Consider the following 96419-nt stretch of genomic DNA (forward strand, 5'->3'; position numbering starts at 1 on the left):
GCCGCCCTCGTGGAGGAGATGGCTTCGGCTGCCGACAGCCTCAAGCTGCAGGCGCAGGATCTGGTGGCCGTGGTCGATGTATTCCGCCTGCAAGGGGGACGCTCCCTGGCGGGGGCGGCCGAGCGAGGTGGCGCCGGACCCGCGCCGCTGCTGGCGTTGGAATGAACGCAGACACCGCTGGCCTGAACCCGGCCGAGGTGCCCCAGGGCACCCCGGCTTCCGCGCGCCATTTCGCCTGGCTGCTCGTCGCCCTGGCCCTGGTGTTGCCGCTGACCGGCTGGCTGGTCGTCAGCATCCAGGGGCCCCACGCCGAGCGCGAGGCCTACGCCAGCCTCTGGTCCATCGCCCGGCTCAAGACCGACCAGATCGAGAACTGGCTGGGCGAGCGGCACAAGAATGCCGAGCTGCTCGCGGCCGATGCCCTTTTTGCCCAGCATGTGCAGCGCATGCTCGAGAAGCCGGCGCACAGCCTGGCCGATCAGGCCGCCGTGCTGCAGCGCTTTGCCCTGTTGCGCACGGCTTTCGATTACGACCGCATCGAGCTCTTCGCCCCCGATGGGCGGCGGGTGGCCATGGTCGGCGGCGATTGGGAGGAGTCCGGCCAGGCCGTGCAGCTTCCCGCGCCCACGGCTCCGGGGGCGCGCACGGTGCGCATGCTCATGCAGCCCGGTGAGCACGGCGACGCGCTGCTGCAGTGGCAGTTGCCCGTGCAGGATCTCAGTGGCCCGCAGGGACGCCTGGTGGCCTGGGTGCGCATGGGCATCTCGTCCCGGCGTTTCCTGTTTCCTGTGATCCAGACCTGGCCCACCTCCAGCGCCAGCGGCGAGACCCTGCTCGTGCGGCGCGACGGCGACCAGGTGGTGTTCATGAACGAATTGCGCCACCGCAGCGGCACCGCCATGACGCTGCAATTGCCCATGGCGCGCCAGGACCTTCCGGCCGCCGTGGCGCTGCGCGCCAGTGGCGACGGCCAGGTGCGCGGCCACGACCACCGCGACATCGAGGTGCTGGCGGCCTACCGCCCCGTGGCTGGAACCGACTGGCGCGTGGTGGCGAAGATCGACCGGGCCGAGGTGCTGGCCCCCGTGCACGTGCTGGCCTGGTGGGTCGTGGGCGTGACCAGCCTGGCCATGCTGGCGCTGGCGGTGGTGCTGGCGCTGTTCTGGCGTCAGATCCGCCTGAACCAGCAGTGGCAGTCGTGGGCGCAGAAGGCGCGCTCGGACCGCATGATGGAGCAGTTCTTTGCCCTGCCTTTCATCGGCATTGCCACCGTGGACCTGCGGCGCCAGCAGTGGGAGCGCGTGAACCCGCATTTCTGCGCCATCGTGGGCCTGGAGCCCGAGCGCATGCTGCAGATGCGCTGGGGTGATCTGGTGGCGCCGGAAGACGACGCCCAGGACCGCAAGGGCTTTGCACGCGTGGCCCTGGGCCGCGACGAGGTCTACGCCGTGGACCGCAGGATACGCCGCGGGGACGGCACGCACGCCTGGGTCAATCTGCAATTGCGCCGCCTGCCGGCCCTGCAGGAAGGTGAGCCGGGGAAGTGCGTGGTCATGCTGGAGGACATCACCCCGCGTGTGCGTGCCGAGGCGCGCATCCAGCGCCAGGCGCGCCTGTATGCGGCGCTGAGTGCCTGCAACCAGGCCATCGTGCAAAGCTCGACCGAGGCGGCGCTGTTTGCGCGCATCTGCGAGACGGCGGTGCGCCTGGGCGGCATGCAGGCGGCCTGGATAGGACGGCAGGTACCGGGCTCGGAGGCGCTGGTGGCGGTGGCAGCCGCGGGCGCGGCGGCCCAGACGCTGCCGGGCCAGGGCACGGCGCGCACGGCCTGGCGCGAGGACCGTGCCGTCTGGATCGAGGACCTGCCGGGCGTGGCCCCCACGGTGGCCATTGCCCTGCATTGCGCGGGCAAGGTGGATGCGGTGTTCGTGCTCGTGGCCGAGCCCTCGCAGACCTTCGACGAGGACGCCCGGCGCCTGCTGCTGGAGATGGCCACCGACGTGGACTTCGCGCTGGGCTATTTTGCCCACGAGCGCCAGCGCAAGCACACCGAGAAGATGCTGCGCCAGTCGCAACAGCAGCTCGAACTCGTGCTCAAGGGCTCGACCGACGCCCCCTGGGACTGGGACCTGCGCGCGCAGCGGCTCGATTTCTCGCCCCAGGGGTGGCACATGCTGGGCTACGGGCCGGACGACATGCCCCAGGGCCCGGTGCGCGTGCGCGCGCATGTGCACCCGCAGGACTTGCCGCTGCTGCGCGCCCAGCGCGAGCACCTGAAGGATGCGGGCCTGTCGGTGGTGGTGCAGGACCTGCGCCTGCGCCACAAGAACGGCCACTATGTGCCGGTGCTGGCGCGTGGCTATGTCTCGCGCGACAAGATGGGCCGCCCCGTGCGCGTGACGGGCACGGCCATGGACCAGACGCTGCAGCGCCAGACCCACCAACTGGAGGAGCTGCGCGCCCAGGCCCTGGAGCTCATTGCCAGTGAGAGCGACCTCCAGCGCATCCTGGTGCAACTGGTGGAGCGGCTGGAGATCCTGCTGCCCACGGACCGGGCGCTCGTGTGGCTGCTGGACGAGCCCAGCGGCGCCCTGCTGCCGCGTGCGAGCGCCGCCCTCACGTCGCTGCTCGATGATGCCCGTGCCGTGCAGCCCGTGGAGGGCGACCGCGGCCGCTGGGGCCGGGTGGCCTTCACCGAGGCCGGCGAGGGCCTGCCCGCGGTGGAGAACACGCACCTGCGCACGCTGGTGCAGTCCATGGCGCGCGCGCGCAGCCTGCCGGGTTGCTACACCCTGCCCATCCGCGCCGACAACGGCGCGCTGCTGGGCGTGCTCGACGTGTACCAGCGCCGCCAGCACGCCATACCCGAGCACGACCGCGCGCTGCTGCGCCGCATCGGCCACTACATGGGCAGCGCCATCCAGCGCAAGACCTTCGAGGAGCAGGAACGCCTGGCGGCCGAGGTGTTCTCGCACAGCCACGACGGCATCATGGTGACCGATGCGCACCACAAGATCCTGCTGGTCAACCCCGCGTTCACCGCCATCACGGGCTACGAGCCCCAGGATGTGGTCGGGCGCAACCCGCGGCTGCTGTCCTCGGGGCGGCATGGCGGTGACTTCTACGGCGCCATGTGGCGGCGCCTTGGCGAGCATGGACTGTGGCAGGGCGAGATCTGGAACCAGCGCAAGAACGGCGAGGTCTACCCCGAGTGGCTCACCATCAGCCGCGTGACCGACGCCGAAGGCCAGGTCACGCACTACATCGCCATCTTCTCGGACGTGAGCCAGCGCAAGGCCGACGAGCAGCGCATCCGCTGGATGGCGCACTTCGACCTGCTCACCGGCCTGCCCAACCGTGCCCTGCTGGCCGACCGCTTCGTGCATGCCGTGGGCATGGCCGAGCGCGGCAAGGAGCCCATGGCGCTGATGTTCCTGGACCTGGACCACTTCAAGCACATCAATGACTCGCTGGGCCACGGGGCGGGCGACGAGCTGCTGGTGAACGTGGCGCGGCGCATGCGCGAGCTGGTGCGCGAGCAGGACACCGTCGCGCGCATGGGGGGCGATGAATTCGTGCTGCTGCTGCCGGGCACCGACAAGGACGGCGCGGCCCAACTGGCGCGCCGCCTGCTCGACACCGTGGCCGCGCCCATCCACATCCGCGAGCACGATCTCATGGTCACGCCCTCGGTGGGCATCGCCATGTACCCGGAGGACGGCTCCGCCCTGGAAACCCTGCTGCAGCATGCCGACGTGGCCATGTACCGCGCCAAGCAGGACGGACGCAACGCCTTCCACTTCTTCCTGCCGGACATGCAGGCCCACGCGGCGCGCGCGCTCGAAATGGAGGGCGCGCTGCGCCGCGCGCTGGAGGGCGGGCAACTGCAGCTGCACTACCAGCCGCAATGCCGCCTGCGCGATGGCCGCATCGTGGGCGTGGAGGCGCTCATCCGCTGGCAGCACCCCGAATGGGGCATGGTCTCGCCCGCCGAATTCATCCCGCTGGCGGAAAAGCGCGGGCAGATCCTGGCCATCGGTGAATGGGTGCTGCGCACGGCCGTGCAGCAACTGGCCCAGTGGCAGCGCGCCGGGCTGCCCGACGAGCTCACCATGGCAGTGAACCTCTCGGCCGTGCAGTTCCGCCACCCCGACCTGCCGGGCCTGGTGACCCAGGTGCTGCAGGAATACGGCGTGGAGCCCGGCTGCCTGGAACTGGAGCTGACCGAGGGCGTCGCCAGCGACGACCCCGAACGCGCCGTGGGCATCATGGCCGACCTGCATGCGCGCGGCGTGCGTATGTCCATCGACGACTTCGGCACGGGCTATTCGTCTCTGAGCTACCTCAAGCGCTTCCAGGTGTACAAGCTCAAGATCGACCGTTCCTTCGTGCGCGACATCATCGAGGACGCCGAGGACAAGGCCATCGTCAGCGCCATCATCCGCATGGCCGCCAGCCTGGGCCTGCAGACCATCGCCGAGGGCGTGGAGACCGAGGCGCAGCGCCAGGTCCTGCAGGAACAGGGCTGCGACGAGATCCAGGGCTACCTGTTCAGCCGCCCGCTGCCTGCGCCCGCGTGCGAGCAGCTCATGCGCGAGCGGCTGGGCGCCGCGGCCCCGCCGCCGGCCGGACGCCTCACGCCGCCTGCAGGTGCGGTCCAGGCTGCGCTGCCGCCATCCCGGTGAACGCGAAATCGACCTCGGGCACGCGGCCGCTCACAATGTCGGCCAGGGCCTTGCCCGAACCGCAGGAATGCGTCCAGCCCAGCGTGCCGTGGCCGGTGTTGAGGAACAGGTTGGGCAGGTGGGTGCGGCCGATCAGCGGCACGTTGCTGGGCGTGGCAGGGCGCAGGCCCGTCCAGAACTGCGCCTGTTCGGTGTGGCCGGCGCCCGGAAAGAGCTGCTCCACCCGGCGCACGATGGCCTGGCAGCGCGTGGCGTTGAGCTCGCGGCCGTAGCCATTGAGTTCGGCCGTGCCCGCAATGCGCAAGCGGTCGCCCTGCGCGCTGGTATAGCGCGAGAACACCAGCTTGAACTCATCGTCCGTGAGGCTGACCTCGTGCGCCAGGCGCGCGTCCTTGACCGGAATGGTCACGGAATAGCCCTTGGCCGGGTAGATGGGCAGCTTGAGGCCCAGCGGCCGCGCCAGCAGCGGGCTGAACGAGCCCAGGGCGAGCACATAGGCGTCGGCGCGCACGCGCTCGAAGCGTCCCTCGGCATTGGTCAGCTCCACATGGTCGATGGCGCCGCCCGCCGTGCGCAGCGCGGTGATGTGTTCGCCCAGGCGAAAGTGCACGCCCGCTTGCATGCAGAGCGTGGCCAGTTCGCGTGCAAACAGGTTGGCGTCGCCCGATTCGTCTTCCGCCGTGTAGGTCGCGCCGGCCAGCCGGGGACGGATGTGCGCCAGCGCCGGCTCGATGCGCACGGCCTCGTCGGCGTCGATGACGCGGCGCTCGCAGCCGAGCTGGCGCATTTGCTCGGCCGGGGCCAGGGCGGCGTCGAACTCCTTGGCGCTGGTGTAGAAATGCAGAATGCCCTGCGTGCGCTGCTCGTACTGGATGCCCGTGTCGCGGCGCAGTTGTTGCAGCGCAGCGCGGCTGAAGGTGCCCAGGTTGACGATCTGGCGGATGTTGTGGCGCGTGCGCGCGGGCGTGCAGTTGCGCAGAAAGGACAGGCACCACAGCCACTGGTGCAGATCGGCGCGCATGCGAAACAGCAGGGGCGCATCCTCCTGCCCCAGCCACTGGAGCACCTTGAGTGGCGCGCTGGGGTTGGCCCAGGGTTCGGCGTGGCTGACGGACACCTGCCCGCCGTTGGCAAAGCTGGTTTCTGCGCCGGGCGCGGCCTGGCGGTCGATGACGGTCACTTCGTGGCCGAGTTGCTGCAGGTAGTAGGCCGAGGAGACGCCGAGCAAGCCGGCGCCGAGAACGATCACGCGCATTTTGAGAGCCTTTCAAGGTTCTAGCGCCCGGCGGGCGCGCGCGACCAGCTATTGAAAAAATAGCAGACAGCCAGCGTGCATGGGCCGGGCTGCCGCTCCCCCTGTCCTTGTACCTGAGAGATTCACCGCGGGCTGCTCCAGCCTGCGGTTTGCTCCTTCGGTGCGCCACGGTGGTGGCGGCTCTCCAGACGGCGATGGTATGGGTGCAGTACGGTACCTGAGCGTGTATGGGAGATTGCGCCTTCGGTGGGGTGTTGACACCCGCTCTCCTGCGGCGCCCATTCTAGGGCGGCCCCGGCGGTTGCGGCGCTGCGCCGGGGCTTATGCGCGGCAATGCTTGCTTATGGGGCCGCGCCCGCCCGTGGCCGGGCTCAGCGCCGGTAGGGGTTGTTCGGGTCGCGGTCGTAGCGGTTGGGTACGCCGTCGCCATCGCGGTCGCGCCGGCGCTGCTCGCGCTCCCAGTGGCCGCGCTGCATCTGCCAGTGGCCGTTGTGCTCCTGCCAGGCGGGCGGGCGGTACACATGGCCCGGGCGCGCCTTGACCCAGTAGCCTTCCACCCAGACATAGCCGTGGCGGCGCCATTCCCAATGGCCGGGAACCCAGGCCATGCCGCGGCGCGGCGGTGGCGCCACCTGGTGGCGGGGCGGGGGTGGTGCCGTCTGGATGATGACCGTGGCCTCGGTGCGCGCCTGGGCGGCCGGGGCGGCGGCGCACAGCGCCAGCACGGTCAGGGCGGCGGCGGTGGTGGTGTAGCGGGACATGGTGTTCTCCTCACAAAATGGATTCCGTGCGGAACCCGGTGCCTGCATGGTGCAGGCCGCATGTCAATTCTGTGTAGTGCGTGTGCGAAGGGGTGTGAGCAGATGTGAGCTGTACTGGCACCGCCGACTGAAAATAAAGTAAAAATGGGCTTTGGCGCTTGATCGACAAGCGCAAGCAGCTACAGAAACCATAGTAATCTGAGCAAAGGTATTCCATGAGCAAAGCACTGCGCCTGTCCGAGAAGTGGTTTCGCCGCGGCCTGTGGCTGGTGGCGGTGGTGTTTGCCGGTTTTTTGATCGGCCTGGGCGGCACCATCGTGGGCGATCTGCCCAAGGTCGAGACGCCGCTGCAGATGGACGACTTCCTGGACAAGCCGGTGGCCCAGGCATTGCGTGAGCAGGTGCGCACGGCCCAGCAGGCGCAGCAGGATGCCCAGGCCGCGCTGGAGCAGGCCCAGTTGCAGCGCAGCAAGGCGCGCAGCGAAAGCCAGGCAGCGCGTGAGACCTTCAACAACTGGCTGGCCGCGCGCAGCGTGACGCAGCGCGCCGAGCACGACCCCGAGGTGCTGGCGCGCACCCAGGCGCTCGATGCCCTCAAGCAGGCCGAGCGCGGCACGCAGCAGGCCGTCGAGGCGCAGCAGCAGGCGCTGCTCGATGCGCGCCAGGCGGCTGCGGCGGCGCAGCAGCAGCTCAACAAGCTCGAATCGGCGGCCTCCGAAAAACTGCACGCCGAGCGCCGCAAGGTGGAACTGCGCGTATTCCTCTACCGCCTGGCGCTCACGCTGCCGCTGCTGGTGGCGGCCGGCTGGCTGTTCGTGAAGAAGCGCAAGGGCACCTACTGGCCCTTTGTCTGGGGCTTCATCTTCTTCGCGCTGTTCGCCTTCTTCGTCGAGCTCGTGCCCTACCTGCCGAGCTATGGCGGCTACGTGCGCTACATCGTGGGCATCGCCGTGACTGCGCTGGTGGGGCGCTACGCCATCCTGGCGCTGAACCGTTACCTGGAGCGCCAGAAGCAGGCCGAGGCCTTGCCCGACCAGGAGCGGCGCAAGGAGCTGGGCTACGACGTGGCCCTGGCGCGCCTGGCCAAGAACGTGTGTCCCGGCTGCGAGCGGCCCGTGGACCTGAAGAACGAGGCCATCGATTTCTGCCCGCATTGCGGCATCGGCCTGTTCGACCGCTGCGGCCACTGCCGCACGCGCAAGAGCGCGTTTGCCCGCTTCTGCCACGCCTGCGGGACATCCAGCCAGAAGGCAGGGTCTGCGCCTACATTGCCTGCCGACCCGGCGTGATAGAAAGGGCGCGGGCACTCGGTGGCTTGCGCGCCAGGGGGCTCGTCCGCATCCTGTTCAACATTACCTTGGGAGCAGTCATGGGTTTTTTCTCCAACATCTTTGCCAAGATCTTCCCGTCGGCCAAAGCCGCCGAAGTCGTCGTAGCGCCACCGCCCGCCGCTCCGGCTGCCGCGGCAGCGCCTCCTGCCCCTTCGGCGCCACCGCCCATTCCGCTGGGGGATGTGGCCCCCATCCTGGATGCCATGCCGGGTGCCAAGGGGTTGAATTGGCGCACCTCCATCGTGGACTTGCTCAAGTTGCTGGGCCTGGACAGCAGCCTGGCGGCCCGCAAGGAACTGGCCCGCGAGTTGCTCTACAACGGCAATGACGAGCCGGGCTCGGCCGCCTGGAACATCTGGCTGCACAAGCAGGTGATGCGCAGCATCGCCGCCAACGGCGGCACGCTGCCGCCCGAACTGCGCGACTGAACCGCGCTGCGCGCCGCGCTCGGCGCGCCTGTGAGTCCCTGTACCCAGACAAGGCCGCGGCGCGGACCGCTGGCTGAGGGCGTACCCGCAGCAGCAGGTCAATACGTGGAACTACATGCAGGCAATCCCGATGGAGTAACTGCACGAATGGCGCCGCCCGGGTGAGGCGTCATAGGCTCTCGCACCCCTACAGCCACAGGAGACAGCGATGAGTCAGCAGAGCGAATGGGCGTTGCGTGCAAGCCGTGCCCCGAACGACATCCCCGCATGGATCCGGCTGCGCCGGGCCCTGCTGCGCGCAGGAGGCATGGGCCTGGCCGCCACCGCGCTGGCGCTGCCCGTGTCCTGGGCCCGGGCGGCGGATATCGTCATCGGCCAGATCGCGCCGCTGTCGGGCGTGCTGGCCAGCACCGGCAAGCAAATGGTGCTCGGCGGCAGCCTCTACTTCCGCCATGTCAATGCCACGGGCGGGGTGCACGGGCAGAAGATCACGGTGCAGGTGGCCGACGACGGTTACCGCGTGGACGATACCGTGCGCCTGACGCGCGAGTTCCTGGCCAACCCCGAGTTGGTGGCGCTGTACGGTTTCGCCGGCACGTCCAATGTAGGCAAGCTGCTGAGCGATGGCGTGCTGGAGCAGGGCGGCGCGGCCCTGGTGGCGCCCTACACCGGGGGCGAGCCGCTGCGCAACCCGTTCAACCCCTGGATCTTCCATGTGCGCGCGGGCTACGCCGACGAGACCGAGCACATGGTGCAGCAGGTGACCACGCTGGGCATGACGCGCATCGCCGTCATGTACCAGGACGACGGCTTTGGCAAGGCCGGGCTCGAAGGCGTGCAGAAGGCGCTGGCCAAGCGCAAGCTGGAACTCTCGGCGGCCGCCACCTACGACCGCAACACCGACCAGGTGGATGGCGCCGTGGCCAAGATCATGCAGTCCGACGCCCAGGCCGTGATCATGATCGCGGTGAACAAGCCCGCCTCGGCCTTCATCCAGCGCTACCGCGAGGCCGGGGGTGGGGCGCAGCTCTACAACATCTCGGTGGTCGACCCGGCCGAGATCGTCAAGCTCGCGGGCCTGAAGAACGCGCATGGTCTGGGCATCAGCCAGGTCGTGCCCTACCCCTACTCGCCCAACCTGCCAGTGGTGCGCGAATACCAGGCACTGCTCAAGAAGTACGCGCCCGAAGAGCATGTGAACTACACCAGTTTCGAGCAGTTCCTGGGCGCCAAGGTGCTGGTGGAGGCGCTGCGCCGCGCCGGCCCGGCGCCCACGCGCACCAAGGTGCTCAAGGCGCTGGAGACCCTGGGGCCCTACGACCTGGGCGGCATCACCGTGAACTTCTCGCCCAGCAACCGCGTGGGTTCGCGCTATGTGGAGGTGACGGTGATCGGCCGCTCGGGGCGCCTGATGAAGTGAGCGCCGCCGCCGGGCTGGCGCTCAGGTGGCGGTGTTGCCCAGCAGCACGGCCATCAGTTCCCCGGTGGTGGTCGTGCCCAGCTTGCGCATCAGCCGCCCGCGGTGTGCCTCGACGGTGCGGTGGCTGATGTTCAGGATGCGCGCGATCTGCTTGCTGGTGGCGCCGGTGACGATGTGCTGCGCGATCTCGCGCTCGCGCACGGTGAGCGCCGCGCTGACCGGGCGGCGCTGCGAGATGTCCTCGAACATCCACACGGCATGGGCGAAGGGGTCGGAGCGGTCCAGCGCGCGGCCTACCACATGGCACCAGAACAGCGCGCCTCCGGCGCGGGCCATGATGCGCTCGTCGCTGTAAGTGCCCGTGGCTTTCATCACCGGCAGGCCCAGGTTGCCGATGTGTGTGAACTCTTCCACCGAAGGATACAGGCAGACCATGGACTGGCCCGTGAGCGCGCCCTGCGCAAAGCCGAACATCTGCGCGAAGGCTTCGTTGCAGAGCTCGATGGTGCGGTGACGCGATACGCACATGCCCACCGGGGCCAGGTTGAAGGCCAGCTCCAGCGCCTGCTGCCGTTCGGAGGGGTCGTGCATGGCGGCTGATTCTGCCCAGGGGCGCAGGGGCGGGCCATGGGGAAATCACCGGCTTGCGCGCCGCACGCCGCACGCCGCACGCCGCACGCCGCACGCCGGGCGTGCGCAGAGGTTCAGACGCCCCGCGCCCGGTCGGCCTTGAACTGCGCGCGGAACGCGGCGAAGCGCCCGGCCTCGAGCGCCTCGCGGATCTCGCGCATGAGGTTGAGGTAGTAGTGCAGGTTGTGGATGGTGGTGAGCATGGGGCCCAGCATCTCGCCGCAGCGGTCCAGGTGGTGCAGGTAGGCGCGCGAGAAGCCGCCGCGCCCGCCAGCGTCCCAGGCCACGCCGTCCTGGCCCGCGCAGGCGTGGCAGGTGCAGCTGGCGTCCAGCGGCTGGTGGTCCTGCTTGTGACGCGCGTTGCGGATCTTCAGGTCGCCGTAGCGCGTGAAGATGGTGCCGTTGCGCGCGTTGCGCGTGGGCATCACGCAGTCGAACATGTCCACGCCCTGGGCCACGCCTTCGACCAGGTCTTCCGGCGTGCCCACGCCCATGAGGTAGCGCGGCTTGTGCGCCGGCAGGCGGTGCGGCGTGTGCGCCATGATGCGCAGCATCTCGTCCTTGGGCTCGCCCACGCTCACGCCGCCGACGGCGTAGCCGGGGAAATCCATCTCCACCAGGGCGTCGAGCGATTCCTGGCGCAGGTGCTCGTACATGCCGCCCTGCACGATGCCGAACAGCGCGTTGGGGTTGCCCAGGCGCTCGAATTCGGCCTTGGAGCGCACCGCCCAGCGGCGGCTCATCTCCATGCTCTTGCGCGCCTCGGCCTCGGTGGTCAGGTGGCCGTTGGTTTCATACGGCGTGCACTCGTCGAGCTGCATCACGATGTCGGAATTGAGCGTGGTCTGGATCTGCATGCTCACCTCGGGCGACATGAAGAGCTTGTCGCCGTTGACCGGGCTGGCGAAGTGCACGCCCTCCTCGGTGATCTTGCGCATGGCACCGAGCGACCAGACCTGGAAGCCCCCCGAGTCGGTGAGTATGGGCTTGTGCCATTGCTCGAAGGCGTGCAGGCCGCCGAAGCTCTGCACCACGTCCAGCCCGGGGCGCATCCACAGGTGGAAGGTGTTGCCCAGGATGATTTGCGCGCCCATGTCGGTGAGGCTTTGCGGCATCACGCCCTTGACGGTGCCGTAGGTGCCCACGGGCATGAAGATGGGGGTCGCTACCTGCCCATGGTTGAGCGTGAGGGTGGCGCGGCGCGCGTGGCTGGAAGGGTCGGTGGCAAGAATCTGGAACTGCAGCATGGGCGCGATTGTCCCAGATGGCCTGCTGCGGCCCGCTACACTGGCCGCATGAACCCCGAGGAGGACTGAGCATGCCCCGTATCCTGATCGCCGTGGACGGCTCCGAGCTGTCGCTGGACGCCGTGCACCACGCCCTGCAACTTGTGCAAGAGGGCTTGCGCGCCGATTTCGTGCTGGCCCATGTGCAGGAGCCGGCCTCGCTGTACGAATTGGTGGTCTCGCGCGACCCGGACCGCATCGCCGCCGCCAGCGTGCAGGCGGGCGAGCACCTCATGGCACCGGCGCGCGCGCTGCTCGACGCGGCGGGCGTGGCCTACACCAGCGAGATCGCCGTGGGCGACCCCGCCCATATGCTGGCGGACCTGGCCGAGAGCACGGGCTGCACCCAGATCATCATCGGCGCACGGGGGCAGGGGGCGATCCGCAGCGCGCTGCTGGGTTCGGTGTCGCAGGAGCTGGTGCACACCAGCACGGTGCCGGTGACCATCGTCAAGCACGCCGAACGGCCGGAGGCGCCGGGCGAAGGCGAGGACGAGGGTGAACTGCCCGCCGAGTGAGGGCCGCGGCGCAGCAGGCGCCTAGGCGGCCCGGCGCAAGGGCTCGCGCGGGGACTGCAGCTTGCCGTGCGGCAGGCTGGCCAGGCGCTTGAACATGCCGCGGCAGTAGCCGCTGATCCACAGGCATTTGTTGAGCTCGTCCACGGGCAGGGGGCCGGAGACGACGACGATGTCGTTGGCGATGTCCAGCGCCCCGGCGGCGCGCAGGCGCCGGCGCATGTTGCGCGCCCAGGACTGGATGCGCGTGGGGCTGCCGTGCTGGTGCAGCTTGCCGGTGTGCAGGTCGAAGGCGATGGCCACGGTGTCCGTCTTGAGCTTGAAGCGGCGCTCGCCCGTGACGGCGCTGGGGGGGTCGCGCATGTCGTACAGGTAGTAGCTGCCTGCCTTGAGCTGGTATTGCAAGTCCATGGTCCGTTTCCCCCAGTCGTTCTGCCCGAGGCTGCATTGTCGGGGGCCTGTGTGCCCGCAATGTACCGGAAAACACCGCGAAAGCGCCGTTTATTCGCGGCCCGCAGGGGATTGTCGCGGCCGGGCGGCGCGCGCTCAAGAGGCCGCGCGGGCGAGTGCGTAACGCTTTGTGCGGCGCCTCTCAGAAGTCCACCAGGCTCAGGCCCACGGTCAGCACGGTGCGCCGGCGGTTGTAGTCCACCAGGCTGTCGCCGTAGCCGCTGAAGAGCTGCGTCTGCAGGCGCAGATTGCTCGTGCCGCCGCCCAGGCCGGAGGCCAGGGCCTGGGACCACTCCAGGCGCACCGAGCCGCGCGCCTGCCGGGCCAGGGAGTGGCGCAGCGTCACGCCCAGGCGGTGGTCGGGGTGCACGGTCCAGTAGGCGGCGAGTTCGCCGCGGCCCACGTAGTCGCTGATGCCGGGGTTGTCGTCGCTCGCCGCATTCTCGGGGATGCGCTTCCACAGGCGTGCCTGGACGCTCACCCGCGGACCCCACTCCAGGCCCGCCATGAGGTAGGCGCGGTTCCAACTGCGCGACAGCGGCAGGCTTTGCCCGTTGGACTGGTGCACCACGCCGATGCCGCCGTAGCGCCAGCGCCCGCCCCCGGGCAAGGGCAGGTCGGTGGGGTAGACGTACACCACCTCGGGCTCGTGGTCGGTGGTGCGGAAGGGGCGCGAGATCTGCGGGCTGAACAATTGCCAGTAGGACTGCTGGGTGTAGCCGAACCACAGCGAGTCCTTGCGCGTGGGGTGGCCCTGGGTGAGCAGGCCTTGCGCGATCTTGGTGCGCACCGAGAGCTGGATGCGCGCCTCGGTGCCGCGGTAGGCAACGGGGGCTGCCGCCGTGTGGCCGGGGGCGTCCGAGGCGGGCTGGCGGTTCACGCTGTCCGAGGCCACCACCGAGGCCGTGACGGGCCGGTAGCCGCGAAAGCGCAGCACGCCGCAACTGCTGCCGCTCTCGAGCTCCCAGAAGCGGGACAGCTCCGAGTACTGCGGATCGCGGCAGCCATCGACGCGTGCCACCTCGATGAGGCGGGTGGCGGGCAGCGTGGTGTCCACAGGGCTGGGCGGCGGCGGGCGGTCCGCTGCTGCCGCTGCGCTGCCGGAAGGGGGGGCCTGCGGCGCAGGCGCCTGCGTGGCCTGCTGCGCGGCCCAGGCGTCGAAGCAGGCCAGGCGCGCCGTGGCCTCGCCCAGGGCGGTGCAGCGCTGCCAGGCGCTGGCCGCGGCGCTGCCGGGGGCTGGCGCCTGTGCCTGGGCCAGCGGCGCCAGCAGTGCCAGGGTGCAGGCCAGGGGGGCGCGGCGCAGGGCGCGGGCGGCGGGCAGGGGGCGTGCAGTCATGCCAGGATTATTCATGAATAATGCCTTGCGCGCTTGCCAGGCAAGCGTGAGAAGCTATTAAAAATGTAGCAACACGCATCAGCCGGCCGTTGCCGAGCGCTCCTGCGCCTTGCGCGCGAACTCGGCGCGCAAGGCCTTGAGCTTCTCGCGCGGGTCTTCGCGCGCGGTGGTGGCGGACAGCGCCATCTCGGCAATGAAGCGGCTGGGCTGGGCGGCCACCATCTCGCGGCCCTTCTTGCGTTTCTTGGTCCAGCTCACGGCCAGCGTGCGCTGCGCGCGCGTGATGCCCACGTACATCAGGCGGCGCTCCTCCTGCAGGCGGGCCATGGTGTCGTCGCTGACCTTCTGCTGGCGGCCTTCGTCGTCGTCGAGCTTGAAGGGCAGCATGCCCTCGGTCACGCCGGCCAGGATGACGTGCGGCCACTCCAGGCCCTTGGAGGCGTGCAGGGTGGAGAGCGTCACCACGTCCTGGTCCTTCTCGCGCTCGGACAGCGTGGACAGCAGGGCGATGTTCTGCGCCACCTCCAGCAGGCTCTTGGTTTCCGTCTGCGTGGTGGTGCCGGCGGCGTCGGCAATCTGGCCGCCGGCGCGCTGCGCCATCCAGTCGCAGAACTCCAGCACATTGCTCCAGCGCGCGGCCGCCACCTTCTCGCTGTCCTCGCCGTCGTAGAGGTGCTTCTCGTAGCCGATCTCCTGCAGCCATTCGCTGAGGAAGGCGCGGGCGTTCTCTGCTCCAAGAGTCTGGCGCGCGCGGTACTCCAGGTCGTTCACATAGCGGCCGAACTCGTGCAGGCTGTCGAGCGCACGCCGCGGCAGGGCGGCCGGCAGCATGGGGGAGAACAGCGCGGCAAACAGGCTGGTGTGGTGCGCCGCCGCAAAAGCGCCCAACTGCGCCAGCGTCGTGTGGCCTATGCCGCGCTTGGGGCTGGAGATGGCGCGCAGAAACGCCGGGTCGTCGTCGCTGTTGATCCACAGCCGGAACCAGGCGCACAGGTCGCGGATTTCGGCGCGGTCGAAAAAACTCGTGCCGCCCGAGACCTTGTATGGGATGTTGGCGCGCCGCAGCGCCTTCTCGAACGGCTTGGCCTGGTGGTTGGCGCGGTAGAGGATGGCGAAGTCGCGCCACGCCGGCGGTGGGTTGCTGGCCGCGCGCAGGCCCTGCAGACGCGCCACGGCGCGCTCGGCTTCGTGCTCCTCGGTGTCGGCGTCGACCACGCGCACGGGTTCGCCCTCGCCCAGCTCGCTGAACAGCGTCTTGGGAAACAGCTTGGGGTTGGGCCCGATCACGTTGTTGGCCGCGCGCAGGATGGCGCTGGTGGAGCGGTAGTTCTGCTCCAGCTTGATGACCTGGAGCGTGGGGAAGTCCACCGGCAGTTTCTTCAGGTTGTCCAGCGTGGCGCCGCGCCAGCCGTAGATGGACTGGTCGTCGTCGCCCACGGCGGTGAAGCGCCCGCGTTCGCCCACCAGGAGCTTGAGCAGCTCGTACTGCGTGGCGTTGGTGTCCTGGTATTCGTCCACCAGCACATGGCCCAGCGCGGCCTGCCACTTGGCGCGCACCTCGGGGTGGTCACGCAGCAGCTTGAGCGGCAGGCCGATCAGGTCGTCGAAGTCCACGCTCTGGTAGGCCGCCAGGCGCTCCTCGTAGCGCTGCATGATGAGCGCGATGCTGCGCTCATGGTCGTCCTGGGCCTGGGCCAGGGCCTGCGCAGCGTTCAGGCCCATGTTCTTCCACAGGCTGATGGTCCACTGCCACTGGCGCGCGGTGGCGGCATCGGTGGTGCCGCCGGAGGCGTCCTTCAGGATGCTGGTCACGTCGTCCTGGTCGAGGATGCTGAACTGGGGCTTGAGGCCCAGCACCTTGCCGTCCTCGCGCACCATGCGCACGCCCAGCGCGTGGAAGGTGCACACCAGCACGTCCTTGGCGGCGCGGCCGATCAGGCCCTTGGCGCGCTCGCGCATCTCGGCCGCCGCCTTGTTGGTGAAGGTGATGGCCGCGATGCGCTTGGGCTCCAGCCCGCGCTCGATCAGGTGTGCGATCTTGTGCGTGATCACCCGCGTCTTGCCCGAGCCCGCGCCGGCCAGCACCAGGCAGGGGCCCTCGGTGTAATGGACGGCCTGAAGCTGGGCGAGGTTGAGACCTGCGGACATGGGGGAGGGGGAAAACGGGAGGGCGGGGGGGGGGGTCGGAGCGCGCAATGATACCGGCGCCCCTGGCGGGCGGCGCCTGCATGGCGGCAAAGCCCCCGCCGGGCGCCTTGCGCGCAGGCTGCCGCCGCCGGGCGGACGTCACAATCGGCACCGTGCTCTCCGTCCTGCTCGTCACCTTCCCCTTCTTCGCGCTCGTGCTCTGCGGCTACCTGGCCGCGTGGCGCGGCGTGCTGCCGCAACCGGCCATTCCGGGGCTCAACGCCTTCGTGCTGTATTTCGCCCTGCCGTGCATGCTCTACCGCTTTGGCGCCAGCACGCCCATCGCGCAACTGCTGGACCCGGCCGTGGCGGGGGTGTACCTGCTGTGCGCCCTGCTCATGGTGGGCGGCACGGTGGCGGCCACGCGCGGCGGGCGCATCGGCTGGAACGACGCCGCCTTTGGCGCGCTGGTGGCGGCGTTTCCCAACTCGGGTTTCATGGGCGTGCCCCTGCTCGTGGCGCTGCTGGGGGCGTCCAGCGCCGGGCCGGTCATCGTCACCATGGTGGTGGACATGGTGCTCACCACCTCGCTGTGCATCGCGCTCTCGCGCCTGGAAGGCGCGGGCGCGCACGGCGCGGCGGTGGCGCTGCGCCAGGCCCTGCGCGGGGTGCTGAGCAACCCGCTGCCCTGGGCCATAGGCCTGGGGGCGCTGGCCTCGGCCCTGGGCTGGGGCCTGCCCGGCCCGCTGGACAAGACCGTGGCCATGCTGGCCGACGCGGCCTCGCCCGTGGCCCTGTTCACCATCGGCGCGGTGCTGGCGCGCTCGCAGATGAACCAGCACGACCAGGTGCCCGCGCGCGCCTACGTGCCCGTGGCGCTGGCCAAGCTGGTCATCCACCCGCTGCTGGTGTGGGGCGCGGGGCAGGCGGCCATCGCCCTGGGCGTGCCGCTGTCGCCGTTTGCGCTCACGGTGCTGGTGCTGGTGGCGGCCCTGCCCAGCGCGAGCAATGTCTCGCTGCTGGCAGAAAAGTACGGCGCGCACACCGGGCGCGTGGCGCGCATCATCCTGGTGTCCACGGCGCTGGCCTTTCTGAGCTTCTCGGCAGCCGTGGCGCTGTGGACTTAAGCGCTATTGATTGGGTAGCTGCTGGCGCTTGTACACAGGGCCTTGGCGCCCTTTAGCGCTCAAATCGCCAGCGGATCCACGTCCACCAGCCAGCGGATCAGCCCCTTGTGCTGCCGGCGCTCGGCGTGCAGCAGGGGCTGCCAGGCGGCCAGCAGGCGCTGCAGGGCGGCGCGGCTGGGGCTCTCCAGCAGCATTTGCGCGCGTTCCACCTGGGCCACGCGCTGCACCGCCAGCGGCACGGGCGGGTAGAGCGTGACCTGCTCCACCCCGGGCAGGGCGGCGTCCTGCGCGGCCTGGCGGGCGGCCTGCAGGAAGGCCTGGGCGGCCTCCTGCGTGCGCGCGTCGGCGCGCACCAGGGCCTGGTAGGCAAAGGGGGGCAGGCCGGCCTCGTGGCGCTCGCGCAATTGCTGCGCGGCAAAGGCGGCGTAGTCGTGCGTGCGCAGGGCCTCGTACACGGCATGCTGGGGGTGCGCGGTCTGTACCCACATCTCGCACTGCGTACCCTGCGCGGCCAGGTAGGCCGCGTCGCGCCCGGCGCGGCCGGCGGCCTGCTCCAGCAGGGCGAACAGGCGTTCGGGGGCGCGGAAGTCGCTGGAGAACAGCGCGCCGTCGGGCTGCACGGCGGCCACCAGCGTGACGCGGCGAAAATCGTGCCCCTTGGCGATCATCTGCGTGCCCACGAGCACGTCCACGGTGCCCGCGTGCACCTGGGCGAGCTGGCTCTGCAGCGCGCCCTTGGCGCGCGTGGTGTCGGCGTCGATGCGCACCACGCACACGGGCGTGCCGTCGGGGCGCTGCACGCCGGCGAGCAGGGAGGCGAGCTGCTCTTCCAGTTGCTCCGTGCCCCGACCCAGGGTGGCGATGTCGGGGCTGCCGCAGGCCGGGCAGGCGCGCGGCACGCGCTGTGCGGCGCCGCAGTGGTGGCAGCGCAGGGTGCGGTCGGTCTTGTGGAACACCTGGTGCGCGCTGCAGTGCGGGCAGTCGCTTTTCCAGCCGCAGTCCTGGCAGTGCAGCACGGGCGCGTAGCCGCGCCGGTTGAGCAGCACCAGGCTTTGCTCGCCGCGCGCCACGCGCTCCTGCAACGCGGCCAGCAGGGGGGCCGAGAACACCGTGCCGCGCGGCTGGTGGCCCATGTCCACGCGGCGCACGCGCGCGAGCGGGGCCGCGCCGATGCGGCTGGGCATGCACAGGCGCTGGTAGCGCCCGCCCGCGGGGTCCTCGGGCGTGGGCGGGCGGCTGGCGTGCCAGCTCTCCAGCGAGGGCGTGGCCGAACCCAGCACCACCCGGGCGCCTTGCTCGCGGCCGCGCCAGAGCGCCAGGTCGCGCGCCGAGTAGCGCGCGCCCTCCTGCTGCTTGTAGCTCGGGTCGTGCTCCTCGTCGACGACGATGAGGGCCAGCTGCGGCAGGGAGGCGAATACTGCCATGCGCGTGCCCAGCACGATGCGCGCCTGCCCGCTGTGCGCGGCCAGCCAGCTTTTGAGGCGCTGCGGGTGCGTCATGCCGCTGTGCAGCGAGACCACGGCTGCCGCGCCGAAGCGCGCGGTGAAGCGCTCTTCGAGCTGGGGCGTGAGGTTGATCTCGGGCACCATCACCAGCGCCTGGGCCGCGCCGTTCTGCGCCAGCAGCTCCTGCACGCAGCGCAGGTACACCTCGGTCTTGCCGCTGCCCGTGCTGCCGAACAGCAGAAAGGGGCCGGGTTTGGCAAGAATTTCGGCCTTGGCGCTTTCCTGCTCTGCGCTAAGTGCTATCAAATCAGTAGTCTCAGGCGCCACCGGCGGGGCTGCCGGGCGGCGCAGGCGGCGCGCCAACTGCTCGGGGCCCAGGTCGCGCAGTTGCGGCGGCAGGGCCGCCAGCGCCACCTCGCCCAGGCTGCGCTGGTAGTAGCGCGCGGCAAAGGCCACGAGGCGGCGCCAGGAGGCATCGAGCGGTGCGATGCCGTCCAGCACGGCGGTGATGGGCTTGAGCGCCACCGCCGGGGCGGCGCCGGCGCCTTCCGGTGCCTCGTCCCAGACGATGCCCAGCACCTCGCGCCGCCCCAGGGGCACGCGCACCAGGGTCCCGGGCGCCAGGGGCTGTGCGCTGGCGTAGCTCAGCAACTCGTCCACCCCGCTGTGCGCGGGGGTGTGCACGGCCACGCGGACTATGCAGTCCGTGGTCGGCACGGGGCCGGGCAAGGCATCCAAGTCGTTGATTTCCAAGGGTGAACCGGTATGTGGATAACTTTGTTGACATCCCGCATGCCGGAGTCCGCGCTGCAGGGGGCTGATGGGGGTCAAGCCCAGGGGCTCTTGTTACACGTACTCGAAAAATCTTTATACATCAATAGTTTGCGCTGTAACAACGGGCCTTGGCGCGGATGGGGCCGGGACAGAGTCTGGCGGGCTCCGCTCCCGCAAAAGTGTGCATAACTGTGGAAGTTCATGCTTGTCAAGCCTTGACAGGCGGCTACAAAACGCTGCCGGCGCGACCCGCGTTCACTCATTTTCTTCACATTGGCATGCAAGTACCTGATGAACAAAGGGTTTTTTCCGGTATCCACGGATTCTGTGGATAACTATGTGGATGAGCGCGGGAGAGCAGCCCGCAAGCCGCACCATTGCGTGCTCGGCACGGATTGCACGCAAAACCGGCATTTTTGAAAATCCTTATCCATCAAGCACTTGCGTGCTGCGACCGCCCAGGGCCGCGGGCGCGGGCGTCTGCGGGAAGTCCCGGATGACGCATTCCCCGCTCCAGGGAATGTGTGCATAAGTCCAGTGCTCCCGCTGCCCGGGTGCTCAGCCCTGGCGCAGGGCGCGCGAGTGGCTGTGCACGGCATCGACCAGCGCGGCCACGTGCTCGGGTGGCGTGAACTGGCTGATGCCGTGGCCCAGGTTGAAGATGTGCGTGGGGCCGGTGGTGGACTTGTCGGTGTGCGGCGTGCCGAAGCTGTCGAGCACGGCGTGCACCTGGGTGACGATTTGCGCCGGCGGGGCGAACAGCACGTTGGGGTCGATGTTGCCCTGCAGCGCCTTGCCCGGGCCGCCGACCGGGCCGCCGACGATGGCGCGCGCCTTGCCGAGGTTGGCCGTCCAGTCCAGGCCCAGCACCTCGCAGTCCATGTCCTTCATGTCGTCGAGCCAGATGCCGCCGCCCTTGGTGAAGACGATGCGCGGCACGTCCTGCCCGTCGATGCCCGTGCGCTGGAGCTGCGCGAGCACGCGGCGGGTGTATGCCAGGCTGAAGTCCTGGAAAGCACCGTCGGCCAGCACGCCGCCCCACGAGTCGAACACCATCACGGCCTGGGCGCCCGCGGCTATCTGCGCGTTCAGGTAGGCGGCCACGGCGTCGGCGTTCACGGCCAGGATGCGGTGCATCAGGTCGGGGCGGCTGTACATCAGCGTCTTGACGAGGCGGTAGTCGTCGCTGCCCTTGCCCTCGACCATGTAGCAGGCCAGCGTCCAGGGGCTGCCCGAAAAACCAATCAGCGGCACACGGCCGTTCAAGGCCTTGCGGATGCTGGTGACGGCGTCGAACACATAGCGCAGCTTGTCCAGGTCGGGCACGGCGAGTTCGGCCACGTCGGCCTCGGTGCGCACCGACTTGGCGAAGCGCGGGCCCTCGCCCTCGGCGAACGACAGGCCCAGGCCCATGGCGTCGGGCACGGTGAGGATGTCGCTGAACAAAATGGCCGCATCGAGCGGGAAGCGCTCGAGCGGCTGCAGCGTGACCTCGGTGGCGAAGTCCACGTTCATGGCCAGGCCCATGAAGCTGCCGGCCTGGGCGCGCGTGGCCTTGTACTCCGGCAGGTAGCGGCCCGCCTGGCGCATGAGCCACAGAGGCGTGTAGTCGGTGGCCTGGCGCCGGCAGGCGCGCAGGAAGGTGTCGTTGGAAAGGGGGGCGAAACTCATGCCCCGATTGTCGCCGACTCGGGCGCGGGGCATGGCAGCGGCCCCGCGGCTCAGAACCGGTGCACCAGGCCCAGGCCGAAGGTGTTGGAGCCGGTCACGCCCTTGACCGCCTTGCCGGCGCTGTTGAGGCCGCCATAGCCCGCGTAGAGCATGGTGCGCTTGGACAGGTGGTAGTTGGCAAACAGCTCGTAGGCCGTGGCGCCGTCGCGCGCGGGGTTGGGGTTGTCTGTCACGCGGGCCACCTGCGCGCCCAGCACCACGGCGCCCAGGGGCACGGCCACGCCCAGGCCGAAGCCCTTGCCCGTGCTGCGCGATTCGTCCTGCGTGTACAGCGCGCTGACCTGGAAGGATGCGAAGTCGTAGCGTGCGCCCAGCGCGTAGCCGGTGCGGTTGCTGGCGCCTTCGGCCATCTTGCTCTGCACGACGGCGCCCAGCGTCAGCGGGCCGCTCTTGTAGCTGGCCGCGAGCTGGTACGAGTTCTTGCGCGTGTCGGGCGTGCCGACGGCCGGGGCGGCGCCCTTGTCTTCCTTCATGACCAGCGAGGCGCGCGCCTGGAAGCCGCTCAGGTTGGGCGAGGTGAACATGAACTGGCTGTTGGCGCGGTTGCCGCCCAGGGAGCCGTCGGCGTCCAGACCGAGGTTCTTCAGCGCCGAGGTGTTGTTGGCCGTGCCGTTGAGGTCGAACACGCCCATGGTGCGGTTCTGCGGCGTGGTCATGCGGCCCATGCTCACTTCGCCGAAGCGGCCGCCGAGGCCCACCCAGGCGGCGCGGTTCCAGCCGTTGGCCGCGGCACCGTTTTCGATGTCGATGCCTTGCTCGAAGTTGAAAGAGGCCTTGAGGCCGCCGCCCAGGTCCTCCTGGCCGCGCACGCCCAGCATGGAGGTTTCCTTGTAGCTGTTGATCATCTGCGTCTTGCCGCCAAAGGGCTGGCCCAGACCGGCGTCGGCGCGCCCGTACAGGGTGACGCTGGATTGGGCCGAGGCGATGCCCGCGGCCGAGCCGCACAGGGCCAGGGCGATCAGGGATTTCTTCATGGGTTCGATTTCCGGTGATGGTGTTGAAAAGGCAAGCGCATCGGCGCCTTCGCCGGGAAGGCGCCAGTGGCTTGGGGCCATTGCAACAGCCGGATGTGACAGCCTGACTACAAAACCCCGCGGGCGGCGGGGGGTGCGCCGCGCGCGGGGCGCGGCGGCCGGCTCAGGGGGCGAGCGCCGCCAAGGCCGTGCGCAGCTCCTGCACGCTGAGCACCTCGCTCAGCACCAGCGGCGCGCGCCCCGGCGCCAGCAGCACGTACACCGGCACGCCGCTGCGGCCCAGTTCGGCCAGGGCGGCGGTGATGGCGCTGTCGCGGCGCGTCCAGTCGGCGCGCAGCAGGGTCACGTTTTTGGCGGCAAAGTCGGCCAGCACCGCGCGGTCGGCCAGGGCGTTGCGCTTGTTGTACTGGCAGGTGATGCACCAGGCCGCCGTGAAATCGATGAACACCGGCTGCCCGGCGGCCGTGAGCTCCTGCACGCGCTGGGCCGACCAGGGCTGCCAGGCGGCGCTGCCCGCGCCGCCAGCGGCGGCGCGCGCGGGCAGCGGGGCCGCCTCGGCCGGCTGCAGCACGCTGGGGCCCATGGCGACCGCCAGCCAGGCGCTGAGTGCGATCAGTACGCCAGCGAGCACGGCGCGCGTGCGACCGCGCAGCGTCAGCGCCCACACCACGCTGCTGCCGGCCAGCAGCAGCGCCAGCAGGGCTCCCGCGCCGTCGATACCGCTTTGCTGGCCCAGCACCCACACCAGCCACACCACGGTGGCGAACATGGGAAAGGCCATGGCGCGGCGGAAGGTGTCCATCCAGGCGCCGGGGCGCGGCAGCCAGCGCACCACGGCGGGCAGCCAGGCGGCCAGCAGGTAGGGCAGGGCCATGCCCACGCCCAGGGCGCCGAACACGGCCAGCGCCTGCGCGGTGGGCAGGCCCACGGCAAAGCCCAGCGCCGCGCCCATGAAGGGCGCGGTGCACGGCGAGGCGATGGCCACCGCCAGCACCCCGGTGAGGAAGGCGTCCGCCGCCGGGTGGCGCGCCTGCAGCGTGGCCCAGCGCTGGGGCAGGAAATGGCCGAACTCGAACACGCCCGCCAGGTTCAGCCCGATGAGGGTGAACAAGGCCGCCAGCAGCGCCACGACGGCGGGCGACTGGAGCTGAAAGCCCCAGCCGAGCTGCTCGCCCGCGGCGCGCAGGGCCAGCAGCAGCCCGCCCAGCGCCAGGAAGGACAGCACCACCCCGGCCGTGTAGGCCAGGCCGCCCAGGCGCTGGGCGCGCAGGTGGTTGCCGTGGCGCGCAAAGCCCATGAGCTTGATGGCCAGCACCGGGAACACGCAGGGCATGAGGTTGAGCAGCAGGCCGCCCAGCAGGCCGCCCAGCAGCGCCGCCCAGAGCGAGCCGCCGCTGCCTGCAGCACCCGCCGCAGCGCCGGCCTGCGCCTGGTTGGCCTGCAGCGCGGCCGCCAGCGCGGGCGAGACGCCGGCCGGTGCGGCGCTGGCCGTCCAGTGGCCCTCCACGCTGGCCACGGTGTGCCAGCCCGCCGGGGTGCCCGGCGCCGGCTGCCCGGCCGCCGGGGCCAGCACCAGCGGCAGTTGGCTGGGGCTGGCGCCGCGCTCGGGCGAGAGGGGCAGGTCCGCCGTCCAGACGGCGCCGTCCCAGGCCTGCGTCCAGTCCTTGCCGGGCAGGGCGGCGGGGACCAGCACGGCCGGGGTTTCGGCAAACACCTGGAGCTGCTGGCCGCGCAGCCCCTCGGGCAGGCCGTGCACGCTCAGGTGCAGGCGCTCGCCCTGCACGCGCGCCGTGCTGGCGGCGCGCAGGCTGGCGGGCAGCGCGGCCTGCGCTGCGTCAAAAGCCGCGGCGTGCATGGCGGTGGAGCCTTGCACGGGCAGGTCCAGGGCCAGGCGGGCCTCCTGCGGGATGCACTCCACGCGGCAGGCCAGCCAACTGGCGTGCAGGGCCACGCGCACCGTGCCCAGGCCGGCGGGCGCTGGGGTCAGCTCCTGCGCCGCCTGCAGGGGCACGGCCAGCAGCACGTCGCCGTCGTAGCCATAGTTGGCCAGGCTGCCGACACGGATCAGGCGCGGCACGGGCCAGGCGACGGCGCCCGCCTCCAGGCCCGCGGGCAGCTCCCAGCGCAGCTCGGTGGGCAGGCCCGAGTCGCCGGGGTTCTTCCAGTAGGTGTGCCAGTCCGGGGCGTGGCGCAGGCGCAGGCCCAGCCACATGGGCCGGCCCGGGCCCAGGCCCTCGGGGATGTGGGCGAGCAGTTCGGCCTGCACCTGCGGCGTGCCCGCCGTGCTGCCGGGCGTGTCTGCCATTTTCAGGTTCAATTGGGCGTTTGCGCCCGTCCATGCTGCGCTGGCAGCTATGAAAAAAAGAGCGAGCAGAAAGCGGTGGAGGCGAATGCGGGACATGGTCGTCCTGTGGGAGCGTGGCGCGGGGCTTTGGTTCCGGCGGGGCGCCGCCCCCGGGGCCGGGCCGCCGCTGCACCAGGGCGTATTGTCGGCCAGCCGCGGGGCGGGCGCCGCCGCCCGCTCAGGCGACGAAGCCCAGCACCACGCGGCGCGTGCTGGCGCTCTTTTTCTCGACCTTGGTGACGGCCACGGCGCCGATCTCGGCGGTATGGGCCACATGCGTTCCGCCGCAGGGCTGCAGGTCGATGAGCGGGCCGCCCGCGGCGCCGATGCGGATGGTGCGGATGCGCCCCGTGCCGCGCGGCGGCTGCACGCTCATGCTCTTGACGAGCTGGGGGTTGGCGTCGAGTTCGGCGTCGCTGATCGACGCCACCGTCACCGGGTGCGCGGCCGCCACGAGCGCGGCCAGGCCGGCGGTGAGCTGCTCCTTGTCGATCGGTTCGGCCGTGGCGAAGTCCAGGCGCGCGTAGTCGGGCGTGATGGAGCAGCCGTTGACCAGGTGCGGCACCAGATGGCACAGCAGGTGGCTGGCGGTGTGCAGGCGCATCATGCGGTGGCGGCGTTCGCCGTCGATGCGCGCGGTGACGGCCTGGCCGGGGGCCAGCCGCGCCAGCAGCGCCTCCTGCCCCGGCGCGGGCACATGCACGATGCCGCCCGTGGGCTGGCCTGCGGCGTCCTTGGCCTTGCGCGTGTCGGCGATGGCGAGCAGGGCGCCGCCCTCCAGCACCAGCACGCCGCTGTCGCCGGCCTGGCCGCCGCCCAGGGGGTAGAACACGGTGCGGTCGAGTTCGATGCCGGCTTCGGAGAGGGCGGTGATGCGCGCGCCGCATTCGCGCAGAGAGGCGTCCTGGCGGAACAGTTCTTCGGTCATGGCGCCATGGTAGCGGCAGCGCCGTGCAAAAAACCGTGTGCCGTCCTACCATGCGCGGCATGAAACGACGCACCCTGCTGCAGGCGCCGCTGGCGCTGACTCCCCTGGCCGCCCGGGCCGACCTGCCCAAGGTGGACCGCCTGGCAGACGCCCTGCGCTGGCTCGACCGCGTGGCCGCCGCCCGGGGTGCGCGCGCCAGCGGCGCCTGGCCCCTGCCGGCCGTGCTGGAGCACCTGGCGCAAAGCATAGAGATGAGTCTGGACGGCTACCCCCAGCCGCGCAGCGCGCTGTTCCAGAACACCGTGGGCGCGGCGGCCTTCGCCGTCTTCCAGTGGCGCGGCCGCATGCACCATGGGCTGGACGAGCCCATCCCCGGCGCCCCCCCGCTGGCCCTGCCGGGCGATCTGGCTGCCTCGGTGGCGCGGCTGCGCACGGCCATTGCGCGCTTCGAGGGGCACGGCGGTGCGCTGGCGCCGCATTTTGCCTACGGCCGGCTGGACAAGGCGCAGTACGCCCGCGCGCACGCCATGCACATCGCCAACCACCAGGACGAGATCGTGCTCGCCTGAAGCGCCGGCGCCTGCACTACCATGGCGGCATGACCGCCGCCGCCTTCTCCCTGCCCTCGCGCTTCTGGCACGAGCTCACCACGCGCGACTTCGCGCACCTGCGGGACGGCCCCCTGGCCGCGCAGGCCGTGGCCGTGCTGCCCGTGGCGGCCGTCGAGCAGCACGGGCCGCATTTGCCGCTGAGCGTCGATGCCACGCTCCTGCAGGGCGTGATCGAGGCCGCGCTGCCGCTGCTGCCCGCCGATCTGCCCGCGCTGTTCCTGCCGCCGCAGGTGGTGGGCCTGAGCACCGAGCACCTGGCCTACCCCGGCACGCTGTCGCTGGCGCCCGCCACGGTGATCGCACTGTGGACCGAGATCGGCGCCTGCGTGGCGCGCGCCGGGGTGAAAAAGCTGCTGCTGCTCAACGGCCACGGCGGCCAGGTCAGCGTCATGGACATCGTGGCGCGCGAGCTGCGCCAGCACCACGGTCTGTTGACCTACAGCGCAAGCTGGTTCAGCCTGCCGCTGCCCGAGGCGGTGCAGGCGCAGTTCAGCGCCGAGGAGCACCGCTTCGGCATCCACGCCGGCGCCATCGAGACCTCGATGATGCTGCACCTGGCGCCGCAGACGGTGCGCATGGAGCAGGCGCGCGACTTCCGCTCCACCTCGCAGGATCGCGCCGGGCGCTACGCCCTGCTGGGCAACGGCAAGAGCGCCAAGATGGGCTGGGCCATGCAGGACTACCACCCGGCGGGCGCCGTGGGCAATGCGGCTGGGGCGACGGCGGAGAAGGGGCGGGCGGTGGTGGAGGCGGCGGGGGCGCAGTTGGCGCGGCTGCTGCAGGAGTTGGGTGCGCTGCCGGTGGGGACGGTGGTGGAGAAAGGGGAGTTCTCCTCCTAAGCGTTTGCTGGCGCCGTGCCTTGTTGGAGGGTGCAGGCCGGGTCTCGGCCCTCAAGCCAGCCAAAAACCATCAAAAACCATAGCTGGTTACGCAAGCCCAGCAAGCGCTGAAGCCAAAAATCATGCGTGCGTGATCAAGCCCGCATGCTCCGCCTCATTGAGGTGCGGCAAGGTATTGAAGGTCTGCAACATCATCCGCTTGGGGTTGACGCTGAACTCCGTCACCGCGCTGTTGCGGATGCGCATGTTCAGAGCGATGGTCACTTCGGGCGCCGTGCCCAGCACCTCGCCGACGGCGGTGGAGATGGGGCCGCCGCTGCTCACCAGCAGCACGTTCTGGCCCGCGTGGTCGTGGCGCACCTTGTCGAGCGTGCTGCGCACGCCGGCCGCGAACTCTTCCCAGCTCGGCATGCCCCGCGGGCTGATGACGCCGGCCATCCACTGCGCGATGGCGTCGCACAGCAGGCGGAAGTGGTGGCGGTACAGCTCGGGCGTGTCGGGCTTTTGCAGCGGCTCGGTGTGGATGGCGCGGATCAGCGCATGGCTGTCGTACTCGTTCAGGCCGGGCAGGGCGATGGGTTCGGGCAGGCCCGGCAGGCCCTCGGCGATGCCTTCGAGCGTTTGCCCGTGGCGGCGCAGCGTGCCCAGGAGCACGGCGTCGAAGCGCTGGCCGCGCTCGCGCCAGTACGTGCCCAGGCGCACCGCCTGCTGGCGGCCCAGGGGGCTGAGCTGGTCGTAGTCGTCCGCGCCAAACGAGGCCTGGCCGTGGCGCACAAGGTAGAGGGTTCCCATGGGCGCGATTGTGACCAAAGGTCGCCATCGCCACTTGTCACAGGGGCGACGGGTGCTATCAATTGTGTAGCTCAGTCGCGCCCGGCCAACACGTCGGCGAACGCCGCGGCGTCCACATTGCCGCCGGTCAGGGCCAGCCCCACGTTCTGGCCGCGCAGGGAGGCGCGCTCCTGCAGCGCGGCGGCCAGCGCCGCCGCCCCCGCGCCCTCGGCGAGGTTGTGCGTGTCGGTGAACAGGTGGCGCATGGCGGCGGCCACCTCCGCGTCGCTCACCTGCACCACATGGTCGAGGTGCGGGCGCAGGATGTCGAGCGCGGCCTGGTCGGCCACGCGGCAGGCCATGCCGTCGGCCAGGCGCGTGGTGACCGGGGCCTCGACCACGCGGCCCGCGGCGATGGAGTCGGCATAGGTGGTGGCATGGCGGCTGACCACGCCGACGATGCGCACGCCGTGGCCCAGCGCGCGCCGGGCGGCGATGGCCGAGCAGGCGCCCGAGCCCTGGCCGATGGGCACGTAGGCCACGTCGAGCTGCGGCACGGCGCGCAAAAACTCCCACCAGTAGGTGGCCACGCCGCGCAGCAGGTCGGGGTGGAAGCTGGGCACCATGTGCGCGCCGCGCTCCTGGGCCAGGCGCATGGCGTGCTCGCGCGCCTCCTGGAAGTCGTCGCCGTGCTCGATCAGCGTGACGCCCAGGGCGCGCATGGCGGCGTTTTTTTCCACCGAGTTGCCGCGCGGCACGACGATGGTGCAGGCGACGCCGTGGCGGCGTGCGGCCCAGCCCATGCTCTGGCCGTGGTTGCCGCGTGTGGCGCTGATGACCTCGCGCGGCAGCGGGCCGCGCCGCGCGAGCTGGTCGAAGTAGGTCAGGCCGCCGCGGATCTTGAACGCGCCCACGGGCGTGTGGTTCTCGTGCTTGAGCCAGCAGCCGGTGCCCAGGCGCTCGCTCAGCAGGCCCCAGCGGTACTGGGGCGTGGGCGCGAAGTCGCGGTACACCACCTCGGCGGCGGCTTCGATGTCGGCAAGGGAGGGAAGCAGGTCGGTCATGGGCAGGCTTTCGGCAGGGCCAACGGTCAGAGGCAGACTTCGCCGGCCATGCAGGTCACGCTGTGGCCGCCGATCCAGATCTGCGCGCCGTCCTGCTCCACGTACACACGCCCGGCGCGGCCCAGGGCCGTGCCCTGGCTGGCCACGTAGCGCGTGGGCGCCAAGCCCGCGCCGATGAGCCACTGCGCCAGCGCGGCGTTCAGGCTGCCGGTGACGGGGTCTTCGGCCAGGCCGTGGTTGCCGGGGAAGAAGGCGCGCACCTCGAAGGCAATGCCCGCGGCGTCGCTGGCGCCCACCACGCCCACGTCCAGACCGGCGAGCACGGCGGCGTCGGGCTGCAGCGCGAGCACCTGCTTTGCCGAGCGCAGCATGACGCCGCGCCAGTGCGGTCCGTTGTCGCACCAGGCGTGGTGCACGATGTCCGCGCGCGCCACGCCCAGGCCGCGCGCGATGCGCTGCACCTCGTCCTCGTCCAGCGGGCCGCTCAGGATCAGCGGGGGCGCGGCGAAGGCCAGCCGCTCGCCGTCCTGGCGCAGCGCGACCAGGCCGACGCCGCATTCCTGCACGATGCGCCCCGGCACCCGGGGCTGGCCGCCCGTGGCGAGCCAGGCGTGGCAACTGCCCAGCGTGGGGTGGCCGGCGAAGGGCAGCTCGCGTCCCGGGCAGAAGATGCGCACGCGGTAGTCGGCCCCGGCGGCGGCGCCCTCGGGCGTGGGCGGCAGCACGAAGGTGGCCTCGGAGAGGTTGGTCCAGTTCGTGAACTGCTGCATGGCCTCGGTGCAGAGGCCTGCGCCGTCAAGCACCACGGCCAGCGGGTTGCCCCGGTAGGGCGTGGCGGTGAACACATCGACTTGCTGGAAGGGGCGCTGGCGCATGGCGGGATCCTGGGGCGGAGAAAAAGTGGCAAGAAAAAGGGGACAGCCGGACGGGCGTGCGGCCCGGCGGCCTGGCGGGGCAGGCGGAGGCTCAGGGGCTGGCGCAGGCCGTCACAGCAGGGCCGTGCCCTCGATGCAGGTGAGGGCCTGCCCGCCCACCCAGACCTGGCCGTCCCCGTCCTGGCGGATGTGCACGCGCCCCGCGCGGCCCAGGCATTCGCCCTGGGCCACGAGGTAGGCGCTGGGCGCCAGCCCCTCGGCGATGAGCCACTGCGCCAGGCTGGCGTTGAGGCTGCCGGTGACCGGGTCTTCGGGGTTGCCCATAGGGTCGGCAAAGGCGCGCACCGTCACGCCCGGGGTCTGCGTATCGCTGGCCGTGGGCGCAACGTGCACCACGCCCACGTCCTGGCCCAGGTCCTTGAGGCGGGCATGGTCGGGTTGGAGGCCCAGCACGGTCTCGCTGCTGCCCAGCAGCAGGGCGAGCCAGCGCGGGCCGTTGTCGAGCACCTGCGCGGCCAGCACCTGCTGGGGCCGCAGACCCAGGGCGCCGGTCACCAGAGCCAGCAGCGCGGGGTTGGGCGGGCTGCGCTGCAGGGGCGGCGCGGCGAAGGCGAGGATGTCTCCCTGCAGGCGGATGCGCACCAGGCCGCCGGCGCATTCCTGCACCACGGTGCCCGGGGTGCGCGGCGCCTGGCCCGTGCGCAGCCAGGCATGGCAACTGCCCAGGGTCGGGTGGCCGGCAAAGGGCAGTTCGCCGCGCGGGCTGAAGATGCGCACCCGGTAGTCCGCGCCCGCGGCGCGGCCGGCCGCGGTGGGCGGCAGCAGAAAGGTGGTTTCCGACAGGTTGGCCCAGGTGGCAAAGCGCTGCATGTCGGCGTCCTGCAGGTCCTCGGCGTCGAGCACCACGCCCAAGGGGTTGCCGTCGCCCGTGCGGGTGCTGAAGACGTCAATCTGCTGAAAGCTCCGGGCGCGCATGGCGTACCTCCGATGATGCCTGCATGGTAATGCGCCGCACCCGCCGTCCGCCAGTGCGCCGGGCCCTCAGGCGGCGGCGCGGATGGTGGCCGCCAGGGCGGCGATGCCCGCGTCGATCTGTGCCGCGGTGGACGTCACGAACGACAGGCGCAGCGTGCGCTCGTCGCCCTGGCCGGCATAGAAGGCCGCGCCCGGCACGAAGGCCACGTTGCGCTCCACCGCCAGGGGCAGCAGCGTGGTGGCGTTCAGGCCTTCGGGCAGGCGCAGCCACAGGAACATGCCGCCCTGCGGGCTGTTCCAGTGCACGCCCAGGCCGGGCATCTCGCGCTCCAGCGCCCGCAGCATGGCGTCGCGCTGCTGCTTGTAGAGCGCGCGGATGGTGGGCACGTGGCGTTCGAGAAAACCGCCCTTGAGCACTTCGGCCACGAGCCGCTGGTTGAAGCCGGGCGTGTGCAGGTCGGCCGCCTGCTTGGCCTGCAGCAGCTTGGGGTACACGGCCTGGGGCGCCACCACGTAGCCCAGGCGCAGGCCCGGCGCGAGCACCTTGGAGAACGAACCCAGGTAAATGCAGCCCTCGGGGTTGCGTGCCGCCAGGGGCGCGGGCGGCGGCTGGTCGAACCACAGGTCGCCGTAGGGGTTGTCCTCGATCAGCGGCAGGCCCAGGCGTGCGGCCTGGTCCACCAGGGCGGCGCGGCGCGCCTCGCTCATGGTGCGGCCGGTGGGGTTCTGGAAGTTGGGCAGCACGTACAGGAAGCGGGCCTTGCCGGCGCCGCTGCCGACCTGGGCGGCAAGTTCGTCGATGCGCACGCCCTCGTCGTCGCTGGCCACGCTCTCGACCTGGGGTTCCATGGGTGTGAAGGCCTGCAGCGCGCCCAGGTAGGTGGGCGTCTCGACGAGCACGCGGCTGCCCGCGTCGATCAGCACCTTGGCCACCAGGTCCAGGCCCTGTTGCGAGCCCGTGGTGATGAGCACCTGCGCCGGGTCCACGTCCCAGGGCAGGTGTGCGGCCACGGCCTCGCGCAGCGGGGCGTAGCCTTCGCTGGCGGCATACTGCAGCGCGGCCGCGCCGTCATGGCCCAGCACCACTTCGCAGGCGCGTGCGAATTCTTCGACCGGGAAGGTCTTGGGCGAGGGCAGGCCGCCCGCCAGGCTGATGATGCCGGGCTTCTCGGTGACCTTGAGGATCTCGCGGATCACCGAGGGGTTCATCTTGGCCGCGCGTGCGGCCAGGGTCCAGTGTGTCATTGGTGTGGTTCTCCAGTGGATGCGCTGCGGGTGGGCGCAGGGTCAGGGGTTGGGCCATTGTGCAGCCCGGCGGCAGCCCAGGGGGTAGGGCGCCGGGGGGCTAGCTTAACCGCAGGGGCGGCGGGGCTTTGTCAGGGTTTGCCACGCACAGGCATGCGTCTTCCTGCCAAAACGGTTGCCATCACTGCCAGGCCAAAGCCCAGACTGGTGGCGTCTATGGTCTCGCCGAGTAGGGGCACGGCAAACAGCATGCTCAAAAAGGGCTGCACCAGTTGCACCTGGCTCACGCGCACCGTGCCGCCCAGGGCCAGGGCGCGGTACCAGGCGAAAAAGCCCAGCCACATCGAGAACACGGCCACGTAGGCAAATCCGCCCCAGGCCGCCAGGGGCACGGGGCCGGGCGGCCACCACCACCAGGTGGCGGGCAGGGTGAGCGGCAGCGAGAGCACCAGGGCCCAGCAGATCACCGCGTCGGCGCGCATGTGGTGCGAGAGCTTGCCGCCAAAGCCATAGCCCACGGCCGCGCAGGCCACGGCCGCCATGAGCAGCAGGTCCGCCGGGTGCAGGGCCAGCCCCTCCTGGCCCGAGCGCAGCAGCGCAAACGCCACCACCAGGGCGGAGCCCAGCAACGCACAGGTCCAGAACGCCGCGGAGGGGCGCTGGCGGTGCAGCAGGGCGCCCACCGCCGCCGTGGTCAGCGGCAGCAGGCCCAGGATGACCGCGGCATGCACGGCGCCCACGTAGCGCATGGCCACCGAGGTGAGCAGCGGAAAGCCGAACACCACGCCCAGCGCACTGACCGCCAGCGGCCCCCAGTCGGCGCGCGCGGGCAGCGGGGCGCGCTGCCACAGCAGCAGCAGGGCCGACAGGACGCCCGCCACCGCGGCGCGCCCCGTGCCGATGAACAGGCCGGACAGCAGCGGTGCCTCGGGCGTGCCCACGGCCAGGCGCGTCATGGGCAGCGTGAGGGCGAAAATGGCCACGCCCAGCAGGCCCAGGGCCAGGCCGCGCGTTTCGGCGCTGCGTGTCATGCGACCGCCATCCAGGCTGCGGTGAGGGCCAGCACCAGGGCCATGCCGCGGTTGAACCACAGCAGGCGCTGGCCCTGGGCGAGCCAGCGGCGCAGGATGGCGCCCGTGGCGGCGTAGGCCAGGTTGCTGCTGAAGGCGAACACCAGCATCACCGGCAGCACCACGGCCAGGCGCTGCAGCGCGTCGTCCCGCCCGGCAATCCAGCCGGCCACGATGGTCAGGGCCAGCAGCCAGGCCTTGATGTTGACGAACTGCAGCAGCGTGCCCTGCCAGAAGCCCACGTCCAGGCGCGCGGCGTCGGCTTCGGCCAGGCGCGCGGTCTGGCTGAGCTTGTAGGCCAGCCACAGCAGGTAGGCGATGCCCACGGCCTTGATCGCCCAGCGCAGCAGGGGCGCGGCCACCACCATGGCGCCTACGCCGCCGGCGCACAGCAGCAGGAGCGCCGACCAGCCCACGGGCACGGCGCAAACGAAGCGCATGGCGTGCGCCAGGCCGCGGTTGGCGGCCAGCGCGGTCGAGAGCGTGGTGTTCGGGCCGGGCGTGAAGCTCATGGCCGTGGCCAGCAGCAGCAGGGCGGTGAATTCGGCGGGGGGCATGGTGTCCAGCAGAAGAAGAATGCATGCACTGTAGGGGTAAATTCCGCTACAGTCCCAGTACAGTTTCCCCGACAAACCGCCGAACTGTGCTGGTGCATGGAACGGTACAGCCCGCCCATGCTCATCCGCACGCCGCACCGCACCCTGACTGACCAACTGGCCGAGCGCTTTGCCGAGCGCATCCGCTCGCGCCTGCTGCCTGCGGGCTCGCGCCTGCCCTCGGTGCGCGACTGCGCGCGCCAGCAGGGCGTGAGCCCGCACACCGTGGTGGCCGCCTACGACCAGTTGCTCGCGCAAGGCCTGGTGGAGGCGCGGCGCCAGCGCGGGTTTTACGTGCGCGATTTGGCACAAAATAGCCTTCCAGGCCAATACCAGCAAGCGCTAGCAGCTCCTAAAACAATAGTCAGCGAGGAGGGCGCTGCGGCGCCCCTGCCCTTGCCGCGCGGCGCGCACACCCATGCGACGGCGCTGATCCGCGGCATGTTCCACCAGGGCTCGGGCAAGCCCCAGCCCGGTGCCGGGGTGCTGCCCCAGCAGTGGCTGGAGGAGGCGCGCTTCATGCCCGCGGCGCTGCGCAAGATCACGGCGGGCCGCGCGCTGGCCTCGGGCGCGCTGAACTATGGCGAGCCCATGGGCGACGCCGGCCTGCGCCAGGTGCTCGCGCGCCGCCTGGCCGACCTGAACGTGCCGGCGCGGCCCGCGCAGATCATGACCACCGTGGGCGCCACGCAGGCGCTGGACATCGTGAGCCGCACGCTGCTCAAGGCGGGCGACCCGGTGATGGTCGAGGAGCCCGGCTGGTCGGTGGAGTTTGCGCGGCTCGACGCCCTGGGCATGCGCGTGCTGCCCGTGCCGCGCCGCGCCGACGGCCCCGACCTGGAGGTCATGGCGCGCTACTGCGCGGTGCATGCGCCGCGGCTGTACGTGAGCGTGAGCGTGCTGCACAACCCCACGGGCCATTGCCTCACGCCGGGCCATGCGCACCAGGTGCTTCAACTGGCCGGGCAGTACGGCTTTCACATCGTCGAGGACGACACCTACAGCCACATCGCGCCTGCGCATGCCACGCGCCTGAGCGCGCTCGACGGCCTGCGGCGCACCATCTACGTGGGCGGCTTTGCCAAGATCCTGGCGCCGAGCTGGCGCGTGGGCTACCTGGCCGCGCCCGCGGAGCTGTGCGAGCGGCTGCTCGATACCAAGCTGCTGTCCACGCTGACCACGCCCTCGGTGCTGGAGCAGGCCATGGCGCTGTGCATAGACCAGGGCCAGTTGCGCCGCCATGCCGAGCGCATGCGCCTGCGCCTGGCCCAGGCGCGCGCGCGCAGCGTGCAACTGGCGCTGGAGGCCGGCTGCCGCTTTGCGGCCGAGCCCGCGGGCCTGTTCGGCTGGGTGGATACCGGGGTGGACACCGATGTGCTGGCCCAGCGCATGCTCGATGAAGGCTACCTGCTCGCGCCGGGGGCGCTGTTCCATGCGGAGCGCAAACCCAGCACGCTCATGCGCATCAACTTCGCCACCACGCAGGAGGCGGCGTTCTGGCAGGTTTTCCAGTGTGTGCGGGCGGAGCTGCAGAGGCGTTGATGTGCCAAAAGGCATCAATGGTCGGTGCGCTGGCCGTTGCTGAAGATCGCTTTCACGCGACCATCATTCCAGTACAGGATGCCATTGAGTCGTTGATCATTGGCCCATTCGCCAACGTAGTAGTCATCGGTTTTGGGGTACCAATATGTGCCTTGGCCAGTTTTTTTGTTGTCAACGAATTCACCTTGGTATCGACTGCCATTAGGCCACCAGTAGGATCCTTTCGTTCTGTCGCCGTTGCGGTACTCGCCTTCATACCGATCGCCGTTGGCCCACCAAAATTTCCCCACACCTTCAGGGATGCCGCGTCGATATCCACCTTCGTACCGGTTCCCGTTGAACCACCACGATGTCCCCGTGCCTTCCCGCTTGCCGAACATCATCGGCCCGTCGTATTGATAGAGCACGCGGTCATTGGTGCCTAGATGTTGGAGGGTGCCGGTGCCCGTGGCGTAATCATCTTGGCACTCCCCCGTCCAGCGAATGTCCAGCGTGCCCTCGGTCATGGATTGATAGAGAAGACAACTGTCCTTGGCGCGCGCCCATATCAACTCCCTCTCTCGTGCATTGCGAATTTTTGCCAGCCGCTCAGCCTCGTCCGACTGGGCTTTTTGCGCTATGGCGCGGGTGCGCTCCTCTATCGCGCGTGCGCGTAGTTGGGGGGCGGCTTGGGCTACCGCCTGCGCCACATCCCTAAGTGCACCCTTAGAGTTCTTGCGCAGATAGGCGAGTGCAGCGTCTTCAGCCTGATCAGAGTCCGGCGCCATGGTCGCAAGCTGCGCATGTTCGGCGGGAGTGAAAACCGCCAGGGGCTCGTACTCGGCCAGGATGCGTGTATAAGCGCCTGGTTCGGATGTGCCAAAGTGGGTAAGTTCAGTCAGCGCCTCCCGCCTGAGCGCAGTACGCGCTGCCTGCAGGTGCTTGGGTTGGGTACTGCCCTGGATGACCATCTTGTAGATGTGCGCTGCCGCAAATGGGTTGCCATCCTTGTAGTGCGCCTGGGCCTGCAGCAGCAGTGGTGCTGCATCCTTGATGGCGAGCGGGGGTAGTACGGGTGGGGAGATCACGCGGTTGACACGCCGTTGCAGCACAGCTCGCTCGGCCTGGGCGCGCTGCTGGGCTTGTGCACGCTGTTGTTCTGCGCGTTGCTGTGCCTCGGCACGTTCCTGCTGGGCGCGGCGTGCGGCTTCCTCACGCTGGCGCTGGGCCTGCTCTCGCTGATAGCACGCGTCGTATTGCGTCGAGCAGCGCTGGGCGCAAGCTTGGGCCTGCTGCAGTTGGCGCTGGCCTTGCTGGTAGGCGGCGTTGTTGCTGCTCAGCGCGCCAGCCATGCCGACAATGAAGCCTGAAGTCAGATAGCTGTCGCAACTGGAGTTGCAGCTTTCCATGGCGTCGCTGCAGTTGGCCAGGGCAGGCTGTGCGGCCAGCAGCGCCGCGTACAGTGCCAGGGCGATGTCGCGAAGGAGCGTGGTGGTACGGTGCATCGCGCGCTCAATCCTGTTCGTAGATTTGAGGGGAGAGCGTGCTGTTTTCCAGCTTGCTGGCCGCATGCTCTTGCACGTTGACAAAGGAAGAAGCTAATCCAATGCTGACCCAGCGACGGTTGCGGCAGGTGTAGTAATACTTGCCGTAGGCCACATAAGAGCCGTCTGCATAGGCGTTCAGGCCCCCGCCGTCAGGGCGTACCAAAGGCTTTGTGAAATAGACACAGGGCTCGCCCGTATGGTCGTTTTGTGGGTTTTTGGGAATGAAGGGCGTGCCGGTAGCGGCCAACTTGCGAAAGAGCTGATTGCCGTCGGGGTCGTCCTCGGTGTTGTACAGGCTGGGGTCTATGCCGCTTCCGCCGCCAGCAGGCTGGGCGGTATTCCGTGACCCCGCTCCCGTCCCTGAGGGCGATGTGCCGATAGGTGGGGATGCCTTGGGTTGCGAGCCCGCTTTTGCGATGCACGCTTCAACGGCAGCTTTCACGCCCTTGGCGACTATTTTTGTTGCATCGCAGTCATATCTGTTGACATATTGAGAGCAATCGGCCGGTAGCTGTCTTAATGCTTCGTTCATCCTCGCAAGAAGTGCTTGTGCGGAACCTGCCGCCCGAATATCCCCAGCAAGGTCATAGGGACTACCCGCGATCATCACGTTGGCAGGACAGTCTTCGGCTGTGACCTGCGCCATAGCGGCTGGGGTCAGAGTGAGCATGAGGCAAGCGAAATATTCACCTTTCACAACGACTGTCTCCTTTTCGCACAGAAAAACGCCTGTGTTCGCGTACTTCTATCGAAGCGCACACAGCGATTGAATCCAAGCGCTTTTTTTACGTCAATACCGCAAGTGCGGTATGGCCCGAAATTGGGGATAGTAGTATTTTGGAGAAGCGAACAACCAGCGTTTGCTGGCAAGCGCCGGGGGATAAATATGACACCTTATCGCCGCACCACTTCGGTGCCGGCGAGCATGCGCAGCAGAATGCGGTTGACGTTCTCCGGCTCCAGCTCGTGGTCCTCGCAGAGCTGGCGGATGGCGCCCACGTCGTCGGTCTCCAGGGCGCGTGCGAGCTGCAGGCTGGGGGCGTAGGCGCCGGTGCCCAGCACGCAGGCGTTGAACACGCGCTCGGACAGCGGGATGCGCTGCAGGATGGTGCCCAGGGGCTCGCCCAGCAGCTCGTCGAGCTGCGAGAACAGCCCGCACAGGTACACCTCGCGGCGCAGTTCGTGCTGCGCACCGGGCTCGATCAGGTGCTCGGTCAGGCGGGCGCGCAGCACCATGGATTCGCGCACCGGGCGCAGGTCGGGTTCGGTGCTGGCGTGCGGCAACTGGTCGGACAGCCACCGGCGGATGGAGCCGTAGCCCATCATGACCAGGCCGCGGCGCAGCGAGTCTATGCCCGTGCGCAGGCCCAGCGCGGCCGAGTTGGTATAGACCATGAAGCGGTAGGCCAGCAGCGGGTCTTCGCCCAGGATGTCCTCGAACACGTCCAGCGACTGCTCCGCGTCGATGGCCTTGAGCAGCTTGAGGATGGTGGCGTGCGCCGGCTGCATGGGCTGGTGGCGCAGGCTGTAGAGCACGTCTTCCTGCGGCCAGCCGGCCAGGGCGAGCGCGTGGTGCGTGTCCAGGCAATGCGCCATGAGCGCGCGGCTGGCAATGCCCTCGTACATCTGGCCGTCGATCACCGGGCTGGCGCCGCGCCCGGGCGGGTGCGGCTGGCCGGGGCGTGGCGGGGGCGCGGCCTGCAGTGCGGCCATGGCGTCCTCGGCCTGCAGCGCCAGCAGGCTGTTGTCGAAACAGCGTGCCACCTCGGCCTCGGGCAGGCGCGCCAGCGGGCCGCGCCACACGAGGCGCAGCCCGCGCTGGTGGGCGGCCTGCACCTGGGCGAACAGCGCGGAGTCGTCCAGCCAGGCGCCGGGCACCACGATCCAGGGGGTACCGCGCGGCGCGTGCTGCAGCAGGTCGCTGAGCAATTGGCGCGACAGCGGCGAGATCAGCAGCGGCGGCGAACTGGCCGACCACATCTCCTGCAGCGTGCGCAGCAGGTGCGGGGCGTCGACGGGCACGGCCGTGGAATCGCGCACGTACAACTGCACGCCCACCAGCGAGCGTGCCGGCCCCCACAGCGGGCGGTAGCCCAGGACCAGACTGCCGAGTACGGATTGCACCATCAGGAAATGAAGTTGAAGAGCGAGAGTTTCTGCGTCATGGAGTAGGACTTGAGCGCCGCCTCGTAGCCGACCTGCTGGTTCTGGAAGTCCGACACCCCCTTGATCATATCGAGGTCCTCGGCGCGCGAGCGGTCGTCCTCGAGCTGCACGCCGCGGGTGTCGAGCTCGCCTTCGATGCGGTCGGCGCGGTTGAGCAGGTCGCCTGCCAGGCCGCGCGAGGTCTGCAGCCGGTTCATGGCGGCGTCGATCTCGGCCAGCCCGCGGGTGATGCCGTGCGTCAGGCTGCCGTAGTCGGTGCTGCCGTCGGGCTTGCCGGCGTTGCGGATCGTGCTGATGGTGTCTTCCAGCACCTGGAAGACGTTGGAGTTCTGGCTCGGCCCGAGGTCGAAGCGGTCGTTGTCGGCCGGCACGCCGGAGACCTTGAGCGAGAGGCCGTCGAAGGCGATGGTCGTGGGCGGCGTGTAGGGCTGGCCCGCGAGCACGGTGGAGACGGCGTCGTTGTCGATCACGTCGTAGGTCGTTACGCCGCCCACCACGGAGAACTGGATGCTGTAGTGGTGGCCCGTGAGGGCCGAGGGGTCGGTCACCTGGCCCACGTCGGTCCAGGCCTTGCCGGTGTTGCCCGCGCCCAGGGAGACATCGAACACGCCGTTGCCCGTGGGCACGCTCATCCAGGCGGCGTCGCCGTCGAGCACCTTGGCGATTTCGATATTGCCGCTGGCATGCTGGCCTGGCAGGCCGGAGAAGTTGAAGGCCGCGGGCACGCCGCCAAAGGGCGCCTGCGCGCTGCCCAGTCCCTGGAACAGCGGCAGACCATTGGCGTCCTTGCGGTTGGCGTAACCCATGATCTGCTCGCGCAGGCTCAGGAGCTGCTGCAGGATGGCGTCGCGTTCGGTCTGCGTGTGCGTGCCGTTGCCGGCGCTCACCGCCAGCTCGCGAAAGGCCTGCATGGCCTCGCCCGCCTCGCCCAGCGTGGATTCGGCCAGGGCCATGGTGTTGCGCTGCATGCCCAGGGCGCGCAGGTCGGCCTCGTTGCGCTGCAGGCGCGTGAGCGCGCGCTCGGCCTGCGCGGCGGCCACGGGGTCGTCGCTGGCGCGCACCACGCGCTTGCCCGAGGTGAGGTTCTCCTGCAGGTTGGACAAGGCCGTCTGGCGCTGGCTGATGTTGCGCAGCGCGCTGTCGTACTGGGCGGCCGTGCTCAGCCGGTACAGAGAGTTGCTCATGGCAGGCTCCTTTCAGGGCGGTCAGCGCGCCAGCCCTGCAATCAGGGTGTCGAAGATATTCTGTGCGATCTGGATCATCTTGGCCGAGGCCTGGTAGGCCTGCTGGTACTGGATCAGGCGGGCCGCCTCCTCGTCGAGGTTGACGCCGGAGACCGCCGTGCGGTCGCGCTCCAGGTTGGCGGCGATGGCAGAGGACAGCTCGGCCGCAAATTGGGCGCTCTGCGTGCGCGTGCCCACCTGGGCGATGGCGCTGGCAAAGCCGTCGGACAGCGTGGCACCGTCGAACATGGGCACGTCGCGCAGGTCCATGAGCGAGCGGGCGTTGCCCGCGTCGCGCTTGTACCAGTCGCCATAGGCCGGATTGAGCGAGTCGTCCAGGGTGATCGTGTCGCCGACGCGCGGCGTGCCCGTCACGGTCAGCGACCAGCCCGTGGGCGGGGTGGCGTTGTCGTAGGTGATGGGCTGGCCCGGGGTGTAGGTGAACGTTCCGCCGATGTCCGAGCGGGTGTAGGTGCTGGGGCTGTCGAACGTGATGGTCACGGGCACGGTGGTGCCGGGCGGGTTGCTCAGCGCCTTGAGGTTGACCAACTGCACATTGCCCTGGTTGGTGGCGCCCATGGCTGCGTTGACCGGGTTGGCGGCGGCCAGGTCCACCGGCGAATACTGCAAGGCCTTGAACTCGGCTGCGGCCCCCTGCAGGGCGGTGATCATGTAGCGATCGCCTGGATTGGGCGGTCCGGAGAGCGCCACGCCCAGGCCCTGCGCGGCAAACACGGCGTCCACGGTGACGGGTGGCGCGCCGGAGCCGTCGAAGGCGAAGATCTTGCCGTCCGACAAGCGCGTGATGGAGCCCGCGTCGGGGGCGGTGAAGTCGATGGTGTAGCTCGACGCCTGCAGCAGTGTCGGGTCCACCACCGTCAGGTCCAGGTCGGCGGATGAGCTGTTCGTGCTGCTGGGAATGGCCTTGCCCAGGGCGATGGGGGCGAACAGGTTGTCGCCCACCTGGCCATCCAGCGTCAGCCCCAGGCGGTTTTGCTGGTTCATGGACTCGCTGATGGCCACCGCCATGCGGCCCAGCAGGTTGCGGCCCTCGGCCAGGTCGCTGTTCTGAAAGCGCAGCAGGCCCGCGATGTCGCCGCCGCCGAGCATGCTTTCGTTGAGCTCGACCTTGACGCTGGAGCCCGGTGCCAGGAAGCTGAGCACCTTGCGCCCGCTGCCCGCGCCGAAGTCGGCGGGGTCGTCGATGGACAGCGAGGCGGCCTTGTTGCCCAGCACCAGCGGCTGGCTGCCGGCCACGAAGACGCTGACCGAGCCGTCGTCGGCCGCCACCTGCGAGGTCTGGATATGCTGGTTGAGCTCGCGGATCAGCTGGTCGCGCCGGTCGAGCAGGTCGTTGGCGGGCTGGCCGTTGCCCTTGGCGCGGGCGATTTGCTCATTGACCTCGGCAATGTTCTTCGCCAGGTTGTTGACGGCGAATATGCTGCCCTTGAACTGCTCGCCCACGGTGTAGCCGATCTCGTCCAGGCGCTGCGAGGCGTCGCGCATGCGCGATGCCAGCTCGTCCATGCGCGTGAGCGCCACGTTGCGTGCCGTCAGGTCCATGGGGCTGCTGACCACGTCGGACAGCGCGTTCATCATCTGGTTGACCGAGGCGCCGATGCCGCTCTCGCCGCCGCTGAACACGTCCTGCAACTGGCGCAGGCGCTCCAGCCGGGCGGTGTCGCCCGCGTCCATGGCTGCCGCAGCCGTGGCCTGGCGCGTGAGCAGTTCGCTGTGGTTGCGCAGCACCGTCGCCACCTCGACGCCCTTGCCGATGTAGCCGCCGCCCGTGAACTGGCCCTGCACGGTCTGCAGCACCACGCTCTGGCGCGAGTAGCCCGCGGTGCTGACGTTGGCGATGTTGTGGCCCGTGGTCTGCAGGGCCATCTGGTTGGCCAGCAGGGCGCGGGCTCCGACGTTGAGCAGGCTCATGGCAAATCCTCCGTATTCAGGCCATGGCGCGCAGTGCGCTCTGGATGGCGCCGCTGAGCTTGCGTGCGTACTGCGGGTCGGTGGCGTAGCCGGCCTTCTGCAGGGCCGTGGCGTAGGCCTGGGCCGAGCCGGTCTGGCTGCGTGCCTGCCCGTAGCGCGGGTTGTCGTTGATCAGGCGGGCGTAGTCGCGGAACGAGTTCTCGTAGGAGTCGTAGGCGCGGAACTTGGCCACCACCTTGCGCGGCACGCCATCGACGTACTCGGTGGTCGTCACCTCGGCCACCTTGCCCGTCCAGCCCTTGCCCGCCTTGATGCCGAACAGGTTGAACGAGTCGCTGCCGTCGGCATTCTTGATAGTGCTCTTGCCCCAGCCGGTCTCGTGCCCGGCCTGGCCCAGCATGAAGGCGGCGGGGATGCCGCTGTCCTGGGCCACGCGCTCGGCCGTGCTGCTCAGGTGCTGCACAAAATCGTCGCGCCCCGCCGGTGCGGGCGTGGCGGCGCCAACGGGCGCGGCACCCGTGGCCTTGCGCACCCCGGCGGCCCCCAGGCTCAGCGTGGACGGGGCAGATGCGCCCGGCGCCGCCGGGGCCACGCCCATGGCCTGCGCGAGCTGGCGCGCAATGGCGTCGGACAGGCCGCCGTTCTGGCCCGACAACTGCACCGAGAGCTGCTGGTCCAGCAGATCGGTGCCCAGGTCGCCCTGGGCGCCGTCGAGCAGGCCGGACTTGAGCGTGGCCTCGCGCATGCTCTTGATCATCTCGCGCATGAACAGCGATTCGAACTGCTTGGCCGCCTCGCGTGCGGCGGCGGGGTCGTTCTGGCTGGCGTCGAGCTTGAGGCGGTCGAGCGAGCGCGCATCGGCCGCCAGACCGGTCATGCTGCTGGTGTGGCTGGTGCTGCTGGCGAGGGGCAGGGAGAGGGCCATGGCTCAAGCCTCCGGAGTGCGGCGCGTGAGCGGCCGGTTCTGCGTTGCCTTCATATGACCTCCAGCTCCGCGTTCAGCGCCCCGGCGGCCTTGATGGCCTGCAGGATGGCCAGCAGGTCCTGCGGCGTGGCGCCCAGGGCGTTGAGGGCGCGCACCACGTCGGGCAGTTGTGCCGAGGCCGGCACCTGGATGATGTTGCCCGGCTCCTGGTTGATCTGGATGTCGCTCTTTTGCGTCACCACCGTCTGCCCCTGCGACAGGGGCGCGGGCTGGCTGATGACGGGCGTGCTGCTGATGACGATGGACAGGTTGCCGTGCGCAATGGCGCAGGGCCCGAGCGTGACCGCCTGGTTGAGCACCACCGAGCCCGTGCGCGCGTTGATGACCACCTTGGCTGCGGGCACCATGGCCTCGATGGGCAGCTCTTCCAACTCGGCGATGAAGTTCACGCGCGCGTTGGGCTCCATGGGGGCGCGCACCTGCACGGTGCGGCCGTCCAGGGCCAGGGCGCGGCCCTCGCCCATGCGGGCGTTAATAGCCTGTGCCACGCGCCGCGCGGTCTGGAAGTCCGAGGCGTTGAGCCCCAGCGTCACGCTGTCGCCCTCGTGCAGCGGCGTGGGCACGGCGCGCTCGACCTGCGCGCCCTGCGGGATGCGCCCGGCGCTCAGGTGGTTGATCTGCACCTTGCTGCCGCCGGCCGCCGCGCCGGCGCCGCCCACGACCAGGCTGCCTTGCGCCAGGGCGTAGATCTCGCCGTCGGCGCCGCGCAGCGGCGTGGCGATCAGCATGCCGCCCTTGAGCGACTTGGCGTTGCCCATGGAGGAGACGTTCACATCGACGAACTGCCCCGGCTGGGCGAACGCCGGGAGCTGTGCCGTGACGATCACGGCGGCCACGTTCTTGAGCTGCAACTGCCCCGCCAGGTTGGGCGGCAGGCTCACGCCCATGTTCTGCAGGTAGTTCTGCATGGACTGCGTGGTATAGGGCATTTGCGTGGTCTGGTCGCCCGTGCCGTCCAGGCCCACCACCAGGCCGTAGCCCGTGAGCTGGTTGCTGCGCACGCCTTGCACGGCCGCCACTTCCTTGATGCGCAGCGCCTGGGCGGGGGGCGCAGCGCACAGCACCAGCAGGGCCGCCAGCGGCCCCAGCAGGCGGCGCAAGGTGATCCAGAGGGAGAAAGACGGAGCTTGCATGCTGCCCATTGTGGGCGCGGGGGCGGATTTCTAAAACCCGAAAAACGCCTGCTTTGCGGGCCATTTGCCGCGGCTGCGGGCGGTGCGCGGCGCACCGCCGCCAGGCAGGCCGGCGCGCCGTACGCAGGGTGGCGGCGGCGCGTGGAATTTGGGGTCAAAATGGCTTCCAGCGCTTATCTGAAAAGCGCTGGAAGCTATGAAATTAATAGTGATCCGGGCCTCAGAACGGCGTGACCGAATTGAAGAAGCGCCCCATCCAGCCCATGGCCTGGGCCTCGTTCTGCGCGCCGCGCCCGCGCGACTCCACGCGCACATTGGCCACCTGGGTCGAGGCGATGACGCTGCCGGGCTGCAGCATGCGCGGGTCCACGGTACCGGAGAAGCGCAGCACGTCCACGTTCTGGTTCACGCCGATCTGCTTCTCCCCGGCCACGACCAGGTGGCCGTTGGGCAGTACGTCGATGACGGAGGCGGTGATCGAGCCCTCGAACTTGTTCGCGCTTTCCGTGCCGCCCTTGCCGGCAAAGGTATTGGCCGACTTGGCGCCCAGGGTGGTCTTGTCGGTAAAGGCCTTGCCCACGAAGGGCAGGGCGGTGATGCCCGCCGAGGTTTCCGAGTTGCGGTCCACGGTGGACGAGGACTTCTGGCTGGCTGTGATGTTCTCGATGATCTGGATGGTCACCAGGTCGCCCACCAGGCGGGCGCGCCGGTCCTCGAACATCGGGCGGTAGCTGGCCTGGCTGTACAGGCTGCCCGTGGCGGCGGCCGGCGCGCGCTGCGTGGTGCTGAGGGCGGGCGGCGTGGTGGGCAGCACGTCCACCGGCGGTGCGGGCGAGAGGCTGGCGCAGCCCGCCAGGGCGGCGGCGGCCAGCAGCAGGGCGGCGCGGACGGGGGAGTGCAGTGCGCGGGAGCGGGGCATGGCGGCAATCCTTGCAGGCAAAGGGCGGTGCGGTTCAGAGCTGGCTCAGCTTGGCCAGCATCTGGTCGGAGGTCTGGATGGCCTTGGAATTCATCTCGTAGGCGCGCTGGGTCTGGATCATGTTGACCAGTTCCTCCACCACGTTGATGTTGGACGACTCCAGGAAGCCCTGCTTGATGAACCCCAGGCCGTTGGTGCCCGGCGTGCCCTGTTGCGGCTGGCCCGAGGCGGCGGACTCCTTGAACAGGTTCTGTCCGATGGGCTCCAGGCCTGCCGGGTTGATGAAGCTCGACATGGCCAGGCTGCCGAGCTGCTGCGGCTGGGAGTTGCCCGAGATGAGGGCCGAGACGATGCCGTCGGCACTGATGCTGACGCTGGTCACCCCCTGCGGGATGGTGATGCCATTGGCCACCGGCAGACCGCTGGAGGTCACCAGGCGGCCTTGCGCGTCCACCTGGAAGGAGCCGTCGCGCGTGTAGCCCAGGGTGCCGTCGGGCATGGTGACCTCGAAGAAGCCGTTGCCGTTGATGGCCACGTCCAGGTTGTTCTTGGTTTCCTGCAGCGAGCCCTGGGTGAAGTTGCGGCTCGTGGCCACGGTGCGCACGCCCAGGCCCAGGTGCAGGCCCGTGGGCAGCTGGTTCTGCTCGGTGGTGTTGGCGCCGACCTGGCGCAGGTTCTGGTAGATCAGGTCTTCGAACACCGCGTTGTTGCGCTTGAAGCCGGTGGTCGAGACGTTGGCCAGGTTGTGCGAGATCACGTCCAGCTGTGTCTGCTGGGCGGTCATGCCGGTCTTGGCGATCCAGAGTGAATTCATCATGGCGTGACTCCTTGGGACTTAGGCGTTCATGCCCAGCAGGCGGCTGGCGGTCTTGTCATTGGTTTCGGCGGTCTGCAGCAGGCGCATCTGCTGCTCGAACTGGCGCGAGGCGGCGATCATGCCGACCATGCATTCCACGGCGTTCACGTTCGAGCCCTCCAGCGCGCCGGCCAGCATGCGCGCGTTGCCGTCCTGCGGCAGGGGGTCGCCCGAGGTGGTGCGGAACAAGCCATCGTCGCTGCGCTTGAGCGGATCCTCGGGCGTGGGCGTGGCCAGCTTCAGGCGGCCCAGGGCCTGCGGGTTCTGGCCCGCGATGCGCGCGGTGATGGTGCCGTCCGCACCCAGGGAGACCTCGGCCCCGGGCGGGACGTCGATGGGCGCGCCGCCGTCCGAGAGCACGGGCAGCCCCGTGGGTGTGAGCAACTGGCCCGTGGCCGAGACCTCGAAATGGCCGGAACGCGTATAGGCCTCGGTGCCGTCGCGGCCCTGCACGGCAAACCAGGCATTGCCCACGGCCATGGCGTCCAGGTTGCGTCCCGTACGCTGCACGGGGCCAGGGGTGTCGCGGTGGCCCGAGGTGGCCTCGAGCGCAAAGACGCGCGTGCCCGCACCGTCGCCCTGCAACGGAACGGAGCGGAACGTGGACATCTCTGCGCGAAAGCCGTTGGTCGATACGTTGGCCAGGTTGTTGGACAGCACGGCCTGCCGGTGCGCGGCTGCGTTGGCCCCGGTCATGGTGGTGTAGATGATGCGGTCCATGGCGTGCCCCGTGGTTCAGTGGAGGTGTGTGCGCTCAGCGCAGGTTCACCAGCGTGGACATGATCTGGTCCTGCGTCTTGATGGTCTGCGCGTTGGCCTGGTAGGCGCGCTGCGCGGTCATCATGTTGACCAGCTCGGCCGTGAGGTCCACGTTGGAGTCTTCGAGTGCGCCCGAACGCAGCATGCCGAAATTACCGTCCCCCGGCTTGCCCAGCACGGCGGGCCCGGAGTCGAAGGATTCGACCCAGTTGTTCCCGCCCACCGAGAGCAGGCCCTGCGGGTTGCGGAAGTTGGCCAGCGCCACCTGGGCTTCGGCGCGGGTCACGCCGTTGGAGTAGCTGGCGAGCACCATGCCGTCCTTGGAGATGTTGATGCTCGTGAGATCGCCCGAGGCATAGCCGTTCTGCGTGAGATCGGCCACGGCGAACTTGCTGCCGAACTGCGTGCACTGGGACAGGTCAAGACGCACGTTCCATGGGGCTGCAGGCGGGTTGGGTGGGTTGTTCGGGTTGGGTGAAACAATATATGGCGCCGACATGTCCAGGTCGATGGGCGCGTTTGCGGGGTCATACACGCCGTTGCCATCAAAGAGCACAGAGCCTACAGGGCTGCCAGTGGGTTGAATGGTTTCGTCCAGTGTGGTGTACACATCCCAGTTGTTGGAGCCGTTCTTGACAAAGTAGAGGTTGACCGGAATTGCGACCCCTTGCGTGTCATAGACATTGATCGAGGTGCCGTAGGTGGAGCGAGGCGTGTTCGGAGTCACAGATGCAGCGTCAACCACACGCGCATCCAGGTTCAGCGTGGCGTTGATGTTGTCGGTCTGCTTGGCCTGGATGGGCGCGCCGGTGGGGAAGTTCAGCGGTGTGGCTTCGGAGGTGCTCAGGCCGGTGGCCGGGTCCACCTTGAACCCCATGACCTTGGCACTGGCATTGGTCACGAGATCCCCGTCCTTGTTGAGCTTGAAATTGCCCGCGCGGGTGTAAGCGGGCGAGCCATCGGCCTGCATGACCTTGAAGAAGCCATTGCCGTTGATGGCCACGTCCAGGCTGTTGCCCGTCACGGTGATGTTGCCCTGCGAAAACTGCTGCGACACGGCGGCCACTTCCACGCCGATGCCGTAGTTGGTGCCGCCCGCGCCCATGGACGCGGCCACCATTTCGGCGAACTCCGCGCGCGAGGCCTTGAAGCCCGTGGTACCGACGTTGGCGATGTTGTGGCCGATCACGTCCAGGTTCTTGCTGGAGGCGTTGAGGCCCGAGAGGCCGTGCTGGAATGCCATGGTGGTGCTCCTGGTGGATAGTCCGGAAAATTACAAAATCGCCTTGATGCCGTCCTGCGTGGCCATGCCCCCGCGCCCGAGCTGGAACTGGAGCTTGCCGCCGTCCATGCTCACGGCGCTCACTTTGTCGATGGCCAGCGGCGTGGCGTCCACCACGGCCTGGGCGTTGTTGGCCACGACCTTGAAGCGCACGTTGGCGTCGCCCTGGTACTGTGCTGCGTCCCAGGCAAAGTTGTAGCGGCCCGCGGGCAGGGAGCCCATCTCGATGGCGCCCACCTGCTTGCCCGTGGGGTCGAGCACCTGCACCGTCACGCTGGCGGCCGAGCCCGCGAGGTCGAAGGCGCCGCTGGCCTTCTGCGTGGCCTCGTCCACGGTCATGGTGTTGCCCTCCACGAGCACCTGGCGGCCCACCATGCTGCCTGCCTGCATCAGTTGCTGCGCCGAGAACTGGGTCATCAGGCCCTTGACGGTCTCGTTGAGCTGCTGGATGCCCGTCACGGTGTTGATCTGCGCGATCTGCGAGGTCATCTGCGCGTTGTCCAGCGGGTTCATCGGGTCCTGGTTGTTGAGCTGCGCGACGAGCAGCTTGAGGAAGCGGTCCTGGGCGGCGTTGGCATCGGCAGCGCTGTCGGTCTTCTTCGACGTGCTGGTCGCGCCGGCATCGATGGCGCTGGTGTCTATGGGGGTCATGAACATGGCGGTTCCTCGCGGCTCACTGGCCGATCTGCAGGGTCTTGAGCAACAGCGACTTGGCCGTGTTCATGACCTCGATGTTGTTCTGGTACGAACGCGAGGCCGAGATCATGTTGACCATCTCCTCCACGGCATTCACGTTGGAGTGCGTCACATAGCCCTCCTGGTCGGCCGCCGGGTGGCTGGGGTCGAACACGCGGCGGCCCGGGGTCTCGCTTTCCTTGATGGCCGCGACGCGCACGCCCGCGGCCTGGTCCGGCCCCATGGGCTGGGCCTGGAACACCACCTGGCGCGCCTTGTAGGCCTTGCCATCGGGGCCGGCCACGGCATCCACGTTGGCCAGGTTGCTGGCCACCGCATTCAGGCGCTGGGACTGCGCGCTCACCGCGCTGCCCGAGACGTTGAAGATGGAGAACATTGACATGGGGAACCTCTCTGGCTGCCAGCATCACTGGCCCTGGATGGCGCTGAGCATGGTCTTGGCCTGGCCGTTGAAAAAGCGCAGCGTGGCCTCGTAGCGCACGGCGTTGTCCATGAAGTTGGCGCGCTCGCGGTCCATGTCCACCGTATTGCGGTCCAGGGACGGCTGCGTCTGCACCGTGTAGCCCGCCTTGCTGTTCTGGCTGCTGCCGGGCAGTTGCGTGCTGAGCGCGAAATGCCGCGCCTGCGCGGCCTGCGCCGTGCCGCCTGGCGAGGCGAGTGCCTGGGGCGCCGTGCCGGTCGCCTCGCGCAGCGCCTGGCTGAAATGCATGTCCCGGCCCACATAGCCCGGGGTATCGGCGTTGGCAATGTTGCTCGCAAGCATGCGCTGGCGCTCGGCACGCAGCACCAGGGCCGTGCCTTGAAAGCCGATTTGGTTCGTCATCTTGTCAAGCATGGGGGACCTCGCACCACAGACAGCCTGGAATGCCGGATGGGGCCCGCAGGGCATTCCGGCTTGGGCTGATTATGGAAACGCAGGGGCTTTTCTAAAGCAGGAAGAAAGCGCCGATGCAGGTGCAATTCGGGCCATTGCGCACGGGTCGGGCGTCTACAGTGGATCGGGGCCGGGCCTGCGCCCGCCTTCTTTGCATAGACCACCGGGAGAATTGCCATGAACCGCTACCGCCACCCCTGGGCCGCCCGCCGCTGGCTGGCGCGGCTGCTGCCTGTGCTGGCCCTGGGCATGGGCGCGACGGCGACCCGTGCGCAAGCCGACTGGAGCCAGGTGGTGCAGCGCTGGGCCGACGCCGCCGTGCACAGCAGCGGCCTGGCGGAAAAATCTCCCCTGCGCCTGCAGGTGGATGTGGGCGCTCTCGACCCTTCCCTGCGCCTGGCGCCCTGCGCGCGTGCAGAGCCCTACCTGCCGGCGGGTGCCCGGCTCTGGGGGCGCAGCCGCTTGGGGCTGCGCTGCGTGGACGGGCCCACGCGCTGGAATGTGTTCATCCCGGTCACGGTGCAGGCCTTCGGTCCTGCCTGGGTGCTGGCAGGCAATGTGCCCGCAGGCGCCGTCCTGACGGCCGCCGACGCCGTGGAGTCCGAGGTCGATTGGGCCGCTGCCCCGGCGCCGGTGCTCGCCGACCCTGCGCTGTGGGTGGGGCAGGTGGCTGCGCGCCCCCTGCAGGCCGGCCAGGCCTTGCGCCAGTCCATGGTCAAGGCACCGCAGCTTTTTTCCATGGGGGCGCAGGTGCGTGTGTCGGCCCAGGGCCCGGGCTTTGCCATCAGTACGGCGGGCCAGGCGTTGTCAGCCGGGTCGGCGGGACAGAATGTGCGCGTCAGAATGACTAATGGAAAGATAATAGAGGGTATTGTTCTTGAAGATGGAACAATAAGCGCGCTTTTGTAGGTGATTTTCTGCAATCACCGCTAAAGTCTGTGTCCTGACGGTCGAAAACACGGCTACCAAGCCTTGGATTGCAGAGGCCGAAGGAGCACGCGATGAAAATTGGACACAACCCGGAAGCACCCAGCGCCCTGGCGCCGGGTGCAGCAGCCCGGCCTCAGGCCAAGGCTGCGCCTGCCCTGGGTGCAGGCAATGCCGCGGGCGGTGCTGCAGCGGCTGCTTCGGTCGGGGTGCCGGTCACGCTCTCCAGCGTCGCGCGCGGGCAGGGCCCGGCTTCCGGGCGCTTGCAAGGCGACTTCGACGCAGGCAAGGTCAAGGCCGTGCGCACGGCCATCGAAAGCGGCACGTTCAAAGTGGACGCCGAGGCCGTTGCCGACAAAATGCTGGCCAACAGCCAGGAATTTCTGGCGCGCGGGCGCGCCTGAGCTTGCGGGCGGGGCACCCGCAGCGCAGTATCCATCCCATGGAACTTGAACAGTCGCTCCACCTGGTAGAGCAGGAGCTGGCAAACATATCGGCCGCCATGCTGGCGGCCGATCCATTGGTGCTTGAGCGCAGCGCGGCGCAGTTGCGCGCGGCGCTGGGCGCCTTTGCCGTGGCTGCACAAGGCCTGCAAGGGCAGCCCTGGCCTGCCGCCTTGCAGCCGCGGCTGCAGGCGGTGAGCCAGCAACTGGCCTTGCAGCGCGAGCAGCTGGCGCGGCTGGGCGCGCTGGTGGAGCGGCAGGTGGCCTCGCTGCTGCCGCCCGCCGAGCATGCTCCGGCGACCTACGGCAAGAGCCCTGGGGCCACAGCTGCGCGCATCTACCGCTCGGTTTCCTGAGTTTGCTCAGTGCGTGCGCATCTTGGCGCGCAAACGGGCAATCGACTGGCTGTGCAACTGGCACACGCGCGATTCCGTCACACCCAGCACTGCCGCGATTTCCTTGAGGTTCATGTCGTGCTCGTAGTACATGCCCATGATGTACTGCTCGCGCTCGGGCAGTGACTGGATGGCAGTGACCAGCGAGGAGCGCAGCCGCTGGTTGCGCAGCAGGGCCATGGGGTCGGCCTCGCTGTCGGGCGCTTCATGCCGTTCGAGGAAGCCTTCGTCGTCATCGCCGCTGCGCCCCATGTCCTCCAGGTACACGAGCTGGGTGCCGCGCACCTTGGTCAGCAGGCTCTGGTAATCGGCCAGGCTCATGTCCATCTCCGCGGCGATTTCCGATTCCAGCGGGCTGCGCCCGAGCTTTTGTTCCAGTCGCTGCACGGCTTTCTCGATGTCCTTCTGGCTCTTGCGTGCACCGCGGCTCATCCAGTCGTTGTCGCGCAGTTCGTCGAGCATGGCACCGCGGATGCGCTGCGTGGCAAAGGTCTCGAACTGCGCGCCCTGGGCCGCCTCGTAGCGCGTCAGCGCTTCGTTCAGGCCGATCATCCCCACCTGGATCAGGTCATCGAGTTCCACATTGGCCGGCAGCTTGGCGATCATGTGGTGCGCAAGGCGGCGCACCAGCGGAGCGTACTGCTGGAGCAAGGCGTTGCGATCGAGCTGGCCTTTGGCGGTGTAAGTCACTTCAACCACTTCGATTCAATGGCTCTGGGCAAAATGCGCGGGCGTGCCTTGGGGGTAGGTCAATGGTAGCGCACACTGGTCCGTGGGGGCCGTCAGGGTGCAGGCATTCTCCAGCCACTGCAGCGCCAGGCGCTGCAGCTCCTGAGGGCGGTCGGCGCGGATGAGCGTGGTGCGCGGCTGTTGGCCCAGGTGCCGTGCTGCGCAGCGGCGCAGCGACTCCAGCGACTCCTGTGCCAGGCGCTGTGCCTGGGCAGGATAGGAGCGGCCCAGGCACGCCACCAGGCCGGTGAGCCCGGCGTGCAGTGCCAGCAGCTTGAGCTGGCGATAGCTGTCGATCACCCCGGCCTGGCCAGGCTGCATGAGCACCAGCGGCGTCGCCATGCTGCCTTCCAGCAGGGGCGAGGCCAGCACGCCGAGCGGTGCGTACAGCACCACCAGGGCGTAGTGGCGCAGCCAGGGGTGCAGGCACTGCAGGGCCTGCGCCGGGAGCGTGCTGTGGCGGGCCAGGGTTTGCAGCCCTTTCTGCGCGGGCAGCACGGCCAGGGTGCCGGCGCCCGTTCTGCCGCCGGGGCGCAGGCCGTCGGCCCAGGCGGGCTGTGCCAGCAAATCCTGCAGGCCCGGGCTTTGCGTGGTCTCGCTGGCCGTGCCATCGAGTACCACCACCGGGTAGCCCAGGTGCTGCAGGTGCAGGCAGAGCTGCCACAGCGTTTCCAGCCCGCCGTTGGCATCGGGCGTGCTGACCATGGCCAGCAGCCGCAGGTCTTCACGGGGTGCGTGGCTCTGGAGTCCCAGGCCCTGGTGCAGTCCGAAGTCAAGCATCGACCAGCCCCTTGTCATGGACCGGCTCGCTGGCCGGTGCGAAGAAGAAATTCAACTCCGTGGCCTTGGGGTCGAAGGCCGAGCGCACGGGGGCGCGCATGGAGGTGGCGATGAGCTGGTGCGCATCCGCGGCGGCCCAATCCTCGGGCACGCGCTGGCCATTGGTCACGCCGCGCAGCATGATCTGGTGGCGGATCAGCGCGTCGATGGCCGGGCCCAGTTTGACGGCTTCGTCGACCTTGGACAGGATGGCCTGCTGCGCCCCCGCACCGCCGGTCGTCTTGAAGGCGGTGAGCGTGTCGTCCAGCGTATCGCCATGGCTGCTGGCATTGAGCACCAGCAGGCGCTGCACCTGCGGCAGGTCGAGCACATCAAGCATGTCGCGCTTGCGCGGGTCGCGCGGGGCGATGCCGGTGGTGTCGATGAGTACCATCTTCTTGCCGCTGAGCAGGCCCAGCAGGTCCTGCAGTGCGGCGCGGTCGTGCGCCAGGTGGGCAACGACGCCCAGCATGCGCCCGAAGCTGCGCAATTGGTCGTGCGCGCCCACGCGGTAGGTGTCCAGCGTGATCAGGCCCACGCTGCCCGGGCCGTGGATGCGTGCGCACAGCGCGGCCAGCTTGGCCGTGGTGGTGGTCTTGCCCACGCCGGTGGAGCCCACGAGCGCGAACACGCCGCCCTGCTCGTACAGCGGCACCTGGCCGGCGTCGGTGTGCAGGTTGTGCTCCAGCACTTCCATGAGCCAACGCACCGATTCGCCAGCGTCCATGCCTTCGGGCATGCGTTCGAGCACGGCGCGCGCCAGCGTGGGCGAGTAGCCCGCGCGGATGAGCTTGAGCATCAGGCTGGACTGGATGGGGTCCTGCCGCGCCTGGCCCAGCCAGGAGAGTGCGTTGAATCGGTCCTCGATCAAGTCCTTCATGGCATGCAGTTCCTGCATCAGACCTTGGGTGTCCATGCTGGGGGCGGCCAGGGACACCGGGGTCGGTGCGCTGTCGCGGCGTACGGGGCGCACAGGCAGTTCATGCTGCACCTGGCGCAGCGGGTTGTGCCGCTGCACAGGGGCGGGAGCCGGGCGTTCGGCCTCGGCGGCCATGTCCCGCTCCAGGGGGGGCTGCGCGGTCTGCACCGAGGCCACGCCTTGCAGCGCTTCATGGCGGCGGCGCAGCATGCGCTCGCGCACGTAGTCCTGGAAGGACAGGGTGCTCATGGCCAGTTGTTCCGTATCTTCCTGGATGGGGCTGCGCGGCGCCGAGAGGGCGGCACGCTCCTGCAGCGATTTGCGTGCGGGGGGCTGGGCCGTCGAGACCTGCGGGCGGCGCTCCTGCGGGGCGTCGGTGCCGCTGTCGAGTGCGCCCAGGGTTTCCTCCGTGGTGGCGACCACTTCCACGCCATTGGCGGTGGGGCGGTTGGACAGGATCAGCGTGCCTTCGCCAAAGGCCATGCGGGCCTTGGCAAGCGCCTCGCGGGAGGTGGCCGCGTGGAAGCGTTTGATGTTCATGCCTATGCTCCTTGGAGGATGGGGCCGATGCGGATGGTGTGCGTCTCAGGGATCTCGCTGTGCGCCAGCACCTGCAGGCGCGGTGCCATGCGGCGCACGAGCCGCGCAATGCTGCTGCGGATGGCGTCGGGCACGAGCAGGCAGGCGGGCAGGCCCATTTCCTCCTGCTTGAGCGCGACTTCGGCCGCTTTGTGCGTCAGGATGTCCGCCACCCCCGGGTCGAGCGCGGGGCCGCTGGCATTGCCCAGGGCCTGCATGAGCAGGCGCTCCAGGCCGGGTTCGATGGCGATGACGCTGAGTTCGCGCGTGGGGCCATAGATTTGCTGCACGATGGCGGGTGAAAGAGCAATGCGCACGCGGCGTGCCAGTTCGGCCGGGTCGGTGGTGGCGGCGGCGTGCTCGGCCAGGGTTTCGATGATGGTGCGGATGTCGCGGATATGCACCGATTCCTCCAGCAGCAGCTGCAGCACTCTCTGGAACGTTGCAATCGACACCATCTTGGGCACCACTTCTTCGATCAGTTTGGGGGCCAGCTTGCCCACGTGCTCCACCAGTTGCTGGGTCTCGGTGCGCGAGAGAAGCTTGGCGGCGTGCATTTGCATCAAGTGTGACAAATGGGTCGCCAGCACGGTTTCCGAATCAACCACGGTAAAACCGGCCATTTGCGCCGCTTCCTTCTGGCGTTCGTCGATCCAGTGCGCGGGCAGGCCAAAAGCCGGGTCGGTGGTGGGTGTGCCGATCAGGGGGGTGGTGATGCCGCCGGGGTTGATCGCCAGGAACATCCCCGGGAAGGCCTCTCCCTCGCCGACCACCACGCCGCGCAGCGTGATGCGGTAGCCGCTGGGCTTGAGTTCCAGGTTGTCGCGTACATGCACGGGCGGCGGCAAGAAGCCGACCTCCTGGGCAAACTTGCGGCGCACGCCCTTGATGCGCGTGAGCAGGTCACCCTGGCGCGACTTGTCCACCAGCGCGATCAGGCGGTAGCCCAGCTCCAGCCCCAGCAGATCCACGGGCTGCAGGTCGTCCCAGGTGGCTTCGCCATCGCCCACCGCAGGGGGCGGTGCTTCCACCGGCGGGGGTGCCTTGGCGCGCTGCAGCAGCACCCAGGCGGCATAGCCGAGCAGCGCGCCGATGGTCAGGAACACCATGTGCGGCATGCCGGGGATCAGACCCAGGAATATCAGGATGCCCGCAGTCACGCCCAGCACACGCGGCGAGGTGAAGAGCTGGCGCACGATTTGCTGGCCCATGTCCGATTCCTTGCCCACGCGCGAGATCACCATGGCCGCAGCCACCGAGATCAGGAGGCCCGGAATCTGTGCCACCAGGGCGTCACCCACGGCCATCAGGATGTACGTGTCCGCTGCCTTGCCCGCCGACAGGCCGTGCTGCAGCATGCCGATGGCGAAGCCGCCGATGATGTTAATCAGCAGAATCAGGATACCGGCGATGGCATCGCCGCGCACGAACTTGGAGGCGCCGTCCATGGAGCCGAAGAAGTTGGCTTCTTCCTGGACTTCAGCGCGCCGACGCTTGGCCTCGGTCTCGTCGATCAGGCCGGCATTGAGGTCGGCATCCACGGCCATCTGCTTGCCGGGCATGGCGTCGAGCGTGAAGCGCGCGGACACTTCGGCAATGCGCTCGGCCCCCTTGGTGATCACGATGAAGTTGATCACCACCAGAATGGAGAACACGATCAGGCCGACCGCGAAGTTGCCGCCGATCAGGAAGTGGCCGAAAGCCTCGATCACCGCGCCCGCAGCGCCCGGGCCGGTGTGACCCTCCAGCAGCACCACGCGCGTGGAGGCCACGTTGAGCGACAGGCGCATCAGCGTGGTGAGCAGCAGCACGGAGGGGAAGGCCGCAAAATCCAGCGGCTTGAGCATGTAGGCCGCCACCATCATCACCATCAGGGCCACGGCGATGTTGATGGTGAAGAAGGTATCGAGCAGCCAGGCGGGGATGGGCAGCACCATCAGCGCCAGGATGGCCACCACGAGCAGCGGGGCGGAGAGCCCCTGGACAGCCGCGGCGTTGGTGCCGGCCCATTGCCGTGCGGATTGAAGGGAGATGGTCATGGCTGCTGGCCTCGGTGGGTAGCCCGCTGGAGCGGGTCAAGTTCGGGCGGAACGTAGGGGTCGGGCTGGGCGCCGGGCATGCGGCCCTGGCCGCGCAGCGCGGCCTTGAGGCGGTACACATAGGCCAGCACCTGGGCCACGGCGGTATAGAGCGGCGCGGGAATGGGCTGGTCCAGCTCGGCATGGGCATAGAGCGCACGTGCCAGCGCCGGGGATTGCAGCACCGGGATGTCGTGGTTCTGGGCGATGTCGCGGATCTTGAAGGCCAGCAGGTCGGTGCCGCGGGCGATGACCTGGGGGGCATTCATCGCCTGGTCGTCATAGCGCAGCGCCACGGCGTAGTGCGTAGGGTTCATGACCACGAAATCCGCCTGGGGCACGGCCGTGATGCTGGCGCGGTCGGCAATCTCGCGCTGGCGCTGGCGGATGCGGCTCTTGATCTGCGGACTGCCTTCGGATTCCTTGTGCTCCTGCTTGATTTCCTCGTGCGACATCTTCAGGCGGTTCTTGAACAGCAGCGCCTGCAAGGGCACGTCCACCAGTGCGGCCAGGAACACCACCAGCAGCAGCAGGCCCAGGCCCTGGGTGAGCCAGTCGGCCACATGGCGCAGCGCGGCGCTGGACGGTTGCAGCACCAGCACGGCCACTTCGTCGATGCTGCCGCTCATGTATTTCCAGGCCACCCCTGTCAGCACGCCGGTGAGCAGCACCATCTTGGCCACGTTGACCATTTGCTGCTTGGAAAACAGATTGGCCAGCCCGGAGAGCGGGTTGAGCCGGTTGAACTGCGGGGCGATGGGCTTGGTGCTGAAGATCCAGCCGCCTGCGAGCACGGCAGCCAGCAGGGCGGCGGCGGCGGTCAGCGCAGAGAAGACACCGCTGGCGATCAAACCCACGGCCGCCATGCTTTGCAGGCGTGCGAGCATGCTCGACGGAGTTTGCACGGTCTGTGCGTCGAAGGCCAGTTGCTGGCCCATGCCGCGCAGCAGGTGCTCCAGCAGGGCGGGGGTCAGCGCCAGCAGGGCCAGCGCGCCGGCCCCGAGGATCGCCAGGTGCGAGAGATCGCGCGACCGAGGGGCTTGCCCATCGGTGCGGGCTTTCTGGAGCTTGCGCTCCGTCGCGGGAAGGTTGCGTTCCTGGCTGGATTCCATGGTGGCATGACTCGGCTGTCATGCCATTGTGGCCAGGGGGTGCGGAAACTAAAGCCCGAATAGCGGCCTGTGGTGGCGCTTATTCGGGCTTGGAAGGGGATTAGAAACCCAGGCTGGCGAGCAGGTCATCCACCTGCGACTGGTCGGTCACCACGTCCGGGGTGTTCTCGGGGTCCACCACCGGGCCGGACAGGTGTTCCGATTTGCGCTCTGCAGCAGCCTGTATGGCGGCGTGTGCCGGTGCGGTTTCGATCACGAGCTGCACCAATTGCTGCTCGATGGTGCCTGCCAGTGCCACCACCCGGGCGATCACCTGCCCCGTGAGGTCGTGGAAGTCCTGGGCCATCATGATTTCGGTCAAGTGCTCGTCCGTCGTCTGGGTGGCCTGCTCCACGTCCCGCAGGAAGTTCATGATCCGGCCTGTGGCGACGGCGGCCACCGGGTTCTTGACCATGGCGGCAATCACCTCCCGCGCTTCCGCGGCCAGACTATCATTGTGCGTCTTGGCCTGGTCCACGCGGTTGAGCACTTTCTCTGCGGCATCGCCCGTGAGGCGCGCGATGTAGGACAGGCGGCTTTGGGCGTCGGGCAGCTCCCCGACGGTGGCTGTCAACTGGTCGGCGTAGCCCAGTTCCTTCAGGGCGTCGTGGAGCTGGCGCGTCAGCTGGCCAATCTTGGTGTGGATGTTGTCGCCGTCGCCCGCCGGGGGCGCGGCTTCCTGAATATGGCCGTTGTCCATGGCGCCTACAACCCCAGTTTCTTGATGATCAGGGTGACTTTCTCTTCCAGGGTGGCCTTGGTGAAGGGCTTGACGATGTAGCCCGCGGCACCCCCCTGGGCCGCTGCAACGATGTCTTCCTTGCGGGCCTCGGCCGTCACCATGAGGACGGGCAGGTGCTTGAGCTTGTCGTCACCCTTGATCTCGGCAAGCAGCTGAAAGCCGTTCATGTTCGGCATATTGATGTCGGTGACGACGAAATCGAACTTGCTGTTGCGCAGCTTGTTGAGTGCGGCCACGCCGTCCTCGGCTTCATCGGCCTCGGTGAAGCCGCTTTCCTTGAGCAGGTTGCGCACGATGCGGCGCATCGTGGAGAAGTCGTCAACGATGAGGAAACGAAGGGGTGTGGTCACTTGGGACCCTTTCGGTCGGAAATATCTTCAAGAATTGTGGGGGAAGACCAGAGGCGTGACAAGTTGTTACCTCTGGACGTTTTCAGGGGGATTGTCGCTCTTTTCTTCGACCCATTGTGCCGCAGGAACCGTGGGTATGGTTTTCCCGAGCAGGCGCTCCTCGGCCTCGCGGGTCAGCACGGTGATGGTGATGCGCCGGTTGGTGGCTGCCCTAGGGTCTTCGGGCAGCAGCGGATCACTGGCTGCCAGCCCCACCACGCGCGCCAGCTTGTCGTCGGGCATGCCCGCGGCCACCAGTTCGCGGCGCGAGGCGTTGGCGCGGTCGGCGGACAGCTCCCAGTTGCTGTAACCGCGGTCGCTGTTGCCGTAGGGCATGGCGTCGGTGTGGCCGGCCAGGCTGATGCGGTTTTCCACCTCGGTCAGCGCCGAGCCTATGCCCCGCAGAATGTCACGCATATAGGGTTTGACGAGCGCGCTGCCGCTGTCGAACATCGGACGGTTCTGCGAATCCATCACCTGGATCTGCAGGCCGTCGGGCGTGACGTCCATGCGAATTTGCGCCCGGTACTCGTTCAGCAGGGTGTTGGCGGTGATGACCGAGTCCACCCTGGCCTGGAGCGCCTTGATGCGCGCTTGGTCCTGGCGGGCCATTTCGGCGCGCATCTGTTCCGGCGTCATGCGGCGGTTCTTGTTCTCCACGGATTCGGAGCGACGCACCTGGCCGTGCACTTTCGAGAGATCGTTGCCCCCCCCGGGAACCACGCTGGAGCTGTTGCCCGAGCCGTCGCCGCCCGCCATGGCGACCTTCAGCGGCGAATTGAAATAGTCGGCAATACCCTGCAGGTCGCCTTTGGCCGTGGAGCCGAGCAGCCACATGAGCAGGAAGAAGGCCATCATGGCCGTCACGAAGTCGGCATAGGCGATCTTCCAGGCTCCGCCATGGGCGGCATGCCCGCCCTTCTTGACCCGCTTGATGATGATGGGCTGGAGCTTTTTCTCTGCCATGGCTTGCAGTGCGCGGCGTGGCGCTTATTTCTTGCCCTTGACGTGGCCTTCCAGTTCAATGAACGTTGGCCTGTCGCCTGAGAACAACACCTTGCGACCAAACTCGATGGCCGTGGCCGGGTTGTAGCCCTGCATGCTCGCCAGCAGCGTGGACTTGATGCACGCAAACTCCTTGGCAGCATCCTCGGCCCTTTGCTCCAGCAGGCCGGCAATGGGTTCGACCAGGCCATAGGCCAGCAAAATGCCCAGGAAGGTGCCCACCAGCGCCGAGGCGATCATGCCCCCCAGCACGGCGGGCGGCTGGCCCACGGAGCCCATGGTGTTGACCACGCCCAGCACAGCCGCCACGATGCCGAAGGCCGGCAGGGCGCCCGCCAGGCGAGTGAGCGCGGCGACCGGCGCGTGGGCTTCCTGGTGGTGGGTGTCGATCTCGCTGTCCATGAGCGCCTCGATCTCATGGGCATTGAGATTGCCCGACACCATCATGCGCAGGTAGTCGGTGGTGAATTCGACCACATGGTGGTCTGACCCCACGGTGGGGTATTTTTTGAAGATTTCCGACTCCTGCGGCGTTTCCACATCTTTTTCGATGGCCATCAGGCCTTCCTTGCGCGCTTTTTGCAGGATGTCGTAGAGCAGCGCCAGCAGCTCCAGGTAGCGTGCCTTGGTGTATTTGTTGCCCTTGAGCGCAGCGGGCACGGCCGCGGCGGTCGCCTTCAATACCTTGGGCTGGTTGTTCACGATGAAGGCCCCTGCTGCCGCGCCTCCGATGGTGATCATTTCAAAGGGCAGGGCATCCAGCAGCACCTTGACGTTGCCGCCGTGGGCGACAAACACGCCGAAGACGCATCCGAAGGTGAGGGCATAGCCGATGATGACGAGCATGGTGAAAGATTCTGACAGAGGGGGCGGACCCCGCCCAAGGGGAAAAACAATGGATATACCGGGTATCTGTCGCGAATGGCCGAGGCAATGATGGGAATGTATCGGATTGCATCATGCAATGCGCGGTTTCCCTGCTTCCCTCCGATATGGTGGGCGATTGCTGGGCATATCGGGTGTTTCGCGGGAGGTACGGCGGTTATTCTTCGCGTCAGGTGCCGCTTCGTGCCCGTGACCCCCAAAGGCCATTTCCATGCTTGAGGACAGCGATACTTCCGCTCCATCGACATCCGCTACGCTCAGCGGCCTGCTTGCCGAGGCCATGCAGTGCCATGCGCAGTGGCGTTTTGACGAAGCCAGGCAACTGTACGAGGCCATCCTGCGCGAACAGCCAGAGCACCCGGACGCCAACCACAACCTGGGCGTCTTGCTGGCGGTGCAGTTGCTGCGGCCTGCGGCGTCTTTGCCGTATTTCGAGGCGGCACTCAATGCCGATCCCCGGCGCGCGCAGTACTGGTTCAGCTATCTCGACGCGCTGATCAAGGCGGAGTCCTTTGACATGGCGGAGCAGGTGCTGCCGCTGGCGCAGGCCCAGGGGCTCGACGAAGCCAAGTGCCGGCAATTGGAGCAGGATCTGGCTTTGGCGCGCGCTGGGGGGGCTGTGGTGGCTGCCATGCCGCCCGCAGGCAGTACGGACGGGCAACTGCGCCAGGCGCCCCCGCGGGGAGCGACGGGGCCGCGCGTGCAGGCCGACCCGGCCACCCGCGAGCTGCAGGCGGCGATTGCCTTGTTCAACCAAAAGGCCTATGCCAAAGCACTGGCATCGACCAAGCGCCTGGCCCAGCGGTATCCCTCCTCTGGCGCGACCTGGAAGCTCCTGGGCGCCATCCAGCAGCAGCTGGGCCATGCACAGGAGGCCCTGCAGGCCAAGCGCAAGGCGGCGCACATGCTGCCGCTCGACCCCGAGGCGCACTGCAACCTCGCCAATACCCTGGTCAGCGAGGGATTGATGGAAGAGGCGCTGGCGTCTTTCGGCCGCGCCCTGGAGCTGGATGACGGCTATGCGCTGGCGCATTTCAACCAGGCCAATGCCCTGATGGAAATGGGTCGGATGGAGGATGCCGAGGCCGGGTACCGGCGCGCTGCCGCGCTGGCGCCGCACTGGGCCGATGTGCACAGCAACCTGGGCTTTCTGCTCAGGAAGCAGGGCCGCCTCGAGGAGGCCGCGCAGAGCTACCGCCAGGCCCTGTCCATCGCGCCGGGCGATCCGGTCAACCTGCAGAACCTGGGGCTGGTCTACAGCGCCCAGGGTCAAGTGGAAGAGGCCTTGCAGTGCTTCAAAGCGGCCGTGGCGGCGTCGCCGGCCTCGGCCGACCTGCAAGGAGCCTACGGTGAAACCCTGCATGCCATGGGCCGGCTGTCGGCCGCGGAAACTGCCTTTCGCCGTGCCCTGCAACTGCAGCCGGACCATCCGACGGCGCTGCGCCGCCTGGGCCACCTGCTGCAGCACCAGGGGCGCCTGAAGGAGGCCGAGACCTGCCTGCGCCGCTGCCTGGCGATGCAGCCGGATGACGTGGTGATCTTGTTTGAGATCGGCTCCAACCTGGCGGCCCAAAAGCGCTGGGACGAGGCCCTGACCGTCTTCCGCGATGCGATTGCGCGCAAACCCGATTTCGCCGAGGCCCACATCAACCTCAGCCAGGCCCTGTATGAAAAGGGCGACTACGAGCGCGCTGCAGAGGAGGTCAAGGCCAGCCTGCAGGTGCTGCCCGAGGTGGCCTCGTTGCACAGCAATCTGGGCGTGATCCACACCATGCAAGGCAAGGTGGATGAGGCGCTGGGTGATTTCCAGCGCGCGCTGGAGCTGAAACCTGATTTTGATTTCGCGCGCAGTTGCATGCTGTACGCCCTGAGCCACAGTACCGATGTGGACCAGGAGGAGCTGACGCGCGAGCACCTGCTGTTTGGCGACCGCATCGCGCAGCGGGTGGGGCGCTTCGTGCGCACCAGCCACGCCAACGACCGTGACCCCGAGCGGACCCTGCGCATCGGCTTTGTCTCGGCCGACTTCCGCCAGCACGCCGTGGCCAAGTTCTTCATTCCGTTCATCGAGGCCTTTGCCAAGCGCTCGGATCTCATTTGCTACGCCTATTACAACCACGCGGCACGCGATATCGACACGGAAGCCATCGAACGCCACTTCGCTGTCTGGCGCCCCGTGATCGGCTTGTCGGACGAGCGGCTGGCGGCGCAGATTGAGGAAGATGCGATCGACATCCTGATCGACCTGAGCGGGCATACAGCGGGCAACCGGCTGGCCATGTTCGGGCGCAAGCCTGCACCTGTGCAGGTGACCTGGGGCGGCTACCCGGGCACCACCGGGGTGCGCGCCATCGACTATCGCCTGGTGGAGCATGGCTATATGGCACCCGAGGTCTTCCAGCGCCAATTCGTCGAGAAAATGGTCGAACTGCCCGCGGTCTCGGCCTTCCACGGGCTGGAGTCCATGCCCGATGTGAACGATGCTCCCGTGCTGGCCAACGGCTTTCTCACGTTTGGCTCGTTCAACCGGCTCAGCAAGGTCAATCGCGAGGTCATTGCCGCCTGGTGCCGTGTATTGCGGGCGCTGCCCACGTCGCGCCTGCTCATGGCCGGCATGCCCGGCGTCGGTACCCCTGCCCAGATACTGGAATGGTTCGAGCAGGAAGGCATTGCGGCCGACAGGCTGCTCTTTCGCCCGCGCACCGATTTCTACAACTACCTCCACCTGCACCGGGAGGTGGACCTCTGTCTCGACACCTTCCCCTACACGGGCGGGACCACCACCAACCATGCCCTGTGGATGGGCGTGCCCACGCTGACGGTGGCTGGTGACACCTATCCCAGCCGCCAATCGGCCATGTTCCTGCGTCGGGTCGGGTTGGAGCGCGGGTTTGTGCTCGACAGCGTGGACGACATGGTCGAGCAAAGCCTGTACTGGGCACGGCATGCCGAGCGGCTGCAGCAAGTGCGCAGCCGCCTGCGCGGACACCTGTTGCATATTCACAGCGCGCAGCTAGATGTTGTGGCAGCCGGCCTGGCCCAGGCGCTGCGCGTGATGTGGCGGCGCTGGTGTACGGACGCGGCCGTACAAAACCTGCGCGTGGAGTACGAGGACATCGGTATCCAGCGATTGCCCGCATTGATGGAGGAGGACGCATGAGCAACGGCAGCCCCGAGACCGCACCCATGGTGTACGTCACCCAACCCAGCCTGCCGCCGCTGGACGAGTTCCTGCCCTACCTGGAGCAGATCTGGCGCAGCCGCAAGTTGGCGAACAATGGTCCGTTCCACCAGCAGCTCGAGCACGCCCTGTGCGAGTACCTGGGGGTTCCCCACATCTCGCTGTTCACCAACGGGACGATCGCCCTGGTCACGGCATTGCAGGCCCTGCGCATCACGGGGGAGGTCATCACCACGCCCTATTCCTTCGTCGCCACGGCGCACTCGCTGCTATGGAACGGCATCAAGCCGGTATTTGTCGATATCCACCCGGATACGCTCAATCTCGACCCGGCCAAGATCGAGGCGGCCATCACGCCGCAGACCACGGCCATCATGCCGGTGCACTGCTATGGGCACCCGTGCGACGTGGATCGCATCGAAGCCATTGCCGACAACTATGGGCTCAAGGTGATCTATGACGCCGCCCATGCCTTTGGCGTGCAGTGGCAGGGGCACAGTGTGCTGGCGCACGGCGACCTGTCCGTGTTGAGCTTTCATGCGACCAAGGTGTTCAATACCTTCGAGGGCGGCGCCATCATCTCGCCCGATGCAAAGACCAAGCGGCGCATCGATCACCTCAAGAACTTCGGCTTCGTGGACGAGGTGACCGTGGTGGCGCCGGGCATCAACGGCAAGATGAGCGAGTTCAATGCGGCCTTGGGGCTGGTGCAATTGCGCCACATCGACGCAGCGCTGAAAAAGCGCAAGGCCATCGACGCGCGGTACCGCGCCGGGCTGGCACAGGTCAAGGGCGTGCGTTGCCTGGGCGACGCCGGGGAGACGCAGGCCAACCATGCGTATTTCCCCATCCTGATCGAGCCGGCATACCCGCTGGCCCGCGATCACCTGTACCAGATGCTCAAGGAGCGCGGGATTTATGCCCGCCGCTACTTCCATCCGCTGATCAGCGAATTTCCCATGTACAAGGCGCTGCCCTCAGCCAGTGCCGAGAACCTGCCGGTGGCGCGCCAGGCGGCGAGCCAGGTGCTGTGTCTGCCGATCTACCCGGAGCTGGACATGGAGATCGTCGACAAGGTGATCGGCTTGATCTCCAGGCCTTGGTAGGATTGCTCCTGAAAATATAGCCCCTAGCGCTTGCTGGATAAGCGCTGGAGCCATATTTTGTTCAAATTTTGTGCAGCGCCTGGAGGACCTTGTCGTACACCCGCTGGGCATTGCCGTGGTCGCGGTGTGCAAAAAACAGCTTTTGCGCCGTGGCTTGGCGGTCATCCACGCTCTGGCTCCTGCTGCCCAGCAGGGCGTCCACTTCCCGCAGCACCGTGTCGAAATCACGGCACACCGGACCGGGAAAGGCCAGATCCATGTCGTAGAGCAGGCCATCCTGCTCGGTCTGGTAGTTTTCCAGGTCGTAGGCGAAGCACACGGCGGGCTTGCCCAGGTACAGCGTCTCGATGTAGACGCTGGAGTAGTCCGTGACCAGCACATCGCATTCGCGGGCCACGGCCGAGAATTCGGGAACCGCGGCCTGTGACAGGTCAATGATGTCTTCGCCGTCGATGTACTGGTCCAGGTTGAAATACGCGCTGCTGTTCTTGAAATAGTGCGGGCGGTAGCCTAGGACGGCGCCGTGCCGGTGCAAGATATCTTTCAGGGCCTGGATCTCCTCCGGCGAGAACTGGTAATAGCGGGCCTGGGCGCTCACGTCCGTCTGACGGTAGGTGGGGGCGTAGACCACGAGCTTGCGGCCGCGCTTGAGTGCACGGATGCGCGCCAGGGACTCGCGGATATAGCGTGGCAGCCGCTCGGCCGCACAACTCAGGAAGTCGTTGCGCGGCAGGCCGGTGCGCCATACCTGCTGGTAGTTCAGCGGGTAGAACATGGCGGCCATGGCATAGCTGTCGATGTCGGACGAGGCGATCAAGCCCGCATAGCCCAGGCGTTCCTGGCGGCGGTAAGGCACGCGGTCGGTGTGCTGGCGCGTGCCCTCGTTGGCGGCGTAGAGCAGGCGCTTGAGTGGAATGCCGTGCCACAGGTTGACCACCACGCGCCGGCGCATCGAGAGCTTCAGGATGCTGAAAGCCTTGGACCCCCAGCGCAGCGAAAAATCCATGGACACCGAGTGGGTCAGGAAAACCACCTTGCAGCGCGCCAGCAGGCGCAGGCTGCGCAGCGTTCCGTGCTCCACGATCTCGTAGTTCACCGCATCTTCGATCTGGAAGTCTTCACGTTGCCCGCGGTAGAAGATGATCTTGTGGATGGCGGGATCGGCCTTGACGTGCTCGAACATCGCCCGCTGGTTCTCGACGAAGCGGCCCGAGTGCAGGTGGTGCGTCGCAAACGCCCAATGGTCTGCCTGCTTTGGGGTCAGGGCATCGTAAAGCCTCCAGAGAGGGTGCAGGCAGCGGAAGACACTTTGGCGCATGGAGGGCCGCTCATTCAAAGCGATCGACGATGGATGCGATGAGATCCAGCGCCTGCTTGAGCTCTTGCACGTGGCTGCGGTCGAGCACCTGCAGGGTCTTTTTGATCTGGGTACTGGAGACGCCTTCGGTGCGGGGCAAGTAAACCACTTCGCAGTGCGCCTTGAGCTCGTCGAAACGACCTTCCCAGTCGCTACCCATGCCGAAGATGCTGACGCCGTGGCCGCGTATGTCGTCCACCTTTTGCTCCCAGTTGTCTTCCGGGATGGCCATGTCCACGCACTTGAGGTTGCGCACGATCTCGATGCGGTCGTCGAATCCGATGATGGTCTTTTTCCCTTTCAGCGCATTGAACTCATCCGTGGAGACGCCGACGATGAGCCTGTCTCCCAGTGCGCGCAGGCGCCGCAGCAGGTTCAGGTGGCCAATATGAAACAGATCAAATGTTCCATAGGTCAGTACAACTTTGGAAGCCATGGCGTTGCCTATTCACCGAAGACGGCCCAGGCGCAATATGGGTGCAGTGGGCTGCGCCGTAGGCGCAGGTTGTTCAATCCCATGATCTCATTCAGAGCTTGCGTTTCTCCAGGAAAGAACTTGCAGTTAAGTTCGTCGAATGCAATCACTGAGCCACGTGTCAGACGCGGGATCAGCTTTTGCAATACTTTCAAAGTGGGCTCGTACAAGTCCATATCGAAAATCGCCAAGGACACAATCGCATGTGGGTTGTCGTCTAGCCAGCGATCAATGGTGATCGAGGCATCGCCCTTGATGAGTTCGAATTTCTTGAGATGCGCAAGAGGGGGGAAGGATTCGATAAGGGTCAGAATGCGCTCCAGCGTCTCTTCATAGTTTGTCAGAGTGGCCAGGTCGCCGGGTTGGTAGTCACCCCCGTCCTTCGCATGCACAGAAGGAAAGCCACCGAAGGTGTCAAATCCGCATATGGTGCGGCTGTGGTTGAATGGTTCGTAGATGCTGCGCAGGTTGATGAGTTGGGTCAGTGTCGCGCCCCATTGCACGCCAAACTCGCAAATCACGCCAGGGACATCAATGATCTTTTGGTACAGCTCGTTCAGATAGAGCAGTCGAGATAGAACGGTGACATTGGCCGTCACTAGGCTGTGTCGGTTCCAGCCATGTTCTCCAAAGTGTGGAAGCAACGCTTGCGTGGTAGCGAGCAATTCGTTGAGAGACGACAGCGTCTTTTCGGTGCGAAATGAGACGAGGTGCTTTTTGTTCGTCATTGCTTCAGAGCTTTGGTTCTGGTTCATTATCGAGTTCTCCTGGGTGTTTTTTATAGCAAGGCTTCAACCATGTCCGGCGCAAACACCGGAATTTTCTTGCGCTGTGCAACTTCCTGTCGCTCTGCGAAGGAGTCGTCAATGAAGATGGCGTCCTGGCAATCAATGTGATCCGACTTTTTTTCCTCGGCAGAGAGGTGGATCACCCGGTCGAACAGGGCCTGGAGCCTGTATTCGCGCAATGTGGCTTCGGGCGGCCGCTTGTGGCGGGTCAGCAGCGTGATGCGCTTGCCGTCCGAAATGGCCTTGTACAGGTAGCCAACCAATTGATGGTTCACCCGCCCCTGCACCAGCAGGCAATCGTCCAGGTCCACGAACACCTGGCTGTACTGGATGGCGATGCGATAGCGGTTGTCCAGGGCGCGATCGAGGACGATCGGGTAGGCGTTCGGGGTGATGCTCACGTCGCCATCGAAAGCGTCAAAGGCGCTGAGCAGTGCGAAGTTCACGCCCATGCAGCGAAAGAGGCCGGATGAACCGCCCAGGCGGGCGGCGACCTCGAGCAGGCGCGGGCGGCCTTGCGCGTCTTCGCGGGCCTGGAAGAACCAGGCCCCGCGGGGCTGGAGGGCTTGGTGGATCTGCTGTGCCCAGTGGGCAAACTCCGCCTGGAAGTCCGCACTGGGGCTGGTCCGTACGCTGATGCCATTGCTGACACGGTCGCGCCCGCGTGCGCAGTGGAAGCGCAAAGCGCCATGCCGGTCCGAGAAGCAATCGATGGTCCATTCCCGGCCTGGCAGGTACTCCTGCAGCAGCATGGCTTGGCCGGCATGGCGGGCCAGGTGGGCCTGGGCCTGGGCGGCGGAATCCGCGCGCAGGCTGTTGCGGGCGCCGTAGCCTCGGTCCGGCTTGATGAAAATGGGGTACTGCGCGCTTTCGGTGTCGGCGAAGCGTTGCGCCAGGGGGATCCGGCCGTTCAGCAACTGGTAGGTGGCCGTCTTGGAGGCGCAGGCGGCGGTGGTGTCCGGACCCGAACCAATGACCTTGCAGCCTATGCGATCCGCTTGCTGCTGCAGGGTGTCGGCAACGGCATCCATGGCGGGATAGATGGCGTCGATGCGCTGTTCACGCACCACCCGTGCCATGGCCTCGACAAAGTCGGGCGCGTGGTGGAAAGGCAATCCATCGATGTAGCGCTCGTACACGAACCGGCCGTGGTCCTCCACGCTGGAGGCGCCCACCAACTCAAAATGCGTGGAAAAGCGCAGCGAACGGTGGATTTCCAGCCCGATTTCCGATCCGCAGGGAAAAACGAGGATGCGCTTGGCGGTAGGCATGGGATGGCGTGGCTTTGTAATGCGGCTGGTAGACGGCGCATTGTGGTCCAGCCTGGCGCATGCCGCGTGCGTGCCCCCTTAATTTCCGGCGGTACTCAGCGCTGCAGCAACTGCAGGACCTGCTGCGGCAACTGGTTGGCCTGGGCCACCATGGCGGTGCCGGCCTGCTGCAGGATTTGCGTGCGCGAGAGGTTGGCGGTTTCCTTGGCAAAGTCGGCGTCGATGATGCGTCCGCGCGAGGCGGCCAGGTTCTCGACCATGATGTCGATGTTGGAGACAGAGCTTTCGAAGCGGCTCTGCAATGCCCCCAGGCTGGCGCGGGCCGAGTTGACCTGGTCGATGGCGTTGTCGATCTTGCGGAGTGCGACCCAGGCTTCGGCCTGTGTCGAGATGTTGATCGTGTCGATCCCTGTGACGGCGGGCCCCGTCGCTGCAGCAACGATGACGCTTGCGTCGGCAAATCCCGTGGTCGTGACTGCAAACCCAGAAAAGACAATGTCCGCAGATGTGATGGCGTTGCCGGATGCGTCTACTTTCGATGACCTGAAATCCACAGAGAAGCCCTTGACGGCATCGCCCGAGAGGAAGGCCGTGATCCCGGTATCCACCGATTTGCGGTTGATGGCCTCGATCACCTGGCCCAGGCGTTCAGAAGCGGAGTGTGCCTTGGCCAGCGTACCCAGGTCGGTGGTCACGCCATCGACTGTGATTTGCAGTGAACTCGTGGTGGCATTCAGCCCCGTGATGTTGGATGCGCCGATGCTCGTGATGCTGCTGGTACCAAAAGCGATGCTGGCCAGGCCCTTGGCCGTGGTATCGGTCAGGGCGCCGACGGTGATGGTGTCGCCGGAATTGGCGCCGATTTGGAACACGGCGCCGGAGAAGGTGCCGTCCAGAATTCTGGTGCCGTTGAAGCTCGACTGCTTGGCCACGCGGTCGATCTCGTCGCGCAACTGGTTCACCTCGGCCTGCAGGGCTTCGCGGTCGGACTTGCTGTTGGTGGCGTTGCCGGCCTGCACGGCCAGCTCGCGCATGCGCTGCAGCATGTCGCCCACCTTGCCCAGGGCGCCTTCTGCGGTCTGCGCCAGCGAAATGCCGTCGTTGGCATTGCGCGAAGCCACCGTCAGGCCCCTGACCTGGGTGTTCATGCGCTCGGAGATGGCCAGGCCGGCGGCATCGTCCTTGGCACTGTTCACGCGCAGGCCCGAGGACAGGCGCTGCATGGAAACGGCCAGGGAGCCGGCCGAGAGGCCCAGGTTGCGCTGTGCGTTGAGGGAAGCGATATTGGTGTTGATGGTCGAGGCCATTGCAGAACTCCTTGAGACAGGAAATTTCGGCATTGCTGCCGTGGCCAAGGACACCATGGACTGGCTGGTAACCCTAGCGTTGGGTGAATTCTTTCGCAGCGCGGCCTGGGGCAGCGGGGGGAAAAACGGGGGAAACCACGCCCAATAGCGCGGTTTGCAGGGGGCTGGACTGCGCCCAGAGTCCCAGGGCAGCGGCTCTGGCGCGCAGGGGCTTCCGGGAGGAGGGTTGGCGGGACGCCGAATATTTTTTGTTACGAACGCCTAAAGTTCCGCGGGGGGTTCCCGATAACCCATGCAACAAGTTCACTGAATTTGTTGACCGGCAGGCGATGGGTTTCTGTTGTGGCTGCTCCGGTCTGGGATGCTGGCGCCAGCGCCAGTGGTTTGACCGACGGCTCGGCCGGGATTCGTAATCAAGGAGTGTTTCAAATGGCCTTAAATATCAATACCAACGTGACTGCCCTCACTGCCCAGCGCAATCTGGGCCTCTCGGCCAGTTCGATGGCAGTCTCCATGCAGCGCTTGTCCTCGGGCCTGCGCGTGAACAGTGCCAAGGACGATGCCGCCGGCCTGGCCATCTCCGAGCGCATGAACACGCAGGTCAAGGGTTTGACGGTGGCTTCGCGCAATGCCAACGACGGCATTTCGCTGGCGCAGACCGCGGAAGGCGCCCTGGGTAAGGTGGGCGACATGCTGCAGCGCATGCGCGAGCTGGCCGTGCAATCGGGCAACGCCACCAACAGCAAGTCCGACCGCGAAGCCCTGCAGGCCGAGGTGAACCAGTTGCGCGACGAGATCGACCGCGTGGCCAAGCAGACCAACTTCAACGGCACCAAGATTCTTGATGGCGGCTTTGCTGGTGCCGTGTTCCAGGTGGGTGCGAACTCGGGCGAGAACATCACCGTGGGCGCCCTGACCAATTCCACGGCCAAGGGCCTGGCCAGCGTTCAATTCGGCACCAGCAGCGTCACGAACATCTCGGCCGCAACCGTTTCCAGCCTGAGTGCCACGACGAGCTCGCTGCAAATCACCGTCGATGGGGTGACCACCGACCTGGGCAAGCTGGCCAAGGCCAACTCCGCCAGCGAGCGTATGGGTCAGGTTGTCGAGGCCATCAACCGCAAGTCCTCCGACACCGGGGTGACGGCGTTCCTTTCGGGCGATAGCGTCAAAGGGTTCTCGGTGGAATTCCGATCGGCCAAGGTGGATGCATCGGGCAATGCGGTGACGGGCATTACATTCTCGGGTTTTGATGCCAGCACCACGGGCATCAGCAATGCGGGCGTGAGCATTGTGGCTGCCACGGGCACCTCCATCACTGGCATTGACACGATCAGCATCGAAACCCAGGCCGATGCTTGGGTGGCGCTCAAGAAGATTGATAGCGCCATTGACCAGGTCAACACGGCGCGTGCACAGTTGGGTGCACTGCAGAGCCGCTTTGAGAATTCGGTGGGCAACATCGACATCCAGACGGAAAATCTGTCGGCGTCGCGCGGACGCATCGTGGATGCGGATTTCGCCAAGGAAACCGGAAGCCTCACGCGCTCGCAGATCCTGCAGCAGGCCGGTGTTGCCATGGTGTCGCAGGCCAATCAGTTGCCGCAGCAGGTCCTGTCTCTCCTGCGTTGAACTGAGGGGCATATCAGGGCCGGGGCACTGCCCGGCCTTGCGAAGCGGCGTAGGGCACTGTCCCTGCGCCGCTTTTCCGGCTTTTGCCTGGCGCTGGTTTTGCAAAAATCACGCGGTGGTTTTTGCAAAACCCTTACCATGGGCTTGATCAGGAGGTTGACATGGCCATTTCATCGACCGGCATTGGCAGTGGACTGGATGTCGAGGGCATTGTCTCCAAGCTCGTGGCACTGGAAAAGCGGCCCATTGCCAAGCTCCAGACGACGGCTGCGTCCATCCAGTCCAAGATCTCGACCTTTTCGCAGGTCAAGTCGCTCATGTCGACGTTCTCCGACGCGGCGGCCAAGCTCACGCGCGACAGCGGTTGGAATGCGATGAAGGCCACGTCCTCCAACGAAAAGGCGGTCGCGGTCAGCATCACGGGCATTGCCAGCACCACGTCGTTCGGCATGAGCGTGCAGAAGCTGGCGCGTGCGCAGTCCGTGGCGACAGCCGCCAACCCGGTGCTCGATGCCCCTGTGGGCGGTGGCGTGCTGACCCTGCAGCTCGGCACCTGGAAGGATACGGACACCTCGCCCACCTTTGCCCCGGGCACCGCGGATGCGGTCACCATCTCGGTGGATGCGGCCGACTCTCTGACCAAGATCGCCGTGGCCATCAATGAAAAAAATGCCGGTGTGTCCGCGACGGTGCTGCGCGATGCCTCGGGCGAGCGCCTGTTGCTGCGTTCCAAGGCCACCGGAGAGGCCTCGGGGTTTCGCATCCAGGTGGCAGAGGACCCGGGGGCGCCGGGCCTGTCGGCCCTGGCGTTTGACCCGGAGAACGCGCCGGGCACGGGCATGGCGGCGCAGGCAGCCCAGTATGCCCAGAATACCCAGGCCAAGATCAACGGCATTGCTGTTTCCTCGGCCGATAACACCTTTGCCGACGCCATTCCGGGCCTGAGCATCAAGGTCTCGGAGGTCACCACGACGGACGCCGAGATCGCGGTGAGCCCGGACAACGCGGCGGTGAAAAAGAACATCACGGATTTCGTCGACGCCTTCAACGCCCTCAACGACCTGCTGGGCACGTCGACCAAGTACGACGAGGAAACCAAGACGGCGGGCGTGCTCCAGGGCGACAGCTCTGCCGTGGGGCTGCTCAATGCGCTGCGCCAGCAGGTGACGGCCACCATGGGCGGCGATGGCGCCTTCAAACGGCTCTCCGACATCGGTATCGAGATGCAGCGCGGGGGCAAGCTGACGGTGGACGCCAGCAAGCTCGACAAGGCCTTGAAGGACCCCGACGCCGTCAAGGCCATGTTCGCCAGCAGTACGGCCAAGGGTGCGGTGGCCGATGGCCTGGCCGTGAAGATCAAGGGCTATCTCTCCGGGCTGCTGTCGTTCAATGGCGTGATGGACAGCAAGTCCGATGCCCTCAGCGCCGCAGCCAAGCGCAACACAACGGAGCAGGACAAGGTGTCGGAGCGCGCCGCCGTCCTGGAAAAGCGCCTGCGCGCGCAGTATTCCGCGCTGGACAAGCAAATGGGGTCGCTCTCGGCGCTCAACAGCTACGTGGCACAGCAGGTCAGCCAATGGAACAAGAGCCGCTGAGCCGCCCTGTGCCGCATGGCTCCATGGTGCGATGAGAGGGGCATTTGCGGCGCAATCCGACCCCTGTGGTGCTTGAGTTTGCCAATGAACTGCCGATAACAAAAACAGGTAGCACATGAAGGAGCAGTCGATGTACACCCCGGTCAGTTCTCGCGCAGCCACGGCATATCGGCAGGTGGGCGTTCAGTCCTGTGTCGATGGGGCAACGCCGCACATGCTGATCAAGATGTTGTTCGATGGTCTGATGCAGTCGCTCCACGCGGCGCGCGGTGCCATGCAGCGTGGCGAGATCGAGGAAAAGGGACGCCACTTGAGCAAGGCGGTGCGCATCCTGGACGAGGGCCTCAAAGGCGCGCTCAACCCGGCACAGGGCGGGGAACTCGCCGACAACCTGCGGCTGTTGTATGCCTACAGCATCCGGCAATTGACACTGGCCAATCTGCGCAACGATGCCTCCCTGGTGGAAGAGGTGGTGCAGTTGATCGCGCCCGTCGCGCAGAGTTGGGAAGAAATCGGTGCGGCTGCAAGCACTGCAGGAACTCAAGAATAAAAGGTTGGATGATGTCCGATATGCTGATCGACTACTACAAGGCCATCGAAGACAGCAGCCTCAAGATGCTCGAAGCCGCCCGTGCCAGCGACTGGGATGGCGTGGTGCGCTACGAAGGCGCTTGCGCCGTGCTGATCGAGGAGCTGCGGTTCAAGTCGCAGGAGCACGAGCTCCCGCCCGAGCACCGCAAGGAAAAGACCCGCATCATGCAGCGCATCCTGCGCAACGACGCGCAGATCCGCATCCTGGCCGAGCCCTGGCTGGCCCAGTTCGAGCACCTGTTCGACGGGCAGCCGCAGACCATGCATTGAATGCAGGGGCGGCGTGGTGGCGCTGCACCGGGTTGGCCCCCTGGCGACCCGGCCCATGCAAAAAGCCGGCACCGCGAGGTGGCCGGCTTTTTTTATGGAAAAAATGGCTTTGGCGCTTTCTGGTCAAGCGCAAACAGCTATCAAATCAGTAGTAAAACACCAGCTCACACCTGCATGTTCATGATGTCGGTGTAGGCCTGGACCATGCGGTTGCGCACGTGCAGCGTGGCCTGAAAGCCGATCTGCGCCTTCTGGATGGCCACCATGGTTTCTTCCAGACTGACGTTGGGGTTCTCCAGTTGCACTTCGCGCTGCATGCGGCCCGCCTCGTTCTGGGCACTGCTGACGGATTGCAGGGCCCCCTTGAGGGCGTCTGAAAAGCCGGCGCTGCGGGTTTCGGCGGGTGTGGGCTGGGCACGGCGCGCCATGCCTGCGCCCGCAAGCGGGGTGGTGGTGCTGGGAATGCGGAGGTCCATGGCGGTATCCGTGCAGTGACATGGGGGGATGACGCAATGGTAGGCAGGGGGCGCGGCGCCATAGTGGCGAAATGATGGCCAAATGCGCGCCTTATCGGGCCGCCAGTGAACGGGGGGCGGCCGAATAATCGACGGCACCAAAGCCTGCTTCCGGGCTCCTGTCATACTGCCAAGCAAGATGTCCGCCGCCGCTCAAGTGCCCGCCCCTGCTCCCGCCGCTGCCGCTCCTGCGTGGATGCAGCGGTTCTCCTCCCTGGACCGTGCCCAGCGCCTGCGCCTGGGGATCGGCGTGGTTCTGCTCGTGGCCGCGGCCATGGCCGCGGTGCTGCTCGGGCGTCAGCAGGACTACCGCGTCCTGTTTGCCAATCTGTCGGACAAGGATGGTGGCGCCATCGTCGCGCAGCTCACGCAGATGAACGTCCCCTACCGCTACACCGAGGGTGGCGGCGCCATCATGGTGCCTTCGGACCGGGTGCACGATGTGCGCCTGCGCCTGGCCTCGCAGGGCCTGCCCAAGGGCACGGTCACCGGCTTCGAGGTGATGGAGTCCGGCCGCTTCGGGGTGACGCAGTTCCAGGAGCGCCTGAACTTCCAGCGCGGGCTCGAAGGCGAGCTCACGCGCTCCATCCAGTCGCTGTCCTCGGTGCAGAGTGCGCGCGTGCACCTGGCGCTGCCCCAGCAGAACGGTTTTTTCCGCGAGCAGCAGAAACCCTCGGCGTCCATCCTCGTGAGCCTGTACCCGGGCCGCACGCTCGACCGTGCCCAGATCGCCGGCATCGTGCACCTGGTGGCTGCCAGCGTGCCGGAGCTGCAGCCCGCGGCCGTGAGCGTGCTCGACGATAGCGGCAAGCTGCTGTCGCAGTCGGGCGAGGCAGGCAATGGCGCGGCGGTGGACGCGCAGCAGTTGCAGTATGTGCAGCAGATCGAGCAGCAGTACACGCGCCGCATCATGGAGATCCTCGAACCCGTGGTCGGGCGCAACAACATCAAGGCGCAGGTGACGGCCGAGCTCGACTTCAGCCAGACCGATTCCACCCAGGAGCAGTACCGGCCCAACCAGACGCCGGACGCCGCCGTGGTGCGCAGCCAGCAGGTACTGGAAAGCCGGGAGACCGCGACTTCCACCAGCACGGGGCCCGTCGGCGTGGGCGCCGTGGCCAACCAGCCGCCCGCACCCTCGGCTGCGCCCATCAACGGCGCCAACCCGGCGCCCCAGGCGGCAGGCCAGGCGGGGGGGCAGCAGCAAGGCACGGACACGGGCAGCAGCAAGCGCGAGTCGACCACCAACTACGAGGTGGACAAGACGGTGCGCGTCACGCGCGGGAACAACTGGGCGATCAAGCGGGTCAATGCGGCCGTGGTGGTCAACTACCAGAGCGTGACCGATGCCAAGGGCAAGGTGGAGCAAAAGCCGCTGTCGCCCGAGCAGATGGAGAAGATGACGGCACTGGTGCGCGAGACCGTGGGCTACAGCAGGGACCGGGGCGATTCCGTGAACCTCATGAACGCGCCCTTCCAGCAGGAGCCGGTGGTGGCGAACGATACTCCGCTGTGGAAGCAGCCCGAAACGCAGGAGCTGGCGCGCAGCCTGGCCTGGCCCGTGGGCATGGCGCTGTTTGCTGCCCTGGTGCTGCTGGGGCTGGTGCGGCCCGCGCTCAAGGCGCTGGGCGGGCCCAGAGCCATCCCCATGGCGGGCGCGCAGCTCGACGCCGTGGAGGCTGACCAGCCCGAGCGCCCGGCGCTGCCGGCGCCGGCCAAGAAGGAGCAGCAGGCCGTGGCCACGCCCGAGCAGTTGCGCCTGGAGGAGGCGCGCGCGCTGGCGCGCTCCAACCCGGTGGCTGTGGCCAATATCGTGAAGAACTGGGTCGGCGGGGAGACCGCTTGAGCGGCGCGCTCGCCTGCAGGAATCACCATGGATGAAGAAGGACTGAACAACGCCGCCATCTTCCTCATGTCGCTGGGCGAGGAGGAGGCTGCCGAGGTTTTCAAGCACCTCTCGCCCAAGGAGGTGCAGAAACTCGGCGAAACCATTGCACGCATGCGCACCGTCTCGCGCGAGAAGGTGGACGAAGTGGTCCAGAAATTCTCGAACGAGGCGGCCGCCCAGAGCCTGCTGGTGTCGGATACCGGCAACTATGTGCGCGCCGTGCTCAAGCGCGCCCTGGGCGACGACAAGGCGGGCCTGCTGATCGACCGCATCCTGCAGGGCGGTGACGTCTCGGGCATCGAAAGCCTCAAGTGGATGGACCCGCTCTCCGTGGCCGAGCTGCTGCGCAACGAGCACCCGCAGATCGTGGCGGCCATCCTCGTGCACCTGGACCACGACCATGCCGCCTCCGTGATCAAGCATTTCACCGAGCGCCAGCGCAACGAAGTCATGCTGCGCGTGGCCACGCTCGAGGGCATACAGCCCATGGCGCTCAAGGACCTCAACGAGGTGCTGTTCAAGGTGCTGGCCGGCGGCGACAAGATCCGCAAGGCCTCGCTCGGCGGCGTCAAGACGGCAGCGGAAATCATCAACCTGCTCGGCACGAACGTGGATACGGCCGTGCTGGAGTCCATCCGCGCCCACGACCCGGACCTGGCGCAGAAGATCATGGACAAGATGTTCGTGTTCGACGACGTGATCAAGCTCGACGATCGCGCCATCCAGGCCGTGCTCAAGGAGATCGCCTCCGAGACGCTCATCGTGGCCCTCAAGGGCGCCATGCCCGAGCTGCGCGAGAAGTTCCTCTCCAACATGTCCTCGCGCGCCGCCGAGGCGCTGCGCGAAGACCTGGAGTCGCGCGGCCCCATGCGCCTGTCCGAGGTCGAGGCGCAGCAGAAGGAGATTCTCAAGACCGTGCGGCGCCTGGCCGATGAAGGCCAGATCGTGATTGGAGGCGGTGGTGACGACGCCTTCGTCTAAGAGCAGCCGGATCTACGCGCGCTTCATCCCGCGGGAAGAAGTGGGCGACGTCACGCACTGGAAGTTCGGCGCCGTGGACGGCACCCCGGAGGTGCCGGAAGAAGCCGAGGAGCTCCCCCCGCCGCCCACCCCCGAAGAGGTGGAGACCGCGCACCAGCAGGCCCTGGAGCAGGCGCGTGCCCAGGCCTGGGCGCAGGGCGAGGAAAAAGGCCGCGAACAGGCCAGCCTGGAATGGCAGCAGCGCCTCGATGATTACATCGGCCAGCAGGGGCGGGAGGCGGCCGAGCGCATCGACGCCATCGTGCGCGGCATGCAGGAGCAGTGGGAGCAACTGGAGCAGGGCGCTGCCGGCCACGTGCTGGAGCTGGCCTGCGACATCGCCCGCCAGGTGCTGCGCCAGGAGCTGCAGGCCAACCCCCAGGCCCTGCTGCCCGTGGTGCGCGAAGCCGTGGGCATGCTCGCTGCCGACAGCGCCACCGCCACGGTGCGCCTGCACCCGCAAGACCACGCGCTGCTCGAGGCGGCCTTGCTCCAGGAGCCCTTCGCCCAGTCGGTGAAATGGCTGGCCGATGCCAGCGTGGCCCCGGGCGGCTGCCTGGTCGAGCAGGCGGGCGTGGTGATCGACGGCAGCCTGGAAAAGCGCTGGCAAAGGGCCATTGCCCCGCTGGGCCTGGCCGTGCCGCTGGAGGGCGAGGGCGATGACCCCGGCACCTGACCGTACTGCCCGGCACGCCTCGCCGTGGGCCGATTTCCTGCACAACGCCCGCGCTCTCGTGGCGCAGGATGCGGGCCTGGAGCTGCGCGGCACGCTCACCCGCCTGACCGGCCTGGTGCTGGAGGCCGTGGGCATCCGCGTGCCTGTGGGCTCACAGTGCCTGGTGCAGATGCCGGGCAAGGAGCCGGTGCTGGCCGAAGTGGTCGGCTTTGCGGGCGAGCGCGCCTTTCTCATGCCCGCAGGCGACATCCATGGCCTGTCCAGCGGAGCCACCGTGGTGCCTGCGCCCCCCTATATCCCCGTGCCGCGCATGGGCGAGCCGGCGCGCGCCGTCAACCGCATCGGTGCGCTGCGCGTGCCTCTGGGGGCGGGCCTGCTGGGCCGCGTGGTCGATGCGCAGGGCGTACCCCTGGACCATGCCGGGCCGCTGCAGGACGTGAGTGCCGAGCCCATCAACCGCAGCCAGATCAACGCCATGGACCGCGACCCGGTGCGCGAACCGCTCGATACCGGTGTGCGCGCCATCAACGCCCTGCTGACCGTGGGGCGCGGCCAGCGCCTGGGTCTGTTTGCCGGCTCCGGCGTTGGCAAGAGCGTGCTGCTGGGCATGATGGCGCGTTACACCCAGGCCGACATCATCGTGGTCGGGCTGATCGGCGAGCGCGGGCGCGAGGTGAAGGAGTTCGTGGAGGACATCCTCGGTGCCCAGGACCGCGGCCGCGCCGTGGTGGTGGCCGCGCCGGCCGACGCGCCCCCACTGCTGCGCATGCAGGGGGCGGCCTACGCCACGGCCGTGGCCGAACATTTCCGCGACCAGGGCAAGCATGTGCTGCTGCTCATGGATTCACTCACGCGCTATGCCATGGCACAGCGCGAGATCGCCCTGGCCATCGGCGAGCCGCCGGCCACCAAGGGCTATCCGCCCTCGTGCTTTGCCAAGCTGCCCCAGTTGGTGGAGCGCAGCGGCAACGGCCTGCACGGGGTGGGCTCGATCACGGCCTTCTATACCGTGCTGTCCGAGGGCGATGACCAGCAGGACCCGATCGCCGATGCCGCGCGCGCCATTCTGGACGGGCACATCGTGCTGTCGCGCGCGCTGGCCGAGACCGGGCACTTCCCCGCCATCGACATCGAGCAATCGGCCTCGCGCGTGATGCACAACGTGGTCCCGCGCGCGCATTTCGAGGCGGCACGGGAGTTCCGCGCCGTCTATTCGCGCTACCAGAAGAGCCGCGACCTGGTGCAGGTGGGGGCCTATATGGCGGGCTCCGATCCCTTGCTCGACGAAGCCATTCGCTTGCAGCCGGCCATGCAGGCCTTTCTGCAGCAGGGCATGTTCGAGGCCGCGCCCCTGGATGCCAGCGTGGGCGCCATGGCGGCCGTGCTGCACGGCTGAGAAGGAGCACAGCCATGGCCAGGACCAACGCTCTTGCCGTCGCCGTGGAGCTGGCCACGCGCCAGCGCGACGAGGCGCGCCGCGTGCTGCAGGACGCACTGGGCGCCCAACAGGCGGCGCAGGAGCAGTTGCAGGTGCTGAACAACTACGCGCAGGAAACGGAAAACCGCTGGGGCGTGCGTGCCGAGGTGCAGCGCGCCCCGGAGGTGCTGTTCCACCACTACCAGTTCATGGGCCGCCTGCAGCACGCGGCCGGCCTGCAATCGGGCGTCGTGGGCGACCACGCGGCGCGCGTGGACCACGCCCGCCACAAATGCCTGGAGGCCGAGGTGCGCCTGGCCAGCCTGCAGAAACTGCTGGACAAGCGCCGCCTGGAGGCCGAGCAGGCGCACTGGCGGCGTGAGCAGAAACAGACCGATGAGCGTGCTGCACAGCAGCACTTGCGTACACACAGCGGCCATTGAAGGCCGGGGAGTTCACCATGGAAGCAACACGCATGCAAGGCCCGTCCAGCCCGCCCCCCCAGGGCGGGCAGGTGGCGCGTACCCGCCCCGGGGCTGCCTCCGCAGCGGGCCCGGACGCTGCGGCCGCCCAGGGGGGCGGCGCTTTTCTGTCCTTGCTGGCAGCGCTGGAGCCGCTGGACGGGGCGGCCCTCACCACCGCCCAGGATGCGGCACTGCCCGCCACCGGCAGCACACCGCCTGCGGACGAACCTGCCGCCCAGGATGCGGCCCAGGCCATGCTGCAGGCAGGCTGGTGGACGCAGCCGGAGGTGCCGGTGCTGCCCAATGCCGTGCAGGACGCGGTCGGCGGATCCGTGTTGGAGAGCCGTGGCGGCCTGCACAGCGGGCTGCTGCCGACGCACGGGCCGGGCGCGCTGCCTGTGCCGGGAGGTCCGGCCGTGGGTGGCAAGGGTCTGGACAGCATGCTGCTGGCGGCCGGGCTGCCCGATGGCCTGGTGGCGCAGACGGCGCGCCTGGACGCGGCGGCGGGCGATGGCCGGCAGGCTGGTGCAGGCCTGGTGGGCGATGCCGAGGGCGCACCCGCCCGGCCCGGCGGGGCGGGGCGCAAGGCAGGTGCCTCCCGGGGTGCTGCCGCGCTGGGTGCCATGGATGCGACCGCGGCGAGCCGTCCGACGCTGGCGCGGTATGCCCCGGCCGGCGATGCGGTCTCGGCCCCGGGCAGCCTCGGCGCGCAGGCCACACCCTCGCAGGCCCAGAGCCTGCAGGCTGCGGCGGCGGGCCTGGGGCGTGCCGCCCTGGAGGCAGAGCGGCAGGCGGGCGGGGCGGCGCCCCAGTCCACGCTCTCTGCCGCAGTGGCCGAGGCGGGGGCCGTGCGCGCGCCCGCGCCGCGCCATGAACCGGGGGGCGGTGCCTTCCAGTCAGGCACAGATGGTGCATGGGCGGCGCCCGCCGCCGACGGGTTTTCGGCGCCCATGGCGGATCTGCCGGCCGACGCTGGCGTCGCCGCCTTCGAGGAGGCCCTGGCCGATGAAGTGGCGTTCTGGGTGAACCAGAACCTGCAAAAGGCCGAGCTCACAGTGAGCCACGATGGCATGCCGGTGGACGTGAGCGTGGCCCTGCAGGGCAACCAGGCCCATGTCAGCTTCACGGCCGAGCAGGCGTCCACCCGCGAACTGCTCGATGCAAGCCAGGCGCAGCTGCGCGACCTGCTGCAGCAGCATGGGCTGGAGCTGGCCGGACTGTCCATCGGCCAGAACGCGCAGCAGCCGGGGGCCGGGCCCGGGGGCGAGGGGAGTGGGCGCGGACAGGACGATCCCCGCGGCGGTGCCGGTGTACAGGCCGGCCCGGCGGCGGTCGATGGCGTGCGCACGGGTATCCGGGTGCTGACGGACCGCGCCGTGGATCTGTTCGTCTGAGCCTGTGCGCCGCCACAGACGGGAAATGCCACCGTATTTGCCGTTTTATTCTGGCTATCATCGGCTGGCCGGCGTCCAATAATGGACCCCATGCGAGGTTCGCCGCCCCTGCAAGGCAGGGGGCGGCAGCCCCTTGCACCCCAAGCTAGGAAACACCGTGGCATCCACCGCAGCACCCGCCGAAACCGCCAAAAAACCCGCCAGGAGCAAGAAGCTGCTCGTCATCATCGGCGTGGTCGTGGCGTTGCTGGTGCTTGCGGGTGCGGGCACGCTCTGGTTTCTCAAGAGCAGGGCGCAGGCGGCAGACGGTGAGGAGGCGCCGGCCAAGGCGGCCGAACCGGCAGCCCCTCCGGTATTCCTGCCCATGGACATGCTGGTCGTGAACCTGGCAGACAACGGCGGCGAGCGCTTTGCCCAACTGGGCATCACCCTCCAGCTGGCCGATGCCAAGACGGCAGAACTCGTCAAGCAGCACATGCCCACCATCCGCAACGGCGTGCTCATGCTCGCCTCCCAGCGCACGTCCGATGAGCTGCTCACCCGCGAAGGCAAGGAAAAGCTCGCCAAGGACATCCAGCGCGAAGTCTCGCGCCCCCTGGGTTTCGACGCTCCGGCGGCCAAATCCAAGTCCCGGGGCGATGAGGAGGACCCCGACGCCCGCCCGCGGCGCAAGGCGCCGGTCAACCCGGTGCTGGGCGTGCTGTTTTCCAGTTTCATCATCCAGTGAACGGCACGGGAGCGCGCCATGAGCGAATCATTCTTATCGCAGGAAGAAGTCGACGCCCTCCTGGAAGGCGTCACCGGCGAGAGCCAGAAGAACGAGAAAGAGGTCTTCGATACCGGGGAGGTGCGTGTCTACGACATCTCCAGTCAGGAGCGCATCGTGCGCGGCCGCATGCCGACGATGGAAATCGTCAACGAGCGGTTTGCGCGCAACTTCCGCATCGGTCTGTTCAACTTCATCCGCCGCAGCCCCGAGATCTCCGTGGGCACGGTGACCGTGCAGCGCTACAGCGCCTTTCTGCGCGAGCTGGCGGTGCCGACCAACTTCAACATCGTCGCCATCCGCCCCCTGCGCGGCAGCGGCCTGATCGTGTGCGAGCCCTCGCTGGTGTTCGGGGTCATCGACACCCTGTATGGCGGCGTGGGCAAGTTCCAGACGCGCATCGAGGGGCGCGATTTCTCGGCCACGGAGCAGCGCGTGATCAACCGGCTGGTCGATGTCATCACCTCCGAGTACAAGAAGGCCTGGCACGGCATCTACCCGCTGGAGCTGCACTACCAGCGCTCGGAGATGCAGCCCCAGTTCGCCAACATCGCCACGCCCAGCGAGATCGTGGTGTCCACGGCCTTCCAACTGGAAATCGGCGACCTCTCGGGCGCCATCCATATCTGCATGCCCTATGCGTCGCTCGAACCCATCCGGGACGTGCTGTACTCCTCGACCCAGGGCGACTCGATCGAGGTGGACCGCCGCTGGGTGCGCGTGCTCTCGCGCGAGATCCAGGCGGCCGAGGTCACGCTCGTGGCCGAGCTGGCAACGGCAGAGGCCACCGTCGAACAATTGCTGGCGATGAAGCCGGGCGACTTCATCGAGCTCGACCGCCAGCCCCGGATTCGCGCCTCCATCGGTGGCGTGCCCCTTTTTGATTGCCAATACGGTACCCACAACTCCCGGTACGCCATCCGCATCGAGGAATGCCTGCGCACCGGGGACGTAAGCTGGATGGGAGAGAAGAATGCCCTCTGAAGAAAACCCGGACAACAAGCCCGGCGAAGCGGCGGACGATCCGTTTGCCGATTGGGCCGAGGCCCTGGAAGAGCAAAAGCGCACCGACGGCCCGGACACCAGCGACCAGGGCGGGCCCCTGGCCGGCGGCGCGGCCATGCCGTTCTCGGGCGCGAGCAACGATGCACCGCACCAGGACATCAACATGGTGCTGGACATCCCGGTGCAGTTGTCGGTGGAGCTGGGCCGCACGAAAGTGCCCATCAAGTACATCCTGCAGCTCGCCCAGGGCTCGGTGGTGGAGCTCGACGCGCTGGCTGGCGAGCCCATGGACGTGCTCGTCAACGGCTACCTCATCGCCCAGGGCGAGGTGGTGGTGGTCAATGACAAGTTCGGCATCCGCCTGACCGACGTCGTGACCCCGTCCGAGCGCTTGCGCAGGCTCAGCCGTGGCTGATGCATCCATGACGCAGGCGCTGCTCGCCGTCGTGCTCTTCATGGCGGGCATGGCGGCCTTGCCCTGGCTGGTGCGCCGCCTGCAGCAGCGCCAGGCCAACGCCGGGGCCGGGCAGGCCATGGCCTCCAAAGTGGTGTCCGCCGTGGCCGTGGGGCCGCAGCAGCGCGTGGTGACCGTGGAGGTCGGACCCGAGCATGCGCGCACCTGGCTGGTGCTGGGGGTGACGGCGCAGCAAATCCATTGCCTGCACGTGCTGTCCGCCGCTGGCGCCACCGCCGCCGGCAGCACGGCCGCGGACTTCGCGCGCACCCTGCACGCCGAGTCCGCCGCCCTGGGCGCGCCCGCCCTGTCTACCGATGTGCGCCATGGCTCCTAAGACCTGGCGCCCCCTGCGCGCGCTGGTGCTGCTGGCGCTGTGCCTGCTGCAGGCGCCGGCCTGGGCGCAGGCGGCGGGCAGCCTGCCCGTGCTGGTGGGTTCGGGCAGCGGCGGGACGAGCTTTTCCGTCCCCATCCAGACGCTGCTGTTTTTCACGGCCCTGTCCTTCCTGCCCGCCATCCTGCTGATGATGACGGGGTTTACGCGCATCGTGATCGTGCTGTCGCTGCTGCGCCAGGCCCTGGGCACGCAGTCGGCGCCGCCCAACCAGGTGGTCATCGGGCTGTCGTTGTTCCTCACGTTCTTTGTGATGGGCCCCACGCTGGACAAGGTCTACCAGGACGCCTACCTGCCGTACACCAAGGATGCCATCACCTTCGAGCAGGCGGTGGCGCGCGCCGAGGCCCCCATGCGCGGCTTCATGCTCAAGCAGACGCGCCAGTCGGACTTCGCCCTGTTCGCGCGGCTGGCCAAGCTCGATCCCGCGGTCACGGCAGAGACGGCGCCCATGCGCGTCATCGTCCCGGCCTTTGTGACCAGCGAGCTCAAGTCGGCGTTCCAGATCGGTTTTCTGATCTTCATCCCGTTCCTGGTCATCGACATGGTGGTCTCCAGCATCCTCATGTCGCTGGGCATGATGATGCTCTCGCCGGTGCTGGTGGCGCTGCCCTTCAAGCTCATGCTGTTCGTGCTGGCCGACGGATGGAACCTGCTCATCGGCTCGCTGGCCGCCAGCTTCGTCACCTAGGACCGTCCCATGACCTCGCAAATGGTGCTCTCCATCGGCAGCGATGCCCTCACCCTGCTCCTGATGGTGGCCATGCCCGTGCTCGGCGCCGTGATGGCGGTGGGGCTGGTGGTGAGCATTTTCCAGGCGATCACGCAAATCCATGAGGCCACGCTGGCCTTCGTGCCCAAGCTGGTGGCGGCGGTGACGGTGTTCGCCGTGATCGGGCCATGGATGATCACCACGCTGGTGGACTACATCCGGCGCACCATCGAATCCATTCCCACCGTGATCGGCTGAGCGCGGGGCCCGGGCCGTGATCACCTTTGCCGAATCGCAGCTGGTGGCGTGGCTCTCGCCGCTGCTCTGGCCGTTCCTGCGCGTGCTGGCGGTGTTTTCCGTGGCGCCGCTCTTTTCCATGCGGGCCGTGCCTGCGCGCGCGCGCATCGGCCTGGCCTTCTTCGTCGCCCTCAGCGCCCAGGCGGTGCTGGCAGACCAGCCCGTGGTCGCGCTCAACGGCCCCGGGGCGCTGGGCGCGGTGGCGCAGCAGGTGGCCGTGGGGCTGGCCATCGGGTTTGCCGTGCGCCTGGTGTTTGCCGCCGTGGAGATGGCGGGCGAAGTCATCGGCCTGCAGATGGGCCTGAACTTTGCAGCGTTCTTCGACCCGACGAGCAACGCCCAGGTCAGTGCCGTGGCGCGGTTCTATGGCTACCTGTCCATGCTGCTGTTCGTGGTGATCAACGGCCACCTCATGGTGCTCATGGCCGTGGTCGAGAGCTTCCAGCGCTTTCCCACCGACGGCAACTTCCTGCAGGCGCTGGCGCAAATGCGCTTGTACGAGATGGGGGGCGCGCTGTTCACCAGCGCGCTGTGGATGGCCCTGCCGATGATCGCCCTGCTGCTGTTCGTCAACCTCACGCTGGGCATCATCTCGCGCGTTGCGCCGCAGATGAACATCTATGCCGTGGGCTTCCCGGTCACGCTCTCCGTGGGCCTGCTGGGCATTGCGGCCACCCTGCCCATGCTGGAGCAGCCCGTGCTCAAGCTGTTCCAGCAGGCCTTCGACACCTTGGGCATCCAGTTCTAGTTCGCTATTGAAATGATAGCTGTTGGCGCTTATCAATAGCGCGCTGGAGCCGTTTTTTATTGAATTCCTGCGCCGCGCCGCTTCACACCAGTTGGTTGCGGATTGCGTAGGCGGTGAGTTCGGCGTTGTTCGTGAGCTTGAGCTTTTCCAGCACCCGCGAGCGGTACACACTCACCGTCTTGGGGCTGAGCATGAGCTCCTCGGCAATCTCCGACAGCCGGCGCCCCGAGGCGATCTTGAGTAGCGTCTGCAGCTCGCGCTCGGACAGCGTGGTGTGCGCCGCCACGTCCTCGGGCTGGGCAATGCTCTCGGCGAGCATCTGCGCCACCTCCGGGGTCAGGTACTTGCGCCCCTGGGCGATGGTGTGCACCGCCTCGATGAGCGCCACCGGGTCGGCCGCCTTGCTGGCGTAGCCCTGGGCGCCGGCGCGCAGGCAGCGCACGGCGTACTGGTCCTCGGGGTTCATGGAGACCACCAGCACCTTGATGGCCGAGTCGGTCTCGCGCAGGCTGGCGAGCACCTCCAGCCCGCTGCGCCCGGGCATGTTGAGGTCGAGCAGCAGCACATCGCACGGCGCCGAGCGCAGCACCTCGCGCAGTTCGGGGTAGCTGGCCGCCTCGCCGGTGACCTCGATCCCCGGCGACTCGGCCAGGGTGTCGCGGATGCCGCGGCGCACCACGGCATGGTCGTCACACAGCACTACACGGATCATGCGGGTTCTCCGGATTAGGGTCGAGGGGCACGGACAGTATCACCGAACTGCCCTGGCCCGGCCGGCTGCTCACGTCCAGCCAGCCCCCCACGGTGCGGGCCCGCTCGCGCAGGCCCTGCAGGCCGAACGATCCGGGCCGGCCCGGGGCGGCCGGATCGAAGCCGCGGCCGTCGTCGCTCACCTCCAGCGTGAGCACCCCCTCGGTGTCGGTCAGGTCGATGCGCACCGTGCGCGCCTGGGCGTACTTGGAGATGTTCGTCAGCGCCTCCTGCGCCGTACGGTAAGCCACGAGCTGCAGGGCGTCGTCGAGCGCGATGTGCGGCCGGCACGCCTGCAGGTGCACGGCCATGCCGGTGCGCTGCGCAAAATTGTCCGCCAGCCACTGGATGGCGGCCACCAGCCCCTGGTCGAGCATGGGCGGGCGCAGGTTCATCATGATGCGCTGGCTCGCTCCCAGGGCGTGCTGCAGCATGGCCGTGGCCGCCTGGGCGTGCTCGCGCACCCCCGCCTGTTCGCTGTGGCGCCCTATCCACGACAGGTCGAACAGCACGGCCGTCAGCGCGCCGCCGATGTCGTCGTGGATCTCGCGCGCAATGGCTGCGCGCTCCTGTTCGATCGAGGTCTGCAGGTGCTCGGTCAGCTCGGCCAGGCTTTGGCGCGAGGCCGCGAGCTCGCGCGCCGCCTGCGCTTGCGCCTGGCGCGCGCGCTGCACCTCCAGGGCGCGCTCGATGACATGGGGCAGCCGTGCCAGCTCGTCCTTGAGCACATAGTCCGCCATGCCCCCGCGGATGGCCTCCACCGCCGCGGTCTCGCCGATGGCGCCGGACACCAGGATGAAGGGCGGCGGCGCGGGCGACCGGGACACCAGCGTCCAGGCATCGAGCGCGGTGAAGCCCGGCAGGTGGTAGTCCGCCAGGATCACGTCATGGCCACCCTCCTGCAGACGCGCCTGGAACGCCTCCAGGGTGTCCACCGCGTCCACGCGGGCCTCCCAGCCGGCACGGCGCAGTGCCAAGCGTGCCAGGGCCTGGTCGGCAGGGGAATCCTCCAGGTGCAGGACGCGCAAGCGGGTATTTGTGGTGCCGCAGAGCATGGTTGGGGCTATCATAGGACACAAATTGGTACAAATAGCGGTGGAGCCGGCGCGCGGCGGGGGTGTGGCGCGCGCGGCTCCAGGCATTTGGCGCCCAGGCCGCACCGTGCCTGACCTGGGGTTTCACGCATTCGGCGCAATAGAGGATTCGTGTATCTTGTCACCATCAGCGGCACTGGAGTAGTGATGGAATCTGAGCCCAATCATCCTGGCGATCCGGTGGTCCGCCTGCCCGTGATGGTGGCAGCGGAGGTACAGGATTCCCTGCTTGTGGTCATGCACGATCTGCACCGGCTGGAGGGGCTGATCAGCCACGCCACGGACAACCTCATGGAGCGCTTCGGTGTCGCCAACCAGAACCTGACGGACGCGACCGCGGGCGATTCCCCCGAGCTGCAGGCCGCCCGGGAGGCCCTGCGCAATGCCGTGACGGAGCTGCAGTTCCAGGACATGGCCTCGCAACTGATCTGGCACACCACCAAGGTGCTGCAGGCCTGCGCCTTCCGCCTGGCGGCCGAATCCATGGGCGCGGAAGAGGGCGAGGAGTCCGCCTCGTTCGTGGAAATGGCCCCCGACAGGCCCAACCCGGTGACCCAGAGCGAGATGGACGCAGGCTCCATCGAGCTGTTCTGAAGCAGCCGTGCCCGCAATTACCGATATATTCGACAACAACCCCCATCAGAATGTTGGAGCAATCAATGCAATCGATCCTAGCCGTAGATGACTCCCCGTCCATGCGGAAGATGGTGTCTTTCACTCTGACGGGTGCAGGCTACCAGGTGGTCGAGGCGGTCGATGGGCAGGATGCCCTGGAAAAGGCGCAGACCCAGAACATCGACCTGGTGCTCGCAGACCAGAACATGCCCCGCCTCGACGGCATTGGACTGACGCGCAAGCTGCGGGAGGATCCGCGCTTCAAGACCGTTCCCATTCTGATCCTCACCACCGAGTCGAGCGACCAGATGAAGCAGGCCGGCAAGGCCGCGGGGGCGACGGGCTGGCTGGTCAAGCCCTTCGATCCCAATCGCCTGATCGAGGTGATCAAGAAAGTGATCCGTTGATCGGCCCGGCCGACGACGACAAGCACACAGGAGTTGTTCCCATGGCAGACATCCACCAGGAAGGTGCAGGCGCGGATTTCGACCTGTCACAGTTCTATCAGATCTTTTTCGAAGAAGCCGCCGAGAACCTGGACCAGATGGAGCACATGCTGCTGGACCTGGACCTGCAGGAGGCCAACGACGAGGAGCTCAACGGCATTTTCCGCTGCGCGCATTCCATCAAGGGCGGCGCAGCGACGTTCGGCTTTGCGGACGTGGCCGAGCTGACGCACCAGATGGAGTCGCTGCTCGATCGTCTGCGCCGCCATGAAATCCAGCCCATCCCGCAAATGGTCGATGTGCTGCTGGAGTCTGCCGACATCTCGCGCGTGCTGCTGGCGCGCCACCAGTCCGGCGCGCAGGACGAGCCGCCCTCCACGACCGATCTCGTGCGCCGCATCAGCGAACTGGCGTCCGGCCAGGTGCCGGCAGAGCCCGTCAAGCCTGCGGCGCCCGCCGCTCCCGCGCCTGCCCAGCCGCAGCCCGCAGAGGCCGCGCCTGCGCCGGCCGCCCCGGCGCGGCCAGGCATGCGCGCGCTGCAGATCCGCATCGGCCCCATCGAGCGCCTGGAGCAGGCCGACGCGATCAAGGAGCTGTTCCGCGACATCGCCGGTCTGGGCACCATCACCGATATGCCGAGCAGCGAACCGAACATGCGCCTGTTCGCGGTGGAAACCTCGTCCACCGACAACGACCTGCTGGACCTCTTCGCCTTCCACGTGGCCAAGGAGCAGGTGCAGATCCGCGAAAACGGCGCGCCACCGGCCCAAGGCGAGAGCTTCGGCTTCTTCCCCGATGCGCCGGGAGCGCCCGGCAGCAAGCCCGGCAATGCCCTGGGCGCCATCGAACCGACCTCGCCGGTCACGCGCATTGCGCCCAAGGCCGAATCCAAGGGCGGCAGCCAGGCGCAGATGGAGTCCAACACCATCCGCGTGTCCGTCAGCAAGGTGGACCAGCTCATCAACCTCGTCGGCGAGCTGGTGATCACCCAGGCCATGCTGGCGCAGAACAGCCTGGGGCTGGATCCCGCCACCTACCAGCAACTGATCTCCGGCCTGGCCGACCTGGACCGCAACACCCGCGATCTGCAGGAATCGGTGATGTCGATCCGCATGATCCCGATGTCCATCGTTTTCAGCCGCTTCCCGCGCATGCTGCGCGACGTGGCCAACAAGCTGGGTAAGAAGGTGGAACTGGTCACCTTGGGCGAGGCCACCGAACTGGACAAGGGGCTGGTCGAGAAAATCACCGACCCCCTCACGCACCTGGTACGCAACAGCGTGGACCATGGCATCGAAATGCCGCAGGACCGCCTGGCCGCAGGCAAGTCCGAACACGGCACCATCACGCTGTCGGCGTCGCACCAGGGCGGCTCCATCGTCATCGAGGTGCGCGACGACGGGCGCGGGCTCTCGCGCGAAAAAATCCTCAAGAAGGCGCGCGAGCGCGGTCTGGACGTATCCGACCAGATGAGCGACCAGGACGTCTGGCAGATCATTTTCGCCCCCGGCTTTTCCACGGCCGATACCGTCACCGACGTGTCGGGGCGCGGCGTGGGTATGGATGTGGTCAAGCGCAACATCGCCTCGCTCAACGGTACGGTGGAGATCGACTCGTCCGAAGGCTACGGCACCCGCGTGTTGGTGCGCCTGCCGCTGACGCTGGCCATCATGGACGGCATGTCCGTCGGCGTGGGTGACGAGGTCTACATCCTGCCGCTGTCCTCGGTGGTCGAGTCCTTCCAGGTCAACCCCGACGACGTGAACACCGTGGCCCAGGGCTCGCAACTGGTCAAGGTGCGCGAGGAGTACATGCCGGTGATCGCGCTCGAAAAAGTGTTCGAGGTGCCGCGCTTTGACATGGACAAGTCGAGCAACATCATGGTGGTGGTCGAGGAAGACGGCAACCGTGTGGCACTGCTCGTTGACGAGCTGCTCGGCCAGCACCAGGTCGTGGTCAAGAACCTCGAATCCAACTACCGCAAGGTGCCCAACGTGTCCGGAGCGACCATTCTGGGCGATGGCCGGGTGGCCTTGATTCTGGACATCGGTGGCCTGGTGCGCCGTGCGCGCCACTGAGACTGCAGTGCGAGAAGGAGAAAACGAATGAGCGTGATGGAAAAAACCACCGAATCCGCGGCGACTGCCGGTGCGCGCGAATACCTGACCTTCCGGCTGGACCAGGAGGAATACGGCATCGACATCCTCAAGGTCCAGGAGATCCGGGGCTATGAGCCGCCGACGCGCATTGCGCACGCGCCGGCCTTCATCAAGGGTGTGGTCAACCTGCGCGGCACCATCATTCCGATCGTGGACATGCGCCTGAAGTTCAACTGCTCCAAGGCCGAATACAACGCGTTCACGGTGGTCATCATCCTGAACCTGCGCAGCCGCGTCGTGGGCATCGTGGTCGATTCGGTCAGCGACGTGATGGAGCTTGCCGCCGACAGCGTCCGGCCCGCTCCCGACATTGAAAGCGTCATCGACAGCGAGTGCATCATGGGTCTGGGCTCGGTGGGCGAGCGCATGCTCATCCTGCTCGATATCGAGAAACTGATGTCCGGGGTGGACATGGGTCTCGTCTCCGCAGGCTGACCGGGCTGCATGAAACCTGCTGTGTCGATGGTATTTCCCGCCCCCGTGGCCATGCTCCCGGCCCCGCGCCAGAACGGCCGGGCCTCTCCCGGCTCTCCCAGAAAGACAGCACATGCTTCGCCACCCTGAGTCCAGGACGGACGCGGCGGCTGCCGAGCGTCGCAAGCCGGCGCGCGATCCCGTACCGGTGGCGCCGCCGCCCGGCCCCCTGGTGCAAGGCCGCGAATTCACCTGGACGGATGCCGACTTTGCCCGCGTCAAGGCACTGATCTACCAGCGCGCGGGCATCAGCCTGCACGACGGCAAGCATGCCATGGTGTACAGCCGCCTCTCGCGCCGCCTGCGCGAGACCGGGCATTCCAGTTTCAGCGAATACCTGGGCTGGCTGGAGTCGCACGATGGCCAGGAGTGGCAGGAGTTTGTCAACGCCCTGACGACCAACCTGACCTCGTTCTTCCGCGAGTCCCACCATTTCGACATCCTCGCCAGCCACCTGCGCTCGCGGCCTGCCGGCACGCCCTGGAGCGTGTGGTGCAGCGCCGCCTCCACGGGCGAAGAGCCCTATTCCATCGTCATGACGGCGGTCGAGACGCTGGGTGCCAACCCGCCCTTCAAGCTCACGGCCAGCGACATCGACTCGCGCGTCCTGACCACGGCGGCGCAGGGGGTGTACCGCATCGAAGCGGCCAAGGGGCTGAGCAGCGAACGCCTGCAGCGCTTCTTCATGCGCGGCAAAGGGAGCAATGCCGGCCTGGTGCGCGTCAAGCCCGAGCTCACGCGCATGATCGACTTCATCAGCGTCAATCTGATCCGCGACGACTGGCCGTTCCGCGAGCCGTTCGATGTGGTCTTTTGCCGCAATGTCATGATTTACTTCGATGGACCGACCCAGCGTCGCGTGCTCGAGCGCATCCACCGCGTGCTCAAGCCCGGCGGGCTGCTGTTTGTCGGGCATGCGGAGAACTTCAGCGAATCGCGCGACCTGTTCACCTTGCGCGGCAAGACGGTCTATGAACGCCGCTGACCTGTCGATCCGCTCCCTCCATGAACGCACCCAGCCCAGGCCCGACCATGTCCATCGCATCGCCACCCAGTGCCTCGGGAACGCCTGAACGGCGCCGCGCTCCCCGGATCGCGCCCCTGTCGCCCGAGATCTACCCCGCACCGGCGGCGCCTGCGCCGCGCGTCTCGCTGGCAGAACTCAAGTCGCGGCCCGTGCGCCCCGGCCAGGCGGCGTTCTTTTATTTCGACCCCCATTTCCAGTACAACGCCGTGAAGGTGCTGCCGGGCGAGTACTACGTCTCCAGCGAGGACGTGGTCGTGATGACCGTGCTCGGCTCGTGCATCGCCGCATGCCTGTGGGACAGCCGGATGCGCGTGGGCGGCATGAACCATTTCATGCTGCCCGAAGGCGATTCGCTGGACGCCTCCGGGCGCTACGGCTCCTATGCCATGGAGCTGTTGATCAACGAAATGCTCAAGCTGGGTGCGCGGCGCGAGACCATGCAGGCCAAGATCTTTGGCGGCGGGCAGGTCATGTCCAGCTTCACGACCATGAATGTCGGTGAACGCAACACCCAGTTCGTCGTCAACTATCTGCACACCGAGCGCATCCCCATCGTGTCCGAGGACGTGCTCGACATCTATCCGCGCAAGGTGTGCTTCTTCCCGGTGACGGGCAAGGCCATGGTCAAGCGCCTGGCCCACGCCCATCCCGAGGAACTGGTGGCCCAGGAGAAGCGGGGCAATGCAGCAGTCCTGGCCAGCTCCACGGCGGGCGGGACGGTGGATCTTTTTTGACGGTAAGGTTCGATGAACAAGAAAATTCGGGTGATCGTGGTCGATGACTCCGCCCTGGTGCGCAGTCTGCTGTCCGAAATCATCAATCGCCAGCCGGACATGGAGTGCATAGGGACGGCCAACGACCCCCTGGTGGCGCGCGAGATGATTCGCGAACTCAATCCGGACGTCATCACGCTGGATGTCGAGATGCCCCGCATGGACGGCATTGATTTCCTCGGGCGCCTCATGCGCCTGCGGCCCATGCCGGTGGTGATGATCTCCACCCTGACCGAGCAGGGCGCCGAAGTCACGCTCAAGGCGCTGGAGCTGGGGGCGGTCGATTTCGTGGCCAAGCCGCGCGTGGGCGTCACCAGCGGACTCAAGGAACTGGCCAGCCAGATCGTCGACAAGATCCGGGTGGCGGCCGTCGCCCAGGTGCGGCGCGCCGCACCGCGGGCGCCGGCGGGGGCGGCAGCGGCGGCCGGCAGCGTGCCAGCCAGCCCGGCCGCCGGCCTGCTGGGGCGGCTGTCCACGGAGAAGGTCATCTTCATCGGCGCCTCCACGGGCGGCACCGAAGCCATCAAGGAGATCCTGGTGCACATGCCCGCGGACTCCCCCGCCATCGTGATCACCCAGCACATGCCGCCGGGCTTTACCACCAGCTTTGCTGCACGCCTCAACAGCCTGTGCCAGATCACCGTGAAGGAGGCCATCCACGGCGAGCGCATTCTGCCGGGCCATGCCTATATCGCTCCTGGGGGCCGGCAGTTCCACATTGGCCGCAGCGGCGCCAACTACGTGGCCGTGGTGGACGACGGCCCCCCGGTCAATCGCCACAAGCCCTCGGTCGAGGTGCTGTTCAAGTCGGCTGCGGCCATGGTCGGGCGCAATGCCTTTGGCATCATGCTCACGGGCATGGGGGCCGATGGTGCAGCGGCCATGCGCGAGATGAAGGACGCGGGCAGCTACAACTACGTGCAGGACGAGGCGAGCTGCATCGTCTTCGGCATGCCGCGCGAGGCGATCGCCCATGGCGCAGCCGACGAAGTGCTGCCCCTGACCCAGATTGCCCCCGCTCTGGTGGCGCGCCTGCGCAGCAGTTCCGACAAGGTCATGCACCGCATCTGAGGCGTGCCGGCAGCCCCCGCCGGGCCGCCGGCAGGTTCAAGCGCCCAGTTCCGTCCAGCGCTCCAGCGCCTGCAGCAGCGCTTCCTCGATCTGCGCATCGCGCGCGTGCAGGGCCGTGGCCCGGGCCGGATCCTGGGTGTAGATCGCCGCGTCGGACAGGGTGTGCCGTATCGCCTGCTGCTCGGCCTCCAGCGCCTCGATGGCCGCGGGCAACTGCTCCAGTTCGCGTTGCTCCTTGTAGCTCAGCTTCTTTTTTGATAGCTGCTGGCGCTTGTCCTGATTGCCCTGGAGGCCATTTTTGCTCTCCATCTCTGCGCTGCGCGGGGCCGGCGCGGGAGCCGCAGACGCCGCCAGGGCCTGGCTGCGGCGTGACTGCGTCAGCCAGTCCTCGACACCGCCTTCGTACTCGCGCCACTGGCCATCGCCCTCATAGGCAATGGTGCTGGTGATCACGTTGTCCAGGAAGGTCCGGTCGTGGCTGACCAGGAACACCGTGCCATCGTAGGCCTGGAGCAATTCCTCCAGCAGATCCAGCGTGTCGATGTCCAGGTCGTTGGTGGGCTCGTCGAGCACCAGCACGTTCGCCGGCCGGGCGAACAGGCGTGCCAGGAACAGGCGGTTGCGCTCGCCCCCGGACAGGGAACGTACCGGCGAATGGGCGCGCGCCGGAGAGAACAGAAAATCGCCCAGATAGCTGCGCACATGCTTGCGCTGCGTGCCGATTTCTATCCACTCGCTGCCCGGGCTGATGAAATCCTCCAGCGTGGCGTCCAGGTCCACGCCCTCGCGCATCTGGTCGAAATAGGCCACTTGCAGATTGGCCCCCTGGCGCACGCTGCCCTGGTCGGGCGGCAACTGGCCCAGAATCAGCTTGAGCAGGGTGGTTTTGCCCGCCCCGTTCGGGCCGATCAGCCCCACCTTGTCCCCGCGCAGAATCGTGGCGCTGAACGGACGCACCACTGTCTTGTCGCCAAACGACTTGGCCGCGCCATCGAGCTCGGCCACGATCTTGCCGCTGGGCGCTCCCGAGGCGACCTCCATCTTCACGCTGCCCAGGGCCTCGCGCCGCGCCTGCCGGCGCGCGCGCAGGGCCTCCAGCCGGTTGATGCGGCTTTGGCTGCGCGTGCGGCGGGCCTCCACGCCCTTGCGGATCCAGATCTCCTCCTGCGCCAGCAGCTTGTCGGCCTTGGCCGCCAGGGTCTGCTCCTGGACGAGTTGCTCTTGCTTCTGCGTCAGATAGGCGGCGAAATTGCCGGGGTAGGACAGCAGGCGCCCGCGGTCCAGCTCCACGATGCGTGTCGCCACCCGGTCCAGAAAGCTGCGATCGTGCGTGATGGTGACCAGACTGCCCTTGAAGCTGGTGAGCAGTTCCTCCAGCCACACAATGGCGTCCAGGTCGAGGTGGTTGGTCGGCTCATCGAGCAGCAGCACGTCCGGACGCGCCACCAGCGCCTGCGCCAGCGCCACGCGCTTGCGCGTACCGCCGGAGAGGCCCGCGATGCGCGCCTCGGGATCCAGGTGCAGGCGCTGCAGGGTCTCCTGCACGCGCTGCTCCCAGTTCCAGGCATCGCGCGCCTCGATCTGCGTCTGCATCGCATCGAGGTCGGCGTCCGGCGCGCCGCTCAGGTACGCATCGCGCAAGGCAATGACGTCGGCAATCCCCCGCGCCACGGACTGGAACACGGAGTCCTCGTCCAGCAGATCCGGCTCCTGCGCCACATAGGCGATGCGCAGCCCCTGCTGTACGTGGCGCACGCCATCGTCCATGTGCGCCATGCCGCCCAGGATCCGCAACAGTGAGGACTTGCCCGCGCCATTGCGTCCAATCAGGCCGACGCGCTCTTGCGTCTCCAGCGAAAAATCAGCGTGGTCCAGCAGCGCCACATGGCCAAAGGCCAGTTGTGCATTGAGAAGAGAGATCAAGGCCATGTGCCTGATTATCCGCGCGCCGCGCCAACTGCCGCCCAGGCGCCGCCACCAGGCCCGCTGGAGGCCTCTTTTCGTGCTACACTGCAAGGCTTCGCTGGTGCTTGCAACGGATAACGACTGCCAAGCAACGGCGGAGACAGGAAATAAATCTCCCGACTTCTTGCTTCCCCTCGAAATTTCGATGTACAATGCAAGGCTTCGCTGCTCGGTA

91 protein-coding genes and 1 riboswitch (1 of these 92 running past the window's edge) are annotated in these 96419 nt (G+C 67.8%); of the genes, 40 read left to right on the forward strand and 51 right to left on the reverse strand.

Annotated elements, in window-relative coordinates; translation table 11 throughout:
* On the forward strand, positions 1-165 hold the end of the coding sequence (locus CGR01S_RS17235; RefSeq protein WP_042427995.1) for a methyl-accepting chemotaxis protein. The gene continues 1833 nt to the left of window position 1, outside the view; only the last 165 of its 1998 coding nucleotides appear in the window; its start codon lies off the left edge, out of view; the stop codon is at positions 163-165.
* The gene (locus tag CGR01S_RS16200) at positions 162-4685 is read left to right on the forward strand and encodes an EAL domain-containing protein (protein ID WP_052382562.1); all 4524 of its coding nucleotides are present in this window, start codon (positions 162-164) and stop codon (positions 4683-4685) included. The genes CGR01S_RS17235 and CGR01S_RS16200 overlap by 4 nt, the downstream gene beginning before the upstream one ends.
* Here the strand turns inward: CGR01S_RS16200 and CGR01S_RS13205 are convergent.
* Entirely contained in the window at positions 4636-5940 is a 1305-nt protein-coding gene (locus tag CGR01S_RS13205; RefSeq protein WP_042427998.1) for a D-amino acid dehydrogenase, read from the reverse strand. The genes CGR01S_RS16200 and CGR01S_RS13205 overlap by 50 nt on opposite strands.
* A gap of 91 nt (positions 5941-6031) precedes the next feature.
* A riboswitch (glycine riboswitch) is annotated at positions 6032-6138 on the reverse strand.
* A gap of 173 nt (positions 6139-6311) precedes the next feature.
* Positions 6312-6701: a YXWGXW repeat-containing protein gene (locus CGR01S_RS13210; RefSeq protein WP_042428001.1), complete on the reverse strand. Its 390-nt coding sequence runs from the start codon at positions 6699-6701 to the stop codon at positions 6312-6314.
* A 215-nt stretch (positions 6702-6916) separates the two neighbouring features.
* On the opposite strand from CGR01S_RS13210, the gene CGR01S_RS13215 reads away from it, so the two are divergent.
* The 3 genes from CGR01S_RS13215 to CGR01S_RS13225 all read left to right on the forward strand — a co-directional run bounded on the left by CGR01S_RS13215 (position 6917) and on the right by CGR01S_RS13225 (position 9880).
* Positions 6917-7990 carry a zinc ribbon domain-containing protein gene (locus CGR01S_RS13215; protein WP_042428004.1) on the forward strand — a complete coding sequence of 358 codons (1074 nt, stop codon included), beginning with the start codon at positions 6917-6919 and terminating at the stop codon, positions 7988-7990.
* An 80-nt stretch (positions 7991-8070) separates the two neighbouring features.
* Positions 8071-8460: a DUF3597 domain-containing protein gene (locus CGR01S_RS13220; protein ID WP_042428009.1), complete on the forward strand. Its 390-nt coding sequence runs from the start codon at positions 8071-8073 to the stop codon at positions 8458-8460.
* A gap of 307 nt (positions 8461-8767) precedes the next feature.
* Entirely contained in the window at positions 8768-9880 is a 1113-nt protein-coding gene (locus CGR01S_RS13225; RefSeq protein ID WP_052382563.1) for an ABC transporter substrate-binding protein, read from the forward strand.
* Positions 9881-9901: 21 nt separating this feature from the next.
* Here the strand turns inward: CGR01S_RS13225 and CGR01S_RS13230 are convergent, their stop codons facing one another.
* Together CGR01S_RS13230 and tgt are read right to left on the reverse strand one after the other, a co-directional pair.
* Positions 9902-10471 carry a PAS and helix-turn-helix domain-containing protein gene (locus CGR01S_RS13230; RefSeq protein WP_042428012.1) on the reverse strand — a complete coding sequence of 190 codons (570 nt, stop codon included), beginning with the start codon at positions 10469-10471 and terminating at the stop codon, positions 9902-9904.
* Between the two features lie 113 nt (positions 10472-10584).
* Positions 10585-11757, reverse strand: a complete 1173-nt coding sequence (tgt, locus tag CGR01S_RS13235; protein WP_042428015.1) for a tRNA guanosine(34) transglycosylase Tgt — start codon at positions 11755-11757, stop codon at positions 10585-10587.
* 71 nt (positions 11758-11828) lie between these two features.
* On the opposite strand from tgt, the gene CGR01S_RS13240 reads away from it, so the two are divergent.
* Positions 11829-12314, forward strand: coding sequence for a universal stress protein (locus CGR01S_RS13240; protein WP_042428018.1), 486 nt, complete (start codon positions 11829-11831; stop codon positions 12312-12314).
* Between the two features lie 21 nt (positions 12315-12335).
* Here the strand turns inward: CGR01S_RS13240 and CGR01S_RS13245 are convergent, their stop codons facing one another.
* The 3 genes from CGR01S_RS13245 to CGR01S_RS13255 form a co-directional block, all read right to left on the reverse strand.
* Positions 12336-12722 carry a hypothetical protein gene (locus tag CGR01S_RS13245; RefSeq protein ID WP_042428021.1) on the reverse strand — a complete coding sequence of 129 codons (387 nt, stop codon included), beginning with the start codon at positions 12720-12722 and terminating at the stop codon, positions 12336-12338.
* Positions 12723-12903: 181 nt separating this feature from the next.
* The gene (locus tag CGR01S_RS13250; protein WP_042428024.1) at positions 12904-14097 is read right to left on the reverse strand and encodes a phospholipase A; all 1194 of its coding nucleotides are present in this window, start codon (positions 14095-14097) and stop codon (positions 12904-12906) included.
* Between the two features lie 78 nt (positions 14098-14175).
* On the reverse strand, positions 14176-16245 hold the full coding sequence (locus CGR01S_RS13255; protein WP_042428026.1) for an ATP-dependent helicase: 2070 nt from the start codon (positions 16243-16245) through the stop codon (positions 14176-14178).
* Positions 16246-16397: 152 nt separating this feature from the next.
* On the opposite strand from CGR01S_RS13255, the gene CGR01S_RS13260 reads away from it, so the two are divergent.
* Positions 16398-17351 (forward strand): AEC family transporter, encoded by a 954-nt coding sequence (locus tag CGR01S_RS13260; RefSeq protein WP_042428251.1) that lies wholly within the window; start codon positions 16398-16400, stop codon positions 17349-17351.
* Between the two features lie 59 nt (positions 17352-17410).
* Here the strand turns inward: CGR01S_RS13260 and priA are convergent, their stop codons facing one another.
* From priA to CGR01S_RS13285, 5 genes are all read right to left on the reverse strand, one after another.
* Complete coding sequence (gene priA / locus CGR01S_RS13265) at positions 17411-19543, reverse strand: replication restart helicase PriA (protein ID WP_439644750.1); 2133 nt, start codon at positions 19541-19543, stop codon at positions 17411-17413.
* Between the two features lie 585 nt (positions 19544-20128).
* A complete protein-coding gene (gene hemE / locus CGR01S_RS13270; protein ID WP_042428028.1) occupies positions 20129-21241 on the reverse strand; it encodes a uroporphyrinogen decarboxylase in 1113 nt (370 codons plus the stop codon).
* 50 nt (positions 21242-21291) lie between these two features.
* Positions 21292-22275 carry a porin gene (locus tag CGR01S_RS13275; protein ID WP_042428031.1) on the reverse strand — a complete coding sequence of 328 codons (984 nt, stop codon included), beginning with the start codon at positions 22273-22275 and terminating at the stop codon, positions 21292-21294.
* Between the two features lie 163 nt (positions 22276-22438).
* The gene (locus CGR01S_RS13280; protein WP_042428034.1) at positions 22439-24676 is read right to left on the reverse strand and encodes a protein-disulfide reductase DsbD family protein; all 2238 of its coding nucleotides are present in this window, start codon (positions 24674-24676) and stop codon (positions 22439-22441) included.
* A 121-nt stretch (positions 24677-24797) separates the two neighbouring features.
* The gene (locus CGR01S_RS13285; protein ID WP_042428037.1) at positions 24798-25547 is read right to left on the reverse strand and encodes an alanyl-tRNA editing protein; all 750 of its coding nucleotides are present in this window, start codon (positions 25545-25547) and stop codon (positions 24798-24800) included.
* 59 nt (positions 25548-25606) lie between these two features.
* Between CGR01S_RS13285 and CGR01S_RS13290 the strand changes: the two genes are divergently transcribed.
* Positions 25607-26116: a DUF1569 domain-containing protein gene (locus tag CGR01S_RS13290; RefSeq protein WP_042428039.1), complete on the forward strand. Its 510-nt coding sequence runs from the start codon at positions 25607-25609 to the stop codon at positions 26114-26116.
* A gap of 29 nt (positions 26117-26145) precedes the next feature.
* The gene (locus CGR01S_RS13295) at positions 26146-26997 is read left to right on the forward strand and encodes a creatininase family protein (RefSeq protein WP_042428043.1); all 852 of its coding nucleotides are present in this window, start codon (positions 26146-26148) and stop codon (positions 26995-26997) included.
* Between the two features lie 120 nt (positions 26998-27117).
* On the opposite strand, the gene CGR01S_RS13300 is transcribed toward CGR01S_RS13295, so the two are convergent.
* The 7 genes from CGR01S_RS13300 to CGR01S_RS13330 form a co-directional block, all read right to left on the reverse strand.
* Positions 27118-27789 (reverse strand): histidine phosphatase family protein, encoded by a 672-nt coding sequence (locus CGR01S_RS13300; RefSeq protein ID WP_042428046.1) that lies wholly within the window; start codon positions 27787-27789, stop codon positions 27118-27120.
* A gap of 71 nt (positions 27790-27860) precedes the next feature.
* Positions 27861-28832, reverse strand: coding sequence for a threonine dehydratase (locus tag CGR01S_RS13305; protein ID WP_042428050.1), 972 nt, complete (start codon positions 28830-28832; stop codon positions 27861-27863).
* Between the two features lie 26 nt (positions 28833-28858).
* Complete coding sequence (locus CGR01S_RS13310; protein ID WP_042428053.1) at positions 28859-29707, reverse strand: PhzF family phenazine biosynthesis protein; 849 nt, start codon at positions 29705-29707, stop codon at positions 28859-28861.
* 111 nt (positions 29708-29818) lie between these two features.
* A complete protein-coding gene (locus tag CGR01S_RS13315) occupies positions 29819-30682 on the reverse strand; it encodes a PhzF family phenazine biosynthesis protein (protein ID WP_042428056.1) in 864 nt (287 codons plus the stop codon).
* Positions 30683-30748: 66 nt separating this feature from the next.
* Entirely contained in the window at positions 30749-31927 is a 1179-nt protein-coding gene (locus CGR01S_RS13320) for an aminotransferase-like domain-containing protein (RefSeq protein WP_042428061.1), read from the reverse strand.
* 131 nt (positions 31928-32058) lie between these two features.
* Positions 32059-32958, reverse strand: coding sequence for a DMT family transporter (locus CGR01S_RS13325; protein WP_042428065.1), 900 nt, complete (start codon positions 32956-32958; stop codon positions 32059-32061).
* Positions 32955-33554, reverse strand: coding sequence for a LysE family translocator (locus tag CGR01S_RS13330; protein WP_042428068.1), 600 nt, complete (start codon positions 33552-33554; stop codon positions 32955-32957). The genes CGR01S_RS13325 and CGR01S_RS13330 overlap by 4 nt, the downstream gene beginning before the upstream one ends.
* Before the next feature lie 117 nt (positions 33555-33671).
* Between CGR01S_RS13330 and CGR01S_RS13335 the strand changes: the two genes are divergently transcribed.
* Complete coding sequence (locus CGR01S_RS13335) at positions 33672-35135, forward strand: aminotransferase-like domain-containing protein (protein WP_042428071.1); 1464 nt, start codon at positions 33672-33674, stop codon at positions 35133-35135.
* 14 nt (positions 35136-35149) lie between these two features.
* On the opposite strand, the gene CGR01S_RS16515 is transcribed toward CGR01S_RS13335, so the two are convergent.
* The 14 genes from CGR01S_RS16515 to flgB form a co-directional block, all read right to left on the reverse strand.
* A complete protein-coding gene (locus tag CGR01S_RS16515) occupies positions 35150-36619 on the reverse strand; it encodes an MORN repeat-containing protein (RefSeq protein WP_042428073.1) in 1470 nt (489 codons plus the stop codon).
* A 7-nt stretch (positions 36620-36626) separates the two neighbouring features.
* Positions 36627-37331, reverse strand: a complete 705-nt coding sequence (locus CGR01S_RS16755; protein WP_156967575.1) for a hypothetical protein — start codon at positions 37329-37331, stop codon at positions 36627-36629.
* A 224-nt stretch (positions 37332-37555) separates the two neighbouring features.
* A complete protein-coding gene (locus CGR01S_RS13345; protein ID WP_042428076.1) occupies positions 37556-38788 on the reverse strand; it encodes an HDOD domain-containing protein in 1233 nt (410 codons plus the stop codon).
* Positions 38788-40011: a flagellar hook-associated protein FlgL gene (gene flgL / locus CGR01S_RS13350; protein WP_042428079.1), complete on the reverse strand. Its 1224-nt coding sequence runs from the start codon at positions 40009-40011 to the stop codon at positions 38788-38790. The genes CGR01S_RS13345 and flgL overlap by 1 nt, the downstream gene beginning before the upstream one ends.
* A gap of 21 nt (positions 40012-40032) precedes the next feature.
* Complete coding sequence (gene flgK / locus CGR01S_RS13355; RefSeq protein WP_042428082.1) at positions 40033-41982, reverse strand: flagellar hook-associated protein FlgK; 1950 nt, start codon at positions 41980-41982, stop codon at positions 40033-40035.
* Between the two features lie 16 nt (positions 41983-41998).
* A complete protein-coding gene (gene flgJ / locus CGR01S_RS13360) occupies positions 41999-42907 on the reverse strand; it encodes a flagellar assembly peptidoglycan hydrolase FlgJ (protein ID WP_042428086.1) in 909 nt (302 codons plus the stop codon).
* A gap of 50 nt (positions 42908-42957) precedes the next feature.
* A complete protein-coding gene (locus CGR01S_RS13365) occupies positions 42958-44109 on the reverse strand; it encodes a flagellar basal body P-ring protein FlgI (RefSeq protein WP_042428088.1) in 1152 nt (383 codons plus the stop codon).
* A 211-nt stretch (positions 44110-44320) separates the two neighbouring features.
* Positions 44321-45019 (reverse strand): flagellar basal body L-ring protein FlgH, encoded by a 699-nt coding sequence (locus CGR01S_RS13370; RefSeq protein ID WP_042428091.1) that lies wholly within the window; start codon positions 45017-45019, stop codon positions 44321-44323.
* Positions 45020-45053: 34 nt separating this feature from the next.
* Complete coding sequence (gene flgG, locus CGR01S_RS13375) at positions 45054-45836, reverse strand: flagellar basal-body rod protein FlgG (RefSeq protein WP_042428095.1); 783 nt, start codon at positions 45834-45836, stop codon at positions 45054-45056.
* Between the two features lie 18 nt (positions 45837-45854).
* Positions 45855-46595, reverse strand: coding sequence for a flagellar basal-body rod protein FlgF (gene flgF / locus CGR01S_RS13380; RefSeq protein WP_042428098.1), 741 nt, complete (start codon positions 46593-46595; stop codon positions 45855-45857).
* Between the two features lie 34 nt (positions 46596-46629).
* Positions 46630-47877, reverse strand: a complete 1248-nt coding sequence (gene flgE, locus CGR01S_RS13385) for a flagellar hook protein FlgE (protein WP_042428101.1) — start codon at positions 47875-47877, stop codon at positions 46630-46632.
* Positions 47878-47907: 30 nt separating this feature from the next.
* Positions 47908-48573 (reverse strand): flagellar hook assembly protein FlgD, encoded by a 666-nt coding sequence (locus CGR01S_RS13390; protein WP_042428104.1) that lies wholly within the window; start codon positions 48571-48573, stop codon positions 47908-47910.
* Positions 48574-48589: 16 nt separating this feature from the next.
* Entirely contained in the window at positions 48590-48994 is a 405-nt protein-coding gene (gene flgC / locus CGR01S_RS13395) for a flagellar basal body rod protein FlgC (RefSeq protein WP_042428106.1), read from the reverse strand.
* A 24-nt stretch (positions 48995-49018) separates the two neighbouring features.
* Positions 49019-49447, reverse strand: coding sequence for a flagellar basal body rod protein FlgB (gene flgB, locus CGR01S_RS13400; protein ID WP_042428109.1), 429 nt, complete (start codon positions 49445-49447; stop codon positions 49019-49021).
* A 216-nt stretch (positions 49448-49663) separates the two neighbouring features.
* Here flgB and flgA point away from each other — a divergent pair, with 216 nt between their 5' ends.
* The 3 genes from flgA to CGR01S_RS13415 all read left to right on the forward strand — a co-directional run bounded on the left by flgA (position 49664) and on the right by CGR01S_RS13415 (position 51212).
* On the forward strand, positions 49664-50395 hold the full coding sequence (flgA, locus tag CGR01S_RS13405; protein WP_042428112.1) for a flagellar basal body P-ring formation chaperone FlgA: 732 nt from the start codon (positions 49664-49666) through the stop codon (positions 50393-50395).
* A gap of 92 nt (positions 50396-50487) precedes the next feature.
* Complete coding sequence (flgM, locus tag CGR01S_RS13410; protein WP_042428115.1) at positions 50488-50817, forward strand: flagellar biosynthesis anti-sigma factor FlgM; 330 nt, start codon at positions 50488-50490, stop codon at positions 50815-50817.
* A gap of 38 nt (positions 50818-50855) precedes the next feature.
* Positions 50856-51212 (forward strand): hypothetical protein, encoded by a 357-nt coding sequence (locus CGR01S_RS13415; protein ID WP_042428118.1) that lies wholly within the window; start codon positions 50856-50858, stop codon positions 51210-51212.
* A 6-nt stretch (positions 51213-51218) separates the two neighbouring features.
* On the opposite strand, the gene CGR01S_RS13420 is transcribed toward CGR01S_RS13415, so the two are convergent.
* The 9 genes from CGR01S_RS13420 to motA form a co-directional block, all read right to left on the reverse strand.
* Positions 51219-51941: an RNA polymerase sigma factor FliA gene (locus CGR01S_RS13420; RefSeq protein WP_042428121.1), complete on the reverse strand. Its 723-nt coding sequence runs from the start codon at positions 51939-51941 to the stop codon at positions 51219-51221.
* Positions 51942-51956: 15 nt separating this feature from the next.
* The gene (locus CGR01S_RS13425) at positions 51957-52760 is read right to left on the reverse strand and encodes a hypothetical protein (protein WP_042428124.1); all 804 of its coding nucleotides are present in this window, start codon (positions 52758-52760) and stop codon (positions 51957-51959) included.
* Positions 52753-54258 (reverse strand): flagellar biosynthesis GTPase FlhF, encoded by a 1506-nt coding sequence (gene flhF, locus CGR01S_RS13430; protein ID WP_042428127.1) that lies wholly within the window; start codon positions 54256-54258, stop codon positions 52753-52755. The genes CGR01S_RS13425 and flhF overlap by 8 nt, the downstream gene beginning before the upstream one ends.
* Before the next feature lie 2 nt (positions 54259-54260).
* Complete coding sequence (flhA, locus tag CGR01S_RS13435; protein ID WP_042428130.1) at positions 54261-56336, reverse strand: flagellar biosynthesis protein FlhA; 2076 nt, start codon at positions 56334-56336, stop codon at positions 54261-54263.
* Positions 56333-57487: an EscU/YscU/HrcU family type III secretion system export apparatus switch protein gene (locus CGR01S_RS13440; RefSeq protein ID WP_042428133.1), complete on the reverse strand. Its 1155-nt coding sequence runs from the start codon at positions 57485-57487 to the stop codon at positions 56333-56335. The genes flhA and CGR01S_RS13440 overlap by 4 nt, the downstream gene beginning before the upstream one ends.
* 100 nt (positions 57488-57587) lie before the next feature.
* Positions 57588-58226 carry a protein phosphatase CheZ gene (locus CGR01S_RS13445; RefSeq protein WP_042428136.1) on the reverse strand — a complete coding sequence of 213 codons (639 nt, stop codon included), beginning with the start codon at positions 58224-58226 and terminating at the stop codon, positions 57588-57590.
* Between the two features lie 5 nt (positions 58227-58231).
* Entirely contained in the window at positions 58232-58618 is a 387-nt protein-coding gene (gene cheY, locus CGR01S_RS13450; RefSeq protein ID WP_042428139.1) for a chemotaxis response regulator CheY, read from the reverse strand.
* Between the two features lie 66 nt (positions 58619-58684).
* The gene (motB, locus tag CGR01S_RS13455) at positions 58685-59623 is read right to left on the reverse strand and encodes a flagellar motor protein MotB (RefSeq protein WP_042428142.1); all 939 of its coding nucleotides are present in this window, start codon (positions 59621-59623) and stop codon (positions 58685-58687) included.
* A gap of 24 nt (positions 59624-59647) precedes the next feature.
* Positions 59648-60508: a flagellar motor stator protein MotA gene (gene motA, locus CGR01S_RS13460; RefSeq protein WP_042428145.1), complete on the reverse strand. Its 861-nt coding sequence runs from the start codon at positions 60506-60508 to the stop codon at positions 59648-59650.
* A gap of 250 nt (positions 60509-60758) precedes the next feature.
* Between motA and CGR01S_RS13465 the strand changes: the two genes are divergently transcribed.
* Both CGR01S_RS13465 and CGR01S_RS13470 read left to right on the forward strand, forming a co-directional pair.
* The gene (locus CGR01S_RS13465; RefSeq protein WP_156967577.1) at positions 60759-63707 is read left to right on the forward strand and encodes a tetratricopeptide repeat protein; all 2949 of its coding nucleotides are present in this window, start codon (positions 60759-60761) and stop codon (positions 63705-63707) included.
* The gene (locus tag CGR01S_RS13470) at positions 63704-64834 is read left to right on the forward strand and encodes a DegT/DnrJ/EryC1/StrS family aminotransferase (RefSeq protein ID WP_042428148.1); all 1131 of its coding nucleotides are present in this window, start codon (positions 63704-63706) and stop codon (positions 64832-64834) included. Before CGR01S_RS13465 ends, CGR01S_RS13470 begins: the two co-directional genes overlap by 4 nt.
* 61 nt (positions 64835-64895) lie before the next feature.
* On the opposite strand, the gene CGR01S_RS13475 is transcribed toward CGR01S_RS13470, so the two are convergent.
* From CGR01S_RS13475 to CGR01S_RS13495, 5 genes are all read right to left on the reverse strand, one after another.
* Entirely contained in the window at positions 64896-66152 is a 1257-nt protein-coding gene (locus CGR01S_RS13475; protein WP_042428150.1) for a CDP-glycerol glycerophosphotransferase family protein, read from the reverse strand.
* Between the two features lie 10 nt (positions 66153-66162).
* The gene (locus tag CGR01S_RS13480; RefSeq protein WP_042428153.1) at positions 66163-66627 is read right to left on the reverse strand and encodes an adenylyltransferase/cytidyltransferase family protein; all 465 of its coding nucleotides are present in this window, start codon (positions 66625-66627) and stop codon (positions 66163-66165) included.
* An 8-nt stretch (positions 66628-66635) separates the two neighbouring features.
* The gene (locus CGR01S_RS13485) at positions 66636-67421 is read right to left on the reverse strand and encodes a crotonobetainyl-CoA--carnitine CoA-transferase (protein ID WP_042428156.1); all 786 of its coding nucleotides are present in this window, start codon (positions 67419-67421) and stop codon (positions 66636-66638) included.
* A gap of 23 nt (positions 67422-67444) precedes the next feature.
* On the reverse strand, positions 67445-68725 hold the full coding sequence (locus tag CGR01S_RS13490; protein ID WP_042428160.1) for an ATP-grasp domain-containing protein: 1281 nt from the start codon (positions 68723-68725) through the stop codon (positions 67445-67447).
* Positions 68726-68820: 95 nt separating this feature from the next.
* Positions 68821-70032, reverse strand: a complete 1212-nt coding sequence (locus tag CGR01S_RS13495; RefSeq protein WP_042428162.1) for a flagellin N-terminal helical domain-containing protein — start codon at positions 70030-70032, stop codon at positions 68821-68823.
* A gap of 429 nt (positions 70033-70461) precedes the next feature.
* Here CGR01S_RS13495 and CGR01S_RS13500 point away from each other — a divergent pair, with 429 nt between their 5' ends.
* The 4 genes from CGR01S_RS13500 to CGR01S_RS13515 all read left to right on the forward strand — a co-directional run bounded on the left by CGR01S_RS13500 (position 70462) and on the right by CGR01S_RS13515 (position 74120).
* On the forward strand, positions 70462-71664 hold the full coding sequence (locus CGR01S_RS13500; protein ID WP_042428165.1) for a flagellin N-terminal helical domain-containing protein: 1203 nt from the start codon (positions 70462-70464) through the stop codon (positions 71662-71664).
* A gap of 161 nt (positions 71665-71825) precedes the next feature.
* Positions 71826-73259, forward strand: coding sequence for a flagellar filament capping protein FliD (gene fliD, locus CGR01S_RS13505; protein ID WP_042428169.1), 1434 nt, complete (start codon positions 71826-71828; stop codon positions 73257-73259).
* Positions 73260-73389: 130 nt separating this feature from the next.
* Complete coding sequence (gene fliS, locus CGR01S_RS13510) at positions 73390-73809, forward strand: flagellar export chaperone FliS (protein WP_042428257.1); 420 nt, start codon at positions 73390-73392, stop codon at positions 73807-73809.
* Between the two features lie 11 nt (positions 73810-73820).
* Positions 73821-74120, forward strand: a complete 300-nt coding sequence (locus tag CGR01S_RS13515; protein WP_042428260.1) for a flagellar protein FliT — start codon at positions 73821-73823, stop codon at positions 74118-74120.
* A 164-nt stretch (positions 74121-74284) separates the two neighbouring features.
* Here the strand turns inward: CGR01S_RS13515 and fliE are convergent, their stop codons facing one another.
* On the reverse strand, positions 74285-74596 hold the full coding sequence (gene fliE / locus CGR01S_RS13520) for a flagellar hook-basal body complex protein FliE (protein WP_042428171.1): 312 nt from the start codon (positions 74594-74596) through the stop codon (positions 74285-74287).
* A gap of 178 nt (positions 74597-74774) precedes the next feature.
* Here fliE and fliF point away from each other — a divergent pair, with 178 nt between their 5' ends.
* The 13 genes from fliF (at position 74775) to fliR (ending at position 85870) form a co-directional block, all read left to right on the forward strand.
* The gene (fliF, locus tag CGR01S_RS13525; protein WP_042428174.1) at positions 74775-76481 is read left to right on the forward strand and encodes a flagellar basal-body MS-ring/collar protein FliF; all 1707 of its coding nucleotides are present in this window, start codon (positions 74775-74777) and stop codon (positions 76479-76481) included.
* 27 nt (positions 76482-76508) lie between these two features.
* Entirely contained in the window at positions 76509-77504 is a 996-nt protein-coding gene (gene fliG, locus CGR01S_RS13530) for a flagellar motor switch protein FliG (protein WP_042428178.1), read from the forward strand.
* Positions 77485-78219: a FliH/SctL family protein gene (locus CGR01S_RS13535; protein ID WP_042428263.1), complete on the forward strand. Its 735-nt coding sequence runs from the start codon at positions 77485-77487 to the stop codon at positions 78217-78219. The genes fliG and CGR01S_RS13535 overlap by 20 nt, the downstream gene beginning before the upstream one ends.
* On the forward strand, positions 78203-79615 hold the full coding sequence (gene fliI / locus CGR01S_RS13540) for a flagellar protein export ATPase FliI (RefSeq protein WP_042428181.1): 1413 nt from the start codon (positions 78203-78205) through the stop codon (positions 79613-79615). Before CGR01S_RS13535 ends, fliI begins: the two co-directional genes overlap by 17 nt.
* A gap of 14 nt (positions 79616-79629) precedes the next feature.
* The gene (gene fliJ, locus CGR01S_RS13545; protein ID WP_042428182.1) at positions 79630-80079 is read left to right on the forward strand and encodes a flagellar export protein FliJ; all 450 of its coding nucleotides are present in this window, start codon (positions 79630-79632) and stop codon (positions 80077-80079) included.
* Between the two features lie 17 nt (positions 80080-80096).
* Positions 80097-81494 carry a flagellar hook-length control protein FliK gene (locus tag CGR01S_RS16210; RefSeq protein ID WP_156967578.1) on the forward strand — a complete coding sequence of 466 codons (1398 nt, stop codon included), beginning with the start codon at positions 80097-80099 and terminating at the stop codon, positions 81492-81494.
* Between the two features lie 157 nt (positions 81495-81651).
* On the forward strand, positions 81652-82221 hold the full coding sequence (locus tag CGR01S_RS13555) for a flagellar basal body-associated FliL family protein (protein WP_042428185.1): 570 nt from the start codon (positions 81652-81654) through the stop codon (positions 82219-82221).
* Positions 82222-82239: 18 nt separating this feature from the next.
* Positions 82240-83244 carry a flagellar motor switch protein FliM gene (gene fliM, locus CGR01S_RS13560; RefSeq protein ID WP_042428189.1) on the forward strand — a complete coding sequence of 335 codons (1005 nt, stop codon included), beginning with the start codon at positions 82240-82242 and terminating at the stop codon, positions 83242-83244.
* Positions 83234-83680 carry a flagellar motor switch protein FliN gene (gene fliN, locus CGR01S_RS13565; protein WP_042428192.1) on the forward strand — a complete coding sequence of 149 codons (447 nt, stop codon included), beginning with the start codon at positions 83234-83236 and terminating at the stop codon, positions 83678-83680. The genes fliM and fliN overlap by 11 nt, the downstream gene beginning before the upstream one ends.
* Positions 83681-83687: 7 nt before the next feature.
* Positions 83688-84056 carry a FliO/MopB family protein gene (locus CGR01S_RS13570; protein WP_042428195.1) on the forward strand — a complete coding sequence of 123 codons (369 nt, stop codon included), beginning with the start codon at positions 83688-83690 and terminating at the stop codon, positions 84054-84056.
* Positions 84046-84804: a flagellar type III secretion system pore protein FliP gene (gene fliP, locus CGR01S_RS13575; RefSeq protein WP_042428198.1), complete on the forward strand. Its 759-nt coding sequence runs from the start codon at positions 84046-84048 to the stop codon at positions 84802-84804. Before CGR01S_RS13570 ends, fliP begins: the two co-directional genes overlap by 11 nt.
* 9 nt (positions 84805-84813) lie before the next feature.
* A complete protein-coding gene (gene fliQ, locus CGR01S_RS13580) occupies positions 84814-85083 on the forward strand; it encodes a flagellar biosynthesis protein FliQ (protein ID WP_042428200.1) in 270 nt (89 codons plus the stop codon).
* 16 nt (positions 85084-85099) lie between these two features.
* Complete coding sequence (gene fliR / locus CGR01S_RS13585; protein ID WP_042428201.1) at positions 85100-85870, forward strand: flagellar biosynthetic protein FliR; 771 nt, start codon at positions 85100-85102, stop codon at positions 85868-85870.
* A gap of 82 nt (positions 85871-85952) precedes the next feature.
* On the opposite strand, the gene CGR01S_RS13590 is transcribed toward fliR, so the two are convergent.
* Together CGR01S_RS13590 and CGR01S_RS13595 are read right to left on the reverse strand one after the other, a co-directional pair.
* The gene (locus CGR01S_RS13590; protein ID WP_042428203.1) at positions 85953-86582 is read right to left on the reverse strand and encodes a response regulator; all 630 of its coding nucleotides are present in this window, start codon (positions 86580-86582) and stop codon (positions 85953-85955) included.
* Entirely contained in the window at positions 86560-87675 is a 1116-nt protein-coding gene (locus CGR01S_RS13595; protein WP_042428205.1) for a hybrid sensor histidine kinase/response regulator, read from the reverse strand. The genes CGR01S_RS13590 and CGR01S_RS13595 overlap by 23 nt, the downstream gene beginning before the upstream one ends.
* A 186-nt stretch (positions 87676-87861) precedes the next feature.
* Here CGR01S_RS13595 and CGR01S_RS13600 point away from each other — a divergent pair, with 186 nt between their 5' ends.
* From CGR01S_RS13600 to CGR01S_RS13630, 7 genes are all read left to right on the forward strand, one after another.
* Positions 87862-88308: a hypothetical protein gene (locus CGR01S_RS13600; RefSeq protein ID WP_042428207.1), complete on the forward strand. Its 447-nt coding sequence runs from the start codon at positions 87862-87864 to the stop codon at positions 88306-88308.
* Between the two features lie 65 nt (positions 88309-88373).
* Complete coding sequence (locus tag CGR01S_RS13605; protein WP_042428209.1) at positions 88374-88736, forward strand: response regulator; 363 nt, start codon at positions 88374-88376, stop codon at positions 88734-88736.
* A gap of 41 nt (positions 88737-88777) precedes the next feature.
* Positions 88778-90853: a chemotaxis protein CheW gene (locus CGR01S_RS13610; protein ID WP_042428211.1), complete on the forward strand. Its 2076-nt coding sequence runs from the start codon at positions 88778-88780 to the stop codon at positions 90851-90853.
* A 27-nt stretch (positions 90854-90880) separates the two neighbouring features.
* Positions 90881-91369: a chemotaxis protein CheW gene (locus tag CGR01S_RS13615; RefSeq protein ID WP_042428214.1), complete on the forward strand. Its 489-nt coding sequence runs from the start codon at positions 90881-90883 to the stop codon at positions 91367-91369.
* A gap of 112 nt (positions 91370-91481) precedes the next feature.
* Positions 91482-92393 (forward strand): CheR family methyltransferase, encoded by a 912-nt coding sequence (locus tag CGR01S_RS13620; protein ID WP_084690697.1) that lies wholly within the window; start codon positions 91482-91484, stop codon positions 92391-92393.
* A 20-nt stretch (positions 92394-92413) separates the two neighbouring features.
* Positions 92414-93169, forward strand: coding sequence for a chemoreceptor glutamine deamidase CheD (gene cheD / locus CGR01S_RS13625; RefSeq protein WP_439644747.1), 756 nt, complete (start codon positions 92414-92416; stop codon positions 93167-93169).
* 12 nt (positions 93170-93181) lie between these two features.
* Complete coding sequence (locus CGR01S_RS13630; protein WP_042428223.1) at positions 93182-94279, forward strand: protein-glutamate methylesterase/protein-glutamine glutaminase; 1098 nt, start codon at positions 93182-93184, stop codon at positions 94277-94279.
* Positions 94280-94315: 36 nt separating this feature from the next.
* On the opposite strand, the gene CGR01S_RS13635 is transcribed toward CGR01S_RS13630, so the two are convergent.
* Entirely contained in the window at positions 94316-96208 is a 1893-nt protein-coding gene (locus CGR01S_RS13635) for an ATP-binding cassette domain-containing protein (RefSeq protein WP_042428225.1), read from the reverse strand.
* Here CGR01S_RS13635 and CGR01S_RS16965 point away from each other — a divergent pair.
* Positions 96207-96419 (forward strand): hypothetical protein (locus CGR01S_RS16965; RefSeq protein WP_217997537.1); only part of this gene is annotated, 213 nt, incomplete at its 3' end. The genes CGR01S_RS13635 and CGR01S_RS16965 overlap by 2 nt on opposite strands.

This window comes from Comamonas granuli NBRC 101663 (assembly GCF_000739995.1).
GTDB classification, from domain to species: domain Bacteria; phylum Pseudomonadota; class Gammaproteobacteria; order Burkholderiales; family Burkholderiaceae_C; genus Simplicispira; species Simplicispira granuli.

Excerpts from the sequence above, each read along its gene's own strand:
- CGR01S_RS16200 (WP_052382562.1), top strand. The coding sequence starts at position 162 with ATGAACGCAGACACCGCTGGCCTGAACCCGGCCGAGGTGCCCCAGGGC.
- CGR01S_RS13205 (WP_042427998.1), bottom strand. The coding sequence starts at position 5,940 with ATGCGCGTGATCGTTCTCGGCGCCGGCTTGCTCGGCGTCTCCTCGGCC.
- CGR01S_RS13210 (WP_042428001.1), bottom strand. The coding sequence starts at position 6,701 with ATGTCCCGCTACACCACCACCGCCGCCGCCCTGACCGTGCTGGCGCTG.
- CGR01S_RS13215 (WP_042428004.1), top strand. The coding sequence starts at position 6,917 with ATGAGCAAAGCACTGCGCCTGTCCGAGAAGTGGTTTCGCCGCGGCCTG.
- CGR01S_RS13220 (WP_042428009.1), top strand. The coding sequence starts at position 8,071 with ATGGGTTTTTTCTCCAACATCTTTGCCAAGATCTTCCCGTCGGCCAAA.
- CGR01S_RS13225 (WP_052382563.1), top strand. The coding sequence starts at position 8,768 with ATGGGCCTGGCCGCCACCGCGCTGGCGCTGCCCGTGTCCTGGGCCCGG.
- CGR01S_RS13230 (WP_042428012.1), bottom strand. The coding sequence starts at position 10,471 with ATGCACGACCCCTCCGAACGGCAGCAGGCGCTGGAGCTGGCCTTCAAC.
- tgt (WP_042428015.1), bottom strand. The coding sequence starts at position 11,757 with ATGCTGCAGTTCCAGATTCTTGCCACCGACCCTTCCAGCCACGCGCGC.
- CGR01S_RS13240 (WP_042428018.1), top strand. The coding sequence starts at position 11,829 with ATGCCCCGTATCCTGATCGCCGTGGACGGCTCCGAGCTGTCGCTGGAC.
- CGR01S_RS13245 (WP_042428021.1), bottom strand. The coding sequence starts at position 12,722 with ATGGACTTGCAATACCAGCTCAAGGCAGGCAGCTACTACCTGTACGAC.
- CGR01S_RS13250 (WP_042428024.1), bottom strand. The coding sequence starts at position 14,097 with ATGACTGCACGCCCCCTGCCCGCCGCCCGCGCCCTGCGCCGCGCCCCC.
- CGR01S_RS13255 (WP_042428026.1), bottom strand. The coding sequence starts at position 16,245 with ATGTCCGCAGGTCTCAACCTCGCCCAGCTTCAGGCCGTCCATTACACC.
- hemE (WP_042428028.1), bottom strand. The coding sequence starts at position 21,241 with ATGAGTTTCGCCCCCCTTTCCAACGACACCTTCCTGCGCGCCTGCCGG.
- CGR01S_RS13275 (WP_042428031.1), bottom strand. The coding sequence starts at position 22,275 with ATGAAGAAATCCCTGATCGCCCTGGCCCTGTGCGGCTCGGCCGCGGGC.
- CGR01S_RS13280 (WP_042428034.1), bottom strand. The coding sequence starts at position 24,676 with ATGTCCCGCATTCGCCTCCACCGCTTTCTGCTCGCTCTTTTTTTCATA.
- CGR01S_RS13285 (WP_042428037.1), bottom strand. The coding sequence starts at position 25,547 with ATGACCGAAGAACTGTTCCGCCAGGACGCCTCTCTGCGCGAATGCGGC.
- CGR01S_RS13290 (WP_042428039.1), top strand. The coding sequence starts at position 25,607 with ATGAAACGACGCACCCTGCTGCAGGCGCCGCTGGCGCTGACTCCCCTG.
- CGR01S_RS13295 (WP_042428043.1), top strand. The coding sequence starts at position 26,146 with ATGACCGCCGCCGCCTTCTCCCTGCCCTCGCGCTTCTGGCACGAGCTC.
- CGR01S_RS13300 (WP_042428046.1), bottom strand. The coding sequence starts at position 27,789 with ATGGGAACCCTCTACCTTGTGCGCCACGGCCAGGCCTCGTTTGGCGCG.
- CGR01S_RS13305 (WP_042428050.1), bottom strand. The coding sequence starts at position 28,832 with ATGACCGACCTGCTTCCCTCCCTTGCCGACATCGAAGCCGCCGCCGAG.
- CGR01S_RS13310 (WP_042428053.1), bottom strand. The coding sequence starts at position 29,707 with ATGCGCCAGCGCCCCTTCCAGCAAGTCGATGTGTTCACCGCCACGCCC.
- CGR01S_RS13315 (WP_042428056.1), bottom strand. The coding sequence starts at position 30,682 with ATGCGCGCCCGGAGCTTTCAGCAGATTGACGTCTTCAGCACCCGCACG.
- CGR01S_RS13320 (WP_042428061.1), bottom strand. The coding sequence starts at position 31,927 with ATGACACACTGGACCCTGGCCGCACGCGCGGCCAAGATGAACCCCTCG.
- CGR01S_RS13325 (WP_042428065.1), bottom strand. The coding sequence starts at position 32,958 with ATGACACGCAGCGCCGAAACGCGCGGCCTGGCCCTGGGCCTGCTGGGC.
- CGR01S_RS13330 (WP_042428068.1), bottom strand. The coding sequence starts at position 33,554 with ATGCCCCCCGCCGAATTCACCGCCCTGCTGCTGCTGGCCACGGCCATG.
- CGR01S_RS13335 (WP_042428071.1), top strand. The coding sequence starts at position 33,672 with ATGCTCATCCGCACGCCGCACCGCACCCTGACTGACCAACTGGCCGAG.
- CGR01S_RS16515 (WP_042428073.1), bottom strand. The coding sequence starts at position 36,619 with ATGCACCGTACCACCACGCTCCTTCGCGACATCGCCCTGGCACTGTAC.
- CGR01S_RS16755 (WP_156967575.1), bottom strand. The coding sequence starts at position 37,331 with ATGCTCACTCTGACCCCAGCCGCTATGGCGCAGGTCACAGCCGAAGAC.
- CGR01S_RS13345 (WP_042428076.1), bottom strand. The coding sequence starts at position 38,788 with ATGGTGCAATCCGTACTCGGCAGTCTGGTCCTGGGCTACCGCCCGCTG.
- flgL (WP_042428079.1), bottom strand. The coding sequence starts at position 40,011 with ATGAGCAACTCTCTGTACCGGCTGAGCACGGCCGCCCAGTACGACAGC.
- flgK (WP_042428082.1), bottom strand. The coding sequence starts at position 41,982 with ATGAGCCTGCTCAACGTCGGAGCCCGCGCCCTGCTGGCCAACCAGATG.
- flgJ (WP_042428086.1), bottom strand. The coding sequence starts at position 42,907 with ATGGCCCTCTCCCTGCCCCTCGCCAGCAGCACCAGCCACACCAGCAGC.
- CGR01S_RS13365 (WP_042428088.1), bottom strand. The coding sequence starts at position 44,109 with ATGGGCAGCATGCAAGCTCCGTCTTTCTCCCTCTGGATCACCTTGCGC.
- CGR01S_RS13370 (WP_042428091.1), bottom strand. The coding sequence starts at position 45,019 with ATGCCCCGCTCCCGCGCACTGCACTCCCCCGTCCGCGCCGCCCTGCTG.
- flgG (WP_042428095.1), bottom strand. The coding sequence starts at position 45,836 with ATGATGAATTCACTCTGGATCGCCAAGACCGGCATGACCGCCCAGCAG.
- flgF (WP_042428098.1), bottom strand. The coding sequence starts at position 46,595 with ATGGACCGCATCATCTACACCACCATGACCGGGGCCAACGCAGCCGCG.
- flgE (WP_042428101.1), bottom strand. The coding sequence starts at position 47,877 with ATGGCATTCCAGCACGGCCTCTCGGGCCTCAACGCCTCCAGCAAGAAC.
- CGR01S_RS13390 (WP_042428104.1), bottom strand. The coding sequence starts at position 48,573 with ATGTTCATGACCCCCATAGACACCAGCGCCATCGATGCCGGCGCGACC.
- flgC (WP_042428106.1), bottom strand. The coding sequence starts at position 48,994 with ATGTCAATGTTCTCCATCTTCAACGTCTCGGGCAGCGCGGTGAGCGCG.
- flgB (WP_042428109.1), bottom strand. The coding sequence starts at position 49,447 with ATGCTTGACAAGATGACGAACCAAATCGGCTTTCAAGGCACGGCCCTG.
- flgA (WP_042428112.1), top strand. The coding sequence starts at position 49,664 with ATGAACCGCTACCGCCACCCCTGGGCCGCCCGCCGCTGGCTGGCGCGG.
- flgM (WP_042428115.1), top strand. The coding sequence starts at position 50,488 with ATGAAAATTGGACACAACCCGGAAGCACCCAGCGCCCTGGCGCCGGGT.
- CGR01S_RS13415 (WP_042428118.1), top strand. The coding sequence starts at position 50,856 with ATGGAACTTGAACAGTCGCTCCACCTGGTAGAGCAGGAGCTGGCAAAC.
- CGR01S_RS13425 (WP_042428124.1), bottom strand. The coding sequence starts at position 52,760 with ATGCTTGACTTCGGACTGCACCAGGGCCTGGGACTCCAGAGCCACGCA.
- flhF (WP_042428127.1), bottom strand. The coding sequence starts at position 54,258 with ATGAACATCAAACGCTTCCACGCGGCCACCTCCCGCGAGGCGCTTGCC.
- flhA (WP_042428130.1), bottom strand. The coding sequence starts at position 56,336 with ATGACCATCTCCCTTCAATCCGCACGGCAATGGGCCGGCACCAACGCC.
- CGR01S_RS13440 (WP_042428133.1), bottom strand. The coding sequence starts at position 57,487 with ATGGAATCCAGCCAGGAACGCAACCTTCCCGCGACGGAGCGCAAGCTC.
- CGR01S_RS13445 (WP_042428136.1), bottom strand. The coding sequence starts at position 58,226 with ATGGACAACGGCCATATTCAGGAAGCCGCGCCCCCGGCGGGCGACGGC.
- motB (WP_042428142.1), bottom strand. The coding sequence starts at position 59,623 with ATGGCAGAGAAAAAGCTCCAGCCCATCATCATCAAGCGGGTCAAGAAG.
- motA (WP_042428145.1), bottom strand. The coding sequence starts at position 60,508 with ATGCTCGTCATCATCGGCTATGCCCTCACCTTCGGATGCGTCTTCGGC.
- CGR01S_RS13465 (WP_156967577.1), top strand. The coding sequence starts at position 60,759 with ATGCTTGAGGACAGCGATACTTCCGCTCCATCGACATCCGCTACGCTC.
- CGR01S_RS13470 (WP_042428148.1), top strand. The coding sequence starts at position 63,704 with ATGAGCAACGGCAGCCCCGAGACCGCACCCATGGTGTACGTCACCCAA.
- CGR01S_RS13475 (WP_042428150.1), bottom strand. The coding sequence starts at position 66,152 with ATGCGCCAAAGTGTCTTCCGCTGCCTGCACCCTCTCTGGAGGCTTTAC.
- CGR01S_RS13480 (WP_042428153.1), bottom strand. The coding sequence starts at position 66,627 with ATGGCTTCCAAAGTTGTACTGACCTATGGAACATTTGATCTGTTTCAT.
- CGR01S_RS13485 (WP_042428156.1), bottom strand. The coding sequence starts at position 67,421 with ATGAACCAGAACCAAAGCTCTGAAGCAATGACGAACAAAAAGCACCTC.
- CGR01S_RS13490 (WP_042428160.1), bottom strand. The coding sequence starts at position 68,725 with ATGCCTACCGCCAAGCGCATCCTCGTTTTTCCCTGCGGATCGGAAATC.
- CGR01S_RS13495 (WP_042428162.1), bottom strand. The coding sequence starts at position 70,032 with ATGGCCTCGACCATCAACACCAATATCGCTTCCCTCAACGCACAGCGC.
- CGR01S_RS13500 (WP_042428165.1), top strand. The coding sequence starts at position 70,462 with ATGGCCTTAAATATCAATACCAACGTGACTGCCCTCACTGCCCAGCGC.
- fliD (WP_042428169.1), top strand. The coding sequence starts at position 71,826 with ATGGCCATTTCATCGACCGGCATTGGCAGTGGACTGGATGTCGAGGGC.
- fliS (WP_042428257.1), top strand. The coding sequence starts at position 73,390 with ATGTACACCCCGGTCAGTTCTCGCGCAGCCACGGCATATCGGCAGGTG.
- CGR01S_RS13515 (WP_042428260.1), top strand. The coding sequence starts at position 73,821 with ATGTCCGATATGCTGATCGACTACTACAAGGCCATCGAAGACAGCAGC.
- fliE (WP_042428171.1), bottom strand. The coding sequence starts at position 74,596 with ATGGACCTCCGCATTCCCAGCACCACCACCCCGCTTGCGGGCGCAGGC.
- fliF (WP_042428174.1), top strand. The coding sequence starts at position 74,775 with ATGTCCGCCGCCGCTCAAGTGCCCGCCCCTGCTCCCGCCGCTGCCGCT.
- fliG (WP_042428178.1), top strand. The coding sequence starts at position 76,509 with ATGGATGAAGAAGGACTGAACAACGCCGCCATCTTCCTCATGTCGCTG.
- fliI (WP_042428181.1), top strand. The coding sequence starts at position 78,203 with ATGACCCCGGCACCTGACCGTACTGCCCGGCACGCCTCGCCGTGGGCC.
- fliJ (WP_042428182.1), top strand. The coding sequence starts at position 79,630 with ATGGCCAGGACCAACGCTCTTGCCGTCGCCGTGGAGCTGGCCACGCGC.
- CGR01S_RS16210 (WP_156967578.1), top strand. The coding sequence starts at position 80,097 with ATGGAAGCAACACGCATGCAAGGCCCGTCCAGCCCGCCCCCCCAGGGC.
- fliM (WP_042428189.1), top strand. The coding sequence starts at position 82,240 with ATGAGCGAATCATTCTTATCGCAGGAAGAAGTCGACGCCCTCCTGGAA.
- fliN (WP_042428192.1), top strand. The coding sequence starts at position 83,234 with ATGCCCTCTGAAGAAAACCCGGACAACAAGCCCGGCGAAGCGGCGGAC.
- CGR01S_RS13570 (WP_042428195.1), top strand. The coding sequence starts at position 83,688 with ATGACGCAGGCGCTGCTCGCCGTCGTGCTCTTCATGGCGGGCATGGCG.
- fliP (WP_042428198.1), top strand. The coding sequence starts at position 84,046 with ATGGCTCCTAAGACCTGGCGCCCCCTGCGCGCGCTGGTGCTGCTGGCG.
- fliQ (WP_042428200.1), top strand. The coding sequence starts at position 84,814 with ATGACCTCGCAAATGGTGCTCTCCATCGGCAGCGATGCCCTCACCCTG.
- CGR01S_RS13590 (WP_042428203.1), bottom strand. The coding sequence starts at position 86,582 with ATGATCCGTGTAGTGCTGTGTGACGACCATGCCGTGGTGCGCCGCGGC.
- CGR01S_RS13595 (WP_042428205.1), bottom strand. The coding sequence starts at position 87,675 with ATGCTCTGCGGCACCACAAATACCCGCTTGCGCGTCCTGCACCTGGAG.
- CGR01S_RS13600 (WP_042428207.1), top strand. The coding sequence starts at position 87,862 with ATGGAATCTGAGCCCAATCATCCTGGCGATCCGGTGGTCCGCCTGCCC.
- CGR01S_RS13605 (WP_042428209.1), top strand. The coding sequence starts at position 88,374 with ATGCAATCGATCCTAGCCGTAGATGACTCCCCGTCCATGCGGAAGATG.
- CGR01S_RS13610 (WP_042428211.1), top strand. The coding sequence starts at position 88,778 with ATGGCAGACATCCACCAGGAAGGTGCAGGCGCGGATTTCGACCTGTCA.
- CGR01S_RS13615 (WP_042428214.1), top strand. The coding sequence starts at position 90,881 with ATGAGCGTGATGGAAAAAACCACCGAATCCGCGGCGACTGCCGGTGCG.
- CGR01S_RS13620 (WP_084690697.1), top strand. The coding sequence starts at position 91,482 with ATGCTTCGCCACCCTGAGTCCAGGACGGACGCGGCGGCTGCCGAGCGT.
- cheD (WP_439644747.1), top strand. The coding sequence starts at position 92,414 with ATGAACGCACCCAGCCCAGGCCCGACCATGTCCATCGCATCGCCACCC.
- CGR01S_RS13630 (WP_042428223.1), top strand. The coding sequence starts at position 93,182 with ATGAACAAGAAAATTCGGGTGATCGTGGTCGATGACTCCGCCCTGGTG.
- CGR01S_RS13635 (WP_042428225.1), bottom strand. The coding sequence starts at position 96,208 with ATGGCCTTGATCTCTCTTCTCAATGCACAACTGGCCTTTGGCCATGTG.